Source organism: Bartonella sp. W8167 (assembly GCF_016100335.1).
GTDB classification, from domain to species: domain Bacteria; phylum Pseudomonadota; class Alphaproteobacteria; order Rhizobiales; family Rhizobiaceae; genus Bartonella; species Bartonella apis.
Genome location: NZ_JACFSQ010000001.1, coordinates 1 through 115,343, shown reverse-complemented (window position 1 = coordinate 115,343; position 115,343 = coordinate 1). Strand labels below are relative to the sequence as shown.

General features: G+C 45.9%; 69 protein-coding genes and 2 tRNA genes (1 of these 71 running past the window's edge). 36 read left to right on the top strand and 35 right to left on the bottom strand.

The annotated features are described in order from the left end of the window. The 15 genes from H3V12_RS00370 to H3V12_RS00295 form a co-directional block, all read left to right on the top strand. Positions 1–722 carry the 3' portion of a hypothetical protein gene (locus H3V12_RS00370; RefSeq protein WP_198211954.1) on the top strand. It extends 604 nt beyond the left edge of the window, so 722 of the gene's 1,326 nt are visible here — the last part of the coding sequence; its start codon lies off the left edge, out of view; it ends in the stop codon at positions 720–722. Between the two features lie 440 nt (positions 723–1,162). Then, positions 1,163–2,488, top strand: a complete 1,326-nt coding sequence (locus H3V12_RS00365) for a phage terminase large subunit (RefSeq protein WP_198211952.1) — start codon at positions 1,163–1,165, stop codon at positions 2,486–2,488. A 762-nt stretch (positions 2,489–3,250) separates the two neighbouring features. Next, positions 3,251–5,356, top strand: coding sequence for a portal protein (locus tag H3V12_RS00355; protein WP_246787499.1), 2,106 nt, complete (start codon positions 3,251–3,253; stop codon positions 5,354–5,356). 195 nt (positions 5,357–5,551) lie between these two features. After that, positions 5,552–6,535: a hypothetical protein gene (locus tag H3V12_RS00350; RefSeq protein WP_198211948.1), complete on the top strand. Its 984-nt coding sequence runs from the start codon at positions 5,552–5,554 to the stop codon at positions 6,533–6,535. Between the two features lie 294 nt (positions 6,536–6,829). Further along, positions 6,830–7,948, top strand: coding sequence for a N4-gp56 family major capsid protein (locus H3V12_RS00345; RefSeq protein WP_198211946.1), 1,119 nt, complete (start codon positions 6,830–6,832; stop codon positions 7,946–7,948). Positions 7,949–8,083: 135 nt separating this feature from the next. Further along, positions 8,084–8,440 (top strand): hypothetical protein, encoded by a 357-nt coding sequence (locus H3V12_RS00340; protein WP_198211944.1) that lies wholly within the window; start codon positions 8,084–8,086, stop codon positions 8,438–8,440. A gap of 4 nt (positions 8,441–8,444) precedes the next feature. Further along, positions 8,445–9,140 (top strand): hypothetical protein, encoded by a 696-nt coding sequence (locus tag H3V12_RS00335; protein WP_246787450.1) that lies wholly within the window; start codon positions 8,445–8,447, stop codon positions 9,138–9,140. Next, entirely contained in the window at positions 9,141–10,607 is a 1,467-nt protein-coding gene (locus H3V12_RS00330; protein WP_198211943.1) for a hypothetical protein, read from the top strand. Then, entirely contained in the window at positions 10,604–11,047 is a 444-nt protein-coding gene (locus H3V12_RS00325) for a hypothetical protein (protein WP_198211941.1), read from the top strand. The genes H3V12_RS00330 and H3V12_RS00325 overlap by 4 nt, the downstream gene beginning before the upstream one ends. Continuing rightward, positions 11,034–12,083 carry a tail fiber domain-containing protein gene (locus H3V12_RS00320; RefSeq protein WP_198211939.1) on the top strand — a complete coding sequence of 350 codons (1,050 nt, stop codon included), beginning with the start codon at positions 11,034–11,036 and terminating at the stop codon, positions 12,081–12,083. Before H3V12_RS00325 ends, H3V12_RS00320 begins: the two co-directional genes overlap by 14 nt. A gap of 184 nt (positions 12,084–12,267) precedes the next feature. Then, positions 12,268–12,663 (top strand): hypothetical protein, encoded by a 396-nt coding sequence (locus tag H3V12_RS00315; RefSeq protein WP_198211937.1) that lies wholly within the window; start codon positions 12,268–12,270, stop codon positions 12,661–12,663. Further along, a complete protein-coding gene (locus H3V12_RS00310) occupies positions 12,660–13,601 on the top strand; it encodes a tail fiber protein (protein WP_198211935.1) in 942 nt (313 codons plus the stop codon). The genes H3V12_RS00315 and H3V12_RS00310 overlap by 4 nt, the downstream gene beginning before the upstream one ends. Positions 13,602–13,604: 3 nt before the next feature. Then, entirely contained in the window at positions 13,605–13,772 is a 168-nt protein-coding gene (locus H3V12_RS00305) for a hypothetical protein (RefSeq protein ID WP_198211927.1), read from the top strand. Beyond that, the gene (locus tag H3V12_RS00300; RefSeq protein ID WP_198211925.1) at positions 13,773–14,753 is read left to right on the top strand and encodes a hypothetical protein; all 981 of its coding nucleotides are present in this window, start codon (positions 13,773–13,775) and stop codon (positions 14,751–14,753) included. 5 nt (positions 14,754–14,758) lie between these two features. Next, positions 14,759–15,376 (top strand): hypothetical protein, encoded by a 618-nt coding sequence (locus tag H3V12_RS00295; protein WP_198211923.1) that lies wholly within the window; start codon positions 14,759–14,761, stop codon positions 15,374–15,376. A 67-nt stretch (positions 15,377–15,443) separates the two neighbouring features. Here the strand turns inward: H3V12_RS00295 and H3V12_RS00290 are convergent, their stop codons facing one another. After that, on the bottom strand, positions 15,444–15,758 hold the full coding sequence (locus H3V12_RS00290) for a hypothetical protein (protein ID WP_198211921.1): 315 nt from the start codon (positions 15,756–15,758) through the stop codon (positions 15,444–15,446). Between the two features lie 283 nt (positions 15,759–16,041). Here H3V12_RS00290 and H3V12_RS00285 point away from each other — a divergent pair, with 283 nt between their 5' ends. From H3V12_RS00285 to H3V12_RS00275, 3 genes are all read left to right on the top strand, one after another. After that, on the top strand, positions 16,042–16,707 hold the full coding sequence (locus H3V12_RS00285; protein WP_198211919.1) for a glycoside hydrolase family protein: 666 nt from the start codon (positions 16,042–16,044) through the stop codon (positions 16,705–16,707). Continuing rightward, a complete protein-coding gene (locus tag H3V12_RS00280) occupies positions 16,704–16,958 on the top strand; it encodes a hypothetical protein (protein ID WP_198211917.1) in 255 nt (84 codons plus the stop codon). Before H3V12_RS00285 ends, H3V12_RS00280 begins: the two co-directional genes overlap by 4 nt. 470 nt (positions 16,959–17,428) lie before the next feature. Then, entirely contained in the window at positions 17,429–17,773 is a 345-nt protein-coding gene (locus H3V12_RS00275) for a hypothetical protein (protein ID WP_198211914.1), read from the top strand. Between the two features lie 110 nt (positions 17,774–17,883). Here the strand turns inward: H3V12_RS00275 and H3V12_RS00270 are convergent, their stop codons facing one another. From H3V12_RS00270 to H3V12_RS00260, 3 genes are all read right to left on the bottom strand, one after another. Further along, the gene (locus H3V12_RS00270) at positions 17,884–18,081 is read right to left on the bottom strand and encodes a hypothetical protein (protein WP_246787449.1); all 198 of its coding nucleotides are present in this window, start codon (positions 18,079–18,081) and stop codon (positions 17,884–17,886) included. 393 nt (positions 18,082–18,474) lie between these two features. Next, a complete protein-coding gene (locus H3V12_RS00265; RefSeq protein WP_198215816.1) occupies positions 18,475–18,729 on the bottom strand; it encodes a GNAT family N-acetyltransferase in 255 nt (84 codons plus the stop codon). A 376-nt stretch (positions 18,730–19,105) separates the two neighbouring features. Continuing rightward, positions 19,106–19,182 (bottom strand) — tRNA-Pro (locus tag H3V12_RS00260). Positions 19,183–19,771: 589 nt separating this feature from the next. Here H3V12_RS00260 and H3V12_RS00255 point away from each other — a divergent pair. Continuing rightward, positions 19,772–22,033, top strand: coding sequence for an AGE family epimerase/isomerase (locus tag H3V12_RS00255; protein WP_198211908.1), 2,262 nt, complete (start codon positions 19,772–19,774; stop codon positions 22,031–22,033). Between the two features lie 237 nt (positions 22,034–22,270). Here the strand turns inward: H3V12_RS00255 and H3V12_RS00250 are convergent, their stop codons facing one another. Next, positions 22,271–22,555 (bottom strand): hypothetical protein, encoded by a 285-nt coding sequence (locus H3V12_RS00250; protein WP_198211906.1) that lies wholly within the window; start codon positions 22,553–22,555, stop codon positions 22,271–22,273. Positions 22,556–23,202: 647 nt separating this feature from the next. On the opposite strand from H3V12_RS00250, the gene H3V12_RS00245 reads away from it, so the two are divergent. Beyond that, positions 23,203–23,538, top strand: coding sequence for a hypothetical protein (locus H3V12_RS00245; RefSeq protein ID WP_343211705.1), 336 nt, complete (start codon positions 23,203–23,205; stop codon positions 23,536–23,538). Positions 23,539–23,645: 107 nt separating this feature from the next. Here H3V12_RS00245 and H3V12_RS00240 read toward each other — a convergent pair whose 3' ends face one another. From H3V12_RS00240 to H3V12_RS00185, 12 genes are all read right to left on the bottom strand, one after another. Beyond that, the gene (locus H3V12_RS00240) at positions 23,646–24,611 is read right to left on the bottom strand and encodes a hypothetical protein (RefSeq protein WP_198211904.1); all 966 of its coding nucleotides are present in this window, start codon (positions 24,609–24,611) and stop codon (positions 23,646–23,648) included. A 645-nt stretch (positions 24,612–25,256) separates the two neighbouring features. Further along, on the bottom strand, positions 25,257–26,021 hold the full coding sequence (locus tag H3V12_RS00235) for a pyrroline-5-carboxylate reductase (RefSeq protein ID WP_198211902.1): 765 nt from the start codon (positions 26,019–26,021) through the stop codon (positions 25,257–25,259). Further along, on the bottom strand, positions 26,018–29,821 hold the full coding sequence (gene metH, locus H3V12_RS00230) for a methionine synthase (RefSeq protein WP_198211900.1): 3,804 nt from the start codon (positions 29,819–29,821) through the stop codon (positions 26,018–26,020). Before metH ends, H3V12_RS00235 begins: the two co-directional genes overlap by 4 nt. A gap of 130 nt (positions 29,822–29,951) precedes the next feature. Beyond that, the gene (locus H3V12_RS00225) at positions 29,952–30,197 is read right to left on the bottom strand and encodes a hypothetical protein (RefSeq protein ID WP_077972485.1); all 246 of its coding nucleotides are present in this window, start codon (positions 30,195–30,197) and stop codon (positions 29,952–29,954) included. Between the two features lie 302 nt (positions 30,198–30,499). Then, positions 30,500–30,868: a YraN family protein gene (locus H3V12_RS00220; RefSeq protein WP_198211893.1), complete on the bottom strand. Its 369-nt coding sequence runs from the start codon at positions 30,866–30,868 to the stop codon at positions 30,500–30,502. A 116-nt stretch (positions 30,869–30,984) separates the two neighbouring features. Further along, positions 30,985–31,206 (bottom strand): hypothetical protein, encoded by a 222-nt coding sequence (locus H3V12_RS00215; RefSeq protein ID WP_198211891.1) that lies wholly within the window; start codon positions 31,204–31,206, stop codon positions 30,985–30,987. A gap of 133 nt (positions 31,207–31,339) precedes the next feature. After that, entirely contained in the window at positions 31,340–32,224 is an 885-nt protein-coding gene (gene rsmI / locus H3V12_RS00210; protein WP_198211889.1) for a 16S rRNA (cytidine(1402)-2'-O)-methyltransferase, read from the bottom strand. Positions 32,225–32,227: 3 nt separating this feature from the next. Continuing rightward, on the bottom strand, positions 32,228–33,721 hold the full coding sequence (locus H3V12_RS00205; RefSeq protein ID WP_198211887.1) for a succinate CoA transferase: 1,494 nt from the start codon (positions 33,719–33,721) through the stop codon (positions 32,228–32,230). 87 nt (positions 33,722–33,808) lie between these two features. Next, a complete protein-coding gene (gene pyrF, locus H3V12_RS00200) occupies positions 33,809–34,504 on the bottom strand; it encodes an orotidine-5'-phosphate decarboxylase (protein ID WP_198211879.1) in 696 nt (231 codons plus the stop codon). Positions 34,505–35,139: 635 nt separating this feature from the next. Further along, positions 35,140–35,937 (bottom strand): lytic transglycosylase domain-containing protein, encoded by a 798-nt coding sequence (locus tag H3V12_RS11310; protein WP_083639727.1) that lies wholly within the window; start codon positions 35,935–35,937, stop codon positions 35,140–35,142. 335 nt (positions 35,938–36,272) lie between these two features. Then, positions 36,273–37,418, bottom strand: coding sequence for an Mrp/NBP35 family ATP-binding protein (locus H3V12_RS00190; RefSeq protein ID WP_198211877.1), 1,146 nt, complete (start codon positions 37,416–37,418; stop codon positions 36,273–36,275). 87 nt (positions 37,419–37,505) lie between these two features. Continuing rightward, the gene (locus tag H3V12_RS00185) at positions 37,506–38,753 is read right to left on the bottom strand and encodes an alpha/beta hydrolase (protein WP_198211875.1); all 1,248 of its coding nucleotides are present in this window, start codon (positions 38,751–38,753) and stop codon (positions 37,506–37,508) included. 726 nt (positions 38,754–39,479) lie between these two features. On the opposite strand from H3V12_RS00185, the gene H3V12_RS00175 reads away from it, so the two are divergent. Continuing rightward, entirely contained in the window at positions 39,480–40,031 is a 552-nt protein-coding gene (locus H3V12_RS00175; protein ID WP_198211871.1) for a hypothetical protein, read from the top strand. Positions 40,032–40,522: 491 nt separating this feature from the next. Here the strand turns inward: H3V12_RS00175 and H3V12_RS00170 are convergent, their stop codons facing one another. After that, entirely contained in the window at positions 40,523–40,759 is a 237-nt protein-coding gene (locus H3V12_RS00170) for a hypothetical protein (RefSeq protein WP_075916414.1), read from the bottom strand. Positions 40,760–41,030: 271 nt separating this feature from the next. Between H3V12_RS00170 and H3V12_RS00165 the strand changes: the two genes are divergently transcribed. From H3V12_RS00165 to H3V12_RS00110, 12 genes are all read left to right on the top strand, one after another. Further along, the gene (locus tag H3V12_RS00165) at positions 41,031–42,080 is read left to right on the top strand and encodes a DUF4105 domain-containing protein (protein WP_198211866.1); all 1,050 of its coding nucleotides are present in this window, start codon (positions 41,031–41,033) and stop codon (positions 42,078–42,080) included. A gap of 165 nt (positions 42,081–42,245) precedes the next feature. After that, the gene (gene rpmH / locus H3V12_RS00160; RefSeq protein ID WP_075869057.1) at positions 42,246–42,380 is read left to right on the top strand and encodes a 50S ribosomal protein L34; all 135 of its coding nucleotides are present in this window, start codon (positions 42,246–42,248) and stop codon (positions 42,378–42,380) included. Positions 42,381–42,553: 173 nt separating this feature from the next. After that, positions 42,554–42,922, top strand: a complete 369-nt coding sequence (gene rnpA, locus H3V12_RS00155) for a ribonuclease P protein component (RefSeq protein ID WP_075869058.1) — start codon at positions 42,554–42,556, stop codon at positions 42,920–42,922. Between the two features lie 14 nt (positions 42,923–42,936). Then, on the top strand, positions 42,937–44,784 hold the full coding sequence (yidC, locus tag H3V12_RS00150; RefSeq protein ID WP_198211864.1) for a membrane protein insertase YidC: 1,848 nt from the start codon (positions 42,937–42,939) through the stop codon (positions 44,782–44,784). Further along, positions 44,785–45,441, top strand: a complete 657-nt coding sequence (gene yihA, locus H3V12_RS00145; RefSeq protein WP_198211862.1) for a ribosome biogenesis GTP-binding protein YihA/YsxC — start codon at positions 44,785–44,787, stop codon at positions 45,439–45,441. 742 nt (positions 45,442–46,183) lie between these two features. Then, positions 46,184–46,876: a glutathione S-transferase family protein gene (locus H3V12_RS00140; protein ID WP_198211859.1), complete on the top strand. Its 693-nt coding sequence runs from the start codon at positions 46,184–46,186 to the stop codon at positions 46,874–46,876. Next, positions 46,857–47,987, top strand: coding sequence for a tRNA epoxyqueuosine(34) reductase QueG (gene queG, locus H3V12_RS00135; protein ID WP_198211858.1), 1,131 nt, complete (start codon positions 46,857–46,859; stop codon positions 47,985–47,987). The genes H3V12_RS00140 and queG overlap by 20 nt, the downstream gene beginning before the upstream one ends. Further along, positions 47,984–48,922 carry an NAD(P)-dependent oxidoreductase gene (locus H3V12_RS00130; protein WP_343211706.1) on the top strand — a complete coding sequence of 313 codons (939 nt, stop codon included), beginning with the start codon at positions 47,984–47,986 and terminating at the stop codon, positions 48,920–48,922. The genes queG and H3V12_RS00130 overlap by 4 nt, the downstream gene beginning before the upstream one ends. 106 nt (positions 48,923–49,028) lie before the next feature. Further along, a complete protein-coding gene (gene mepA / locus H3V12_RS00125) occupies positions 49,029–49,937 on the top strand; it encodes a penicillin-insensitive murein endopeptidase (RefSeq protein WP_198211855.1) in 909 nt (302 codons plus the stop codon). Positions 49,938–50,056: 119 nt separating this feature from the next. After that, positions 50,057–51,091 carry a glucokinase gene (locus H3V12_RS00120; RefSeq protein ID WP_198211854.1) on the top strand — a complete coding sequence of 345 codons (1,035 nt, stop codon included), beginning with the start codon at positions 50,057–50,059 and terminating at the stop codon, positions 51,089–51,091. Between the two features lie 892 nt (positions 51,092–51,983). Then, a complete protein-coding gene (locus H3V12_RS00115) occupies positions 51,984–56,267 on the top strand; it encodes an autotransporter outer membrane beta-barrel domain-containing protein (RefSeq protein WP_198211853.1) in 4,284 nt (1,427 codons plus the stop codon). Positions 56,268–56,609: 342 nt separating this feature from the next. Further along, positions 56,610–56,762, top strand: a complete 153-nt coding sequence (locus H3V12_RS00110) for a hypothetical protein (protein WP_198211852.1) — start codon at positions 56,610–56,612, stop codon at positions 56,760–56,762. 103 nt (positions 56,763–56,865) lie between these two features. On the opposite strand, the gene H3V12_RS00105 is transcribed toward H3V12_RS00110, so the two are convergent. Beyond that, positions 56,866–57,498, bottom strand: a complete 633-nt coding sequence (locus H3V12_RS00105) for a hypothetical protein (RefSeq protein WP_198211851.1) — start codon at positions 57,496–57,498, stop codon at positions 56,866–56,868. A 687-nt stretch (positions 57,499–58,185) separates the two neighbouring features. On the opposite strand from H3V12_RS00105, the gene dapB reads away from it, so the two are divergent. From dapB to H3V12_RS00090, 3 genes are all read left to right on the top strand, one after another. Then, entirely contained in the window at positions 58,186–58,992 is an 807-nt protein-coding gene (dapB, locus tag H3V12_RS00100) for a 4-hydroxy-tetrahydrodipicolinate reductase (RefSeq protein ID WP_198211849.1), read from the top strand. A 34-nt stretch (positions 58,993–59,026) separates the two neighbouring features. Next, on the top strand, positions 59,027–59,644 hold the full coding sequence (locus H3V12_RS00095) for a 2,3-bisphosphoglycerate-dependent phosphoglycerate mutase (RefSeq protein ID WP_075914011.1): 618 nt from the start codon (positions 59,027–59,029) through the stop codon (positions 59,642–59,644). A 609-nt stretch (positions 59,645–60,253) separates the two neighbouring features. Continuing rightward, positions 60,254–60,338: transfer RNA gene (locus H3V12_RS00090), tRNA-Leu, on the top strand. Positions 60,339–60,977: 639 nt separating this feature from the next. On the opposite strand, the gene H3V12_RS00085 is transcribed toward H3V12_RS00090, so the two are convergent. The 16 genes from H3V12_RS00085 to H3V12_RS00005 form a co-directional block, all read right to left on the bottom strand. Beyond that, positions 60,978–63,077, bottom strand: a complete 2,100-nt coding sequence (locus H3V12_RS00085; protein ID WP_198211847.1) for a DUF4238 domain-containing protein — start codon at positions 63,075–63,077, stop codon at positions 60,978–60,980. Positions 63,078–64,277: 1,200 nt separating this feature from the next. Further along, a complete protein-coding gene (locus H3V12_RS00075; protein WP_198211846.1) occupies positions 64,278–64,679 on the bottom strand; it encodes a hypothetical protein in 402 nt (133 codons plus the stop codon). A gap of 845 nt (positions 64,680–65,524) precedes the next feature. Then, positions 65,525–67,474: a DUF262 domain-containing protein gene (locus H3V12_RS00070; protein WP_198211844.1), complete on the bottom strand. Its 1,950-nt coding sequence runs from the start codon at positions 67,472–67,474 to the stop codon at positions 65,525–65,527. A gap of 424 nt (positions 67,475–67,898) precedes the next feature. Then, a complete protein-coding gene (locus H3V12_RS00065; RefSeq protein WP_198215817.1) occupies positions 67,899–70,670 on the bottom strand; it encodes a DEAD/DEAH box helicase in 2,772 nt (923 codons plus the stop codon). A gap of 614 nt (positions 70,671–71,284) precedes the next feature. Next, on the bottom strand, positions 71,285–73,567 hold the full coding sequence (locus H3V12_RS00060; RefSeq protein WP_198211840.1) for an ATP-binding cassette domain-containing protein: 2,283 nt from the start codon (positions 73,565–73,567) through the stop codon (positions 71,285–71,287). Between the two features lie 58 nt (positions 73,568–73,625). Further along, entirely contained in the window at positions 73,626–80,705 is a 7,080-nt protein-coding gene (locus tag H3V12_RS00055) for a hypothetical protein (RefSeq protein ID WP_198211832.1), read from the bottom strand. A gap of 115 nt (positions 80,706–80,820) precedes the next feature. Continuing rightward, a complete protein-coding gene (locus H3V12_RS00050) occupies positions 80,821–82,110 on the bottom strand; it encodes an HlyD family type I secretion periplasmic adaptor subunit (RefSeq protein ID WP_198211830.1) in 1,290 nt (429 codons plus the stop codon). Then, the gene (locus H3V12_RS00045; protein ID WP_198211828.1) at positions 82,085–82,756 is read right to left on the bottom strand and encodes a hypothetical protein; all 672 of its coding nucleotides are present in this window, start codon (positions 82,754–82,756) and stop codon (positions 82,085–82,087) included. The genes H3V12_RS00050 and H3V12_RS00045 overlap by 26 nt, the downstream gene beginning before the upstream one ends. Positions 82,757–82,758: 2 nt before the next feature. Next, positions 82,759–84,231, bottom strand: a complete 1,473-nt coding sequence (locus H3V12_RS00040; protein WP_198211826.1) for a TolC family protein — start codon at positions 84,229–84,231, stop codon at positions 82,759–82,761. 3 nt (positions 84,232–84,234) lie between these two features. After that, positions 84,235–85,752 (bottom strand): hypothetical protein, encoded by a 1,518-nt coding sequence (locus tag H3V12_RS00035; RefSeq protein WP_075916368.1) that lies wholly within the window; start codon positions 85,750–85,752, stop codon positions 84,235–84,237. A 1,033-nt stretch (positions 85,753–86,785) separates the two neighbouring features. Continuing rightward, positions 86,786–90,358 carry a hypothetical protein gene (locus H3V12_RS00030; RefSeq protein ID WP_198211824.1) on the bottom strand — a complete coding sequence of 1,191 codons (3,573 nt, stop codon included), beginning with the start codon at positions 90,356–90,358 and terminating at the stop codon, positions 86,786–86,788. A gap of 276 nt (positions 90,359–90,634) precedes the next feature. After that, the gene (locus H3V12_RS00025; RefSeq protein ID WP_198211821.1) at positions 90,635–91,804 is read right to left on the bottom strand and encodes an HlyD family efflux transporter periplasmic adaptor subunit; all 1,170 of its coding nucleotides are present in this window, start codon (positions 91,802–91,804) and stop codon (positions 90,635–90,637) included. A gap of 2 nt (positions 91,805–91,806) precedes the next feature. After that, positions 91,807–93,990 carry a type I secretion system permease/ATPase gene (locus H3V12_RS00020; protein WP_343211707.1) on the bottom strand — a complete coding sequence of 728 codons (2,184 nt, stop codon included), beginning with the start codon at positions 93,988–93,990 and terminating at the stop codon, positions 91,807–91,809. A 223-nt stretch (positions 93,991–94,213) separates the two neighbouring features. After that, positions 94,214–95,782 (bottom strand): TolC family protein, encoded by a 1,569-nt coding sequence (locus H3V12_RS00015; RefSeq protein WP_343211708.1) that lies wholly within the window; start codon positions 95,780–95,782, stop codon positions 94,214–94,216. Further along, positions 95,766–97,448 carry a tryptophan 7-halogenase gene (locus H3V12_RS00010; RefSeq protein WP_198211817.1) on the bottom strand — a complete coding sequence of 561 codons (1,683 nt, stop codon included), beginning with the start codon at positions 97,446–97,448 and terminating at the stop codon, positions 95,766–95,768. The genes H3V12_RS00015 and H3V12_RS00010 overlap by 17 nt, the downstream gene beginning before the upstream one ends. 99 nt (positions 97,449–97,547) lie before the next feature. Then, entirely contained in the window at positions 97,548–115,310 is a 17,763-nt protein-coding gene (locus H3V12_RS00005; protein ID WP_210326767.1) for an Ig-like domain-containing protein, read from the bottom strand. Positions 115,311–115,343: the final 33 nt, after the last annotated feature.

The following is a 115,343-nucleotide window of genomic DNA, read 5'->3' as shown; positions in this document are numbered from 1 at the left end:
AATCCAAGGAAAAGGCAGCACGTTCAAGTGTGAAGCATGAAAAGGAAATTGAGCGGCAAGTTCTGGGCAATGAGGAAATGGCTGCACGTTCAAGCATAGAGTTCAAAAAAGAAACGCTGGAAAATGTGTCTGGAAACAAGGAAAAAGAGATAACTCTAACCACGCGAATTCGAAAGCAGACGCTGCAAAAAATGCTTGGCAACGAGACAATGGCTGCGCCTTTAATAGAAGAGGTTAAAAAGAAAACCGTGCAGGATGAGTGCAAGGAAAAATTGTCGCTAGAGAGTAATGCAGTTTTGAAAACAATGCCGACTGTAGCAAAAGCGACAAAGAAAGCCACGCAAAAAAAGCGGGAAGCTGTGCGAGAAAAGAAAGCTTCCGGCATTTTGAAAGAGGCTATTTTAAAAGCTGCAATAAAAGCTGGTAACCGGTTGGGAGAAGACGGGCTTGTTTCCTATCTTGAAGCGCAGGCTTTAAAAAATGCTTCTTCCTTTTTGACACTACTTGGCAAGGTGCTGCCTGCCGAACTTAATTCAGACGGACAAGAAAGAAAAACCGTGACAAAAATCGAACTGGTTGCATTATCACCCTCACCGAAAGATTTGACAGTTGCAAATGAACCAGCCGGAAAAAAGCGCACGACTTCTAAAAAGCGCCCTGCTCGACACCAGGAACTTGAGATAAATCAGGAAATCTCGGAAATCCTTAAAAAAGACAATTGACGAGCTTTGCGATAAAAAAGGTTTTCAAAAAAGCGAACCGGTTTTGCAATTGTTCAACGAATTTGTTTTCGATGCGAAATGAGGAGAGAGTTTCACTGTTTTTCGTGTCTCGAAAATTATTTCAAAAAAACGTCTTGCACGTTTTAAAATGGTGGCTTTTTGAAATGGTGGGCTTTTTGAAATGACGGGCTTTTTAAAAAGCTTGACGTGCTGTTTTTCTTATATTGGCCTGATTACGATGAGATCTATTATTTCCTGAAGGCGTGGTTTTTAAAAGTGGCGATGCTTGTTTAAAACGAGCGTTTTCTTTGCATATCCGTCAAGGTGGTGAAGACGGTTTTTAGAATAGTTTTTTAAGCTTTTTTAGGCTTCCGGATTTGGTTTGGAACGTAGAAAACGTCTTGTCCGGTCGTTTTGTTTCGGTGGTTTTGTGGTGGTTCATGACAACAGAAAAAATAGAATTGCCGGAAAAGCTGATTAGCCTTTTCGATGGGCCGGCCGATATCAGGGCGGCCTATGGCGGGCGCGGTTCGGGAAAAACCCGCTCCTTTGCCACAATGAGCGCAGTGGTCGGCTATTGTTTGGGAAAAAGAGGAATTCGCGGCATTATTCTTTGTGCCCGCCAATTCCAGAATTCTTTGGCTGACAGCTCTTTGGAAGAAATCAAAAGGGCTATTGCCGATTATCCGTTTTTACAAAATTACTATACCATTGGTGAAACCTATATACGCTCGAAAGACGGGCGCATTACTTATGCCTTTTCCGGTCTAGACCGGAATATTGCCAGTATCAAATCGAAGGGGCGGTTGCTTCTCTGTTGGGTGGATGAAGCCGAACCTGTGACCTCCCACGCGTGGAACACATTGATACCGACTTTGCGCGAGGAAGGTGAGGATTGGAACACCGAACTCTGGGTAACATGGAACCCGCTCAGAAAAGAGGCAGCCGTTGAAAAGCGTTTTCGCGACAGTAAAAATGCGCGTATCAAATCTGTTCAACTGAATTGGCGTGATAATCCGAGATTTCCCGATCTATTAAACCGCGCCCGCCTTGATGACTTGAAGAACCGGCCGGAAAGTTATGACCATATATGGGAAGGGGGATTTCTTTCCCAGATGGAGGGAGCCTATTTTGCAACCGGTCTTGCAATTGCCAAAGAAGAAGGGCGCATTTCCAATGTTCCGGCCGACCCGTTAATGACATTTCAGGCTTTTTTCGACATTGGCGGCACCGGCGCCAAAGCCGATGCAACCGCTATCTGGATTGCGCAATTTATCGGAAAAGAAATCCGCGTTCTTGATTATTATGAAGCGCAAGGGCAGCCTTTGAGTGCCCATATCAACTGGTTGCGCGAAAAAGGTTACGGGCGGGCAAGAATTACATTGCCGCATGACGGTGCAACCAAAGATCGCGTGCGGGATGTGAGTTTTGAAAGCGCGCTTCAACAAGCCGGTTTCGAGGTAGACATTATTCCCAATCAGGGAAAAGGGGCAGCACGCGCCCGCATTGAAGCGGCAAGACGGCTTTTCCCCTCTATCTGGTTTAATGAAAAAACCACAGAAGCAGGACGCGATGCTTTGGGCTGGTATCACGAAAAACGTGACGACAAACGCGATATAGGACTGGGGCCGGAACATGACTGGGCAAGCCACGGGGCTGATGCTTTCGGCCTGATGTGTATTGCCTATGAAGCACCAAAATTTTCTAAAAACCGGCAGCGCAATTCTCTTAGACATGATTTCAATACGTCATGGATGGCAGGATAACAAAAAGCAAAATTGTCGACTGTTGAACCAAGATTCAAGTGAAAGAACCGTGCGTGTCCAAATTATAGCGGATAGCAATTGCGTTTTGCTATTCTTTCAAAGCTTGAAAGCGACATTCCAAAAACAAAAGAAGCTGCCAAGGGTGCGGCACTATATGCGAAACCGGAGACTTTCTTGGACGAGAGCTTCCAAAATGGGCAAAAGAGCGAGAAAAACGAGGGGCGAAGCTCAAACAAGCTTTATGCGCGGCAGGCGTGAATTTGGCGGCGTTCGCAATGTTTGCGATAAGAGCTTCCAAAACGGGCATAAGAGCAAGAAAAACGAGGGGCGGAGCTCAAACAAGCTTTATGCGCGGCAGGCGTGAATTTGGCAGCGTTCGGAATGTTTGCGATATATGCATCGTTTGAGGCATGGGAAATGTTCGGAATATTTTCGATGTTTGCGGGACGCGTAATATTGGCGGCGTTCGCGGCATGAGTGATATTCGCTGTGTTTGCAGGCTTTCCACGAGGTGAACTATTCGGGACAATAGAACCGGATGCGCAATCAATCGGCTTTTGGTTTTCCGGCAATGGCTTTTGTTTCATGTGACCTGACCTTTTTGTTTCTTTATGACGGTTGCCTTGTGCTTGCCCGCCTGCCCGCTTTGCGCGTTTTGCTTATGTTTTTTTCGGGGCTTTTTGGCTTTTCAGAATTGAACTTTCAAGTTGTGCGGGCTGCGACACGACGAATTTTAACCAATAATTTTACGGGCTGATGATGATGCAAGAAAACGAGAGTTTAGACCATGGGGCTTCGGATGACTTTGACAGTGCAAAAAGAGATATTTTGTTCCAGTCATTGTTAAAGCTTTTCCGGCAGGATATGGCGCATGTTGCCGAATGGCGCAAAAATGCCCGCGAAGATTATGCCTTTTATAATGGTGAACAGTGGGAAGCCCAAGACAAGGCGGCGCTTTTCGAGCAAAAACGCCCTGTCATGACATTCAATCGCATTGCGCCGCTTGTCAATGCTGTTATCGGCTCGGAGCGCAACAACAAACGCGAAGTGCAATTTATTCCGCGTGAAATCGGAGATGCGAGAGCCAATGAAATACTGACCGGTGCGGCGGAATGGTTTCGCGATCAGGCGGAAGCGGAATATGAGGATTCGGAAGCTTTTACCGATACTGTCATTTGCGGTATGGGGTGGACAGATACACGCCTTGACTTTGACGATGATGAAACGGGTAAACCTGTTGTGTGCCGCCTTGACCCGCTAAAAATGGTGTGGGATGCCTCGGCGGTGAAAGCCAATCTGGTGGATGCGGAGCGCCTCTGGTATATCGACGAAAAGCCGCTTGCCGAAGCGCGCCGCATGTTTCCCGATATTGACCCGTCACTGCTTGATGCACGCTGGGCGAAAAATGGTGTTTTTGACAGTAGCGCACCTCTTTCCCATGTGAATTCCGAGACTTTTTATAGCGAAGATAATTCTGGTGCTTCGGAGAGGCAAGGCTTGGGGCTTTCTTCCGCCGCGAGCTCTCTGGTGACGCTTGTCGAATGCCGCTGGTTCGAGCGTGAGGCTTTTTACAAGGTTTTTGACCCGCTGACAGGTGAAACACAGGATTATTCGCTTCGCGACTATGAAGAGAAAAAGAAAATTTCGCCTGAAATACAATCGGTAAGGCTTACAAGAAAGATTGTGAAAAGGGCTTTTCTGGGCGAGGTTCTGCTTGCCGAACCCGATCAGCCGATGGTGCCGAACGGGCAACTTGGTTGGGAATGCATTACCGGTTATTTCGACAAGATGAAAAAGCATTATTATGGCATTGTGCGCCCCACAAAAGACCCGCAGCGTTGGGCGAACAAATTTTTCAGCCAGGTGATGTATCTTTTAAACAGCCAATCGAAGGGTGGAATTCTTGCCGAACGCGGTGCTTTCGATGATGACAGGCAGGCAGAAGAAAGCTGGGCGCGCGCCGATGCCATTACCTGGACAAAACAGAATGCGCTTGGCGGACAAAATGCCCGCATTCAACCCAAACCCGTGGCACAATTTCCTGTTGGTTTTTTTCAGCTTTTCAATGAAGCCAAAGAAGCAATTTCGGATGTGACGGGCTTGTCTTCAGAATTTATCGGCACGAGAGAAGTAAACCAGCCCGGTGTTTTGGAAAGCCAGCGCCGGCAATCTTCTTTGAATTTGCTTGCCTCGCTTTTTGATGCGCTGCGCCGTTATCGGAAAAGACAGGGGCAAATTATGCTTTACCTCATACAGAACTATCTTTCCGATGGAAGGCTTATCCGCATTGTGGGGGATGACAACAAGAAATATGTGCCATTGACACATGAAGCGGTCGCCAACCGCCAATATGACATTATTGTTGATGATGCACCGACAAGCCCCAATGAAAAAGAACGGACATTTGCGATTATTCAACAGATGTTGCCGATGTTGAAAGATTATCTCACGCCGGAAATCGGACTGGAAATTCTGCGCTATTCGCCACTTCCCGCCTCGCTTGTTGAAAAATGGACAGCCAAGGCACAAGAAGCGGCTCAACAAAAAGCAGAACAGGAAATGGCCAGAGAACAGATGGCCAGAGAACAGATGGCAAGAAAACAGATCGCCGGCCAAGAAGCGGCAATGGAAAGAAATGCAGTGCCGGAACAGTCAACAGGGCAACAGGCGGAGCAATTGAAGTTGCAAGCCTTGGCAAACGAGCTTGATATGAAAACAAAAGCCCGTGAACTCGACCTTAATGCCAAAGCGGCCGATCTTTTTTTAAAAAATCAGAAAGCAAGGCTTGAGACCGAAACGGCCAAAAACCGCGCCCTCATTGAACAATTGAAAATTGAACAATCGCAAACGGGGAACGCCAATTCCTGAAACAAGCGCCCCGAAAGCTTGGATAAAATGGGTTTTAAATTTGGCAAAGCGGCAATTCAGATTGTCGGCGCATTTCAACTCCCGCAATTGCAACTTTTGTCTTTCCTGCCGGAGGAACCGGCTTCGCCTCAAGCATCGGCGTTTTGATGCTCTGCTGCCCGTTTTTTTCAAAGGGCATGTTTAAAGGATAAATTTATGGATATTGCACCCGAATTTTCACCGGAAGAACAGGATGTTCTCGGCCACCAAAACACCGACAATGACGGATTTGAAGATGAAACTGCCTTACCGGAAAATTTTTCCGACAGTAATACTATGACCGGACCTTCCGGAAGTCAGGAAGGGGAACATGAAAAACCGGTAGAGGAAGAAGATGAAAGAACCGCAAAAGCGCGAAATCATATGGTTCCGCATGGTGCACTTCACGCTGAAAGGGAAGAGCGCAAAAAAGCGCAAGCCGAGGCGGCAGAGGCAAAAGCCAAACTTGCCCGCATTGAAGAACGTTTCAAAATTGCGCGCGAATTCACGGAAAATAATGCCGAAGGCGAGAGCTTCTCACCATTAAAACAGCCACAAATGGAAGCGCCTGATCCGGAAAAAGATTTTGTCGGCTATGTCAAATGGATTGGCGCCAGATTGCAAAACGAGGAAGCCGAAAGACAAAAGAGAGAAGCCGAAGAGCGGCAATCTATCAAAGCCGCAAGAGAACAGGAAGCGGTCAAAGATTATTTTGCCACGTCTGTAACCGCACTTAAAGCGGAACTGCCGGATTTCGACGAGGCGGCCGATTTTCTTTATGAAGCACGGGTGAACCAGTTGATGGCGCTCGCCGATGCTTACCCTGCTTTTAAAAATGCCGATGCGATCAATGCGCAGATTGGAAACGAGCTTGCGGCCATTGTTAAAGGCGCTTTGGAAAGCGGCACCAATCCTGCGCAAACAATTTATAATTATGCAAAAAATATCGGCTTCAAGGCGAAATCTATAGCGGGGGGTGACATTGCCGCAATGCGCGCCAAAAAAAACGCCGCGCGGACACTCACCGCATCGAACGGGCGCGCTATTGCCGACCCTATTAGCCTTGAAGCTATAGATGCCATGAGCGACCGGCAATTTGCCGAGTGGATTTCCAATCCGCGAAATGAAAGAGCCTTCAACATTCTGATGAAGGGGGAATAAGGCTTTTAGCAAAATAAGTTTTTTAAAGGGAGCCTGTTTTTTAAAGCTGATTTGAGAGACTTCTGTTTCAGAAGCTTGAGCTTTAAAAACCACCGCTTGCAAAAGATGGGGCTTCTAAAACTTTTAAGTAGGTTCGTGTAGGTTTGTTTTGAAACTTTCACCTTTTTTTTTTGCGGATTTTCGTTTGAAATGGACGTTATCATTTTCACCCACCGGAGGTTTTCCGGTTTCGTTGGTTCGCTCGCGTTAAAGCGACAAAAAGCTTGAAAATCAATTGAATTTTAGGAGGCCATCATGGCTATTACATCCATCGGGGTGAACGACCCTCTGGCTGTTCGTGCCTGGTCGAAGAAACTTGCCGTCGAAGTATCGAAAGCTACCGAGATTGCGCCTTTGATCGGAACCGACACCAACAGCATTATCCAGCTTAAGGACGAAACCCAGAAAGGCGCGGGTGATACTGTCCGTTTCGGCTTGCGCACCCAGCTGATGGGCGAAGGCGTATCAGAAGGGGTTAAACTGGAGGGCAATGAAGAAGCCCTTTCAACCTTGAATGATGCTGTTATCATCAATGAACTTGCCCATGCTGTGAGGGTAAAAAACGAGGGCACAATCGACCAGCAGCGTGTGCTTTTCGATTTGCGCAGCGAAGCCAAAGACGGTTTGACCGACTGGTATGCCGACCGTTTGTCGCTCATGTTTTTTACCCATGTTTGCGGCTATACCGCCACACAAATGAACTTTGAAGGGCGCACCATTTCATTGTCGCCGGTGCATTACGGTTTCAATGAGCCGACAGCCCCGACCGACAAGCGCATTATTCGCCCGAATGGCAAAACCACTGACGAAAGCCTTGACGAAAAAGATGTGTTCAATCTTTCTCTGGTTGATAAAGCGGTGGAGCGGGCAAAACTTGCCAATCCGCGTTTGCGCCCTGTGCGTGTCGAGGGGGACAGCGTTTATGTGCTTTACCTTCACCCGACACAGGTGACGGCACTGCGCACCAACACGGCAACCGGCCAATGGCTTGATATTCAAAAAGCAGCCTATCAGGGCTCGCGCGCCAAAAACCCGATTTTTGACGGCTCGCTCGGCATGTATAACGGGGTGGTTCTGCGTGAAGCCGAACATATTACCGAAGGTGTCAGTTCTGCCGACCCGACCACGCCTGTTTCAAACACCCGCCGTGCGGTGCTTTTGGGTGCACAGGCTTCCATCGTCGCTTTCGGCAAGGACCGCGGACCAACGCGCTACAAACTGGTTGAAGAATTCTTCGATTATGAACGCGAACTCGGTGTTGCGGCAAAAACCCTGATTGGTATGAAGAAAACAAACTTCAAACTGAAAGACAGCACTGTCGGCGAACAGGATTTTGCAACCATCGTTATTTCAACCTATGCCGAGCCGCTTTAAAACGGCATTTCAAACAACAGGAAAAGGGGCAAGTGCTCCTTTTTCTTCTCTCCTTTTTCTTCTTATGCGACGAGCTGTCTAAGGCGCAATTTTCCCTCTTCCCGATTTTTTAAAAAACCGGTGATTTTGTCAGAGATGAAAAAAATGACCCATGCTTATTCTATAGACGCAAGTTCAAGCGATGATACCGACTGGATATTAATGGATTTTGAGGAGCCTGCGGCAAAAAGCGGGAATGTGCGAGATAAAAAGACCACACCCCTTCCCCGAAAACCGGTGAAAAAGACAAGTTTAAAAAAACCGCAAGCGGAAACCGGAAGCACATCTCGAAACACTGCCGAAAAAGCCGAAAATTTGAAGGCCGAGCCTTCCATACCGGCGCAAGCAACAACAACGCAATCAACAGCCGCCGTTTTGAAGACCGCAAGCGGCAAAAAGCGACTGAGAACACGCAACCTGAACTCGAAGAAAAACCGGAAAACAAAGGTTTAATATTATGGCCATTATCATTACCACGACAGGGCCGATGACAAGTCTTCCCACGCCTCTCCAGCCGAAAAACAAAAACTTTTCGGATATGATTGCCGTTATTCAGGATGAAATTGACGACACAACAAATGAATATTTCAGCCAGATTCAGGAAGCAATCTATTCGGCCATCCGCTTTTCGGCACGTGAACCGCTTTATTTCAATGAAACGCGCGATATTACCTTTTTGACGACTAAAAATCAGGACTGGTATGGCGCAACAACCGAAAAGGCGATTGCAAGTGCCGCCGGTATCCGCTTTGTCTTTCTTGAAAAATCTAATGGCAACGCAAAAAGGCTTAACCTCAATTCCCCGCAGGAACTTGAAAGCGCGGGTTCAGCCCATGGCGAACCTTATGCCTATTGTTATTTTGGAAAAAAACTGCGGCTCTTTCCCTGCCCTGACAAAGTTTACAAAATACGCCTGATGATTGAACCCTACCGGCTTGAAGAAGTTTTGAAAGCCGATGAGGAATCCCCTTGGTTTGTCGATGCGTTCGACCTTGTCAAAGCGCGGGCAAAATACGAGCTTTATAAAGATATTTTGAAAGATGCCGATAGCGCTCGAACAGCCTTTAACGATTTTAACGAGCAGCTTTCAGCGTTAAAAGCGGAAACCTCGCGGCGCAATGGTAGCGGCAAAATCAAAGCAACGGTGTTTTAAATGACATTTTTATCGATAGCCGAATATCGCCCCGACATTGCCGATATCAATAGCGACTATAGCGATGATATATTGAATGTTTTGCCGGCAGACGGCAGTTATATTCCCATGCCCGGCTTCAAAGCATTTTCCAAGCCGTTTCCGGAAAAGCCTTATGGAGCCTATGCCGCGCGGTCGCTTGATGGAACAACCTCGGTTTTTGCGGGCACTGCAACAAAACTTTTTGTCCTCGACAATACCGATCTTTCCTGGCGCGACATCACGCAAACGGGAAAAATCTATTCCGCTTCCGATGAAGCGCGTTGGTCTTTTGCGTCGTTCGGCAATTTCATTATTGCGGTCAACAAAAACGACCCGCCACAGGTTTTCGAGCTCAACCGTTCGGCAAAATTCCGCAATCTTGGCGGCAATCCGCCACGGGCGGGAGCTGTTAAAGTGTGGGGCGATTTTGTTTGTCTCATGCAATTGCCGGATAATCCCAACCGCGTTTACTGGTCGGGCCTTAATGATGCGGAATTCTGGACGGTTGGAGAAAAGTCTTGCGACTATCAGGATTTTCCGGATGGGGGCAGTGTTCAAGGCTCGAGCGAAGCAACCAACCCGATCATTTTTTTACAATCGGCAATTTATCGCGGCACATTCATTCCCGGTTCCGACATTATATTTTCTTTCCAGAAAATTCATGACAAACGCGGTGCCAAATCATCCAATTCGATCAGCAGTCGCGGCGAATTTTCCTTTTATGCCGATGAAGGCGGATTTTTCCAGATTACCAGCGATGGCGCGGTGACACCTATCGGCTTTGAAAAAATCGACCGCTCGGTCTTTACCCGCATGAATGCCAATAATCTTGCCGAGATGTTCTGTGCAATCGACCCTTTCTATAACCGCGTTTATTGGGCGATGGATTATAACGGTTCGGGCGTGATGAACGAATTGATGGTTTATGACTGGGGCCTGCAAAAATGGACGGTTATCAGCATTGCGGCAAGCAGTATTATGCCGATTTATACAAGCGGTTACACGCTGGACGGGCTTGATAATATTTCAACTATTCTGGAAAATTTGCCGTTTTCGCTGGATAGCAAAATCTGGCAAGGTGGCGCGCCCATTCTCGGCGCTTTTTCAGTTGATTACCGTTTGGGCTCCTTTTCGGGAGAGGCGATGGAAGCAATAGTTTCCTCGCAGGAAATTGCTGCCACCAATGGTGATATAAACCGGCTGGAAAATGTTATTGCACAAATAGACACGAATGAAGCCTCGCTTTCAATTGGTGCAAGAATGCGAAGAAACCCACAAGAACCGGTAAAATGGTCAGGTGAAAAAAGCCCCTCTTACAATACCGGCCGTTACCATGGCCGCTCACGGGCGCGTTTCCACAAATTCCGCCTGCGTGTTCCGGAGGGCGCGAAATGGTCGCATATCGCGGGCTTCAATGTCGATTTTACAAGAGCCGGAAAAAGATGAGCTATCAAATCTATCTCACCGAAAACTGGCCTTATGAGCGGATGAAACGTTATAGCGGCGATCTTACAGAGGCGATGAAGAAAATCGCCCGTCGTTTTCCCGACGACATATCGTTTGAAACAATGGCAGAAGAAATTGCAAGTGGCGAGCGGCAATTATGGATTATCGTTGACGAGAAAGAAAACTTTGTAGCCTTCGTCACCTCGCATATCGAAATTCTGGCGAGCGGCAAAAAACGTGTCGAACTCCTCGAACTTGCCGGTCACGGCGGCGAAAAAATAGCCGATATGATCGAACCGATAGAAGAATGGGCAAAAACCATCGGCGCATCCGAAATTTGCCCCATCGGTCGCATCGGCTGGTCAAAAATCATGCGCGCACATGGCTATAGGCCAAGCGTGGTCAAATATCGAAAGGAATTGAACAATGGGCGGAAGTAGCGGAAAAGGCGGAAAATCCACACAAACGAAGACCGAGACATCGGCCCCGCCGGAATGGGCGGCACCACTCTTCAAGCGTTCGGCCAAGGATGCCATGGACCTTTATAATTCCGGTCAGGGTGGCAATGTTTATCAAGGCTCGCGGGTGGCCGATTTAAGTGACACAACAAAAAATGCCATTAGCGGGCTTGGAAACGCCACCGCCAATTATGGCAACAGCTATTTGCAAGGCCTTGCAGGCGGCAAAAATGCGAGTGGCCAGAACCTTGCCGATATGGCTTCGGGAAAAATGGTGGGGGGAAACAGTGCCTATAATCAGGCTTTGCAAAACACACTTGATAACACCGCCACCACCATCAACAGTCAAATGAGCGGTGCTGGTCGTTATGGTTCGGGAGCCCATAACGGTGTTTTGTCTCGACAATTGGGACAGGCTGCAACAACGGCACTTTCCAACCAGTATAATCAGGATGTTGGAAATATGCTCAATGCCAATGAACTTATCGACAGGGCAAACAATAACCAGCTTTCGGCCGCAAGCAATTATTTTCAAGGACAAGGAAACAATTTTCTCAATGCTTTGAAAGGCGGCACAATCCTTGACCAGAACAACCAGCAAAAACTTGATGCAGCGCGTGACCAATGGAATGAAGAAGATAATCGTGGCTGGAACCGGCTTGCCATGCTTTTAAGTGCGGCTCAAGGTGCAGCCGGAAATTACGGAACGTCAAGCGGAACGCAAACAACAAAACAACAGAATGGTGCGCTCACCACAATAGGAAACGGTTTGGGTGCGCTGTCATCGCTTTTTGGTCTCTCGGACCAACGCACAAAAGAAAATATCCGCTATGCGGGCAAACGCAACGGCTACAATGTCTATGATTTCAATTATATCGGAAGGACCGAGCGCTATCGCGGTGTCATCGCGCAAGAAATCCTCAAAACCGACCCCGATAAAGTTGTGACCCACCCCGAAAGCGGATTGTTAATGGTCAATTACAACAAGCTCGGATTTCCTATGGAAAGGCTTCTGTGAAGGTAAGCCATTCGGCTGTTTCAAACGCCCCACAGTGACATGGGAGACAAGAGGCTTGTCCCCACCCGATGCTTGAGCATGAGCCTCATAAATTTAACGACAAATCAATCAATAGACATTGCCAGAACGCTCCAGAAAAACCGGAAGCGCGAATGAAAAATTGCACTCGAATGGAGGCTAATTCATGAATTCACATTCTTTTTTTAATTTTTGGGCTAACCGCCCGTCCAATAACAATGCACCTGTGTTCGGCTCGATTGGCCCCTCGGGATTTGGTGGGCAAAACTTTAAAACCGGCATATCCGCCCCTTCCCTCGTCGCTGGTGATAACAATAGAGATAATTCTTCCACATCCACCACGGCTTACGGATTACTGGAAGACGGGCAAACGCAAAAAGGCCTTGAAAAAGGCGCCGGTTCACTTGCCAATGCATTGATCGCCCTCGCCGATGTTGACGCGCCGCAGACAAGCTCGATGCAATTAAAACCGGTGCGCGGCCCGTCAACCGAGCAATCGCAGGCACTTTTGCGCCTTTTATCAAACATGCAGTCGAAAACCAATAATGGAGGAATGTTATGAGTTCGATTTATGATTGGTCACTTTCGGCGGCAAGCAATGCCAATGCCGACAATATCATCAACTGGACAGAGGGGCAGCCGCCAAGCACGGTCAACAATTCCGCCCGTTCGATGATGCAGCGTGTGCGCGAATATATGTGCGATATTGGCGGCGATGTTACCGTCGAAGGATCCTCTTCCCGCATTGCGATACAGTCGAAAACACCAGTAACCGCTTATATCAACGGCATAACATTGCGGTTTCGCGCGCTCGGTATGAATGTCGAGCAACCGGTTATCAGCCTTAACAATATTGATTATAAGCCGGTTTTCAAAGCAACCTATCAAGGGGTAAAACCTTTGGAAAGCGGGGATATTCAGGCCGGCGCTCTCTATGAAATCGTCTTTTGCAGTTTATTGAACAACGGGAGTGGCGGCTGGTTTTTGTCTTCACCGACACCTCAACAATCAACACCGGCCGGTGTTATTTCAATGTTCGGTGCGCCGACAGCGCCTTCCGGTTGGATACCCTGTGACGGACGCTTATTATCAAGAACACAATATGGCGCACTCTTTTCGGCCATTGGCGAATGGTGGGGCAAAGGCGACGGGCAAACGACCTTTGCCGTTCCGGATTTGCGCGGTGTTTTTCTACGCGGAACAGATGCCGGTAAAAATATCGACCCCAACCGCTCTTTTGCCTCTTTTCAGGATAGCCAGAACCGGTGGCACAGCCATTCAGGCTCGATTGGCGAGGCTGGCGAACATAACCATAGTTATACCCGTTGGGTGCATAGAGGCGAAGGGCCAGACGGCAAAAATGGCTGGGACTGGTTTGCAGAAACAACCGATTTTACCTCGGTGGCCGGAAGACATAATCACAGTCTCACCATTAACGGCGATGGCGGCAATGAAGCGCGCCCGGTCAATATTGCCATTCAATATATTATCAAGGCTTGAACAATGGATGAACACCCTTTTGCAATATCCGGCATAAAAGAGCCGGAGAAAATCCGCATATTGATTTACGCGAATAATCAAATGGCGCATGTTGCCCTTTCCGCACTTCTTATGCCGTTACAGAACAAAATGACCGAACTCGACAACCGTTTGAAGAAACTGGGGGTTTAAATGGCTGTACCCTATCATACACATACTTTCGAAATTCCGACTGCAACGCCACAGGATATGGCAGCACGTGCTTCCAATGACAAAGCTGTAACGCCTTCGGTTCTGGGTACGGCTGCAACAGCCGATAGAAGCGAATTTGCAACCGCCGAACAGGGCAAACGAGCCGATAGTGCCGTTCAACCCGAAACGCTCGGCACTTTGGCCAGAAAAAACAAAGTCGTTTTAACCGAGATTGAAACAAGTGGCGCGCCTTCAAGCACTACTTTTCTATCCGGCAATGGTTGGCAGAACCTTACCGGTGGCGGCGACATGACAGTCGCAATCTATGACCCGTTGGCCAAGCGAACCGACGCGTTCGATATGGGCAATATGAAAGAGGCGCCGAACGCCAAAATTATGACGGCCGACGAACGCGCAAAAATAGCAAATCTTGATGATCACTATCTTTCAAAATCCGGTGGAACCATTAATGGCGATCTAACGGTAAAAAATAGTGCAGGAACTGCTTTTGCTCAATTTCCACCAAATGCATTGTACCCGACAATGCGTTTTGGTTACACGGGGGAAGACGAAAACTATTCAGATTTAGCCTTTATTGGTAATTCGTTGAACATCCATGTTCATAAATTTGGCGATGTTGCCAATTTTTATGACGACGGAACAACATATTTTGCCAATACCATAACCATACAAGACAAAACATACTGGCAACCCGACGGGAATATCGGCGGCACACGTTGGAACGGCGGTGATCTTTATTCCCATATTGAAAATCGTATCAATGCCTGTGTTACAGACAGTCGCATTATAGGCTGGGCAGAGCTTACAGCCGCTACCTACACATGGATGCATCTACCGAGTGGCTATGTCGTGACATCAATCTGGAAACCCGAAAATATGAACCTCCCATATCATTTTGGTGGTCGTCAACCGCAACTTTTCATCGCAAATCGCGGCTGGTTTCCTTTAGGGGCGTGGTAAAAAAAATGAAAGATTTTGGTAAACTTAAAGCTTCAAAAGAAGAAATTAAATCAGGTGAAGACATTAAGGATGACAAAGGCAATATTGTCCAGAAAGCCGGAACTGTCACCATCTATATATTGAAAGATAACGACGGCATTGAGTGGCATGATCTTTTCGAAAAATATCCGCATAAATTCTATATCGCTATCGACGACACAAAACGCATTATTTCCATGACGGATGACCCCGAACAGTCGCAAATTGCCGGATTTGATATTATCGGCATTGACGATGATTATGGCGAAACATTCGGTCAGGGCGGGAGTGTCTATGGCAAGCTATGGGATGGAGAAAAAATTGTTGCAGCTCCCCCTGTATTCCCGCCTTTAACAGCACGGCAATTCTGGCAAGCGGCTCTTGTCATCGGTGTTAGAGAAGAAAACCTCACCACCGGTATAACCAATAAAGATAGCCCTTTTTACATAGGCGATGAAGAAGAACGTGAAAGCGTGTTGATCGACATCACAAAAGCAACAAGCTTTACCCGCGATTTTCCGCTTTTGAAAAAAATGGCCGAAGTCAACAAAATTCCGGATGAGCAGCTTGATACTTTATGGAATTGGGCTGCCAATATCCAGTAAATGCTGCCGTAAAGCCACCCGAAAACCCCGCATCTTTTGCGAGGCTTTTTAGTTCCTTGAAAAATTATTAAGGTTGTTTATACTTTTCAAGAGTTTCGTTGGCTTTTTTTATGTCATCCTTGGTAAAAAGCGGATGCCATTTTTCATTGTTTGCAACAAGCGATTCAACAGTCAAATCAAGTCGTTTATTCACCCAAAGTTTGGTAAAACCGCTAGTAGCATGAGTAGCAGAATTAGAGTGTATCAGCGTTTTCGCCGTTTGAAAGCCACCATCCCGATCAACCATTTGTCTAAATTTGGAAAGTTTTATTCCTAGTGCATCAAGAGCTTTATCATAAATAGCCAGCATTTCTTTATGAAATTCGTCCTTCAGACTTGCCATTTTATACTCCTCCTGAATGAAACTCGACCGAGGTTTACAATACCATAAGTTGCCACCTTTTTTAAAAGGAAAACGTGAACACTTTTCATGTTTTGCACAAGCGATCGCGGTTTAAAGCAAACGGAACACGCTTCTAAATGAATTTATGGTTGCAGCGCATGAGCCACGCCCACCTCATCCGGTTTTTTAACAAAAGCAAAATTAGTGAATTGAATATTGAACCACCGCCCCGCTTTTTGCGGGGTTTTTTATTGCCTTCATTTATCATTGATAAGGAAACACCATGACACGACAAATAAGCCCCCACGGTCTTGACAAACTGAAACAATGGGAAGGTCTTAGAACAAAGGCCTATCAAGATACCGGCGGTGTCTGGACAATCGGCTATGGGCACACGGCCATGGCCGGTTCTCCTCAGCCCTATCAGGGCCAAGTCATTACCGCAGTCGAAGCGGAAAACATTCTCTTGAAAGATCTTGTTCAGTATGAAGCGGCGGTCGAGAACAATGTAAAAGTCAAGCTTAATGACAACCAGTTTGCTGCTCTCGTATCCTTTGCTTTCAATGTCGGCATCAATGCTTTCAAAAATTCGACATTGCTAAAAAAATTGAATCAAGGCGATTTTAATGCGGTTCCGACCGAACTGATGAAATGGACAAAAGCGGGTGGTAAAAAAATTCAAGGCCTTGTCAATCGGCGCCGGGCCGAAGGGTATCTGTGGATGGAAGGCGCGTTCGTGACGTCCAAAGATGTGGTGCCTGAACAAAAAACTGTTCATCCGGTGTTGAAACCGGAAGTCCTCGGGCCGGTTATCAGTGCTGCTTCCGGCTTGACCGGTTTTGCCACCGGTTCGGGACCGTTCCAATGGGCGTTAGCTGCCGTCATGGTGATCGGCGTTGCAATCGGCAGTTTCTATTTCATCAAACGGTTTAGAGAGGCGGAATTATGACCACACTCGAACGCCTGACTATGACCATTGCCATCATCATTGCGCTAATTGTTGTTGCTTTTTGTATCGGGCAAGAGACGGAAAAACAAAAGTCGCTAAAGGCTGCAATCACAGCCTTTGAAAATTCTCACGAGGTTGAAAATGAAGTTGAAGCTCTTACTCCTTATCAGCGCTGCCTTGCTGTTGGCGGGGTGCCATACGACTGCAGGGTTCTCTTGCGCGGGTTGGACAAAACCGCCCAAGGCAAATGACGCTGCGCGCCTTGTCGAAACCGAACCGGCAATCACCAGATGGATCATCTCGACCAACCGTTTTGGCCAAAAACAGAAATGTTGGAAATGAAAAAACTCATTATCCTGATGCCAAGTGGCATTCATTAAAAGTCGATAAATTGGCGGCGCGTTGATGCAAATGTTTTTATACTGTTTGTCGAACGATCAGAAAGAAACACTGTGACAGAAAACCGAATGCCGTTTTCCAATCGAAGCCCGATTACCTGTTTGATAACTTATGAAATGCGGTGCTCTTCCAATAAATATCATTGATGAAAAATCCCGCCGGCATTCTATCTCCCGGAGAATTGCAAACATCTTCGACTTATCGAAGTTCTTGTCCCTCTCTGTCGGCACAGCTCGCACCCGCTTATCATAACATTAGCCGACTAATTTGTGAGAGCGAGCAATAATTGAACAACGCTTCGCGCCTTTCATGGAATAATCAAATGTCTGAAAACAATCCCCCACCCGACTGGCTTGCTTATCTTGTCAGGTTCGGGCTTCTTGCTCTTGCCGGTGCATGTGGCAGTTTTTTAAGCCAGCTTAATGGCGCACCAAAAAAATGGCCGCAACGCGTAATGGAATGGGTTGGTGGTGCTTTATGTGCCATTTACGGAGCAGAGCTTGCCGCCAATACTCTTTCTCATCTGCTTGATAAATTCGACTTGATTGACGGTTCCTATGTTGTGCCGGAAAAATTTCTTGGCCTTGCCGGTTTTTTATGCGGGGCCTTGGGTGTCGCGATTATCGATAGCGTCATAAGCCTTTTGAGAAGAAAGTTCAGTTCATAACCAAGTCTTCGCAACCATTCTTCATGCACCAGCTAAACCGGCCCTGAAACAAAAATAAAAGACAAAACTCTAACGCGGGGCTTAAGCGGCACAAAGATAAAACGGCCAATCTATTCGATTGGTAGTTTCGGTTTCCACCCCCGACCATAGCCGACAGACATAGCAGAAGCCGCAAGTTCGATTTGGTGGATAAGCATTTTCCGTTCTTCAAGCAAAGCTCTAATGAGGGCTTTTGCATCCCCGTCATAGGCTGCAATGAGGCCATCAATATCGTCTTCACAACTATCGTTCGAAACAGCTTTGCTCACTTTACGCGACTCCATTTTTGTTCTCGTATTGTTCTTATTTTTCTAAAAAGAGTCAATTAAAAAATCGCTCAGACGAATAGCCCGAACGAACATTTTATATAAATTATATGCGATTGATGAATGTCGGTTTCAAGCAGCACTTCCTTTTCAGTTCAACTGCAAAATCCGCTTTTTCATGAGAATTAAATTCTCATTATTGATGAACTTTTCTAATTATTTTTCAATGAGTTGATAAAACGCAAATCAACGCAGACCTGAAACATGATAAAGGCACACGCTTGGGTTCCCTTTTGCTTGAAACCGCTTTGTTTTCCCGATTTTTCATATAACCAAATGTGAAAAAAGAAAAATAATTAAACCTATTTTCCGTCCCGAAAGACGTAAAGCAATTAGCTAACAGCAATCCCTGCCATCACAAGCTTCCAATGATTTAAGAATATCGGCGGTAGAAAGAATAAGTTTCATATCTATTCTTTTTATTGGGAAAAATCCAGAATGTTCATAAAACCTCTTGGCTTTTTCGCCCACTCCATCAACGACATTGGCGCGGAAAACAACAAGTTGAGAAGAGGAAATGACCAAAAGAAGGGCATTGTGCAAAAGCGCAGCCCCTAATCCCTTACCTTGGTGATTTCTATCAACTGCCATCTTACACGTAGTGTTATAGAGAGAGCCTAATATTTTCACCGAATCGCCTGTTATTCTGGCTGCAACTGCAATTGACCAGAAACATTTTATTATAAGCGCCGCATGTCATCTTCAGCTTGTGCTTTTCCATTAAAATATTAATAAAATATCCGGTCGTTCTGGTAATCATCTTATTTGGGCGGGGCATTTTATTCGAGCGCGGGCATTTCAATTGCCGCGGTTGAGACTTATGAACCCTGACTTTTAAAACAATCATAGACGATAAAACCACGCGCAAAGCACAACAAAATCATGCGCAAAGCATTATCGTTTTTTCGATGTTTTGAATTTTGAAAACTCGACGTTTTGTCGTTTAAAAATAACTTTTAATGAAAAATGGTCGGAGTGAGAGGATTTGAACCTCCGACCCCCTCGTCCCGAACGAGGTGCGCTACCAGTCTGCGCTACACTCCGACTAACTGGTGTTGGCGGGCTTATACCGTTATGACAGACTTCTCGCAAGTGTTTTTTAAAAAAACCCGCTCAACAATTATTCATTTCCTGTCTGTTCCCCCTTTCTTCCTCTGCTCGCAATTGCCTTTTCCTGATCTGTTTTTCCCTCTCATCCGCTTTCGTCCCCTCGCCCGCCAGCGTTTTAATATCTTGTTCTTGAAAATTTTTCTCCAAAGCGTGATTTTTCTCCGGTGACGCGACGGTTTTTGCCGCTTTAAATTGTTTTCTTCCCACCTCACGAACTTCCTGTCGCAAGTTTGGCCGATTTTTCCTCTTTTCCTGTTTTGTGAGCATTTCGGTGCTGTTCTCGTTTATCCAATCGGCCAAAGATCACAGGGGGGCAATCAAAGGCCGGTTTTAAAAATATATGCCGGTTCCCTGAGCCATCGCCTCATCGATTGGAAAGTCGCGCACTATCGGGCTCCATTTTAATGATTTTCATTTTAACAGTTTTATTATTTTTTAGGCGACGGGCGGCATTCACTTGACCTAAACCCTTGAAAAGCGATAGCAAGAATATGCTTTTTAAGTTCAAGCCGGAAAAGAAAAAATGGCCGAAAAGATCATCAGTTTTATTATGAGTGGCGGTGTTGGCACCCGCCTTTGGCCATTATCGCGCGAAGATTTTCCAAAACAGTTTCATGACCTTTCCGGCAAAGGCTCGATGGTATCCGGCACTGTCAAGCGCATGAACGCACGGACAAGCGGCCACGGGCCGATTTTTCTCATTGCCTCGGAAGCTCATGAATACCGTTTGCGCCATGATATTGCCGGATTGCCATTAAATGGCGGACGCCCGATTTTTGAACCTTTGGGGCGAAATACGGCGGCGGCTGTTGCTTTGGCAACAGCAATCACCCTTGCCGAATATGGTGACAGGCTCATTCTCGTTGCTCCGTCTGACCATGAAATTTCAACCGATGACGATTTTTGGAAAACCATTCATGAAGGGGAAGAAGCCGCGAGGAGCGGCCGCATTGTGGTTTTCGGAATTCATCCGGATAAGCCCGAAACCGGCTATGGCTATGTCGAAACAGGACAAGAAAAAAACGGCGTTTATGACGTTATCCGCTTTGTTGAAAAGCCGGATATTGAAACGGCCAAAAAATATTTGCAGTCGGGCAATTTTTTATGGAATTCGGGAATATTCCTTTTTTCTGCGGAAACTATGAAAAAAGCCTTTCTCGAATTCCAGCCGGAAATCTGGAAGAAGACTGTCGAGGCACTGGAAACCGCCCATACAGACATATCGGGCACATGGCTAAATTACGAGCTTTATGCGGCCATTCCTTCTGACTCTGTCGATTATGCCATTATGGAGCATGTCAAAGACATTGCGCTCGTGCCCGCCCGCTTTCACTGGAATGATCTCGGTTCGTGGCAATCGCTTTTGAACCAGCAATCAAGCCCCACACCGCCAGATGAGAACGGCAATGTGATTATGGGCGATGTTGTGGCGATCAATTGCCATGGCAGCTATTTGCGCTCGGAAGCGGGGTTACTATCGGCTGTCGGGCTTCACAATATGGCGGTTGTTGCGACAACGGACGCAACTTTTGTGGCTCCCGTCAAAGAAAGCCAGAATGTGCGCGACGTGGTGGCAACACTTGAAAAAGCCGGAAGGCTTGAAACCAAATTCACCCCTGCCGCCGATAAAATACCGCAAAGCGGTGCCTATCTCACCCGTGTCGAGCATTGGCTTTTTGATGAGGCGCTGCCGCTTTGGTCAACCCGCGGGGTTGACGAAAAAGGCGGCTTTTATGAAGCCTTGGGTTTTGACGGAATGCCGGTATTGCGCGCCAAACGCATGCGCACAATGGCACGCCAGATTTATGCTTTTGCCATGGCCGGTGAAATGGGCTGGGACGGCCCTTATAAAGAGCTGATTGACCACGGCCTTGAATTTATTGGCAAAAATGGCAGAACAGACCGCGGTGGTTGGGTTTTGCAGCTTTCACAAGATGGCAAGGTTCTCAACGCAACCGAAGACAGTTACGATCAGGCTTGTGTGTTGTTGGCACTTGCGCACGCCCATCGTGTCGGCAATAAAAAAGCCTTGCCGCTTGCTATGGAAACCTTTTCTTTTATCGACCTTCATCTTGCCGATAAAGAAGGCAAGGGCTTTTTTGAAAATGCCAAAGCCGACGGAGAGAAAACATTTCGCCGTTCCAACCCGCATATGCATTTGTTTGAAAGTTTCATGGCCTGGTATGATGTGACTGGTGACAGAGATTATCTTGAACGGGCAGAACGCATTGTCGACCTTTTCAAGGAACATTTCTTTGATGAAGATAGCTGGACCCTTGCCGAATATTATGACAAGGATTGGCAGAGAGCTCCCGCTCCCGATGGTGACATTTGCGAACCCGGTCACCATTTTGAATGGTCGTCGCTGCTTGTCGATTTTTCCAAAAAAACCAATGACCGCAGCGTTATAAAACTTGCCAAAAAGCTTTATGCCTCAGCGATTGCCAATGGTTTGAACCGCAAGACGGGGCTTGCCTATAACACAATTTCGCGCCACGGAATGCCAATCGACACCAATTCGAGAAGCTGGCCGCAAACCGAAGCGATCAAAGCAGCGCTTGCGCTTGATGGCAATGACGGGCCGGATCTGAAACCTGAAATAGAAGCGCGTGTGGGAAGGCTTTTCCGGTGGCATATCGACGCCGCCCCCAAAGGTTTATGGATTGACCTTATTTCGGAAAACGGCCGCGCCATTGCCGAAGATGTTCCAGCTTCCATTTTTTATCATATGATAACGGCTTTGACGCAATATCGGAAATTTGCCCAGCATTGGAAGGTGGCGTAAAATCTCGCCGGTCATTTCCTTAAATCTGCCCTGCCCCATTCAATCACCCGCACGGTCTTTTCATGTCACCCTTCAAAACAGGGGCAAGACTTGCCACGTTTAAAACCGGACGATCCGGGCTCACGCGGAAAAGTGTAAGATGCAAAATTCAGGAAAACAATAAAAAACCCGTCCGGCGTGTGTTGCCAAACGGGCTTTTATCGGGGTTCCGGTTTATGATTATCTTACGACAACCTATCAATACCAATGAGGATGCGGGTGCCAGGGCCGCGGACCATAATGGGGACCATGCGGGCCGAAATGGGGGCCATAATAGGGTGGCGGGGGCGGCGGAGCCGGATAGAAGTGCCGGTGCTCGAAATAGCGCCGATGCGGCGGATAGTGGTGATGATAGCGGTCATAATGATGATGATGGCCGTTATCAATGATGATGACAGGATAAACATCAGCCTTAGCAGAAAGTGCACCAAAAAGCGGCACTGTCATTGCAAGGCTTAAAAGAAGAACAATCAGTTTTCTCATGCGAGATATCCTTTTAACGATTCTTGAAACACATCATACGCTTTGTTAGCTGAACTTATCCTGAACTTTTTGTTAATCTTCTGTTCATCTTCGAGCCTCGAAAAGCTAATCTTCGCCACGCTACCGTCAACATTCAAAGCCGTGCTTATAAAGCAAAACACATTTCCCAAAAAGTTGGAAATGCTTGCCGAAAAGTGTCTCGATCAACTTCCGAAAAGGCACACATACTTCCCAAAAAAGGTTTTAAGCGCCCCCCCCCCGAAAAGGCACATATGCTTCCCGAAAAGTGTGAAACGGTTTTCGGTCAAGAAGCTTGTAATAAAGAAGTACGGTTTTCGGTAAAGAGCCACGAGAGTGAAAAGACTACGATTTTTTTGTGAGGCACCGCCACAGACTAAGAGACGGATTTTTAACAAAAATGTTTCAACAACTTGCCCGCTTTGAGATCTGGCAGAGACAAGAAAAAATGTTTGCTGAAAATCCACTTTGAAAACCGTTTCAGGGGAGTGAAGCTGGAGGATTGCCGGAAATAGCGACCGCATTATTGAGCAAGTTTGGCGATAGTCCCGCTTTTCTCCCGTCAAAATGGAAATTAATTGCAAAAAAATTATCTCAAGTATTACGATGATCGCACGAGGGAACCGTATGTGAAATATATTTTGCTGATTTTCATTTTTCTCAACGCTTCGCTTCCGGAGCTTGCTGCGGCAAATACACCGTGTTCAGGCCGGAAAGGCGGCATTTCCCATTGTGTTGGCAGAACCTTTGTCTGTAATGACGGTTCAACCAGCGCATCGACCAAAGATTGTTCGGCCTATATGGGCGGCCGTGCAACAAACCGCCAATCTTTGGAAAGTAGCCCGTCTTTCATGGAACCATCATCGGGAAATTGTTCTTGCCGATCGGGAACCTATTGCGTTGGCCCCAGAGGCGGACATTATTGCTATTCCGATAGCGGGCGAAAAAATTACTTTCCCCATTGAAGGCAATTCTCAATATATTGGTTAGACCGTTAATTGTAATGCTTGTTTAAAACTGAAATTTGGATAACCATCGTCAATATCAATTACCTTTATCAATAGCCGTGCTGTTATTTAATTCTTTTGTTGCTTTCACTGGCTATCAAAAGATTATCTGTTATCAATATCCTATAAAAAAACTCTGATCGGCCACTGAGACCCATTCGGTTCCTCTGATTAGAAACCAGCCATGTAAACTCGCCCGTGACTGAACAAAAATTTTCGCGATTACAGGTTACTTTAACAGTTTCGATTTTTACGCTATTTTTTCGTTCCGGCCAATTATGAAAGAAGTGTTTTTTATCGTTAATTACATCATCTCTGGAAACAATTTTACCATAGTATTCTACTTTTTCTAAATAAAGACTTTTCAATCGTTCCAAAGAAGGCGTGCCAGAATATAATACGAGAGAAATAACAAAGTTTTTTGCTTGCTCTTCTTTTTCGAGCGAGCTCCGAATTTTTGATTGAGCGTTTACATCACGTGTATCAAATTGAAATTCACGTTTTTCGTTATCATTAAAATAATAAATCTGGTCAGCAGATGTTTTTAACATGATCGGAAAGATTCTGGGATCAACTCCGTAGTTATTAAGCTGTGTTAATATATCGGCAACATTTAATTGCGCATATTCGATATCATTAACGCCACTTAATTGATGAACACCTAGACGTCCATCAAGTCTACGTTCTATCCCAGCAAAAAAAATAAACGAACATGCTGATGAACACTCTGCATTTTTCGGAACCCAAGTGGTCATATGATTTTTATGTATTTCATCGGCTATCTTTAATCCTTCATTAACATATCCACCAGGGCTTGAAAGAGCTATAATTTTGACGTTGGGATGATCGTTAAGAAGTTTAAGTAGAGATGAATAAGAGCTAAGTTTCAATTCACCATGCAAAAAGGCAACTGACGGTGTATCAGTATTCCAAAAAAACGGTGAATAGCTGACAAACTCTGGAAACGCTATAGTCGTAAAATTTAGCATTATAAAAATAGTTATAAAAATTCGTACAAAACATCCAGACATAAAAATACGATTTGATAATTATCTAATATTTATTGATATTACTTCTTATTCATATTAATCAATGTAATAATATCAATCAATAATAATATTGTTAAAATTTATTTTTAACCATAATTACGATATTTTTCAAAAAACCTATTTTTAGCGGGCTCCTTGCATATCTCATAAAAAGCCAATAGGTTAAGAACATCCATCTTGCATTCATGTTAGCAATGCTAGAACGTCATTAAAAGTACAAGAGTCGTAAAAGAAATTTTTAATTGACGATTTTTGCTGTCCTATCCAAATAAATCTTTCTCATTTAAGAAAACGAATAAGATATACATAAAAAGTAAAAACTATCTATAAATGAACAATATTTAAACTTATTTATTTTATATATCAAGAACAATTACGAATATAATATTTTTCTATTGAAGTGTTTGCATTTTAGTGCATTGCAAACTTTTCTTATTTCGTAGCTACAAGCTTAGATGAAGAAGAAAATTTTGCCAAATTTTCACGTTTCAGATTAACCTTCTCGAACCGCGCAAAATTTCTGTCGATTGCGTGACCGGCTTTTTCTATGCCCGTAAGCTTTAACGCACGGGCATTGTTTTGAACTTACAATCATTTCTCGGCGGTAGGTGATTGCTTTTAAGCGCCTCACTTACCTTTGATACGCTTGAACGCTTCATCAAGGCCGCCGGTTAAGGCTTCTCTGCCACCATGATCGGTGAAATATTCGGAGACCAGTTCGTTCGTGCCTTTCTTGGTCGAATATTCGGCTTCCAAAGCGGTAAAATCGGGCTTATTGGCTTTCCTTGCCTCGTCGGCAAGATTGCCAAACATAGAGGCAAGAAACGGTGCCGACTGGCTTTCATCAAGCCCGTTTTTCTCTAACCACCGGTTTGCTGTTTCGATGAAATTGAAATAGACGCCCATCAGAGAACCGGCCGTCATCATCAAGGCAAACTGGCTTTCATCCTTGACGGCAATTGCCCCACCCATCGCATTGAAAATTTTCTTCAATTCCGGATTATCGGGATAAATTGCTGTCATACCTTTGGCTTCCGCAACAAAGGGAAGCGGTACGGCGCGAAAAACCTTTTTGCCAATCCATTTTTCGGTCTCGGTTGCCGTTGCCATGGCAATAACCGAAATAACTGTTTTGGCTTTAGAAAAATCGAGCTTTTTTAGTTCTTCCTCGGCAATCTGGCTTCTTAAACAAATGAAAACATCATCGCTTTGGTCGATTACATCCTGATTGTCTTTGCCGATTTTCACCTTGTCAAAGCGTTTGGAAAGCTCTGCCGCGCGGTCGGCATTTCGGGGTGAAACCGTAATTTGTTCCACCGGAAGATTGCTCTTCATCAAGCCTTCCACCATAGCCGAGGCAATGGTTCCTGTACCGATAAAACCTAGTTTCATTTTTCTCTTTTAACCTCGTAATTCAAGATCGGGCCAAGCCAGCGTTCGACTTCGCTCACCGGCATTGCTTTTCTTTCGGCATAATCTTCAACCTGATCGCGTTCGACCTTGGCAACGCCGAAATAATAGCTGTCGGGATGGGAAAAATAAAGTCCGGCAACCGACGAGCCGGGCCACATGGCGTAACTTTCGGTAAGTTTCACACCGGTATTTTTTGTCGCATCAAGAAGCTCGAACAATGTGCCTTTTTCGGTATGATCAGGCTGTGCGGGATAGCCCGGAGCCGGGCGTATGCCGCGATAATGTTCAACAATCAGATCTTCTTTTGTCGAATTTTCATCGGCCGCATAACCCCAATAGACTTTACGAACGCGTTCATGCAGACATTCAGCAAAGGCTTCGGCAAAACGGTCAGCCAGCGCTTTGACCAGAATGGAAGAATAATCGTCGTTTTCGCGTTTGAAACGTTCGGCAATTTTTTCCTCTCCAAAGCCGCTCGTGACCACGAAACCGCCAAGATAATCGGGTGTGCCGACAGGCGCAACAAAATCGGCCAGAGCAAGATTGGGCTTCCCCTCGCGCCGCTGCAATTGCTGGCGCAAAGTGAAGAATGTTGCCCGCTCGTGTTTTCTTGTTTCATCGGTGTAAATGCGTATGTCATCACCAACGCGATTTGCCGGCCAAAAGCCGATCACCGCTTTCGGATGGAACCATTTTTCGGCAATGATTTTTTTAAGCATTTTTTGCGCGTCGTCATAAAGCTGGCGGGCCGTTGCCCCCTGCTTTTCATCATCAAGAATTGCCGGATAACGCCCGCGCAATTCCCAGCTCTGGAAAAACGGTGTCCAGTCAAAATAGGTCGAAAGTTCGGCAAGATCCCAATCGTCGAATTTTTTGACACCAAGAAATGTCGGCTTGACCGGTTTATAATTCTTGAAATCGAGTTTGAGTGCATTGGCGCGCGCTTCACTTAATGAAACGCGGGTCTTTTGTTGTTCGCCCCTTTCATGGGCGGCGGCAAGCTTTGCATATTCCTGACGGATTTTTTTGATTGTTTCGGTTTTCGTCTGCGGGGAAAGGAGCGATGAAACAACCCCCACTGCCCGACTTGCATCCAGCACATAAACACTCTGCCCGCGGTGATATTGCGGGTTGATCTTGACGGCCGTGTGAACGCGGCTTGTCGTTGCCCCGCCGATCAACAAGGGAATGTCGAAGCCCTGACTTTCCATTTCATGGGCAACATTGACCATTTCATCAAGCGAAGGCGTAATGAGGCCGGAAAGGCCGATTGCATCGGCTTTTTCACGCCGTGCCGCATCGAGAATGGTTTGTGCGGGAACCATTACCCCAAGGTCGATAATCTCGTAATTATTGCAGGCAAGCACAACGCCGACAATGTTTTTGCCAATATCGTGAACATCGCCTTTGACAGTTGCGAGAATAATTTTACCCGCACTCTGGTGGCCTTCGCCACCATTTTTACGCTTTTCCTCTTCCATATAGGGAAGAAGAATGGCCACAGCCTGCTTCATCACGCGGGCGGATTTGACCACCTGAGGCAAAAACATTTTGCCGGATCCGAAAAGGTCGCCCACCACATTCATGCCGGCCATAAGCGGCCCTTCAATGACATCAAGCGGGCGTTCGGCTTTTTGGCGTGCTTCTTCCGTATCAGCGTCGATATATTCGGTAATGCCGTTGACGAGAGCATGTTCAAGGCGCTTTTCCACCGGCAATTGTCGCCAGCTCAAGTCTTTTTCTTTCTTCACGCCGCCACCGGCCTTGCCGCGATATTCTTCCGCCAAAGAAAGCAAGCGTTCGGTTGCGCCTGCGTCCTTATTGAGGATCACATCTTCACATGCTTTTTTAAGCTTCGGTTCGATTGTATCGTAAACGGCCAATTGTCCGGCATTGACAATGCCCATATCCATACCGGCGGCAATTGCCCGATAAAGGAAGACCGAATGCATCGCCTCGCGAACCGGTTCATTGCCACGAAACGAGAATGACAGATTGGAGACCCCGCCGGAAATATGGCAATAAGGCAATTTTTTGCGAATTTCCTTGGTCGCTTCGATAAAATCGACGGCGTAATTATTATGTTCGTCAATGCCGGTTGCAATGGCAAAAATATTGGGGTCAAAAATAATATCCTGAGGCGGGAAACCGACCTTGTCGACAAGAATTCTATAAGCCCGCTCACAGATTGAAACCTTGCGTTGTTCGGTGTCGGCCTGGCCTTTTTCATCAAAAGCCATCACCACAACCGCCGCCCCGTAACGGGAGGCAAGTTTTGCGTGTTCGATAAACTTTTCCTCGCCCTCTTTCAAGGAAATCGAATTGACGATGGATTTGCCCTGCACACATTGAAGACCGGCTTCAATAACTTCCCATTTTGATGAATCAATCATGACGGGAACACGGGAAATATCAGGCTCGGCGGCAAGAAGATTTAAAAATTTGCGCATGGCCGCAACGGAATCAATGAGCCCCTCATCCATATTGATGTCGATGACCTGCGCACCGTTTTCTACCTGATTGCGCGCAACATCAAGAGCAGCCGTATAATCATTATTGGTTATGAGTTTGCGAAACCGTGCCGACCCCGTGACATTGGTACGCTCGCCAATATTGACGAAAGGAATATCGTGAGTGAGTGTAAAGGGTTCAAGACCCGACAAATGCAAAAGCTTTTCCTGCGGCTTGGGCTTCCTCGGTTTGAACGGTTTGACCGCCTCGGCAATGGCGCGAATATGATCAGGCGTGGTCCCGCAGCAACCACCGACAATATTGATGACACCTTCACGCGCATATTCTCCAAGCTCTTTTGCCATAATTTCCGGCGTTTCATCATAACCGCCAAAAGCATTGGGCAAACCGGCATTGGGATAAACACAAATCAGTTCTTCTGTATTGGCGGCCATTTCCTTCACAAGTGGAAGCATTGCCTTTGCGCCTAATGCACAATTAAGCCCGACAGAAAACGGCTTGGCATGGGCAACCGAATAAAGAAAGGCTGTCGGCGTCTGCCCTGAAAGTGTGCGCCCCGACATATCGGTAATTGTGCCGGAAATCATGATCGGCAATTCGATATTTTTTTTGGCAAAAACTTCTTTGGCAGCAAAAATAGCCGCTTTGGCATTGAGCGTATCGAAGATCGTTTCAATGAGAAGCAGGTCAACACCGCCATCAATCAGTGCATTGATTTGCTCGCCATAAGCAATGCGCAATTCATCAAAGGTAATGGCACGAAAACCGGGATTGTTGACATCGGGCGAAATCGAAGCGGTCTTATTGGTGGGGCCAATGGAGCCGGCAACAAAGCGCGGCTTGCCATCTTTCTCTTCGGCCCGTAAAGCCGCGCGGCGCGCAAGACGGGCGCCGTCACGATTAAGCTCATAGACCATATTTTCCATGCCATAATCGGCCTGCGCAATGGTGGTTGAAGAAAATGTGTTGGTTTCCAGAATGTCGGCACCGGCCAAAGCATAGCGCAAATGGATGTCTTCAATGGCTTTCGGCTGGGTCAATGTCAAAAGGTCGTTATTGCCTTGAAGAGCGCAGCTACAAGCCACAAACCGCTCGCCACGGAAATGTTCTTCGTCAAAATGGAAAGACTGGATTTGCGTTCCCATCGCGCCATCAAGAATAAGAATGCGCTCGCGTGCCAATTGGCGCAATTCTTCCGTGCGGTTTTTCGGCTTTTCTGTTTGACCGAACAATTGTTCTACAGGATTTTGCGTTTTGCCCGAGGCTTTCTCTTCACCGGAAGATGACTTTTCGACAATATGTGACATAGCAGGGGAACCTTTCATATCAGCCGGTCATGAGTGACATAAAGATTTCTTTATGTCAATAAATTCCAAGAATAGAAATAAAAAACGCCGGTATAAACCGGCGCCTTTTTAATAAAACTTTTTGTGATCGTCACCGGACAAAAATACCGATAGAGCAAGCGACACACAAAACTGACAGAATTATCAAAATAAGATAGGCTTTTTTCTTGTCGAACAGAATTGCGAAAGCAGAAAACCAGCCCATAATACCGGCGCTTAATGCAAACATAAAACCGGCGCGGTTCATGGCAACAAGATGGGCAGCCAAGAGGCCACCGATAATCAGCGCACCAAAAACTATTATAAGACCGGTTGCGAACTTCTCATAATCGTCCATAATCAATCCTCTTCAAGCGGGCTTGCAATTCTCATAAATCAAAGTCCGGCTACTTGATGTTACTTTTCCTTCTAGCGCATGACAGACAAAAACAAAATGTTTTTTTCGTTCGTGCCTCTTCAACAATGCGTCTGCTCGCGAAGTTTCTTTCATGGAACCGTTTTTCCTCTCCCGAACTCTTCGTCGTTAAAGCTATTACACTCTATTTATTGCAGAAGCTTTTATGAACAACACCGTTTATGCTGAACAAACTGAACTTGCCAAACCGGAATTGCCGGTTATTTTTCCCCGCTTGTTGTTTTTCAATTTTCCGGTTGAAAGAACGACTCTATATGACGGGGAAATTTCCACGGGCTGATCGCAATCAAATCATAGCGCAGCCGCAGTTTTTTAGCGTCAGGCTGGCGTGCAAGAAAAACATTTGCCGCTTTGTCAATGCGCTTTCTGCTCTGTTGTTTAACCGCTTCCATCGCCTCTTCAAGGGTGGGGCGGGCTTTCACTTCAACAATGGCAATAACATGCCCACGCCGCGCTATAATATCAATTTCGCCGAAACGGGTTTCAAACCGGCGTGCCGCAATATGATAGCCCTTCATTTGCAGCCATAAGCCCGCAAGCCTTTCAGCATAAATGCCGCGTGAATATATTTTCTGCTTGCGTTTTTTGTTCATGATCTCTCTTCATGAAAGGGGAAGACAAATGACACATCTATCTACTCATAAGAATAAAGATTTATACAGAAATATTTTTTAAAATATACCGTGCTTAGATCGTTCCCTTAACTATTTCAAAGGCGAGAGGGCCGAAAATTTAAAAATTGACGGAAAAGAAATTTAACGGATTTGTTGAGCCCCTCATCTCTTTCAGCTACTCGGGCTTTTTTAGCCACCTTAAGCTTTTTCATCCTCTTATCTTTTTCGGTTACGCAAGCTTCATATCCTCTGGCCTTCTTGAGCCCCTCATCTTTTTCAGTTACTTGAACCTTTCGAGCCACCTTAAGCTTTTTCATCGCCCTTGTCTTTTTCGGTTAGGCGGGCTTCTTATCCTCTGGCCTTCTTGAGCCCCTCATCTTTTTCAGTTACTCGGGCTTTTTTTAGCCACCTTAACCTTTTTTTTAAAGCCCCTGATCCGCTTCAAAAAGCTTAATCCTTCAGCGATAAAAGGCGTTTGTAGAGTTCCGGTTTTTTGTGTCCTGTGATTTTCGCCGCTTCTGCTGCGGCTTTTGCTGCCGGATAATCTTTAGCAAGGTCGGTCAGAAGCTTGTCGATTTCTTCCGTGTCGAATTTTTCTTCCTGTTTTGATGGCGGCTCGACAATAATGACAATTTCGCCGCGTATTTTTTCGCTATCATTATAGCGTTCTTTCAATTCCAAAAGTGGCGCGACATCGACTGTCTCGAATTTTTTGGTCATTTCGCGACAAATTGCACCACGGCGGTCTTTCCCGAAAACATCAACCATATCAGCGAGAGTTGTCGACACGCGATGCGGGGATTCGTAAAAAATCAATGAAGCAGGAATTGCGCCCAGTTCTTCAAGGCGAGCTTTTCTTTGCATGGACTTTGTTGGAAGAAAGCCGGAAAAGAAAAAGCTGTCGGTTGGTAGGCCTGTTGCAATCAATGCTGTCAAAGCGGCAGAAGCACCCGGAACGGGCACAATTTTGATATTTTTTTCGCGCGCTTCGGCAACCAGCCGGAAACCGGGGTCGGAAATAAGCGGCATACCGGCATCACTCACCAGTGCGACCGACTGGTTCTCTTCGAGAGCGCCGAGAAGTTTTCTGCCTGCTTCCTCGACATTGTGTTCCTGATAGACAATCGGCTTCTGGTGAATACCGTAACGATCAAGCAATATGCGTGTCACTCTGGTATCTTCGCAGGCAAGAACATCGGCAGCGGCAATTGTTTCTATTGCCCGCAAGGTAATATCGCCAAGATTTCCTATCGGTGTTGCCACAAGGTAGAGCGCCGGTTCAAGTGCCGGTGCTTCATAAGCATTCGCCCCGATGATGTATTTCCTGTCTGCCAAAACTCATCCTAACATTGAACCCGTTTTCTTGAACTTTTCATGCAACGAAAACGCTTCTTCAAGAATATGCGGGGTCTGGCCACCGGCCGTTTTGCAAGCACGATCGAAATAATCGCGCAATATATCGTGATAATCGGGATGGGCACATTTTTCAATGATAAGCGGAGCACGTTCACGTGGTGCAAGACCGCGCAAATCGGCATAACCCAATTCTGTCACCAGAACATCGACATCATGCTCTGTATGATCGACATGGGCAACCATTGGCACAACGGAAGAAATCTTGCCACCTTTGGCAACCGATTTCGTTACAAAAACCGAAATATAGGCATTCCTCGCAAAATCGCCCGAACCGCCAATACCGTTCATCATATGGGTGCCACCGACATGGGTCGAGTTGACATTGCCGTAAATGTCGGCTTCAAGCGCCGTATTGATCGCAATAATGCCGAGCCGACGGATAATTTCCGGATAATTCGATATTTCTTGCGGCCGCAGGATCAACCGGTCCTTATAGCGCCCGATATTCGGGAAAACACGTGCAGCACAGGCTTCGCTCAAAGTAATGGACGAGGCCGATGCAAAATCGAGCTTGCCGGCATCGAACAGTTCGAATGTCGAATCCTGCAACACTTCGCTATACATTTGCAAATTATGGAACGGGCTATTCACAAAGCCTGTCAGAACCGCATTGGCAATGGTGCCGATACCGGCCTGAATGGGGCTTAATGTCATATCCATGCGCCCCTGGTCGACTTCTTTTAAGAAAAATTCGGTCAAATGGCGGGCAATGGCATTGGTTGCATCATCGGCTGGCGAAATCAATGACGGGCTATCCGGCACATCCGAAATGACAATGGCCGCAATCTTGTTTTTATCTACCTTGATTGATGTCGTGCCGATGCGCGTATCCGGTTTTACTACCCCGACGGGCTTGCGGTTCGGCCGTGCTTCGGGAATATAAATATCATGTATGCCTTCAAAATCCGGATTGATGCTGGTATTGAGTTCGATAATAATTTTATCTGCCCCCAAGGCAAAGCTTGCCGAATTGCCGACAGATGTTGTCGGCACGATCGAACCATCTTTATGAATCATCATCGCTTCGATAATGGCAATATTGACCGGTGGTAACTGGTGGGCGCGCAATTGCTCGACCACTTCCGACAAATGTTCGTCAATAAACATAACCTCGCCGCGATTGATTGCCGCTCTTAAAGCAGTGTCAACCTGAAACGGCATACGACGGGCAAGCACGCCTGCCTCGCTCAATATCTTGTCGGTGTCATGACCAAGGGAAGCGCCCGTCAACAGGCTGATTTTAAAAGGGTGTTTTTTCGCCCGTTTTGCCATTGCATGAGGAACAAGTTTGGCGTCGCCCGCGCGGGTAAAGCCGCTCATACCAACGACCATTCCGTCTTTGACAAGGTTTGCCGCCTCGTCTGCCGAGACGATCTTTGCTCTTAATTCCTCGCTCTGAATACGGTCTTCAAACATTTTTTACTCCCATCTCTCGATAGCAACAAGGCCAACCTCTCCCGCCAATTTTGAAAAATTCAAGTGAAGACTATCGAACTTATGCTATCAAGCCTCTTTCATTTCATCCAAGATATTTCTTGCCGCTTCCAACGGATTATCGGCTTTGATAATAGGCCGGGCTACCACAAGATGGCTTGCACCGGCCTCCATTGCTTCTTTCGGGGTCATAACACGTTTCTGGTCACCTTTATCGGCCCCTTTCGGGCGGATACCGGGGGTAACCAAAGCCATGTCAGGGCCAATCACTTCCCGCAAAGCGCGTGCTTCTGCGGCAGAGGCAACAATGCCTCCCATTCCTGCTGAACGGGCGTCTTTTGCCCGCTTCAACACCAATGTTTTTGCATCGTCAAAGTAGCCTGCCGCTTTAAGATCATCGTCATCCATCGAGGTGAGCACTGTCACACCAAGAAGACAAAGATTGCTTCCTTTGGCCGCGCTCACAGCTGCCCGCATGGCTTTCGGATAAGCATGAACCGTCAACATATCGACGCCGAGCTTGACGATATTTTCAACCGCACTTTTTATCGTATTGTCGATATCGAGAAGTTTCATATCAAGGAAAACTTTTTTGTTTGCCGCTTTGAGCTCGCGGGCAAATTCAAGCCCGCCTGCAAACAATAATTGATAGCCGATTTTATAAAAGCTGATGGTATCGCCCAATTCCTGTACCAGCTTTTCTGCCTGCCGAATATCAGCGACGTCCAACCCGACAATCAACCGATCCCGCATAACACTCGCCATCAATCAAACTCCATTGCAATGCCCTTTTCGGACAATCTTTTTTAAGTCCCCTTTTTCGGGCGACTTTTTTTAAAAACCTGATTGCATGTTTAAAAACCTGCAATCACCGAACCCGCTATTACGACTTGAGAAGCCATAAACTTCCCGTTCAGCTTCTGCCTTGAGCGCTTGTTTTAAAACCAAACGACTGGTGAACGGATAAGGTTCCCTTTAAAACTCATTATCAGGCATAAACAAAAAGCACAACTTGCCCGTCTTTCCAATCAAGCAATTGTGCTTCCGTTTTTCTATAATATTCACTGTTTTCATTGCTTCAAAACTTCAAAACCCGACAATCAACCATCGTTTACTATTATCCCCGGTCGGTCACATAGACCGGCGTTCAAAAGAATGCCGTATGTTTTATCCGGCAATTCCACCCCGAACACTCGGGTAAACAGTGGTCAATCTTTTTAAAATCGACATCATTTCCCTCAAAACGATATCTATTGCCGTAAAACCGATATCAAATCATTGGCAAATGAAATATCAAAAGAATTGCATCATGAGCAACCTTCATGCTTTTGCTCTTCAACAAAAGCACGTGTTACAATGAAAATGGCAATCAAACAGCGTTTCGTCTGTTTTTAAAAAACTCATGTACCGCTGTTTTTGAGCTGAGGGATCGGAATATTGACAGTGCCGTTACCTGTACTTGCATCGGTCTTTTGTCTGGTAACCGATTCAACGGCGGCTTTGGCATCATCGGAAATGCCGGAATTGTCACCAAGCCCCGTCTCGTCAAGCAGACCTTTGGCCTTGGCGTCATAATAATAACCACGGGCATAAAGGCGCACTGCCTGCGCTTCGTTACCATCGGCAACCTTATAGGCACCGGCCAGATATTTTACCGCGAAACGCAAATTGGTTTCTGCGTCAAGCAACCCCTTCGGGTCGCCCTGATAACCCATGCCTTTGGCCGTCGGATGGCTGATTTGCATCAATCCGAGATATGGGCCATTACGAATATTGGGATTGCCGTTGCTTTCGCGTTTGACAACGCGTCTTACAAGACTTTCCGGCACATTATAGGCCATTGAATATTTGGAAATGAGTTGTTCGACTTCCGGACTTGCATGGGCAAGTTCAACAGGACCGGATTGGCTTTTCAATGCATTGGGATTGGCCGCATTGGAATTTAGTGCATTTGCTTTGGCAAGTGCTGCCGGATTTGCTTCCTTGCCGGTATAGGAAAGTTCCTTGAACACCGGCACCGGAATTTTTTTATCGATCAGATAGCCATACGATAGAGGTGTCGTCATTGTTCCGACACGCGCTATAGACGTGGTCGCATCGGTGAGTTCGGTCTTCGGTTTGTTCTGCTGTGTACAGGCACCCAAAAACCCCGTTAATACGATAATACTACCGCTGACAATCAAACGTCGTTTAGTCATGCACCACCCGTTTTTTTTCAAACTTACGCAAACTTTTTAAAGAAAGCCAAAATCACGGCTGTCAAAACGCACATACACAGTACAAAAAGTGCGTTCCGGCCTTTATTTGCCGATTTCATGGCAATCCTGTGACCAAAGTGTCATTTTCTTGTCATCAAAGTGGATAACCCCTTAAAAACTTAATTCAAACAGGGGATAAACCCGTTTTTAATGACACCTCGAAGCATTGCTTCAAACTGTTGAAAACAATATCTTCAAGCTTCCCGAAACGACATCTAGGCACGTCGGTTGCAAAGTCAACCTAGCACAACTTGTTCGACTTGGCAAAACATGGTTTACGAAAGGTTATTTGCGAGCTTTTCTGCAATCTCCCGATAAAGTTTGGCAAAAACGCTTTGCGGCTTTTCAATGAAGACAGGCGTGCCCGCATCCGACAAGGCGCGAACGTCCGGATCAAGCGGGATTTCGCCCAAAAAGGGCACCTGCCGGTGATGGGCTTCGTTGCGCGCCCCGCCATGGCCGAATATGTCATAGCGTTTGCCGGTATCGGGAGCGATAAAATAGCTCATATTCTCGATCACACCCAAAATCGGCACGCCGACCTTGGTAAACATTTCGATTCCCTTGCGCGCATCAACCAATGCCAGATCTTGCGGAGTGGAAACAATCACTGCACCGGTCATCGGCACTTGCTGGGCAAGTGTCAATTGTGCGTCGCCGGTGCCGGGGGGCATATCGACAACCAGCACATCAAGCGGCCCCCACAAAACATCACGCAAAAATTGTGTAACAGCCGACATCACCATCGGCCCCCGCCAAACCATCGGGCGGTCTTCATCCACGAGAAAGCCCATCGACATCAATTTCAGGCCGAATTTTTCAAGCGTTTCAAGCTTGTTGCCTTCAACTGCACGCGGACGCTGGTTGATAAGGCCGGTCAATCTCGGCAATGACGGTCCGTAAATATCGGCATCAAGAAGCCCTGTTTTAAAGCCCCTGTCGGCAAGTGCCAATGCCAGATTGATTGCTGTTGTCGATTTGCCAACGCCACCCTTGCCGGAAGCCACAGCGATAATATGTTTGACCCCTTCGATCGGCTTTTTTTCACCAATGCCGTGGCTCGCACGCGCAATCTTCGGGCTAGCGTGCCCCGGTTCGACAACAATTCTTTTTGCCGGTGCTTTATGGGGCTCATCGTTATTTGTCGTTTTACCGGCATTGGCCGAACCCTTTTTCTCGGCAGTCAATGTGACAATTGCGGCTTTGACGCCATCCATTGCCTCGACCACCTTCTGGGCAGCCTGTCGCAACGGCTCCAGTTCTTGTGCCCTTTCATCCGGCACAGTTATCGAAAAGAACACTTTTCCATCGGAAATGAATATTTCCGAAACCAGCCCGAGCGAGACGATATCGCTTTCAAAATCGGGCCCTTTTACTTTTCTCAATTCGTCGATAACAGCATCGCTTGTGATATTGGACACGCGCATTTCCTTCCTGCAAATCTGCTGGATTTTTGTCTTTCCTATCGCGACGGAAAGCCTTTGGTCAACCGGCTAACGAGCAGTTTTTTAAACTTTTGTATTGGCCGAAATCCGATCCAGATTCTGTTCTTTGATCCATTTGACAATAACATCCCGATCAGCTTCGCCTATCATATGGTTACTATCGACCATTGCTGCATCAACCTTTGCACCATTTTTCTTGAAAACCGACAATAAAGCCGGCGCGAAAGGCGAATAAAGCGCATCTTTTTTACCCGAAATAATCAAAATCCGATTTTTCGACAAATCCTCTTTGTCGCTATTGTCAATTACCGGCATGGAACGCATAAGAATGGCGCGTCGGGCAAAACCGGGATGGCGCATCATAATCACAGCAAGCAAATTCGCGCCATTGGAATAGCCGACAAAAGTTACCCGCGACAAATCGAAATGATGCTCTTCGGCAAGGTTTCCCATAAATTTTACAAAAGCATCGGCTTCACTACTTGCGTCTTTCTCGTCGAATTTTGTCGGCGTTATCTTTTTGAACCAGCGCGTTTCACCATTCTGCACAATGCGCCCGCGAATGCCGATGAGCGTTGCCTTCGGCCATATCGGGCGGGCAAAAGGAAAAAGCGTCGTTTCATCGCCACCCGAACCATGAAGCAGAATAACAACCTCCCCCGAAGGATGATCGATACGGTCGATGCGATAAGTAAAATCCGGCAAATGAACAAGGTTCATTCGGCCTTCGCTGTTTTCCTGCATGACAGTCTCTCCTGATGGCACGGCTTTTCCTGATGGTGGGGTTTTTCCTTTTGAAGCGTCGTCTTCATTTCCTCTTGAAGCGGCTCTTCCTTCCTGTTTTTGCATTTGCGGCATTTTTAAAAGGCCGGATTCGAGCGGCCGCGGAACCTTTGTATTCACCGCTTCGGGCAGCGTTGCATTGATCGTAATGAAAGGTGCTTTTCTTTTACTGTCAGGCGCATTTCCAATAGTCCCCATTGCCGCTGTTTTAACCGGCAAGCCCTTCTTCGAGACAACACGTAAATTTGCAGGCGTTTGCCTTTCAGCAGATTGAATAGCTGAAGTTTTCATGTTCCTTGGAGGCAAGCCCATTTGCCTGAAATTGATCTCTTCGGGCATTTTGTCAGCAAGGGCAGTGCTGTTTTTCAAAAATTTATTGTCTGGTGCAATAAGTCCGGATGTTTCATTTTGTTGAATTGTCGCCTGCGGCTCTACGGCCGCGGCCGAAAATGCGCTGTCACAAATAAAATTTGTTAAAACCAGCAGCAGAAATGCAAGAATAAAACCTGATCCCTTTTTCATAAACATAATTTAAAAAACACGTTATCAGACTTTATCAATATAGGTATTTCTCACGATTTCGGCAAAACAATTGGCAGTGATAACCTCATTCACGGGTAAGGTTTAATCCGCCCCAAGTGGGCAATCATCACGCATTCGGGCGGCAATCATCATGCTTTCTTGGAGTGACTGTTTCTTTTTCTACCAATGATTGACCAACTTTTCCCGCTTGCTTCCTATATTTTCTGAAACTCTTTCCCCTCCCCTTAACTTTCTGTTTTCCGGTTTTTTCCTTCCCTCCCATGTCCTTCTTTTCTCCTCCATTGCGTCTCTATCTTCTCCTTATCGTGTTTCCGCTTTCACCTTTTTCTCCCACGGCCTACTGCCCGCTCGTATTCTTCATGCCTCACATCTTTTCTATCTTCCCTCGTTTCTATTTTCCATCTTTTTTGTCTTGCCTCGCCTTCCGGCATCCTCATCGTCGTCTAATCACTGCAACCGCATTGCAAGATTTGGTAATCATCATCAAGCACGCGTGAACGTTGCCACCTCCCCGCCCACTGCTGCTCCCGCCTGTTTTGCTCCCCCCCATTGCTTTTACTTTTTACCTCCGCTTGTTTTTGCTCTATTCCCCTGTTTTCCAATTTTTTGATTGGCCTTTCTTTTTTATTGTTCGCCCCCGCTTTTCAGTTTCCTTATCTTTATTGCCATATCTTCCGTGTGTTCTTTTTTTGCTATGGGCTTGATCTTCTGTTGACCTTGCTCATGCAATTTCGAAACACTTTTCCACAACTTTCCCGTGTAATTTATTTACAAAACAATCGACAAGCGTTGACGCAAGTTTCCTTTGCGCTATTGTCTTTTTACGGGTGGCATGCTCCTAAGGGTGGGCAACTTCTTTTCCGGTTCCTTCTTCTTTCCGGCTTTCTCCCTTACCCTTTTGCCACCTATCATTTTTTCTTAACCTTTGTTTTTGTCTCTCGTCTTTTCCCGTTTCACTTGACGTTGTTTTTTCCTCGTCGCTTCCGTTGCCATGGTGATTTTTTTAATTTTCCGCCCTTTTCTTGCCGCCTTTTTTTCCCTGCGCTTCGTTTTGAATTTTTCTCGCCCCCCTTATTCACCTCTCTCATTTCTCATATTTTCAGCACCTTTATGTTTTTCCGGATTTTAAGTACCAGCGGATTTTTTCCTGAAAACTCCGGAGCCCCGTTTTCCTTTCGCCACCTCTCCGGCTTCTTCTTCCTCTTTATTGCCTTTCTTTTTTTCAACACCCCTTTCGCTATTTTGCTGCTCGCCACTTTATGAAACATTGCTATTTTCAAGTCAGGTTATCTTTCACCGCCTTTTCGCATAGAACTTTCTCACACACTGTCAGACTTGACGGCCAGACGAAAAGCCAGACGAAAAGAATAAGATGAACCATGTCAGGCAAACCGGACTTTTTGCCTATTTTTCTCGCATAGGTTGTATTTTTTTAAAATATTTGGGAAATACATTGCTACAAAGCAGCCCGATTGACGGTTAGCCAAATAAATTAATAGACTGACAGATGACAGCCTTTTTCAAGCTTGAAGGTGTCTCATCCTGTTGCACCTCCCAACAATCGCCAATAAAATTTTATTTCAAAATTTGCTCTGACATTTTTGTCGATCATCCGGCAACGGGTTTTGAAATGACGCTGACACAAAAGCCCCTTACAGAGAAAAAGCCATTTCTCACAGAAAGGTGAATTTTTACCCCCTCGAATATAAGGCGAAAATCCAACAGGCCATTAAAAAATTAAATTTTCCAAAGAGTTAAATTTCTTTACCGAAATGCAAAGCCATGCCCTTGCGCAAGGCTTCCACACACAACATCTCGCGCAAAAATTCATCATTCACATCGCATTCGGGATCATAAAGATGAAATTCTCTAACCGCCCGTTCGACCTCGAAAACACCATTAGACGAACACTCCATAACGTAACTTTCCGATGAAAGATATTGACGAATCATAAAGATCAGTCGTTGCATATTGTTGCAATGGTCAGTCATCCTGAAACTCGCTACACTCACTCCCCAAAAACTGTCTTCGGCAATCATAGGTTGTTTTGATGATGAACACAACCCAATTCTTCTCTCTTGGAATTTTTCGCTTGAAAAGTTCCGGATGCATTGTTTTTCAATAAAACGTCTACCTGAAACCTGAAAAACCGTGAAAGTTCTACTTGAAACATTCTGCTATAGATTGAAAATGGAGAGTTGATTTTTTAAAAAATCGGGGCGACCAAGCGGGTGCACAACCAGATAACCAGTCGGATATTTTATGCAAAAACTTCATTCCACTAACGGGCACACATCAAAACATATTCTGACACGCTTTTTCGGGCAGATTGCGCGTGCAATCTGGCTTATCTTTGCCTTTTTTATGCTGGTTTGGAGCCTCTTTGCTTTTTTCTACCAGTTGCCATTCAATATGGCGGGCTTTGTTCTTGTTGCTGTTTTATGGCTGGTCGTCGGCATTTATGCGCTCGTCCTCGAATTCAAAACCCCATGGAAATCGCGCATTCTTTTAGCGCTCATGTTTATCGGCGTGATCATATGGTGGTCGACAATCAGGCCGACACTGCACCGTGATTGGGCACCCGAGCTTGCGCGCAGTGTGGAAGCCACATTCGACCCGATCAATCCCGATATTGTCCATCTTCAAAACATCCGCAATTTCGACTGGATTGCGCCTTACGAGGGAAAGGAAAACTGGGAAAACGGGACTTATAATGTCGATGATCTTATCGGGCTTGATGTCTATTTATCCTATTGGATGGGGCCCTATATTGCCCATACGCTTGTGGGCTTTACATTCAAGGACGGGCGCCATCTGGTGTTTTCTGCCGAAATCCGGCGCACAAAAGAGCAGAGCTTTTCTGCCATTGGCGGTTTTTTCAAAGAATTCGAATTGATTATGATTGCCGCGCCTGAAGAAGATATCATAAAACTGCGCACCGATATCCGTCATGAAAATGTTTATCGCTACCCGATCAACGTGGGCAAAGAAAAGATAAAAGACCTGTTTTTGAACTATCTTGAAACAGCCGACAAACTTGCCCATCAGGCGCGCTTTTATAACACGGTTACGGCCAATTGCACGACAGTCGTTTTCGACATGGCGCGCATTCTCGACCCCGGTATTCCGCTTGACTGGCGCATTCTCTTTTCAGGACAGCTCCCCTCCTATCTTTATGACCTCAAAGTGGTCAATACAGAAAAATCATTAAAAGAGCTTGTTGACGAAGCCCATATAGAGCCCCAGATAAATGGCCGTCGTGACCAATATTCTGTTGATATCAGACGGGTGCAAAACACGAACAACAATTGACTCGGCGAAAACTAAACCGTATAAGCGCAAAAATTGCCCTGTCCTTTATTCGAAGTACTTTATTCAGAGCACTTTGTTTAGAAGCACAAGGTTTGAAAACTGTTCAACCGGCGGGAAACCGCACATAGAACCAAGAAGGGCCGCACGCCGCGGTATGTTAAATAAATGAAACGTACATATCAACCGTCCAAACTTGTCCGTAAACGCCGCCACGGTTTCCGTGCGCGCATGGCAACCCTTGGTGGCCGTAAAGTTGTCGCCGCTCGCCGCAACCGCGGTCGCAAGCGCCTTTCAGCCTGATTTTCAATTTTTCAGGTTTTTTCAATTCTTCCGGTTTTTCAGGGATTTTACAACGGCGGGAAAGATGGGCTTTTTGACTAGCTATTTTTCCCTTTTCCGTTGCAATAGGTCAGTGTTGAGACACCCGTTAAAACCCGCTCTTTCAAGGCAGAGTTTTGTTAGAGGTTTTTCCGATGAGTGAGAAATCCTTCCTCCGCCTTCGTAAAAGGGCGGATTTTTTGGCATTAAGAAACGGTGAAAAACGGCGCGGACCGTTTTTTCTTCTCGAATCGAAAAGCCGGGATTTACCGGAAGAAATCAAATCCACAACTTTGCCGCGTGTCGGTTTTACTGTCACGCGCAAAAATGGTAATGCAGTCAAGCGCAATCGCATCAAGCGGCGTTTGCGCGAAGCTTTCCGGCTTTCATTAAAGCGTGACATTGCCGCCGGGACAGATTATGTCATTATTGCGCGGCCCGATGCGCTTCTAGCATCATTCGACAGTCTGACCGGAGAAATGGAACGCCGGTTCAGGCAAAAATTACAAAACTCGAAACGGTAACAGGACAATCGCTCATGGAATATAATCGTAATTTTTTCATTGCTATTGGATTGTCACTCCTTATCATTCTTGCCTGGCAGTATTTTTATGTTGCGCCAAAAAATGCCGACCAGCAAAAGGCACAAGAAATTGCCCGCCAGATCGAGAAAGATGAAAACGCGCAAAATCAGGCCGTTCCGACTGCCGAAAATGGCACTGTAACACCGCCCCAAAATAAAGACGAAACAAACCCCGCCGGTTTCGAAATGACACCGGACGCACGCGACGCGGCACTTAAAAAATCCAAACGTGTTGCAATTGACACGCCAGAGTTACAAGGGTCGATCAATCTTGTCGGTGCCCAGTTCGATGATCTGTTTTTGAAAAATTACCGCCTGACGGTTGACAAGAATTCGCCGGAAATTGCCCTTCTTAACCCGAACGGGTTCAACACAACCTATATTGCCGAATTCGGTTTTACCGGCAAGGGATTGCCCGCCGGAAGCTTGCCGCAATTCAATACCGAATGGAAGGTTGATGGCGAAAACACAACCTTGACCCCCAAGACACCTGTCCATCTTGTTTATGATAACGGTCAGGGGCAGGTCTTCCACCGTGTGATCTCGGTTGATGAAAATTATATGTTCACTATTTCCGACAGTGTCACCAACAATGCCTCTTCGGTTGTGAGCCTTCTGCCTTATGCGCGCGTTGCCCGCGCTGCTCCTCCCGAACACGCAAGTGCCACCTATCTTCTTCATGAAGGCATGATCGGCGTTGCCGGTGATGACGGCCTCAAGGAAGAAAAATATTCCGCATTGAAAGATTTGAAACCCGATGCGGCAAATGAAAAGAAAATGGTTTTCGACAAGGTCAAAGGCGGCTTTATCGGCATCACCGACAAATATTGGGCCGTTGCTGCTATTCCTCCGCAGGATGAGGAATATACGAGCCGTTTTGTCTATTTCGATCGTCTTTCCACTCATTACCAGTCGGATTTGACCGGCAAGGTCATCACCGTTGCCTCCGGTACAACCGAAACCATTACCAATCATTTGTTTGCCGGTGCAAAACGCGTTGAAACCATCAATGCCTATCAGGACAATCTCAAAATTTTAAAATTCGAATTGTTGATTGACTGGGGCTGGTTCTCGATCATCACCAAACCGATGTTTGCTTTGATCGACATCCTCTTTAAGCTCACCAATAATTTTGGTGTTGCCATTCTGCTTGTCACGGTCATTTTGAAGGCAGTTTTGTTCCCGCTTGCCAACAAGTCGTACAAGTCCATGGCTCGCATGAAGGTTGTGCAGCCGGCAATGATGGAAATTCGCACCAAATATGCGGATGACAAGGTCAAGCAGCAACAAGCCATCATGGAGCTTTACAGAACCGAGAAAATCAATCCGCTTGCCGGTTGCTGGCCGCTTCTGGTGCAGTTCCCGATTTTCTTTGCCCTTTATAAAGTGCTCTATATCACCATTGAAATGCGCCATGCGCCGTTCTTTGGCTGGATTCAGGATCTTGCAGCCCCCGACCCGACATCGCTCTTCAATCTGTTCGGTTGGCTTCCCTATAATGTTCCGGCATTTTTGATGATTGGTGCGTGGCCTGTCATTATGGGTATCACCATGTTCTTGCAAATGCGCATGAACCCGACACCGCCCGACCCGACACAGGCCATGATTTTTACATGGATGCCGATTGTCTTTACCTTCATGCTCGCCTCTTTTCCTGCCGGCCTTGTTATTTACTGGGCATGGAACAACACGCTGTCGATCTGCCAGCAGGCAATCATCATGAAAAGCCAGGGTGCAAAGATCGAACTTTGGGACAATCTCAAAGCCATCTTCAAAAAGAAACCGAAGAAAGAGACCAAATAAGTGACAGATAGTCCTGCATTGGCGGGACTTTTTGCCCGTAACTGGATTTTCATCCGCGGTGTACCGGCAATGAAGTTTCTGCCGCCCGAAGGGCCTGCCGAGATTGCCTTTGCCGGCCGTTCCAATGTCGGCAAATCCTCGCTCATCAATGCGCTTGTCGGCCATAAAGGGCTTGCCCGCACGTCGAACACCCCCGGTCGCACACAGGAGCTCAACTATTTTGTGCCGGACGGCTTTGCCGGCACTGTGGATGATTTGCCGCCGCTCGCACTTGTCGATATGCCGGGCTACGGCTTTGCCGAAGCACCAAAAGCACAGGTCGACCAATGGACAAAGCTTATTTTCGACTATTTGCGCGGCCGCACTACTTTGAAGCGTGTCTATGTGCTCATTGATGCTCGCCATGGCATCAAAAAGAATGATCAGGATGTGCTCACCCTTCTTGATAAGGCAGCCGTTTCCTATCAGATTGTTCTCACAAAAATCGACAAAATCAAACCGGCCGAACTTCAAAAATTGATTGATAACACCCACAAGGTAATCGTCAAACGTCCTGCCGCTTTTCCGCATATCATTGCCACCTCTTCCGAAAAAGGAATTGGCCTTGATGATTTGAGAGAAACCATTTTAGAGGCCGCCAATCCGCTTGCCCGTTAGGTTTTTGCCCGATAAATTTTTGTTCATTGAATTTTGCCCCGTTCAAGTTTTGCCCCGTCAAATTTTACGCGGTTGAAGTTTCGCCCCTTTCAAGTTTTGCCCCTTTCAAGTTTTGCCCCTTTCAAGTTTTGCCCCTTTCAAGTTTCGCCCCTTCCAAGTTACGCCCCTTTCAAGTTTTGACCATTTCAAGTTTTGCCCCTTTCAAGTTGTGCCCGATTTCGTTTTCAAAACTGGCGGCTGAAAATGCGCGCCACAACGAACAAACAAAACCTTTTTGGCAAGCATGAAATTATTTGCAGTCATTGCCTCATCATTGAAACACTGTTGGCAAGGACTGGCTCTTGGAAAATCGCTTCCTGTTTTTTAAAAAATCCTGCATGCATTTTTAAAAAATCTTTTCGAAAACCATCATCCCCTTTTTAAAAACCGGCTTTGGCCCTTGTCCGAAAAACACTTTTTACGGGTAAGGCTACTACCTAAAGTTGAAATCTCGAGAAAATTTTGGCGGGAAAAACAAAATATCCTGAACCTCGCGACATCCCATGACCGGTTTTTCTTAAGTTATCCGGTTTGTTCATTCCGTTTTAAAAATTATTAACGTTGCAGAACGATTTTTTGTCGTATTTTACAATTGATTAAGCATGACTATTGCAACAGCTCCGCTTCGTGCTTCCCTTTCTTGTTCTTCCCCGAAATGGGTTCTATAAGGTCTTTTGAAGTTTGTTAAAAACCCAGAGTTGTCATGCTAACGCTTTTTCATCATCCGATGTCCTCTTCTTCCCGTTTTGTGCGGCTCATCCTTAACGAATATGATGTTGCCACCAACCTTATCGAAGAGCATGAATGGGCGCGCCGGCGCGAGTTTCTTGTGCTTAATCCGGCAGGCAACGTACCGGTATTGTTAGCCGAGCGGGAAGTGCCGCTTTGTGGTGCCTATGTCATTTATGAATATCTCGATGAAACGCGTGGTGGCTTGCGTCGCGACCAGCGCTTCTTTCCCGAAAACCCGCTCGAACGCGCAGAGGTGCGCCGCCTCACCGAATGGTTTTTAACGAAGCTTGAAAGTGAAGTCACTCGTCACATTGTACGCGAGCGTATTTATAAACGTGAAATTCCGCTGGCACAGGGAGGTGGCGCGCCCGATTCACAAACCTTGCGCAATGCCCGTGCCAATATTCGCCCGCATATGAAATATCTGGAATGGCTTTCCGCCTCGCGCGATTGGCTTGCCGGAAATTCAATTTCCTATGCCGATCTTGCGGCCGCCGCTTCACTTTCTGTCCTTGATTTTATGGGAGAAATCGACTGGAAATCCTTTCCTGCCTCGCGCGACTGGTATATGCGCATCAAATCGAGACCCTCGTTCCGTCCGCTTTTGAATGATCGCATAAGAGGCATTGCTCCGAGCACGCATTATGCCGATCTCGACTTCTAGCGACAAAGCAAAACTGAAGGATTTTCTGGTTACAGAAGCCGCAGCCCTTGGTTTTGATGCCATTGCGATCACCGGTTCCAACAATCAAAAAGCAGCCCATCACCTTGTCGAAGCCTTGCACCACGGCTATCACGGCACCATGGAATGGATGCTTGAGACGGCCAAACGGCGTATGGAACCTGCCAATTTATGGCCGGAAGTCAAATCGGTCATTATGCTTGCGATGAATTACGGGCCGGACGCACATGAATTCCACCAGAGACCCGACAAAAGCTCGGGAAATATTTCCTATTATGCCCGCCATCGTGATTATCATGAATTGATAAAGGGGCGTCTCAAGCAGATAGCCTCGCGCTTTGTTTCGCGTTTCGGGGGTGATGTCAAAGTGTTTGTCGATACCGCACCGGTTATGGAAAAACCGCTTGCCCAACTTGCCGGCCTTGGCTGGCAGGGAAAGCACACAAATCTTGTGAGCCGCGAATTCGGTTCGTGGCTATTTCTCGGTTCCATTTTCACCAATGTCGAACTCCCCTTTAACGAGCCGGAAGTCGACCATTGCGGTTCCTGCCACGCCTGTCTTTCCGCCTGCCCCACCCATGCCTTTCCCGCCCCTTATCAGCTTGATGCACGCCGCTGCATCTCCTATCTGACCATCGAACTCAAAGAGCAAATCCCGCTTTCTTTCCGTAAAGCCATCGGCAACCGCATTTATGGCTGTGATGATTGCCTTTCCGCCTGCCCGTGGAACAAGTTTGCCCGAACGACACGCGAAATCAAACTCAAAGCACGTGAAGACTTGATTGCCCCGAAGCTCGATTTTCTTTTGAAGCTTGATGATGCAGCTTTCCGTTCATTTTTCACCGCTTCTCCGGTCAAACGTATCGGGCGCAACCGCTTCATCCGCAATTGTCTGATTGCTGCGGGTAACAGCGCCGACCGCTCGCTTGTTAATGTGGTAAAGCCGCATTTGAAGGATCCCGACCCACTCGTTGCCGGTATGGCTGTCTGGGCCTTGAAACAACTCCTCACAAAAGCCGAATTTGATGAATTGGCAAAGCGTTCTATAACATTCTCTTCAAACCCCGATGTGTTAAAGGAATGGGAAGAGTGAAACGGATAACGAAAAACGAAAAAACACCGGAACAATTCATGATGCTTGGAGCGGGCTATTCTGCTCGCGCCTTCGCCTCTCTTTATGGCGCCCATGTTGCCAACACATCAGACACCGCGCCTTCTGCCACAAAAAGCCGGATTTGCGGCACAACACGCACAAAAGAAAAATTCTCCTCTCTCGAAAGCGCCAATATCGAACCCTTTCTTTTTGACGAGCCGACCCCGACTTTTTTTGAACGGCTTCAAACAACAACACGTCTTGTTATTTCGGTTTCACCCGACGAGACAATGAGCGATGCAGTTTTGAACCGGCCCGACATTCTTGGATCTATGCCGGAGTTAAAATGGATAGGCTATCTTTCCACCATTGGCGTTTATGGCAATCATGATGGCCGGTGGATTGACGAGGAAGCCCCTTGTCACCCCTCGCTTAAACGCAATATTTCCCGCCTTGAAGTGGAAACAAAATGGCAGGCCTTCGGGAACAAGCACAATATCCCCGTTGCCATTTTGCGCCTTGGCGGCATTTATGGTCCGTCGCGCAATCCTTTCATGAAATTAAGTCAGGGCAACAAAACGCTTGTTATCAAAAAGGGGCAGTTTTTCAACCGCATCCATGTCAATGATATTGCCGGTGTTATCAAGGCATTTTCTTCGGCAAAACGTGAAGGCATTTTCAATATTGTCGATAATGAACCGGCACAGCCTGAAGTCGTCATGCATTATGCGGCAAAATTGATAGGAGTAACCGATCTTGAAGAAGTTCCCTTCGAAAAGGCCGATATGTCACCCATGGCACGTTCTTTTTATGGTGATAATAAAAGAATATTGAATCATAAACTTTTAAAAACAGGATATAATCTGAAATATCCCGATTATCGAACCGCGTTGGAAGCAATGTGGAAGGATAATCTTTGGGATAAAAAGCTCTAGTCTAGCACGCCTTTTAAAAAAGGCGGCTAGGCGCTTGAGGTGGGTGACACGTTTTTAAATTATTGTGCTTTTTAAAAAGATTTTGCGCGTTCGAAAGGCGTTAGGGATGTCTTCAAAGTTCAAGTCATTCAACCGGATTTTGGCAACAACATTGGCAGCGGTTTTTCTGCCTATCGCGGCTGCCCATAGTGACGAACCGGCAAAACAGGCTTTTGGCGATGTCAAATTGCCCTCGACCGGTCAAGCACAATCCATCGGGTTTTATTCCAAGGGTTGTCTTAATGGCGCGGTAGCGCTGCCGATCGACGGTCCCAACTGGCAAGTCATGCGGCTTTCACGCAACCGCAACTGGGGGCATCCGGCAACCATACACTTTATCGAACAATTGTCGCGACAGGCAGCCAAAGATGGCTGGTCAGGCCTCCTCATCGGCGACATTTCGCAACCGCGCGGCGGCCCGATGCTAAACGGGCACGCATCCCACCAGATCGGGCTTGATGCGGATATCTGGCTCACCCCCATGCCCGATCATCGTTTAAGTCGGGAAGAAAGAGAAAACATGCAGGGCGTATCTATGCTTAAAAAAGATTCGCTTTATGCCGACCCGAAAAAATGGACTCCCGAACGCACCGCGCTTATTCGTGACGCGGCAGAAAGCCCTGAAGTCGAGCGCATTTTTGTGCATCCGGGCATCAAAAAACAATTATGCGACACGGTGACCGGCGACCGTTCATGGCTTCAAAAAGTGCGCCCCTATTGGGGACATTTCTGGCACTTCCATGTCCGGTTGAAATGTCAACCGGGTTCTGAAAATTGCAAGCCGCAACCCAAAGTGACAGCTGGTGACGGGTGCGACAAATCGCTTGCCTGGTGGTTTACCGATGAGCCTTGGGCCGACAAAAAGCCCAAAAAGCCCACGACCACCACACCACCGAAGCCGCATATTATGATGGTTTCGGAATTGCCGAAGGAATGCACGGCGGTTTTGGACGCACCGGAAAAACCGGCTAAATAAAACCTGCTTTGCAATTTTGTTCCGGTTAAAAAAATTATAACGGCCGACACAACCATTACGACGTCAACCACAAAAACGGCAACCATCAAAACGGCAACCACTAAAACGGGGAAAGGTTCATGCAAAATCAAAATCTGGAATTTCCTGTTCTTATCGGCGATATTGGTGGCACCAATATGCGGTTTTCGCTGATCCTCAATCAGGCCGGAGAACAAATGGCAATTGCAACCGGCAAAGTTAATGATTTTCCAACAATCGAGGACGCTATCGGTTCGGCTATTCTGCCGCTCATAAAAACACATCCGAAGTCGCTGTTTCTCGCTATCGCCGGTCCCGTTACCGGCAAAGAAATCAAGCTCACCAATTGTAACTGGGTCATTTCGCCGGCAAAACTCATCGAACAATTCGGTTTCAATGAAGTTTTCTTAATCAACGATTTCGAGGCACAGGCACTTTCGACCATTGTTCTGCCCGAAAAATATCTTGAACCGATCGGCAAAATAACCACCGCGACAGATCAGACGAAAGTTGTCATCGGAGCCGGTTCGGGGCTCGGCATTGCCGGACTTATCTATTTGAACGGCCGTTATATCCCGATTGAAGGTGAAGGCGGGCATATCGACTTTGCCCCGCAAAGCGACGAAGACCTCGCCCTCTACCCGTTTTTGAAAAAAATCATCGGTCGGGTTAGCGCCGAGGAATTATTAAGCGGGCGCGGACTTTTAAACATTTATCGCGCAATTTGCGCTATGCGCAATGTGAAAGCCCCTATCGAATTGCCTGAAGAAATTACAGCCGAAGCACGTCTCGTCCACCCCCATCGCGCCATCGAAAATCAGGCTTACGAAGCAGTGCAATTTTTTATCAATTATCTGGCGCGATTGGCCGGTGATTTCGCCCTGGTTTTCAAAGCCGAAGGTGGCGTTTATATTGGCGGTGGCATTCTGCCGGAAATGCTGTCACTTGTTGATGAAAACCTGTTCCGCCGGAATTTTATCCATAAACAACCCCATGAAAAGCTTCTGGAAAACATTCCAACTTTTGTCTTAACCCATCCTCGTGCTGCTCTTGTGGGCATGGAATCTTATGTCCGCCATCCGGAACGTTTCATGCTTGATATGGAAGGCCGCTTTTTTGTGAAAACCACCAAATAACGTTTTTATCCGGAAAGCCCTTTCGACCCGACGGGGAAACGGGCAAACACATGCGGGCGTTGAACACAATAAAAAACAATTTTTCACCGTTTGGCGTGTGCTTTGATAAACAACAGGCACTGATCGATATCGGAGGGCAAGCTTCAAAGTATAAGCGGATTTTGTATCAATGGATTTTGTATCCCGGGCGAATTTTTCTTCCGGACGACCTTCATTCAAAGATGACTTTACCTGATGGGCGGTGAGCGGCTTGTAATATCGTACCGATTTGTTTTCTGCTGCCTGAAGGTGATCGTTTTCTTTGGCTAAAATATTATCAAGGTCGGGGTGATATCTGTTTTTAAATCAACTGCCCCTTGTCACGTGATATTGATATTATTGGACTCTAAATTATTGATTCCGTAATATTTCCATTTTAAACAAGCTATATCAAGGTATATACAATCTATAATCGCATTTATTTAATATATATATTAAAATTTTTCCCCAATCGGGATTTAGTCTATAAACCTGTTCGACAGAAACTTTTTTTATTTTATAGCTGTTTAAACTCTTATAATTCTTGATATTTTCAATTATTCCGGCAGCTCGAATTTTTATGAGATAATCCACATTACCCGTTTTGTTTAAAAAAACCGACGTGAATTCTTTAACCTCAGGCTTATTTTTCGGATATCCTTTATAATATTGTACTATTTTTCAGCTTTATTTTCATATTCAAATATTTTCCCGAAAAAATCCCCTGCTCATTTTTGACTTTTAATTTTTGTTAACTTTCGGTAAATTTCTGTTTGATTCATGCGCCAAACATCTATCCACTTTTGGCAGATAAAAGCGCTTTCTCTACCGTCGGGGATGCGGGTCTTGGCCCATGAAAAAATAAGGAATTGTAATGCGCTCTTCTACTAAACACATCCGCCTTGCAAAGGCTTTGTTGAATGCGACTTCGCGCATTGTGCTTATAAGTGTGGCTCTTTCGGGTATGACACTGCAAGCGGTGATAGCTGAAGAGCTTACCTATGACGGCACAGATCAAACGGCTTTAACCGCGGATCCGACAGATATAAATGCTTCCCGCATGAGCCTTCTCCCGCGCACGAGTGATGAAACCAATATAATGACCGTTAAAGGGGCAGTCGCAGGGCAAAGAACGCATTGGGAAAACACTGTTGCTCCCTATAATGTCTACGGCTTTGCTTCTGTGCAAGATAATGTCACAGGAAATAATGGCATTGACGGAGCCTCTAACACAGGAGCGACCGTATCAGTCAAAGATGTTGAATATGACTGGAGCGGTGCCGGAAACAAAGCAACAAATGCCGAACAAGCCGGTCGACTTGGTGGCATGGGAGGCGGCTCGGTTTTTGGTGGCCTCAGTGCAGGCGCCCCGGGGAGTACCGCTTATGATGGCACGAATGTGGCCTTGGGAGGAAATGGCGGCTACATCAAGGGCGTTCATGTTACCCTTGATAATGTCGCCATTCATGGCGCCGATGCCGGTGAGGGAAATAGTTCACCCGATGACAACCATCGTGGAAGCACTGTTGGCGGCATGGGGGGTGGTTCGGTTTTTGGCGCTATCAGTGTCGGTGGTGCCGGAGCTTGGTCAACACGTTCAACCGCCGATGGTTCAAATGGTGGCAGCGGAGGCGACATAAGCGGCAATTATGTTACTTTGAAAAAAACCGACCTTTATGGCGGCAAAGGCGGCAATGGTGGTTCGAAAGCCGGTGGAAGTGCCGCCGGCTTTGGCGGTGCAAGTGTTTTGGGCGGTGTTTCTATCGGCGGTGCCGGCGGCATCAGTTATAACGGAACCCAACATAATAGTCAGGGTGGTTCAACGGGTGTCATCTCCGATAACCACGTTATTTTAACGGATGTAACTTTGACCGGAGCCGATGGCGGTAATGGCGGCTCGACCTTAAGCGATAACGGGAGTGGCGGAACGGCTGGTTTCGGCGGCGGTATAATCGGAGGCGGCTTGGCAATTGCCGGCGGTGGTGGTTTTGCCGGAGGTAGCGGCGCCTCGAATTCTGATGGCGGTCATAGTGGCGCTATCCATGACAACGAACTCATTCTGACCCATGTAACAATCACAGGCGGAAATGCCGGTAAAGGCGGTGATGGCGCACCCAATAGTGGCGGTGGCGTTGGCGGCATGGGCGGTGGTCTGATTTTTGGCGGCATGACCATCGGTGGTGCCGGTGGCTCCGGCTATGCGGCTGAAACGTCGAGCGGTAATGGAGGCATTGCCGATTATGTAAAATCCAATAACGTTACATTGGTTGATGTAACAATTGACGGAGGCACTGGCGGCGCTGGCGGCTCGAGCACAACAAGTGGTGGTGGTGCCGGCGGCGCTGGCGGCGGTACGGTCTTTGGCGGTCTTTCCATGGGGGGTGCCGGTGGTGCCGGTGACGCAGCATTAAACACAGAAAATAGCGAGAGTGCCGGCGGCAATGGCGGCGCGAGCGGAGTTGTCAGCAACAATATTATTTCTCTCGATCACACAACACTGAATGGTGGCATTGGCGGCAATGGCGGCCAGGGTGGCGGCATTGGCGGCATAGGCGGCGGCAGTGTTATTGGCGGTTTAAGTACCGGCGGCGGTGGTGGCAACGGTTCGAATTCAAAAAAATATAATGGCAATGGTGGCGATAGCGGCGATGTCATCAATAACCGGATACAGATTGTCGATTCCACATTGAATGGCAATGCGGGTGGTATCGGTGGGTCAATCTCCCATACGATTACAATCTTGGACGAAGAAGGCGACAAGAGCGTCAGTATGGGGGGAAGCGGTGCCGGCGGAACTGGCGGCGGCAGCGTTTTTGGCGGGATCAGCCTTGGTGGCGCCGGTGGTTATGGTTCGCAAGGGGGATTGGTAAACGGCATTGGTGGCAATGCCGGTACTGTGAGTGGCAATATCATTATCCTTGAACGGGTAGAACTTCACGGTGGTGCTGGCGGCGCTGCCGGAAAAATCGAAGGCGAAAACAATAGCAATGAAGGGTCCGGCATTCGCGGTTCGGACGGCGGAAGTATCTATGGTGGTGCAAGTGTCGGTGGTTCTGGCGGAATAGGATATGACGCAACACAAACCAATGGTAATGGTGGCAAAGGTGGCAATGTCACCAATAACCGTATCAGTTTGACCGACGTGACACTTTATGGCACGAAAACAGCCCCTAATGGCGATCATAAATCCGGGGTTTATGGCGGCATCAGCATTGGCGGAGACGGCGGCTTTGGCGACATTAGCAAAAGCATTGACAAAAACGGCGGCAAGGGTGGTGATGCCGGCGATGTCAGTAGCAATAGAATTGAGATTTCGGGAAAATCCACAATCAATAAAGATATTTATGGCGGTCTTTCACAAGGTGGAAAAGCCGGTACGCACTTTAACGACAAAAATCATCTCATCAACAGCGAGGTCGGGTTCGGCGGCAATGCCAACCACAATAGTGTAACCCTTAACGGCGACCAGATTGTCATTGGCGAACGCGATGAGAGAGGAAACGTCACCGAATATGGCTCGATCTGGGGTGGTCGCAGCCTTAATGGCGACGGTAAAGACAACCTTGATGCCGATGTTTTTTCCGGCAATACTCTCAATCTCAACGGTTACCGCGGAACCGTTTCCGGTATCCATAATTTTGAAAATTATAACTGGACTTTGCCGGCGGATGTAAAAAATGGCGATAAGCTAATAAAAATTGCCGATGGCGGTACACCGGTTGATTTAACCAATACCAAACACACTATCGCCGGTCTTGACCCGAATGGTCCGCGATTTATGGCTGGCGATATGGTGACCATGATTGATAAATCCGGCGGCAACTGGACACCGACAGCCTATACACTCAAACAAGGGCAATTTATCTTTTACGATACAACCCTCAAGCAAAAGCAGGCTGGCGATAACACCGCTTTCGTTCTGCAATTTAGCCAGAAAACCGATAATACTCCCGGTCATGATCATACCGGTGATAACACTGGTGGCGCAGATAATACCGGTGGCGGCGATCACAACGGTGGCAACGCCAGTGGTGGAGATAATAACGGTGGCAGCAATAATACCGGAGGCAATGGCGCCGATAATAATGGCGGAAATAATCAAGGCACAGGAAACAACAATCCGGGACAATCGGCCGCACAATTGAACCCTCAGTCGAAGGCTTATTCGGAAGGTCGTGCAGCAAGCCTCGCCTTTGTTTCGCAAGGCTCCGATGTGATTGCCAACAGCATGGGCACAATCGCCGGCCTCGCAGCAAGGACGGATGCCCGCTTCGATCATCCGCTTTATGTTCCCTTTATCATCACCGGCGGTTCTTCATCCCGTTATCAAACCGGAAGCCATGTCAGCGTTGACGGTTTCAATATGATTGCCGGACTTGCTTTCGGCTTTAACCTTGAAAGTGGTCATAAAGTGACAACCGGCGCATTTTTTGAATATGGCCGCGGCACTTATGACACCTATAACAGCTTCGACCGTTTTGCTTCGGTCCATGGTGATGGCGATAGCGATTATAAGGGCGGTGGCATTCTCGCCCGTGTCGAATTTGCCGGCACTGGCCTTGGACGGATAAAAAACCTGAAACCCGACGAAACGGACGGGCTTTATCTTGATGCATCCTTGCGTTTTGGCCAGTCGGACGGGAAGTTTACTGCCGGTCGAAAATTCGGTCTTGAAGAACAGGTGGTCGACTATCACGGTTCTTATGACAGCACGGCCAACTATTTTGGTGGTCATGTCACGGGCGGCTATGTCTTCAACTTTGATGATCGGCGTGCCCTTGATATCTATGGCCGCTATTTATGGACGCGTATGGAAAGCGACACAGTTAAGATCGACGCCGAACAATTGCATTTCGACAGTGCAACAAGTTCACGTATCGAGCTCGGCTCCCGTTATTCCTATCAATATAATGACTGGTTCAAGCCTTATATCGGCGCAACCTATGATTACGAGTTTGAAGGCGATGTCGGTGCAAAAGCTCATGAATTCAATTTGCACAAACCGTCACTTGAAGGCTCGACCGGTATTTTTGAAGCAGGCTTCAAGATGAACCCGTTGAGAGACAACAAGGCTTTGACAATCAATGTTGATGGTCAGGGTTATGTCGGCGCCCGCCAAGGTGGCGGTGGCGGTGTCAAACTCAAATACGAGTTCTGATAAAACAAATTTTGGCAAAGCCGTGCATTCTGCAACTGTTGCGCTTCAATCTCAAAAGACACGCTTTACCAAATTGATTTTAACAGACAGCAAATTCTTTTCTCATAGATTTTGACAGGTAACGAATTAAGGCTTTACGGAAAAATACTCCATAAGGCATTTTATTTCTGAATTAAAATCCGTGCAAAAGACGGCAAGCACTTAAAAGATAGAAACCACGGATTGCGAAAATTTTTAAGCTATTCAAAGCAGAAGTTTTACCAATGACGCTTCTATAGGATTTCATCTCTAAAATCGGAGCGCCAAATTGTTCCTGAAAATTATCCGAACTGGGGCGCATCAATGAAATGGAAAAGCAGGATTGTTTCGGTAAATTATCCGGACAGGGTCGTTTCGTTTGAACGTCAAGGCGGAATTATCCGGTTAAAAGACGAAGGAGATCACGCCAATGAACCACCGCTTTTTTATACTTATCCTGACCTTTCGATTGCTTGATAACATCCCGTCCCTACCCGACAGCCAAATCGAAAAACGCTCAACCGGAGCGTGAGACAATCAAAACAACTACAACTTCTGCTGATGAAGACCTGGAACCGTCTCAAACAGTAAATTTGAAGCCGGTTCTGTTTTCTGCATAAAAATCCGATTTTATCTTTTTATATTCCGGATCACCGTAAAGATCAGGCATTTCCCGACCAGAGAGAAAAGCAATAGAACTTTCGTTAGACATGCGAATATAGAAAGCTTTCAACTTTTTATAGAGACTGTTTCCGATGTCATAATCCTTGGCAATAACACCGTCGCTTCGAGCATAGTTCTCGTAAATGACAACCGCATTCGCGCGCCTTTTTGCCCATTGGAACGTCTGATTTTCTAAAGGACCAGCTTGATCTTTAAACTTTATCAACGCCTCGAAACCAGCTCTATGACTACCAGTCGCCTGATAGACTCTCGTATATTCATCCATGCCCATCTCATAAATGAAGAACTCTGCTGTATCCTGCTGGTCTTCTGTATAGAGGCCATCTTTATTCGCCATGATTTCAGCAAGTAGATTGCGCGAAAGCCCTTTAAAACTCTCGGCATCATCTGTCACGTTGATACGGGCAGGTTTCAACTTTTCGGCTGCAACCGAGTTTGCTGTATCTGTTCCCTTACCTTTGGACGTTGTAGTCGTATTCTGATTGGAAAATTGATTGATGCCATAAGCGGAATAGGATGTGTTTATCATTTTCGTCACCTCTTACGCACCACCCCACTTGATGCATAAATGAAGGGGGGAAATGACAGCCATCATGTCTGCCTTTATGGACCCGATCGACATTATTCATTAATGCCATTGTTAATATAGTATATTTCACATATAAATTCAAATTTTAGAAAAATTTCCAATTTTAATATCAATATATTCCCCGATCATTCTTTCGATAAATCTAAAAATCACGTTTATCCTGTTTAGATATGATCAATATAAATGATATTCCATTCCTTTCAATTTACTAATGTGATTGAACTCTTTAGAATTTTAAACCATAAGTTTATTTTTATTATTCACTGGTCAGGAAATATTATTCTTGATCAAACCGAACGATCTGACTCCTGGGAGAAAAACAAAAGCGCGGCTTTTTTTGAATAAAACATCCGGCTCGGCCACCCGTTTTACTCAAGAAAACATTCCATAAAATTTTTTTCAAATTGCCAAATTCACCACCTCAAAAGAAGAAAGCAAAAAAGAAAAACGGAATTGTGACCAAGACAAATCGGCATGACATAAACCGGCGTTCAAAATTCGGCAGTCGAATGTTTTTTAAAAAACAGGATGCCGCTTTATTCACCGGTTAAAGCTCTTCTCATTTTCCTGCCGATCGGATAAAACGTTAGAAAATGATTTCCCGATGATAATGGACAGGAGAAAACGATGCGTTTGGCTGTGGTTGGTGCTGATGGTAGAATGGGAAGAGAACTGCTTTCGGCAATCGGGCGGATTGATGGTGTCGAACTTCAAGGTGCCATTGTCAAATCGGACTCTCCGTTCATCGGAAAAGATGCAGGCATTCTTATCGGTCAGGCAAATCTTGGCGTTACCATTACCGATGATCCTTTGCCGGTTTTTGCAAAAGTCGAAGGTGTGCTTGATTTTACCAGTCCGGTGGCAAGTGTGCTTTATGCAGGCTATGCCGCGCAGGCACGCATTGTCCACGTGATCGGCACGACCGGTTTTTCCGAAGACGATGAAAAGAAAATCAAAGCGGCTGCCGCCCATGCAACAATTGTCAAATCAGGCAATATGAGCCTTGGCGTAAACCTGCTCGCAGAGCTCGTCAAAAAAGCGGCAAAAGCCTTGGATATGGAAGATTACGATATTGAAATTGCCGAAATGCACCACCGCAAAAAGGTTGATGCGCCTTCCGGCACAGCGCTGCTTTTAGGTAAAGCAGCCGCAGAGGCCCGCAACCAGAATTTGGCAGATGTGAGCGTGCGCGGCCGTGACGGTCATACAGGCGAAAGAAAAGCCGGTACAATTGGCTTTTCGTCTTTGCGCGGCGGCACTGTAGTCGGTGACCATTCGGTAATTTTTGCCGGTGATAACGAGCGCATTGTTCTTTCGCACCTTGCACAGGATCGCTCGATTTTTGCCGATGGTGCCGTGAAGGCTGCACTCTGGGCGCACAAACAAAAGCATGGGCTTTATTCCATGGCCGATGTTTTAGGCCTTAATGATTAATTGACTTGAGTAAACCCCTATCAAGGAGGAAAGAATGTCGCGAATATTGGTTTTGGTTCGACACGGACAAAGCGAGTGGAACTTAAAAAATCTCTTTACCGGATGGAAAGATCCTGATCTTTCTGAAAAAGGATTGGAAGAAGCAATCTCTGCCGGGAAAAAATTGAAAGCAGCAGGATTGAAGTTCGACATTGCCTTCACATCCGCTCTGCAACGTGCACAACATACCTGCCAGCACATTCTGGATGAAATGGGCCAGCCAAAGCTTGAAACAATCAAAAATCAGGCGTTGAACGAGCGTGACTATGGCGACCTTTCCGGCCTCAACAAAGATGACGCCCGCAAGAAATGGGGCGAAGAGCAGGTTCACATCTGGCGCCGTTCTTACGATGTCCCACCTCCGGGTGGCGAAAGCTTGCGCGATACAGGTGCACGCGTTTGGCCCTATTACCTTCACAACATCCAGCCGCATGTATTGCGGGAAGAAACGGTTCTCGTTGCCGCCCACGGCAATTCATTGCGCGCACTCATCATGGCACTGGAAGGCTTGAGCGGCGAAGAAATCGTCAAACGCGAGCTCGCAACAGGTGTTCCCATGATTTACGAACTCAATGCCGATTCAACAATTGCTTCCAAAAAAGTGCTTGAATAGATAAACTTCAATTTAAACTTAAGCCATGCCGGAACAAGTCTGCTCCGGCATTTTTTATAATCGCCGATTTTTGAAGCGATCAGCATCGTGAAAATTTTATATAAACCCGAAGCCACAAATCCCCAAGCTGAAGTGCGCGAAAATGCAACGCACGATATTAAAGACGATGCGGCGTTGAAAAGACCAAGACCGCACTCCCCGACACCCCACTGCCTTACATGACCCTGCTCGAAACTTCATACTGCTCGACACCACATCGCTTTACATTACTTTGCGTGACATTGCACCGCTCGGCATTACATTGCCCGAAATTGTTCTCCGAGACGTTCCATTGCATGACATCACGCTGCCCAAAATCATACTGCTCGGTATTTCGATGCCTGACGTTATACTGAACGACATAACACTACTGGACGTTACATTGCCTGAGATCACACTACCCGACATTTTACTGCCCCGCATTGCTGATAGAAAAACTACCTTATTTCCGTTCCGGTTGAATTTTCATCAATCGGCGAAGTTGTCGCCGAGATAAATTCCATGTTGGCTTGTGGGCTAAACAAAATTCGGGTTGACAGTTAAAGATTGCCAGCTTAGATGGAACGCAATGCCCAGATGGCGGAATTGGTAGACGCGCAGGTTTCAGGTATCTGTGCTGCAAGGCGTGGAGGTTCGAGTCCTCTTCTGGGCACCATTTTAAAAAACAAAATATTTGATCGAGATGCTGCTTTTTAACATATTCATCGAGGATTAGGTTTTGGTACTTAAAAAGCGCGATCGTGCGATTAAAAATTACCTTTGTAAAAATTCATTACACTTTCTGCGTAGTTATATCAGCATTATACGGGACATTTCACAATTGTCGCCCACCCATTCCTTAGACAAATTGAATAATTAATACATTAACCGAATTGCTTTTCACCACTTCGAATTGTATTCGATTTTTATATTGCCGATGATGACTACAGTTATTCATTTTCACCTGATAACATTTTATTTCATTATCGTTTTATTCGAGCTAGGAATAATTCATAATTTTTATAGATCGTTCTCAAAACGTCAACCGCCCGTATGGGCATGATGATCTCATACCTAACACTGTTAGGACGACAGTTACTTAAATGACTGTGTGAATACGATTTTGATAAAATATATTTTAAGAACCTTAATATATTCTATAAATAAAATATCTTTTTAAGAAAATATATTTTATAACACATATTTTTATATAAAATAAAAAATATTAAGAAATTTTATTAATATTTTTAAAAAAATTTTTATAAAATAAATCTACATATTTTATTAATAATAATTTTTTATGACATGATATCTATCATTTTTCGTTTTTTAAAAGCTCGTCTATGTCAATCTCAATAGGAATTTCTATCCTAATTTGTTCATTATCAAGAAACGGGAATAGCCCTAGTTGCCACATTAATCGCTCGACACAAATATTTAATGAAATAAATTCATCGAATGTTTCCCATTTTCCAAATCTATTTTTCAATTTTCTTAGACTTTCCTGAAAAGTTGGAAACCATTTAAGTAATTCAAAATCGCGAAGAACTTTTTCTAATTCACCATTTCCATCAAATGGATCTATACCACTGCCTTCGCAATGGCCTAATAGTTCAGCGGCAAATTGAAGAGTGTACTTAATTCGTGGAAGAATAATTGACAAAAGAAAATCTAAATTTCCGTCTCTTCGGTAATTTAATCGGGCTGAATTACCCGTCGATTTCAGTTCTTCAAGAGACATGATAAGTCTCCCACGAAAATCATTAGCTTTGCTAAGTGGATCTGTATAAGCTGCAATCAAATAAGAGCTCAAATAACCGTAAATTGCTGGTTTAATATTTGGATACAAAAAGTTTTCCATTGTACCTTTTATGGGCTTCAACCAAACATCAGGCAATTTACGCGAAATCATTTCCAATATCGCCACATCCGCCAATTGCCGCATAAAAACATACAATCCCAACTCGACCATCTTGGCATCTTTGTTCAGAAATAATCTAATAACATTCACGTCGATTATTATCTGCTCTTCCCAACAACCTTTTCGATAAACCGCCAGAGTTCTGGCAACACCTTCTCCGAATTCTTCTGGCACATTCACTATGGGATGTTTTGAATCATAACCTAATTCTGCATCTGCTATTGCCTGCTGATAATTTGATGCAATAATAATGCTATCTAGACGATGCAAAGGTAACTGTCGCGCAAAGATGTTTACTATCGTTTTTATAGTATCTGATAATCCCCTTATATGTTCAAATTCGTCGCAACCCGACCACACAATTTCATATTGCCACGGTTGTTTATTTATCGCTTCTTTCATTAATAAAGAAGGCGAGACCATCTTGTTCTCTGCCAACGGTTCATTTTTTAAATATGGTGCAATTGCCTCGTTAACCTGATCGTCAATAATTTGTATCGAGCGAGATCCGATTAGCTGACTCAATTCAATCAATCTTTTATCATCTGTAGATGATAGAAAAAAACCATAACTACATTTTACCGCCTCCAAATTATAATCTAACTCTTCTTCCACTTTGAAGTCTTTCTTTGACCCCACTAAGAGTTTGTCCGGGGAGATTGGCATAATAACAGCTTTAGTTTGATCCCAGTCCGAGACCATCGCCGGCATAATTACGCCTGTTTGATCAATTGCCAATGCCACACAATCCGGTAAGATAGCCCCTATTGCAGGAGCAGATTGGACAGTCCAATTCAGCGCCTCCAGCATTTTAAGTCGCGGGACTGAGTTCATAAATTCCAGAAGCGCTTTGTTATGTGCTTCCTTTACAATGTCCTCGGTTAAGCCTTTGCCTATCCTACACATATCCTGAATAAGCGGTGTCATCTCAAACATGAGAGAGTGAATGTTTTCCTTTATTAAACAGAACATGATCCTTTCACAAAGATGTTTTGGTAAAACCGGATTATCACTAACTATCTCACCGAATTTTTCTTCTAAGGCTTCCCGAAAATTTTCCGTTGGTTCGTCTTCATCAAGCCCCATCAGCTTTTTGACAGCTGAACTATCGCTCGAAATCGCTTCTACGTTATGAAACATCATCCATAAGCCTCTTGCTAGGGTCATTCGTGTATGGGCTGTACGGGGAACTAGATGATTTACTATTTCGGCAGCATCATTTGAATTTACAGCTGCTCCGCTAGATTGCTCACGTATAATCGCAAGTTTTCTAGATATGGGTGTTTCTATTGTCGTGATCTTATCATCCAATGTTGATGAACACTCATCATTAGGTCCAGAATAAAAATAATCAGACGTTCCAATTTTTTTTAGTTTCTTCAGTTCAGGGACATGATCGCGCGAGAAAACCCATATTTCTTTACGCTTTGGTCGTACTGCAAAAGGTTTTTGGAAGAACCTTGGAATAAAATGTTGATTTGGACCACTTGGCATAGATTTACTTGATTAATTATTTGAACACACGGCTTGAATTCACTTTCCATATCCGGTAGAAATTTTAAACTTTTGAAAAGTGAAATAGAACGTCGAATATATGGATATTGTACAACATTATTGTCAATATTGTTTCGTTTTCTGATTTCCACTAGGTATTTTTACCTCTGAATAAGACAGTATGTATCCATTCGACTAAGTTACAAATCAACGAATTCGAGCTTTTTTTGACTGGTATAAATATAAAAATCTAGAACATATGACGATTAGACACCTTGTTATTAAGCCTCTTTATTTCCGGATCTTGGAAGCGAAGTATCGATTGGAAATATTGGCGATAAGAAGCCCAGAATGGATTTTTATCTCCCGTCATTGCATACAATTATAGAAGTAAAATATAGGAAAGACACCAAAAAGACGTTTCAAGATTTCACTGGTGAACTTGCTGAAGATCGTACCCTCTATCAATCGGACTCGGGCTATGAAGATGCTAAATTGGTAGCCTTCTTATGGGATCAAACCTCTGCAACAGAACGTCATGACGCGTTTGAAAAAGCCGTAATAGATCTCGGTTACGATGGTTGCATTGTGATAAATTCTCCCTCACCTATGAGACTTCCCTGTAGCTCGTAAAATTTTATTGGCGGGATCAAAGCATTCAGATTTTAGAGATATGACCGAATATATGATTTAATAGTTGGCCTTAATCGCGCAGGTCGCAAGTGCCATGAAAGCTTTGTCAGCCCCTTGCAAATCTATTTTCTCGACCGTTTTGCCTTCGATAAACAGCTTTAACAGGCCGGTTTTAGGAAAGTTATAGAAATTATCCTTCGTCAATTCTCTGGCAATTGTCCAATCATTGATCTTTTTTATTTAATACGCCTTGAGCTTTAACGTTGTTTTATCTTCGGATTGAAGCTCGATGTCGGGCGGAATTCCGCCAGAATAATTCCGCGGGTCTACAAATGGCGCTAAAGCGTAAAAAACTATGACAATGTCAGGTGACTCAACTAGGAAGTTAAAACTTATATCGGAATGTCCTTGTTTGCTCATTTGACAACCAAGCTTTGAAGTTAAAACCTGCCAATCGTCCTTGTCGTAGACAATACAGCATAGCCAACCTGTTCTGGACGGGCTGGCCTCTTTTATTCAGGAATATTATATTTCGTCCGATTCACAATGCTCTTAAATTAAACACCGTTATTTCACACCTTTGGCTGCCGCTTTTATAAGTCCTTCGACAACCTTTTGCACTTCTCCAAGTGTTTTCGGTATGTACTTGATCAAATCAGCATCACGAAGCTCGTCAACTCTTTTTAAACCGGAATGGCGACCGTAAACTTTCTCACCCTTACTATTGACCTTTTGCCAAAGATCCTTGGCGAGGCTTTCCTCGCAGTCAATTCCCTTGACATCGCCCCTAACTCCTAATTTACACCATATATTGGCTGGAGTTTTTGAACTTTTTTCAAAGGCAAAGCAAAGTTTTGAATTTTTAACGAAATAATAATTCATATATACTTTTTGATGTCCTTTCGGATGCTCGTCGGCAATTTTGTCAAAAAGTTCTAAAGCTGCTTTTTTCAACTCTTCTCTATTCATAAATATTTCCCCATGATTGCTATTTACTCAATATTTAAATTTTTAACGGTAAAATCCCGAAGAATGCCGAAGGGATTTATTAAATCGAATTCCTCATCCTTTTATAATTTTAGGAGGAGGCATAACGCATAGATTTATGAAATATTTAATTCAATGTATTTTTCTAGCTTCACTCAAATTTGTTGGGCTGAATATCGGAGATTTTGTTATCAATCCGGTTTGCTGAAAGGCTCTATATCGTCGATAGACGAAAAGCCACACTATTCCCCGACAGACGAGCTTGAGTAACGTTTGAGATAGAAAATTTTCAGTAGTGATCGACAGCCCCCACCTCATAGTCATCGCGTTCGTCAGAGACTGATTGTTGAGAAAGTTTTATCAGCGACGAATGTTGTCATTACGCGGCAAAGCACTTGAGTAAAATTCTGTCCGGCCGAGACGAATTTATTCTATTTTTCATTCGGGATTGTTTTAAAGCCTGCGGCTCTCAGGCTTTGAATTGTTTAAAATTTCCAGAAGTTAAAACCATATAATCGGGTTAACACCTTTTTCGAAAATACTGAGATTTTTCAGTGCGCATACCAGCCAGGAGATTTCTATAACGAAAACTTGCTTTTCCGGCATAAAAACAAAGCCATTCACCAAAACGTCTACCAAACGATTTTCACATTTTTCCAGCCTGCACGCGTTCACGTTCAGTACGGTTTAGAACCGTTTGTACCAACTGATTTTGTAACTTTTTGACCACGAACGAGATTACAGAACTTGTATTCGATCTTATTGTCTGAAATTACACGCCCATTTTGCCGCATCAACGATTCTATGATAGGAATAGTGTCAACCTTTTAGCTATCCTTAGAATTTAAATCCCAAATTGCGTCAAAGGCCGAAAGTAGCTTTTGTTGTCTTTTTTCAAGAACTTCCGGTGTCCATTCAGATTCCTGTGTAACCTGACTTGTAAGCGCAAAATTAGTAACCCCGCTAATGTTTCCATTTTTGGTTTTGAAATATTTTTCTTTTTTTGTCTCAAAATCATAATTTTGTGCAGAAGAATTCGTTCGTCCATTCAAAAGCACCAAATTTGCAAGTTTGTTAACCCATGTTGCTCTAACTTCTTCATCCGGAAAAGCTTGTGTCCAACTTTCTATATTATCACTTGTTTGAGGCAATACATGTTCAATACTAATCGTCTTGTAATCGTAGGTCGCTGATCCAGTGGACAAAAATTCATCTAGCCGTAACAATAGAGGCAATCTGATAGCCGGCTTATTGTAAATATCCCCGTTGAGATTCTGTCTAATTTGAACCTTCTCCTCATTGGTTAACTCCAAACAAGACTTTGTTGTCGTATCAGTTATTAAATGTACTTTGTGTTCCTCGGCTTCTCGAATAGCGGTTAACAACTTGCCATATTTATTGATCCTGTTGGTAGCTGTCGTGCGTAAAATAAATTGCCCGTAGGCCAAACGTTCAAATTTTTTAAAAAAATGGAGTAAAAATTCATCTTTATCTTTATCCATACAATTATATTTGTAATATTTCATTACTTCAATAGCAGGAGGTAACCAATCTGAGTTATCCAGTCTATTAAGATATTTGAAATAACGATTAATTTCTACCCTATATTTTAAATAATGATTATTTTCTTCCTTATTTTTGAAAGGAGGATTATTTTCTTTACTTCCAATTTTATAAGAGCAGTTTTTTATCACTTTGTAAGCGTCTACATATTCACGCAATACGTTTTTAATGAAGTCTTCCGCATCTTTAAAAGGTACTTTTGAATTTTCGTTTTTAACGTTGATCACATATTCATGGAACTCTTTAAGAAGCGTTTTACGCAATTTGTTTTTTGCATATATCATACGAATATAGGAAAATAGATTGGTAAAGTCCGACCGGCCTAAATCTTCTTCATAACCCTCCCAGCTATCTGTAGATTCTTTCTGTTTATCATCGGGAATCGAGCTAATAAGTTCAGCCTTTAATAAATCCGCAACTGTTAAACTTAATCCTCTCGCATTCAACACAGAAAATATACGAAATGCACTTTCCTCATTTGGTGTCTCGATAACGACAAGATAACAATTCTTAAAAATAAAATCGAAAAATTTATATTTTTCTTCTTTATCTAAGTCAAAAAGCTTTTTCCATAAAATCTTTCTATTTTCTATAATTCGTACTATGGCGTCCGTTAGTTCGCTTGGTGATTTAACGGTCAACGTTGCCCCTTGTTGCTTAATTTGCTCACAAAAAAATTCTTCATCCGTTTTCCGTATCGTTAGAATATACTTATTTTCTGGAGACTCCTCTTCTACTCTGTTAAATACGTTATCTGTCAGGAAAATACTTTTATTTATATCTTCAGCATATTTTTTATATTTTTCATTTTCCTTTTTCGAGTCTCCTTGATCTACCTTTGGCGAGGCTGCTTGATCTTCCTTTGTCGAGGCTGCTTGATCTTCCTTTGTCGAGGCTGCTTGATCTTCCTTTGTCGAGGCTAATTGATCGCGCAATATAGCAAGTAAAATTGTAATTGTTGTTAAACGTTGTTGGCCATCTATAATATCGGAATTAGGTTTATAAGGGTCCTTTTTCAACACCAGACTGCCGAGAAAGTAAGAATCATCCTCGCTTGTTTTATTTTGATAAGCATCAAATAAATCGTCAAATAGTTCCGCTGCATTTTCTTCGGTCCAGGAATATGGCCGTTGATACGACGGTACTGAAAATATATAGTCGCCATTTAAAATACTGTTGAGAGATTTCTCTTGAGCCTTTATGTTGTCGTGCATATTTTCCCTCCGCATATGGCGCCATTTATCAGCTTTTCTCTTTTTAGAGAAAAACATACTCCGATAGAGTAATAAGAGCGTTTATTATCCGGATTTTAATATTTTTCAATAATTAATGTGAACCACGTTAATTAATGTGAACCACGTTTATCAAAATCCGTTTTTATTCGCGCGTACAATATAAAATCAATATTTTTCGGGATGAAAGTTAGCTAAAATTCTTCGCCAATTGCCTGACAATTTACCAATTTTCTAGGTAATAAATATGGTTTTAAAAATTCGTGACTCAAAATACAATTTTATTTTTAACGTCAAATTTTTGGTTTTTATAAAAATAAAAAGGCGACAAATATTATAGATTTGAAACCAATAATATCCTCGGTTGCAATTTGACTCCGACAGACAGAAAACATCTTTTCAGAATTCAAATTTCTAATTCCGGCAAGTTACGAACAATCTTCATCGTTTCCAGAGAAACAGTAATGGTTCTTAATAACAAATCTAGTGGATAAGCGGGATTATGCATCGTTTCGCATGCAAAATCATTGGCGTCATTGATAATTCCACTAGTTTTATCAATGCGTATACTTTGCCTTTCCATCACCCAGTCAATCGCGGTTTTATTGTTGACGATGTAGTCATAAGCGGCAAGTGGTATTCCGGTAAGGGTAATTTTGTCATTGTAATGAATGATCGAGCGGTCTTTGTTTTTGCCCCTCCCGCCATAGCACATTCTGGTTACATAAAAATCGGCCGCGCCAAGTTTCTTCTTTTTTGTTACAAGTCTGACCGGATATTTTTCAACGCTTTCATAGTTCACATGCAAATGCCCTAATGCGCGACCGGCGCTTGCAAAAGCCTTGAAGTCTTCAAGCGTTTTGACAGCGGGGATATGGGGCAATTCTTTAACGAGATTGTCGGAAAAACGGGCTCGATAGTCCGGTGAATGCAAAACACCGTAAATATAATAGAACAGATCTTCTTTACTGATGTGATTATCGGAATAGGCGTTCTGATAATATTTTAACGCCTCGTCGGTGATGGCATGAGAACGCTTGAAGCCGCTCTGTTTGGCGCCGTCTTTTCTCTTGTCACCCGCATCGCTTTTTTCATAAAAGTAAAGCGGGAAACATTGGCCATTATCTTCGAACTGGAAATCTGTAATCCTGTTTGACATGATAACTGAAAAACCGCCGCGCTTGCCATTACCGGACACACAAATAGCAAGGTTTTCCGAAGCCCCCGTCGGAAATATTTCTTTCATCGAATAGGAGCTGTGATTGAAACGTGTCGCGCTATAGTGCCATGATTTTGTAAACGGCCGGACATTGGATATTTCGGTCAATTGTTCCGAAAAGGTTTCTTTGATCTGTTTTTTGAAACTTGCCTGCCAGTTACCACCGCCCCAACTGAATTTTTTTACGTCTTTTTTGACGAAATTTCTCACATTGACAGCTTTGTTAGGGAAATGTTGCCTGTAGCGGGAATATCGGTCAATTTCCTGATTATAAAATTCTGTCATTCGCCAGACATTTTGCAAGAGCTTCTTTTTCGAGGCATTATAGACCCACGCATCCCTCCCCGAAACAACGCCGCTTGAATAGAGTTTGAAAATGGTAAGGCGCTGTATATTCTTTTTGTCGCCCATTGCAGGAAAATTCCTGAAACAACCATCGCGTTGATTAAGCCAATCGTGATAGCTGTCGGGAACAATTTTTTGCCATTTATCTTTTAGACCGGCAATGCTTTTGAGCTTTTTAATTTTTCCAAGCTTTTGAGTAATGTCGAGATAATCGCCAATATCGTAGAAAAAAATCTGCCCCTTTTGTTTGGCAAAAGGATTTTTGACAAGAAGCGAAATGGCAACGGGAGCGCGTGAACCGACGCCAAATATATTGCCTCCCTCTTTTTGTCGCAATGTGCCGGATGTGCGCGCATTGCCCCGCAAATGAAAAATGTAGATATTGGAAAATTCGTCGGCGAGACATTTGCGCATGCCATCGGCTGAAGCGGATTGGACAAAGCCGGCATTGGTGACAAAGCCGATAATGCCACAATTGCCGATATAATCGGACGCCCAACGAATTGCACGAATGTAGCTGTCATAAGAAGAGCGCTTGCCACCTTTTGTCAATGTCGAAGCAAGATAGGTTTCGGCAATCCTCCGGTCAATTTCCGGATATTGCTGATTGGCGGCATCATCATTGGCGCTCTCCTGCCCTGTCGAATAAGGCGGATTGCCAATAATAATCCGGATATCAGTCACATCACTCCTGTTCTCATAATTCAGCTGCTTATGCTCCTGTTGGCGGTCGTGGCTGTCGGCAGGTTTCACCAAACGGGATTTGTCTTTTTCACTGGTCACGAATGTATCGCAAAAATGGACACCGGAAAAAGCCCGATAGGGCGTGCCGTTTCTCACTTGATAGGCTGTTTCGATATTGATCTTGGCGATAAAATAAGCAAGTAAAACGACCTCATTGGCGCGAAGCTCGTTTTTATAAACGCGTTCTAAATCTTCTTCTTTGATCAACCCACACTCGATCAGACGGGCAATAAAAATACCGGTTCCAGTGAAAGGGTCAAGGATTTTCACGCCTTGACTTCCCCAAGAACAGTTGAATTCTGTTCGCAAAATGTCATCGACGCTGTGAAGAATGAAGTCCACAACTTCCACAGGCGTATAAACAATCCCTAAACGATCGGTCATCTTCGGAAAGGCTCTGCTGAAAAAGCGGTCATAAAGTTCGGCAATAAATTTTTGACGTGCTTCCGGTTTTTGTTCCAATCCTTTTGCGCGTTCTGCAACAGCTTGATAGAATTGTTCGAGGCTTTCCTTGTGCGAACTCTTGCGAATATCGTCGAAATTATTGAAAATTTTGCGCAGTGCTTTTCGTGACAGCGGGTTATGTTCAGCAGTACTGGAACTTGAAAATAAAATATCGAAAACGGGCTTGCTAACGAGATATTGTGCCAGCAGTTCAACAATATCATCCTTGTCAGGAGGGCTTTCAATGTCTTTGCCGAGAAACTCTGAAAACTCGTCGAAAACAGCACCTATATCCGCTTTGTTGGCATTTTTAAGACGTTCCGCAATTTGCCTGATGTCACTTTGTACTATCTTTGCTATATCACTTGCCCGTTCCTGCCAAAAACGGGCACTGGCAAACTTCGCCGCCGGCTTTGTGTTTTCCAAGAAATGCAACTTATCTCATCCCCGTTTTTTATGTTGCAAGGCTTTTGATCGCTGAAAACCGGCATAAATGAACCGGAATGCAGCTCGAGATGCTTTCCTGAACACATCAGGTGACCCGCCGCTTTATATCATATCGGCAGTCAACATCCAATTTAGCAAATTGTGAGCAACCTTTCACCGTATTGATAAAACAGCAATCAACTTTTGGCATAGCTCAAGCAGATAGACGGGATCACTTATTATCGGTTTGGTGCAAACCATTGGACGCAGTGCATGCTTAACTCTTGTAGATATTTTGTAGCAAAAACTATCCGGTCGTTCGCAGATTGCTTGTTTTTCAATAGAGCCATTGGATTCATAGCTAGTTTTTGGAACTGATGTCGCGGTTACAAGCGAGTCAATATAGATGGAGGGCAAGGCAAAACTTATGTGACGGCTTCATTCATATCCGTTCAATAATCAGCTGAAAAAGACTAAAAGAACTATATTTCCAACTTTGTTCGCACAACTTCTATATTGCAATACTATGATTACAAATCCGGATTTCCGGCTAGATACACTGCATTGAATAGTCAGATGTTCCGGCCAGTCTGGTATTTTCGTCAGGTTTTGACTTAGCCATTTTGCGGGCGGACAGAACGGCGCAGGAATTCGCGCGTTGGCCCATCAAACTGGATATGCCCCTGATCGAGAACAATAACGCGTTCCGTCAAATTCAGAATATCGAAACGGTCTGTCGACACGACCATTGTGGTATCGGGCTGCAATATGTTTTTAAGCACATTGGCAACACGTGCTTCCTGTTTTTGTGACAATTGCGAGGTCGGCTCGTCGAGAAGCAGAATCTTGCGTTTTGTCAGTGCAAGGCGGGCAGATGCTAGCATCTGGCGATGTGCAGGATTGGGATAAAAACCGGCATCGCGCCATGTCACTTCCAGTTTGTCGGCAATTTGCATTTCGCCACTTACAAGATCAAGCTGATGGAGAATGTTTTCACATTCTTCGCGCGAGAGCCGGCCTTCCAGACACAGAAATTCATATACCGAGCTTGTCAACATCACATGCTCTTGCCAGGCATAATGAATGAGATGTTTGATCGATTCATCGCCTGCATGAAGCGGACGTTTTGAAAACGAAAGCGTGCCTTTTTCAAGTGCAAGATAACCGGCAAGCAATTTCAGCAACGTGCTTTTGCCGCTCCCGTTGCGCCCGAACAGTGCAACTTTCTGGCCCTTCGGTATAACAAGATCAAGATCATCCAGAATGACTTTTTCGCTGTTATAAGCAAATGTGCCATGTTCAATTAGCCATAATGGCGATTTCAGATTTTGATATTTTTCAAGATGGATCGGTTGATCCTGATTGTCGGAACTTTCGGTAATGAGTTTTTTCAACCGCTTGTAGGAGCGGTGCGCTCCATAAGCCTCATAGACAATACTTGACGTGCTGAAAAGTGGCATCAACATACGGCCGGCAAGCAGGATAACCGCGAAAATAGCGCCCTGATTGAGTGAGCCGGCGAGAACCAGATAATAGGCCATAATGACAATGAGCACAAGCTGAATGCCATTGATGGCGTAATTCAAACGCTGGAAAGCGGCGCTGCGTTGATAACGCTTTTTCCATGCTTCAATATCGGTCTCGGAGTCGGACATATAGCGATCGCTGACAACATCCGGCCGCCCGATAATGGAGGCGACCATCATATCGACGGGTGTCGGAGGGTCGCGGTGAAGTGGCCGTTCGTTAAACTGTAACTCTGCCTGCCGCCAATAGTAATACATGACGCAAAAAATAACACCGATGATGAATATCGGAACAACGACAACCCATTGCCCGAGTATGGCAATGACCAAAAGAAAAAGTAGAATGAAGGGAACATCCACAACATTGAGATTCAGTGCCAGAAACGCGAAATTACGCACCATTTTCCAATCATCCAGCGCGCGGAACTGGGCAGCGCCCCATTCATTCGACTGGCTGGCATTGACGCGCAAAAGCCGCCTCACAATATTGGGTTCAATTGTTGTGTGAATGCGCTGGACGAGCGAAATATTGAGCTTCTGTCGGTCACGACGAAGCAGATATTCGGCAAGCAGCGCCAATGCGACACCGACTGAAAAGGCCCATAACGAGGCTGACGCATAAGCCGGCAAAATACGGCTATAAATTGCATTCAGATAAAGCGGTGTGACCACAATCATCAGATTGATAAAAATTGCACCGAAAAGCAATTTCCAGAGGATAGAAACCGCTACCGGATCCGAAGAAATAAGACGGCGCAAATCGAAATTGTCAAGAAGGCTTGCTTTAAAAACCTGATATTGCGGAATACATTGATCGGTAAATTTTTGTGCTTTTTCCCGAGCTGTCCCTTGAGCAGCTTTCGAGCCGGCGGTTTCTGTGTTGCCGGCTTGCGTGATCTCACGCTTGTCATCCGTTTTGGCGACTGCATCAAGTTTCACAACCTCGGCTGGATGCACAGCTTTTTTGAGAGCCTGCGGCGTTACGCCATTTTTATGAGGCTGTTTTTTAAGTTCAAGAGAAGGTTCGATCTTGCTTTCGACTGTCACCACATCAGGAGTAGAACGGATATTATCAGCTTCCTCTTCGTGGCTTTTCTGTTTGTCTTCGTCCAGAAAAACAAAGGTACCATCATTTGCCACTTCCACCGCGCGGTAATTACCGGCAGGGGTGAGCACGATATAAATGCCGCCGATTTGCAAAGCCGATTGTTTGTTGACACGAATGATATGAACGCCGAGCTGGCGCTCGACAAGCTTGATCAAAGTTTCGTCACCCGACATCGGCAAAGTACGCAGACGCTGCCAGTGAAAAGGAAGAGAACCGCGTATTTTGTTACACGCGGTTTCCAGAGCGTCGATCAAAGGAGTCATTCGGTTCTTTCCAGCTGTTATCAGTCAGGCGCCGCAAGGAGATTGGCAATGTGAATTGTCATCTGTCTTGCGGATGTGTATGGTCGCCGACACTGCCTCTCGTAACGTCGATGGTGTTGCCTGTATCCTGCGTGTAATTGCCATCCGAATCTTTTCCGAAAGCAGTCCATTGCTTATCGCCATTCCCGTTATCCGACGTCAGTTTCCATTGCCAATCTCCTGCTCCGGAAGAAATAGCGTTGAACTCGTCCTGACCGTCGATGAAGAAGTGGGCGTGGTAATGATCGCCATCATCTGGCTTGCCGGTCATAAAATCCTTGAAAAACTTGTCCATATCGAGGTTGACGGTATCTTTATAGTCATCAATAAAGCTGATGCCTTCAACATTCTTGATGCCACCGGAAATATTATAGATAGAACCACGATGGCTATTATTCGTTGGAACATGGGTTTTTACCATATAGTCGGTGCCATCACCCCCATCGAAAGAAATAAGGTTTGTATTGTCGTTTAACGGGTGAGTGGTGAAAACGACCGTATCGTCGCTTCTCGAACCTATAATGCCGGTAACATTGATCAGACTGTCTTTATGGGACGAGTTCTGGCCACGAACGATATCACCATTATATTCACCTGAAAGGCGATATTCAAAAAACTCATCCGTTTGACTGTAATCGACAACACCGTGCGTATAAGTAGAACCCAGACCACCATGGCTGATAAAACGATCATTACCGCCCGAGCCACCGTTAAATTGGTGTCCGCCGGCACTGCTACCTTCAAACAAATCGTCACCTTGCGTACCATATATGGTCCCGATGCGTTTGAATATGTCATGACCTTGAGTGCCCTGGGCAACATTATTGGAATCAAAACCGGTGAAGCCCTTTACCGTTTTTCCGGAATAGCTTTGGCCTTCATCCATTTTGACATAGACGCCATTTATAAACCGCCCGTTGCTCACATAATTATAGTATAGTGTATCGCTGGAAGCACCGCTATCATTACCATCAATATAGCTGGTGCCGTCTTTACTCGAATTTTCTACGGAATAGATCTGGTCGGTCTTATACCCGCCGACCAATGTTCCGTCGGTCCCCCAACGGCCGGTTATTCTGTTGCTGTAAAAATATGCACCATAAGCATTTTCAAAATCATGAAGCTGGTTTACAGATTGCGTGCTACCAACCTTCCAAAGCGTTCTCGCTTCTCCGGTATCAAGATTAATCTCCACATCGTCTCTAGGACCGAGATTCGGTTTATCTGCCCACGGACCTAGCTGATAGAGGTCGCGCTCGTTATCGGGCAACAAACCGTCAACACGACCGCCTAAATCCGGTGCGCCGACAAAAAAAGTGTCAGAACCTGCACCACCATAATAGATATCATTTCCTTGCGTTGCTACGAAATAATTGTCCTTATCATTGCCGTAAATCAGATCATCAAATTTACTGCCAATAACATTTTCGACATTGGTGAAGGTGCCAAGGCCATCACCATTCATTGCGGTAGCTCCCGTTTCATCAAAAGCGGTAACATCATGACGGTTGGCATAGCCTTTTTCGCCAGCGGCGAGGTTTACATAGACACCTTGGGTACGCTGGTTCGGATCTACTTTATTAGTGACCGGGTTACCGTTGGCATCTGTGCTTTCCAGAACATCCTGGAATGAAATCCAGTCGTTTTCCTTGCCACCATCAGTTCTTGTTCCACCATCATAGGTGAGTTTGCCTTTACCGACATAAACAATATCGGTACCTGTTCCACCATGAATAACGGTTTCTCCGGTTGAACCGCCGAGGTAATACCTGTCATACCCGCCGCGGTTATTGATAACCGTACGACCTGTCGAATATTGCAGGTTATAAATGCCGTCCGAATTTCCGTTGTCGGTCCCGAGGCCGCTTGCGCTGCTATCAGCGGCATTGGTAATGCCATCCGTTATAGTTGTCGAAGCAGACGAATATTTGAAATCAAATTGGTCAGCTATTTGTGCGCCATATTGTTCGTGTTTTGCAATCGGAGTTTTACCGAAAGGCAGCACATTTCCGCTTTCGTCGGTATAATTGCCTTGCTTGTCCTTATAAACATCCATGTGCCCTTGGGCATCATAAACAATTCGGTCGAAATTGCTGGAATTTTGGTTATTACCACCGTCAAAAATCGTAACATCGCCTTTAGCATGTTCAAAGTTGTATGTATCGGTGCTGTCGCCATCAATAATCCTGATAGTCGACGATGCTGTCACATTTTCACCGTCCTTATTGACAAATCCGGCATTCGTAAACGTGTATTTGCTTTGGCCTGTTGTATCCTTGATTATCGTTTCTTTGTTTGCCGAACCGGTAAAATCATAGCTATCAGTCCCCGATACTCCATTACTTGTAGTATTATCGCCATTATCGTTAATGGTTACTTTGTCGATTGTCGAATTCGTAAAGTTATAAGAATCGGAGCCTCTAGCCTCGGTAATATCAACAGTTTTCAAATGACTATTGGAAAATAGGTAGGTGTCATCAACAGAATATTGAGTAACGGTCCCTTTATCGTTAATGGTCACTGTACCCCGCTCACCATCTGCCTGGCCGGAATCCGAATATTGGAACGAATAGGTGTCGGCCTCGCCGTTATCGGTGATATTGACCACAGTGTTTGTTATACGGCCAGCAAACGTTCCATCGCCAAAGCGATAAGAGTCGCCGGAACCATTATCAAAACTGGTGTCAACAATTGTCACAATAGAATCGTGAACTTTGGTAAAGCCATATGAATCGTCATAACGCCCCGCGTCATAAATATAGACTTTCGAGTGAGCAGAAGTAAAATCATAAGAGTTCCGCCCTGCTCCAGCATTCGTTATACTAATATTGTAGTTGTCCCCACTAGCAAAATTGGTCGAATCCGTTCCACTAAAATAATAACTATTAAAACCAGAGTTGTCACGTATTGTAATTGTATTCGAATCGCTCGTTAGCGAATTCTGAAAAGAATAGCTGTCATCACCCGTCTGATCGGTAATATCGACTTTTGTTTCTACCTTTTGGAAGTAATATCTAGTGGTTCCGCTACCTTCCGTTATCGTCACACTACCGCCCTTGGCGTTATTGAAGTTGAAATTATCAGGGGTGTTATTATAATTTGAAGTGCTGCCACCGTCACTAATTGTGACTGTAGAATTATTGATATTGTTGAAATAATAATTATCATTCCAAGTAGAATTGTCGATAATCGTGATTGTTGAACTGTCTGTCCGGTTGAACAAATAATTGTCCCGTCCATCCTCATCCTGAATATTGACAGTGACATTCGAAATATGGTCGGTAGCCGTATCATTATTGGTAGCAAAATCGTAAGTATCGTCTACGGAATTCCCTTGATATTCATGAATATCGACTTTCGCGTTCACCGCATTGTGGAACAGGTACGTATCTTGAGAGTTGCCTCTGTCTTCGATTTTTACTGTCGAGACAACCGAACTGTTGGCATCGCCAAAATTGTTGAAATTATAGTTGTCCGAACCCCACTGATCAGAAATAGTAATATGAGCCGCACCGGAAGCAGCGGCAGCTGTCGCTTTCACATCATTGAAATTATACTTGTCATTTCCCGAATTACTGCCACCCTGATCGTTGATAGTAACAGTGTTGTCCTGATCAACCGTTATACGGTTGAAGTAATAGTAATCGGAGCCACCACCATCGGTTATTGAAACCTTTGTATGGGAGTCATTGAAGAAGTAACTATCCCTATCATTGGAATAATTATTGTTGAATGCAGAATCCACAATTGTGACCGAGCCACCTTGCGTGCGTTCGAAATAATACTGGTCTTGACCGCTTTCGTCGGTGATATTGACAGTCGTATTGGTGATATGATCGGTCGGGTTCTGACTACCCGTACCATGGGTAGCAAAATCGTAAACATTGTCAAGATATTGCGATGTGTAACGATTATCGAAGTAATCGTGAATGGTAATATCCGAGTCAATTGCCTCATGGAACGTATAATTGTCGTTACCCGCTCCATGATCGTCAATCTTCACCTTACTGGTGATGTTATTGAAATGATAGTGGTCGGCGCCACCTGCGTCATAAATAACGATATTTGCATCCGCAGCAAAATCTGTTGCTTTGGTTCCGTTGAAATTATAATCGTCCGTATAATTGCTATCGCTGTTATCGGTAATTTTAATTGTATTATCAGCCGATGTTGTAGTATCGCTGAAATCATATTTATCAGCGCCATCCTTATCGGTAATATCGACTTTCGTGTCGGCAGCCGAAAAATGATATTCGTCAGCTGCCAGTGTTCTGTCGCTTGAACTTCCCTCACCGGTGTCCTTGATGGTTACAGAACCACCGGTCGTACGATCAAAGTTATAAAGATCATTGCCATGTTCATCAACAATAGCAACTGTTGTATCTTCAATATGATCAGTGGCGGATTCATTATTATCCTTTAGCGTTGCAAAGTCATAAATGTCGTTGCCACCAAGATAAATGCCATCGTTTTTATTGTTAATGGTAATATCGGATTTTTTGGCGTCGTGGAATGTATAATAGTTGTCGCCCGAGCCAATATCATCAATGTGGACTTTGCTTTGAACCCTGTCAAAGTGATATTCGTCCTTGCCGCCATTATCGGTGATCGAAATATTCGCGGCATCGCCTTCTGCCATGCTAGCCGATGTTACATCATTGAAATTATAAATATCATTGGCGGTACCATAATCCTTGATCTTGATTGTGTTATCCGCACTGGTCTTTGCATGATCAAAGGAATATTTATCAGCACCATCCTTATCGGTAATATCGATTTTTGTTTCGGCACCCGAAAAATGGTACTCGTCCTCGGCTCTATCTTTTGCGCTGATCACACCTTCGTCGTCAATCGTGACAGAACCACCTTTTGTGCGGTCAAATTGATATTTATCGCTGCCATTTTCATCAAGAATAGTAACAATGGAATTCTCAACATGATCTATTGCTTTTGAATTTCCAGCCGTCAAAGTAGCAAAATCATAGACATCGCTTCCGCTTAAACTGTCACCATCATTAAGATCATTGATCGTAACATGATTGTCTTTGATATTATGAAACTGATAATGATCGTTACCGGCTGCTGAATCAATGATCTCTACGCGATTGATAGCCTTGTTGAAGTGGTAGAAATCACTCCCGCCTGAATCTGCAATCTTGTTCACGCCTGTCGAGGATTCAAAATTATAGCTATCGTTCGAGTCTCCTTTACCACTATCGACAATGGTATTATTGCCCGAAGAATTAACGAGATTATACGTATCTTCTCCTGCGCCGGCATATAACCGGTTATTACCGCTCGAGCCTGTAGTGACACCGGTGTTCGGATCGGTCATCTGCATATTGAAGATGTTATTGCCATCGCGCCCGTCAAAATAATAAGAGGTCGCTACATCACCGATCAAAAACTTGTCATCACCTTTGGTGCCGACAATCTCGGTAAAATTGTGCATTTCGGCAACATCATTATTGCCATTATCGGTAACTTTGTTATTGGCAATATCGAATGTCAGACCAGGCAATACATTTGATCCCTGCTGTGCGGTAACAGGATAATCATCGCCATAGATCAGGCGGTTTGTGCCACCCTCGCCATCATATTTGATATGGTTATTGAACTGTGAAGCATAAATCGTGTCGTTTCCGCTGCCACCATAGATTTCGCGGGCATTCGGCGTTTGCGGCAAAACAATCGCGTGATTTCCATTGATAACAGTATCCGGATGATCACCCACATACTGGTTGGTAAATTCGGACTTTGCTCTGGTTTCCTTACCCTGGTCATCAACCCAGGTGATGTTGACGTTGTTGCCGTTATAATCAACATTGCCCTTATAGCTGACGAATATCTCGTTGTCTTTAAGTTCGATACCGTATTTGGCAACGAAATCAGCGTATTCAGGACTCCCCTTCCAGATAATAGTCATACCATCCGGAATTTGGCTGACATCCTTGATATGTTTGCCGGCAACAGATTCCCCGCCGACCAGCTGGTCGAAAGACACAATACGTCCCAAACGACGATCCAGATTGTTCGGATTGTTTTCTGTATTGACCTGACCATATTTGAAAGCACCATTATCGGCATGGACAACAAATCCGTTTTCCTGACCGGCCTCATGACGTAAATCAAGAATAGCAGGTTCGCCATATTGGACACCAAGATCAGGATTCGTACGTGCAGCAGGCGAACCGCCACCCAGATGCCAGACGGTCGATTGTGTTCCATCCTCATTCTGGACAGTCGTTCTGGTGCTGTTTACCTGATAAAGATTGGCCTTGTCGACAAAAGCCAATCCCGCATTACCGGTGTTATCGCCATCACCACCGGTATGATCATTGTTGTTATCGTTATTACCACCATTGTGATCATTATTGTTATCGTTATTACCACCATTGTGATCATTATTGTTATCGTTATTATTATTGTTTCCGCCATTCCCTTCGTTATGGTTATGGCTACCACCACCATTATCAGGATTTACCGGCGTGGACGGTTCAGATGGCGTGGACGGTTCCGAGGGAGTTGGCGGCAACATAGGATTGGGCATCGGTTCCGAAGGAGACTGATTGGACAACGGAGCCCCGCCGCCGGCCGACGTCGACGGAACAAAGCTTACTGTGTCATCAAGTATCGAAGGCGGTGTGCCTAAAAAGTCGGCAACTGAAAGACGATCATCGCCTCTTCCGCCACTTTGTCCACCAACAACATCGTCATCGGCATTAAGATCGGTTGTTTCGCTTACCGGAGCATTCTGGACAACAGCAACGAGCGGATCAGCACTGGCATCGACCTTTGCGTTCTTTTCGCGAATTTCACTTAATTCCGGACCCGGTTCGATGAGGTCGGCACGCTGGAACAATTCGTTCGATGAAACAACTGTGCCATCCATAAACCTCAGGTTGAACAAATTTTCGTGCATGGACGACATTTGCGCAGCCTGAACCAGCGTCAGTTCAGAGCCATCCTGCATACGAATGACAACATCACTTCCGCGAATAATGATTTCAACCTGGGAAATCGCTAGCGGTACATCGTTATCCGAATACGTATCAACAAGAACAGATACTCCGTCCTTCTGTGGAAAAGGTAGTTTCATCTCGATATAACCCCTATAGACTCCAAAGCCCCGAAATCAGTATAAACTCCACCCGACTAAAATATAGTTATAGCCTGCTTCTTTAACAAGCTCAATTGCGACACAGTGCCCCGTCTCATTCGCTGAAGACCACCGACATTCCATCAAGGAACGGTTTGAACAAATATTGAAGAAATGTCCTCTGCCCCGCCAATGCAAAAGTCTCGACCGTCATTCCGGGAAATATTTTCAATTTCTTGTGCTGGTCCGCATCCATTGTGACGGTAACTTCATAATAGCGCCCCCCTTTATCCTCTTCCCCGACAGCGTCGGCACTGATCACAGACACTTTACCTTTCAGTGTCGGACTATTGTAGTTGGATATCGCCAGTACGCGAACGCGCACATCCTGCCCCACCCACAAACGGTCGCGGTCTTGCGGGTTAACCTTTACATCTGCAACCAGTGGCACCTCGCTTGGCGCAATTTCGAACATTTTTTCACCGGCTCTAAGCACTGCCCCGACGTGGGGCATGACAACCTGTTGGATAACGCCATCCACCGGCGAGACAATTTCCGAATTCTTTGCCCGCTGGCGGCTTGCTTCCCACTGCGCTTTGGCAGTTTCGAGCTTTACCTGAACCTCGGCAAGCTGTTTATTGGCATCCTCGTTGAATTCGGTTCTATACATCGAAATTTTGAGCTTGGCCTCATCACGCGCCGCCGTCATTCCGGGAACTTTTGAACGTGCATCGGCAAGTGTGCTTAAAACCTTTTGATATTCAAGGCGCCGCTGGACGAGCGTTGCTTCCGGTGCTGCGCCCCTTGCCACCAACGGTTCGAGCAGCTTGATGTGCTCGTTCGAAAGCTGCATTTCGGCTCCGAGATTTTCAATTGCTATTGCATTCGACGCGAGTTGGGCTTCTTTTTGCTCGTACTGGGTTTTGGCAATTGCAACCGATTCATCCAATGCACGCCGGCGCGCATTATATAAATCCGTTTCGTTTTGATAAATTTCGGCAAGTTTCGGGTTATTGGGCTTCGGCGGATTGAAATCGTTGCCGGTAAGTTCCGCACGCAACCGTTGTTCGCGCAATTCATAGGCACGAAGGGCAATAAAATTGCTTTCGTTATCTTCGGCAACTGTCAGGTTTTCAACGTTTGCCAGAACCTGCCCGGCTTTGACTGTTTCACCATTGGTTACGAGCAGTTGCTTCAACACTCCGCCTTCCGGATGTTGTATTTCAATATTGTGGCCTTCGACACGAATAATTCCGTGTCCGCGAACCAAAACATCGAAAGGCCAGAAAGCAGCCCATAAAAACGCAGCAAGCACACAAAGGGCAAGCAGCCATTTTCCTAACGAAACAGCCTTAAGCCCGTCGATGATTTTTCCCCACTTACTGCGTTTTACTGTTATTTGCATTGCTATCTTCAGTACGTAGTATGATATAGTCTTCGGTATTATCCGGCACAATCAGATTATCAAATCTGATGTTTTTAATAATGGCACCTTCTTTCTGCAGAACCGCCATTGTCGCAACAGCGCGGTTGACCTGCATCAGCAAGGTGTCACCGGTTGAAACATTCACACTCCGCCCGACCGAATAAATCCTCAATTTTTCCGTTGTAAGCGCAGCCTTGTTTCTCAAGGCCCAGGCACGGACTTCATTTTGCTGGATAGATGTCAAATAGGTTCTATTCAGTTCGACATTGAGACGCAAATCACCATCGCGCGGTTTCAAAGCCCCTGTATCAACCATGACAAGTGGTAGATTGGCAGCAACCTGTTCGTTGCTACCCGTTGTATCGTCAATACCGCCATTCTTATTCGGCTTGTTTTCATTAGCCATCGAAAATTTCGACTGATCGTCGATAACTGTCGGCGCCTTCTTCGACGTCTGTTCACGTTCGGCGTTCTGGTTTCCTGCCTGATCTTCCGGGCCGGCAATTTTCGATGTTGCAACAATAACCTGAAACAACATAGCCAGCAAAAGAAAAACCATCAGAAGAACGGTCAGCATATCTGCATAAGCAATCCAGATATTTTCACCACCACGTTTTTCTGCCATTATTAACGCTCCACCAGCTGAAGAGCCTGAAGTCCTTCACGAGGCTTCCCAGCTAGGTAATAAATACTGAACACTGCACGCATGAAACCATAACGGGCATCAATCGCATCTGTGCGCGAGGTAAAATACTCGGTTTCCGCAGTAATAAGATCAGACAATTTACGGTCGCCCAGACGGAATTCTTCCAGATAAAGGCCACGGGTCTTATCCGCTTCCTTGCTTGCCTCTTCACTTATTGTCCATTGCTGCGATGTGATATCGATATCGCCGAGAAGTGCGCGGACTTCATCGTTCACCGTTGAACGCTCTTTACCCAATTGTGCTTCATTGACATTGACCTGTGCATAGGCTTCACGAATCTTCGCCTTTTTGGAAAGATCAAAAATGTCGAACGTCAATTTGAGCTGGACACCGCCATCTGTATCCGACACGTTGTAAAGATTATCAACGTTTTCCAAAGTACGCTTATAATCAATCGTAAGATCAAGCCGCGGCTTCAGACTTGCTTTTGCACCAACCACACTCTTACGGCTCCCTTCAAGAGCCGCACCTCTGGCAAGAACCGCCGGATTCTGGTCTGCTGCATTGACAGCGACACTATCGAGGTCTCCGATATGTGGCAATACCATACGCTTGGCAGGCAAAACTTCAACGTCTATACCGACCAGCGCATTCAATTTCTGATGGGCACGTGATAATTTGAGTTCGATATCCTTGCGCCGGTTGATCGCATTGCTCAAGGCCAGACGCCCGCGAACAGCATCCGACTGTGGCGAAATGCCACCGGAAACACTTTCACCGATTGTTTTGTTCAATGCTGTAATCTTGTCGACATATCCGATAGACGATTGCAATTGCTCGGTATAGGCCTGAACCGCCATATAGGCGTTGGCCGTATCATACATAACCGTCAAATCCTGAGCATGTTTGGCATGTCCACTGGCCCGCAAGTTGTAACTTGCCGCTTCCTTGTCAGCATCGCGTCGACCGAAATCATAGATGCTATAACGAACATCGAGGCCGGCAAAAGCGGTATCGTCGAAATCACGGTCACGGCTGGTGATACCACCGTCATAGCGAAGGTTCGGAGCCGTTATTTCCGCACCGACCGTGGGATAATATTTGGCTTTTGCCTGATCAAGACGACTCTCGGCAATATCAAGCTGGCTCTTTGCAACTTTAATCGTCCACGAATAATCGGCAGCTTTCTTCAACGCTTCGTCAAGCGTCAATCTCTGTTTTTCGCGCTTTAGAGCTTCCTTGGCTCTTGCCGTTGCCGGATTGTTAGTATTCGCAACTCTGGGATCCTTGCTGATCGCAGGCTGATGATTTTCGTTAACAGCCTGAGTTGTCATTGTATCAACATCTGCACGAGCAGCAGGGTTTCTATTCGACGCACATCCTGTCGAAACAATACTGCAGCTCACCAATAGGATCGACACCACACGTTTGATATTTTCTGAGCAATTCATCATGAATTAGCCTTTCGTGGGTGGAACGTCGCTAACCTTTTGGACAGCACGTATTGCTGACACAATCGAAACGCGGGCTTCGGTCAAATCCCGCATCCCTTCCATAATTGCTTTTTGCTGAACCTGCATAACCTGATTTGCGTTTTGTAATGCTTCCGCCTGATTGACACTGTAGCCCAGCAATTGATTGGTTGATTGTTGAATGGAACCGGCACTTGCCTGAAGTTCTTTAAGATTACCGGAAATCGCCTCTAACGCACCGGTATTCGCCTGAACTCCCTTGAGGTCATTGGAAATTGCCTCTAACGCACTGGTATTGGCATGAACCCCTTTAAGTTCATCCGAGATTGCTTCAAGAGCACCGGTATTGTCCTGAATTCCTTTAAGCTTGTTCGAAATTGTATCAAGACTACCCATAAATTCTATGCGCATCTGGTTCAAACCGGCAATAGCCTGACCAATTGTCTGGCTGTTGCTTTCCTGTGCTTCGATGCTGCGAGCGATATAAGCGCTATTCGATTTTACAATATCACCAAGGCCTGCCAATACAACCGAACTATTCTGAAGAATCTCGACAATTTGCCTCGTTGCCTCTCCATTGGCCGTAACTGTGTTCAGGATAGTCTCAATCGACTGTTTATTATTTTCCGATTGTTCGGAAATAACAGTCAACATTTTATCCATCGTTTCCTGTTGTATCGCCTGTCCTTGAACAAAATTGCCAGAGATATCCAGAAATTTGCCGGTGTCTTCATGCGAAAACTCGACATGGCGGGATAAAACTGCTGCCAGACGGTTAATCGCGCGTGTCGTTGCGTCGATCGTGCCGGTCTCGCCCGCCACTTTCGATGCTTCTTCACCACTTGCAACGAAAGACCATTTTTCAATGTCATAGACCCAGCCTTCTGTCGCGCGCCCCATAAAGTGCGCAACGAGACCGGTACAAATGGACGAGCCCAAACCGAACATGGAAGATGAGAACGCCGTTGCCATACCACCAAGAGGGGCGGCCAACGAATTGATAAGGGATTTCGCCTGGATTTCATCGGCAGAGGAAAGAACGTCAATCGAACCGCGTATACCTTCCATGGTAAACGTCAAACCGAAGAAGGTGCCGAGCAAGCCCATAGAGATAACCGCACCGGCCGCATAAAACAGAAAGTCGACACGCCAATCGAGTGCCTTTGCCACCAGCGCAACTGCCGAGTTCCGCTCATCTTCATTAAAACTGATAAGATCGTGAAGGCGACCGCGAAGCAACCGCATGCCACCTTTAAGCTTCGGCTCTTCGTCGCGCGGAAAATGACGCTTGAACTGTTCCCATTGTGTAATGCCGCGTCCGACAAAAAAGTTCGCGTAGAGAGCATAGAGCAAAACGATTACATCAAAACAGGCAATAATCGAGTTAAAAACAATATTGTGCGCTACAAAATCGCCATGAAAAACCAGAGTGTAGAACAAGGCAAACAGCGACAGCACTGTCAACAGCAATGACAAATAGAGCACAGAACGTGTAGATCTCATACGACCCCCTTATGTATAAAAAAAAGCATGGCCAAACTTCTGCCTTATCTTCACTGCGGCAATTTGCCGACAACCCCTTTTGCCTGAAAACCGGCCTGGACAGTTAATTTTTACCGCCCCGACGCACTTGCCAGTTAAGAATCAGTATAGTCTTTTAACGGTTTGGCAAATCTTTTCAAGCTATGGTTAATTTATGGTTAACGAATTTTATAAAATCACCATGGTGTAAGAGCATCACATTGATTCCAAACAAATATATCAGAAAACCGAAATATCCAGAGACAATCCCGGTTACCACGACGATTAACACTGTTTAACAAATAGATAATAAACCCTTGGTTGGCAATTCGTCACCTAATCATTTGCGATCAGGAGTCCATTTTTTTAAAAATTTTTTTTCGATATCGGTAAGACTTTTTTATAATCGTAATTTACAAAAAGAAAAACGTTATAATTTTCATTTCATGAGTCATATTTTTTAATGGGAAAATTATATATTTTATAATTTTTAAATTCAAAAATTTTTAAAATAAATATATTTATTTAAATTTAAAATTTTTATTTTTATTTTTATTATATTTAGTGTAATTAATTTTTTTAAACTATGGATGATAAAAAATTCTACTTCAATTGAATTATTTTATTCAAATTTAAATCAAATAAAAATTTGTGGATAACGTTGAAGCCTTTTTTCTGCCGAACAAGTTTATATGAGCACCTCAATAACTCTTCAAAAATCGGTAAATCAAACTTATGATTGCCCGTTTCAATTTCACCCGTTTCAATTTCAATTGACTATATTTCCGCCCACTCCGCGCCAATCCCGATGACCATACTATTCCGCTGTAGCCGGTCCTTTCTGCATTCGCCCGCAAAATCGATAAAACCCCGTCGTTTGATAATTCGGTAAACTCTGCTCGTCGAAAAATATAAGCCGACTTATTTTAGTGATGTTTTGTCGCATTAAATGCTTTAACAAAACAGAACTTTGCAATTCCTCGGTTTTTTAAAGGTCTCCAGCGAAAAAAAGGGCTTAATGCGTCGTAGGGTCGTTAAACCTATCAAAGAGTTGATTTTCAGCTGCGCCTTTGTTCAACATGAACAAAGCAGTTTTTCCATCGGTGAAAACAGTCTGGAAACCGATAACAGCAGAGCGAGTTAAAAAGTTTCTGTTGTTTTCTTTATTATCTTTATCATCGCGCAATGAAGCCACAAAATTATTTTCATAAAGGTCAGCGACAATTGTTGAAGCCTGCTTGTTCAAGACATTGATTTTGTCGCCGTAATAAACTCCCTTAACATCTACAACGACCCCACTATCGAAGCCGTCCGCTTGCGAAAACGAAAGGTCAATCAAATGGGTTGCACCGAGATTATCGCGATAATTTTTGCGAATGCTCATGCGCGCACCAAGTTTACCATCATCGGTTTTAAAATTGGCAACCAAGGCTGTTTCATCCAAAGGGTTTTCAGGTGAATGCGGTGGCTTCAACGACCATGTAACAGTCGATTGCAATTTCACTTGTTTGCCTTTTTTATCATTGATAAGCAAGAGACTGGCCTCTGGTTTTTCAATACCCGCACCTTGTTTGTCTTGAGACAACTTTTCCGTATCATTCTTGATGTTATCGGTAGGTTCGTCATCACTATTTTTGTTTGGCATCTCCTCTACAACTGGCCTCGTCACCGAAATCGGAATGGATGCAAGTTTTTCAGGCTGCTTTTGATCAATCACCGATGACGCATCATTCGAACTTTTTATATCATCAGATTCTGTCTGCTTGACTTCGTCTTTCTCACCGGATTTTAGAGGTTCATCAGCTTTTTCCTCTGTAATTTTTTTACCAAAATTGTTCTGGTCGTTTTTTTGATTTTTTGAAACAATGTAATTTTCGCGTAATAATTTTTCCACATTGCCATTTGGTCCCTTGTCATTGATAGCAGCGGTTTGTGCCGGATCCGGATTATTGCGTACATCCTGATCTCGCATTGCAATATTTTGGGGATGTTGTTCGGAAAGTGGTATTGACGGGCCTGAATGACTGAAAAAATAGGCACCGAAAGCGAGTACAAAAATAAAAAATGCGCCGGCGGCAATCGACCGGCCGGTTAATATTTTTGCAAAGTTACTTGGCCGTTGCCCACGCGATAGCGAACGTTTAACGGTTTTTCCCCTGTCTTTTTGATCGAAAGAACTTACCGTCGGGAAGAGATCCTGTTCCAGCCGATCGTTACGTGCATTATCAAGACGGTCGAAAAACTCAGTTCTCTTCTGATCGAATTTTTCGGCGATGTCGAGCGTAGTCTCTTTTTCTTCCTTTTCGTCTGATACGCCAGCAGGAAATTCTTCCTCCACCTTTCTGTTTTTCCCCGGAATCTCGTGGCCAGAAAAAGTCAGCACCTTGCTTTCTTCATCAATTGACGTCGTGCCGCCATTGTTGGAAATAGTTGTGCGTTTTTCTGAAATAACTTCAGTTTTCCCATATATACTTGCCTGCCCCTCTGGAAAAGAGGAGCCATCATCTGGTTTTGCCCATTCTTCGCCGGAATTATTTTTAACTGGAGCAGCGGATTCAACTAAAAAAGTCTTCTCCGACGAACGATTTAACTGGGCCTGTGGTTTTGTATCCGCATTATTTTGTTCTATCGATTTTCCATTTGCATCGTTAGAAAATCGGTTTGATAAACCACCCAAGCGATTATCGTCATCAGAACGGTTATTGGTGGGAGAAACGGTACGATCATTTTGAGCAGGATTTTGACCGACTTTCAAAAAGCTGTCGGCAGTTTTATCTTGCTTGCGGTTCAGTTCCTCTACATCTGGTTTGTTGGGTGGATTATTGTGCCCGATTCCTTGCGAAATAGGCGCCGAAACTTTGGCAGCAGTGGTTTCCGCAGACATAACACTGTTTACAACACCTTTGTCAGCATTATAGGCCGACATATTAGCGGGATTTTCTTTGGTTGCAATTTCTGGTGTTTGCAATTCATTTGTACCCGCTTGACCATTCGCTTTGCGAGAGAAAATCTCAGCTTTATCAGCGTCCTTGGAAATCGGCGTTGTTGACGCCATAACGACCGTTTCTGTTTTAAAGCCTGCTATTTGATGATTACTGCCGCTATCGGCTTTATTGGTGGCAGTCTCTCTATCGAACGTGCCAAAGGGCTGCCTTTCCATGCTAGCCGTCTGTCCACCAATCGTACCAAAAGCGTCCTTTGCAAAGAACCCTCCCGCTGAAGCTGGATAGGATGGTGTATCAATATAGAGGGGATAATCATCAACAGCCGAGCGACGGGGAAAACCACGTCTGGATTTGGAAAAGCCAAAGACGCCAGTCGCTTCTTTCGGAGTCCCTGACTTTGCGTCCATGTTTTTCCTATCAATGTCATTCCCGTCAATATCTTTCCCACCAACACCGACCTCACCAATGTCTTTTATGTGTCGAGCATTAATGCTTGTCGCAGCAACGCTATCTTGCTTTAAAGACGATGTTTCTGATTGACCGGCATTGACTGACGTTGTTTCCAATCTATTTTCAGGCATTTCAGTAAAAGCCGGTTGCGGTTTCTTCGCGTAATCGTTTTCAACTCTTGTCTCATTTTTTAAAGTGTTCGAAAAAGCACTTTTTGCCACTATCGGGTCAACACGACCTATCGGTTCTTGCGCTACTTCCTCAGCTCGTCTGTTTTCCGAGCGAGTTTCACTTGCTGTCTTGTCGCGCAGATCTAAATTGTCGCGCGCCTGGCTTTGTGAACTGTCATCGGCTTTTTCACGCAGATTGACACTACGGGGCTCGGCCTCGATCATGTGCTCCGCCTGTGCATCACTTTTAACAAAAAGACTGTCGTCGTTCGCCGACTTTTTGTCTTCTACAACGGGGCGAGGTTGAAATATCTGCTCCTCTCCTTTGACGTTTTGATCCTCACGTTCTTTTTCAAGAGTTTCATCGGCAATATTCTTTGAAAGTTCATTGAATTCCTCTTCAAGGCCTTCAATCAGCGGTTCGATATGGCCGTCATCCAAATCAGAACCGGATGGCTCAAACTTATCACTACGCTCTCCATTGATATCTGTTAATTCAGAGTTCTGATTATCATTTCGCGACTGATCTGCAATGTTGAGGTCAACAGGGTAAGCCTCATCGGGCAAGACTTGCGAACTCTCCTCTTGTCCTGAATGTAAAGTAAAAACTTCATGTTCCCTATCAGGCTGAAGTGCCTGCTTGTCTTCGTCGATTTTTTCAATCTTTATTAATTGCGCTGGTTCGCCGGATAAAGGGCGCAATTTCAACGGGTCAACGACAACATCACGACGGGTTCCAAAATAATCCGGAAGGTAAGCATTGTAAGCAAAATGGCAGGTCGCATTGTCTTCCCTGAGTTCGAAAAATTCAGGTTCCAGAACGTAAAAAGCCTCGACTTCACAGATTGCTGCTTCAAGCTGGAGCATATAGGAACGTCGCACAAGTTCCGGAGCGTCCATTTCGGAGAGTTTGGATTTGATTGCAGAACGTGCCTTTTCATAGATGTGCTGCCGCACTTCCGATGTCGGCTTCATTTTCTGCTTTTCTATCGACTTCTTGAGCAGTTCGGCAATATTAACCATTATATAGTCTCAAGTCCTCTAAACTCGGTCCGATCCAATTTTGTCTATTTCCATAAATATTGTTTATTGCTAAATATTTTATTATTATTTTTTCAATAATTATTTAATTTTATTATATTTTTCACTTTAAAAGCTATTTCTTCAACCCAGTTGTTTCGAACACAAATTCAAAAAATAGGTGGCCCACTCTTCTACTGTTGGGGGAATAAAGAGCGGGCCCGAGATAAAACGGGTGAAAGAGGGGTTTAGTCTATCACCGTTGATTTATCCCGTTTTCTAACGTTCCCGTAGCGCCTCCTTCGCCCGATTGAGCGGTTTGATAAGATAATCAAGTACAGTTTTTTCACCGGTGCTAATTTCGGCAGTTGCCACCATTCCTGGAATAATCTGGTGTTTTTTACCGTCTTTGGTTTCAAGATAGCTGTGGTCGGTCAGGATGTAGGCGCGATAATAATAGACACGTTTGTCGACATCGTCTTCAATCGAATCCGGCGAAACCATTTGCACATGCCCTGGCAAAGAACCATAAATTGCTGAATCATAAGCAGTGATTTTCACATTCGCGTTCTGGTCCTTATGGATAAAGGCAATGTCACGAGGATTTAATTTGGCTTCAATAAGAAGCTGGTCGCCAAGAGGTACAATTTCCATGAGCGTGCCCCCCGGCGCGACAACACCACCAATGGTGGTGACACGGATATCTTTGACGATACCGTTTGTAGGGGCACGAATAACTGTACGGGTCAACTGATCGGCCAATCCTTCCCGTGCTTTTAACAACGGTTCAAGGTCAGCCATGGTTTTTGTAAAATCACCACGCAAAGCGACATAATATTCGTTTTTTGTAGCGGCAAGACGCGAAGAAAGTTCGGCAGCATTCTGCTGAAGTTTCAAAACTTCGACTTCGCTTGCTGCTCCAGTCTTAAGAAGCGGTTTGGCAATTTCCACTTCGTTTTGAGCAAGTTTCAACTGCTCTGTGAGGTTGAGAACATTTTCTTTGAAAGCTTGTCTATTGGTATAAAAAAGCTCGGTCTCGCGATCAATGACTTCCTTCTGTTGGCGTATATCCTGCGGATAATTGATTTTTTCCTGATTGTTCATTTCAGCGTCAAGCCGTGCGGCTCGTGCTTTGAGAGCAACAATTTTGGCAAGTGTTTCATCAACATTGGATTTGGCTTTTGCCGGATCAAGAGAAGCAAGAATTTGCCCCTCTTTGACTTCGTCGCCTTCTCTCACCATGAGTTCGGCAAGAATTCCACCCTCGAGATTCTGGATAATCTGACCTTTTGATGCCGGCATCACTTTACCTTCACCAATAGCCACTTCGTTCAAAACCGCGAAATAGGACCAGACAATAAAAATGCAGATCATCGCAATGATAATCCACAAAATGACACGTGCACGCTGGTTGACGCCGTGAATTTTTACAAGTGAATCGACATTCATTGTCATACCCCCTGTTTCGACCGCGAGGAGCCTTCGGGTGTTACGGTGTTGACTGGATGGATACCCAAAATCTCGTCTTTCGGTCCGTCGCGGACAATCCGTCCGTTATCAACAACAATGATACGATCAACGAGCTGTAAGACCGGATAACGATGGGTGGCAACAATAAATGTTCTATCACCGAGCCATGATTTCATCCGCTCAAGCACCGCCACCTCGGTTGCTTCATCAAGAGATGCCGTCGGCTCGTCAAGCAGCACAATGTGGGGGGAGCGCAAGAAAAGGCGCGCCAACATTAATGTTTGTTTTTGCCCGCCCGAAAGGCCAACACCGCTTTCACGAAGTTTCAGGTCAAGCCCGTGTGGCTGATTGAGAAGGAGATGATCGGCCGAGGATAACCGCATTGCTTCCAGCAGTTGCTCGTCGGTTGCCAAAGGATTGGCAGCAAGAAGATTGTCACGCAATGTGCCGTAAAACAAACTTGATTCCTGGAACATTGCACCGACATCACGACGAATATCTGCAATATCAATCATGCCGATCGGCGTGCCATCAAGTAAAACGCGCCCCTGAACCGGAGCCGAAAGGCCGGCAAACAAACGAAGCAAGGTCGATTTACCGGCACCGACACGGCCGAGGATCGCAATTTTTTCACCGGCACGGACATTAAGTTTAGGGATAATCAAAGCCGGTTTTTCTTGCGGGCCATAAAGATAAACGAGGTCTTGCATCTGGTACTGACCTTGCAAAACCGGCTTATGATAATAATCCTTATCGGTATCATGATCGATCGGCAGAGTGAGCAGACCGTCAAGCCCTCTTTTCCCCACCCGTGCATTTTGTAATTTGCTTAAAATAGCCGGAATTTGCGCAAGCGGTGCAATAGTGCGGCTTGTAAGAATTGAACAAGCAAGAACAGCACCAAATGAAAGCTTGGCATCAAGAATACCATAAACGCCAGCGATGACCACGCCGACATAGGCAATTTGCTGCATCGTTTGAGAAAAATTCATCAACATTGAAGCAATTTCACGCTGCTTCAAACTGATCTTGCTGCTGACTTTGTTGACTTCATCCCACATACGGCGAAACCGCGGTTCGGCCTGCAACAATTTTATGTCTTCTGCCCGATAGATCGACTCCATCAAAATAGCATTGCGCATGGCTGACTCTTCAAGCCCCTCATTGGAAAGCTTGGCCAATGGATATTGCGCGATGATACCGGGAAGAACAATGAATGGAATGGCAGCAATAGGAACCAAAACAACTGGTCCACCGATAAGCCAGATGATAAACAGAAAAGAGACGACAAATGGCAAGTCGATCAAAACACCGAGTGTACTTGACGTTAACAATTCGCGCATCTGGTCAAGATCACGCAATTGCGAAATCAATGTTCCCGGTGACCTTGGCCTCGCATCATTGCGGATATTCAACACGCGGGCAAAAAACATGGCCGACAATTTGAGATCAGCCTGTTTGCCAAAATGGTCGGTGACTGCAACGCGGGTGGTTTTCAACACAAATTCGAGAAGAAGAGCAAGTGCAACGCCGGAAGCGAGAACCCATAACGTATTCGTCGAACGTCCCGGTACCACCCGATCCCACACTTGCATAGCAAAAAGCGATGTGCCGATTGCAAGCATATTGCCGACAAGCGATCCCAAACCCAATTGCAGAAATATTGGCCAATTGGTGACAAAAAGTCCTTTGAACCACGATTTCGGCTTTTTTTGCAAATATTCGTCAAGCCTGTCATCGTGAACCGCAAGATGACGCTCGAGAAGAAGCAATTTGATTTTATCGCTTTTGACAATATCGGCAAACGGAATCCGCTTTTCAAAAGCGGTTTTGTCCGCCACAAAATGCACAATGGCTATGTTTTTGTCACGACCGGTCAAAAGCCCTAGCGTGCCATCAACCTGTATAACAGCGGGTAACATCACTGATGATATTTCGCTGGCACTCACTTCGACAAAAGTTGCCGCAAGTCCGGATGCCAGTGCAACGTCTATAATTGATTGCTCGGTGGCTTCTCTTCCACTCCATTTGGCAGCATTTCTCACAAGTTCGTCGGATATCGGAATATCAAGCTGACGGGCTGCCAATAATAGAATATCCACCCATTTGGCAATCAATGAAGAAGCATCAATCTGTTCAAGCTGAACAGAAGGTCGTTCTGTCACTTCGGGACCTTTTCCCGGCTCACGCGGTGCTTTATTTTCGGGGGAGCGTCCGTTGTGCTTTATTGGCTTCTGTTCCGCCTCGGGCGATTTTTTCCTGAACGCAGAAGCTCCCTCCGTCCGTTGGTTTTGAACCTGTGGCTCGGCATTTGTCTTCTTTGTTTTCTTCCTCAACGGAAAAGATAACCGATTGGAAATGGTTTGCGAACTAGACATTTTGGAACTTTCAATTGCGCTCACGCAAACGGGTGACCAATTGCCCCACCGCGTAATAGGCTTTTACTTTTGCATAGAGGCGATCAGATATTGCTGTGATCTGATCGCTTTCGGCCGAGAATGTATCCCGCTCGGCATTGATGACGTCAGTGAGCGGACGTTTGTTTAAAGTATATTGTTGCCAATATAGGTCGCGCGACGATAACGACAAATCCATCAACTGTTTGGCATTATCCATACGGGCACTCGCGCCCTTTTCTTCTGTTTCTGCAGAACCTCTCGTGGTGCGCGAGACAAGTTGTTCATTGTCGCGCGCCTGCCTTGCGGCACGTAATTCTGCTTCGGCAGCTTCGATTTGGTATTTTTCGCGTTTTCCCGTCGAAAATTGTCCGCTCAATTGCAAACCGACAAATGTGCTATCATTGGTTGCATTGCGCTGGCCTGTTGCTCCCGATTGGCTGACACCAAGACTTACAGAAGGGAAACGATCTGCTTTTGCAAGCCGCACCCTTTGTTGAGACGCTTTGACTTCGGCTTCTGCCGCAAGCACTGCCGGCGTCTTGTCAACATCGCCCTTCCCCTTGCTCAAACTATCCATAAAGCGGGTCGTCTCTGCTAGTGTTGCCACTTTTGTTGGACGAAAACCGCTAATTTGGGCAAATTTTCCTGCAGCTACATCAAAACGTGTTGTTGCCTGCAATAAATCGGACTTTGCCCGTTGCATTGCCACTTCAGCCTGATTGAGATCGGAAGCGTCGGAAAGACCGGCTTTGACGCGCTGGGAAATTTTATCATGTGTGTCGCGCAACAAATTGGTTTCACGCTGGGCAGCACTGATGAGATCCTGAGCAGCCGAAAGTTCGATAAAAGTGTTGGCCATGTTCTGCGCAACATCTTCCATTGTGCCGGCAAGTTGATGCATCTGTTTTTCGTTGGTGGCTTGTGCCGCACCAATGCGGCTTGAGGTGCGGCCAAAGTCATAAATAAGTTGCGAGGCTCCCACTGTGCCGCGCACACTTCCGGGGTCATTTTTGTTGTTGGAAGAACTGTAATAGCGGTTATAACCGGGATTAACGCTATATTGAAGAGTCGGATACCAAGCCGATTTTTCGATAGCAATTTGTGCCTTGCCTTGGGCTACAACCGCATTGGCCCGCCCGATGTCGGGGTGGCGTGCAAGCGCAACCCCGACTGCATCCTTAATGCCGATGCCAGTCAAACCGATCGTTTTAATCGGACCATCTTTACCGCTTGCGCTTTGTAATTTTGCGATTGAATCATTGTCGGCATTTCGGGAAGATTTAGCGGCATCACCAGTTACCGTTTGTTGATTCAAACCTTCGCCATTTTCGCCTTTTGCGACGCTATTATTATGCTCGTCCGCAACAGAAGCCATGGCGTCAGCCAACAGTCCAGGCTGACCGCTCTGGGCTCGTGGCTGGGCAGGATGATGGCGCACCACGCGGGGGCTTTGCGATGTTGTTGTGGTGCAACCGGCAAAACCCAAGCTGAACGCAATGATACCCGTTCCGAGCACAAACAGTTTTTGTAAAAGGCTTAAGTTAACGGTGTGTGGCACGTAAGCTCCCTTCCGCCTCTTGGAAATTGTCGGAATTGCCTGAAACCTGCCGGTTGTTTTCCTGATCATAATATGATGCACCACCGGCAGGTAAATTTTGATAGGATGAGAAGCCCTGTCCGCCCCGCTGTTCTCTTGGCAGTGCTTCTCCCCATTGTGGTTGTGTCACTGACGCACGCATACGCATCAATTCTGCACCATATTGTTCCATTCTCTGGCGTATTTGCGGTGGCAAATAATTGAGTTCGCTCATAGCTGCCTCGGCACTGATAATGCCCAGAGGGGCTGCAACAAACATCCAGTTCATCAAATGATAAAGTGGGCGCCAGCCAGTACCATAACCGTCAATATCAATAATGCGCGGTAGCCGTTCATAGAAACAGGCCTTCATGGCTTCCAAATTTGCCGATCGCTTTGCCTGACCGGCATCACGCCAGAAGCTACTGTCACGCCGACCACCGTCGTAATGCATCCGCACAAAATCCGCTATCTCACTGAAACTTCTATCATTTGCATGGTTGAAAGCCTCAATCGTGTGGTCACCGATAATTCCATGGCAATCGAGAAAAGTCCGTTCCAGTTCGACAAGTTGTTGAAGCAAATGTCCAAGAGACGTCGTCTCGATCGGGCTCACAAACCCTGATGCGACACCCAATGCAACAACATTATTTGTCCAGATTTTTCTGAAGTTTCCCGCTTCGAAAGTTGACACTTCACCCGGCGTAATTGCAAAGCCGAGATAGGATTGCAGCTCTTCTTTGGCTCGCGTCTCGGTTGTATATTTATCCGAAAAGACATATTGCGCCGAAACGTGATCAAGGAGCGGAACTTGCCATAAATAGCCTGCGCCAAGTGCAGCCGCTTCGCTCACAAAAGATGGATTTTTTCCGCCATTCGGCATAAAAAATGACAAAGTTTTGTTTTCAAGCAAGCTTGATGAAAATGACCGCCATTCGGTTTTATATTTTTCCCCTGCGCTGATGCGCTCGAAACCGGAAGCGTCAACAACAAAGTCCACTGCAACTTCATCACCGCTACCAAGCTTCAAAGCAGTCACATCACCATTTGATGCAATAATGAGATCGGTTACCTTTTGTTCGCGGCTGGAAATTTGATGTGAAACACCAACATCTTTCAAAAGCGTTACGAGCTTGCCAACAGAAAAATGAAATGTCGGTTGAATGCCGCTGCGACGCAAATTGAAAACCGCATTCGCCTCAACTTGCGATGATCCTGCTTCAATGAGCGAAAACCCGGGGAAGAGCGTATGAATCGGCGTTCGCGTTGCAATACGCGTGGCAAGATAAGGCCAAACTCCGCGATAGGAAAAATCAATTTCTTCAACATGATCATTGGGTGCAGGAAAAAGCTGATAATAGATATCGTTCTGCCCACCTTCACGCCAACCACGATAGGCGTTCCCCATTTTGAATGTCGCGTCTGTTTTATGCACAAACTCGTCAATATCAATAGAAGCGCGTTGTAGATTGACGACGAAATTGCCAAGCCCGCCTTCTCCGCCCGAATAATGCGGTCGCTTCGGATCTTCAAAAACCACAATTTCAACATTCGGGCTAAATACCCGACGTAACATCAGTGCCGCAAACCAGCCGGCCAACCCGCCACCGACGACTGCTATTTTCTTTGCACGCCTAAGATCAAGCAATTTTTATCTCCACCTGCGATTTAAAACTGCAATGGACAGGAACCCTACCTGCCCAAAGATAAAGTTCTATGGCGGGAGAAATTCCCGCCATAGAGAAGATTAACCGATGATGATCTGATGGTTTGCCAACAATGTTTCCAAATCGGTTTGGACATTGTTCAAAGTCAGAAGGTCGGTCGACTGGAAGGCATTCCCCTTGCCATCACGGTCAATACTCAAAATCGTATTGCCGTTTTCAACGCGGGTCGAAAGGAAGTCCTTGATATTATCACCCCAGTCGATCTGGGCTTTGCCTTTGTCGTCGTAATGGGCAGCACCATCGGCATCGGCACGGTAGCCTTGCAACAGATCCTTGACATCAATGCGATCGGCATCTTTATCAATCTTGGATTTGTCGGCATCAATATAGGTGCCAACCTTGAAGCCATAGACTGTGTCATGGCCGTTGCCACCGGTTGCATCATCCTGCTCAATGAGGCGATAAAGCAGAAGATCATGACCGCCTGCTTCAAGGTGATAGGTGTCGTCACCACCACGACCATCAAAGAAATTATCACCTGAATTACCAGTGAAAGTATCGTTGAATTTACCCCCGTAGATACCTTCAATGTCAATGAACTTGGCGTTGTTGAAGCCCGTCGACTGGTAGCCACTATTACTCAAATCGACAGTGACACCGGTGGTTGATTTGCCAAAATCGACAATGTCTTCACCACCACTTGCCTGCCAATATTTTTCGCCGGCATCATTCCTCCAGCCACCACCACCCGAATAGCTTTGGCTACCGGCTTCAGCTGTAAAGAGGTCATTATAACCGGTACCGACAAGTCCAGGACGATAGCCTTGTGATGTTTTATCGTCGACATTGCCAACGCCGGTTGTGACCGTTTCACCATCCTTATTGGCATTCAGGATATAGGCATGGTCGGCTTCAACAGCTTTAAGACCTGTCCACGAGCTGTTGACATTTTCAATGTCGTTATCTTTACCATTGCCATTCCGATCTGTCGTATGAGTATGGGCAATACCGCCAATATCATTCGACTGACCGTTCGTATTGCGCAAGACAACAACCGAATAGGTTTCATTTTCTTTCAAGCCATAGAAATGGACAAGGCCGGTATTGTCGGAAACACCCATGCCACCTTGCGCATTGATAACCTGTACGGCAACCAGGTTACCGGCAGAGTCAAAAAGCTGGACAGTATTGTTATAGAACACATTGGCACCATCTTTGTCGGTGATGCGAAGATGCAATGATGTTCCATACTCAACCTTGTTTTTGTTAGACAAAATGAGCGATGAATGGGTGTTGTCACGCTGCATGGTGACATCAAGAGCACCATCCCAGTCATAGTCGACAAGGCCAATACCATAAATGTAGTTTTTACCAACCCCATTATAGTCAAATGGGCCACCCGTTCCATCAATGCTTTTTGGATCAACATCGCCATTGGCGCTGGCAAGACGGCCACCTTTATCACCGAAGATATCCCAATTGTCCCATTTAACCGTGCCATCAATGACGTTATTGCCACCATTATGCCAAAGCTTCATATTGGCAGCACTCCCGGCAAAGCCCGGAACCTCCAGGATATCCATTTTGCCATCGTGATCCCAGTCGATGGCAACCGACCAGCGGCCATCAACATTGTCATTCAATCGCACAGGATCATTTAATTGTCCACTACCATCTCCTTTATTGTAAAGAATCTGGCTGTCTCTATCATCGTTCCAATTTCTATGATTTTTGGCCATAAACAAATCCATATAGCCATCGCCATTATAATCGGCCCATGTCATGGAAACAGTGTTTTTGTAGGAATCATTGTCAATTCTATCGTCCCTTTGATCCCCCCTACTTGGCGACACATCCTTAATGCTTTGTCCAAGCGACCAATTGTCGCCATAAACACCATTCGGCGCTGTTTCGCCACTATTCATTAGAGTAATCAGTTGATAATAGTTAAATTTATCTCCTCTCGCTTTGCCGTTCCCGGCAAAATCGATGGTACCGTTGTTGTCAAGGTCGATTGCCGAGACATGGTGATCGGTATAGAAATTGGATGTAAAAGATGATTGTTGCCTACCAAAACCGTCTCCCAATCCAAAAAACTGGCCCCCCCCCAAATCCGATGATGTTTCACCTCTGTTCAGGAAAATGGAACCGGAGTCATTTCCGGAATCACCCTGAATGACATCGAGATACCCGTCGCCATTCATATCAAAGGTAGCAATGCCGCCGAGGTGGTTTAAAATCCTCCCCCCGTTGACCATGTCGCTATAATTGACATCGACATAATTCCATTGATTATCACCCGTGCCGACATAAGCGGCGGTTGTACTGCCGTCATAACAAGATTTCGTTGTCCAAATATCAATGAACCCATCGTGGTTATAATCGGCCATAGTATAGGAACCGAACAGTACACGTTCGTCACCAGTGTAGGTATATGGTTTGACGTTTCCTCGGGCGACGCCAGGAGAGTAATCGAGATAATAACCGGTTGCTTTTCCAGTACCATCATTACGGAACACCCAGATAGTCGAATTGGAAAGAACCTGCCACTCACCATTATTGTTGAGTGCGACAGCTTGCGTATATGATGAATCTCCGTCAGACCTCGGCACTTGATTGTTGTTTGAAATCCCGTAATCGGGAACGTTTGCTGCACCTGTTGTATCAACGCGCACTTCGACGTCATGTGCTTCGCCGACATAGCCGGATTTCGACACGATTGCCGTTGTGAAGATATAGCTGTGATGGTCGGTCAAGCTGTTATCCGGCAGCTTGAAACTGAATGTTCCATCCGGATTGATCTGGCTTTTTTCAACATAGCCCAGAAGAACGTGATCGCGATAAATGCCGATTTTCGCGCCATCTTCAAGGTCGGCAAGATTGCCGCTGATTTTACCCTTCAAAATCGGGTTTGTTACATCGACATAATCACCACTCGTGAAGAATTTATCGCCTTTACCGGTAAAGCCCACAAATTCCGAATGTTGAGCCGAGCCATCACTATCAATGACAACCGTTGTTGCCGAATTTTCAGTTATGGTATGGTCATAATTTCCTGTACGGGAGATAACACGGGTTTTCACCGTATATGTCCCGTCGGGGATAGGTTCCTTACTATCGCGCCAATCAAGTTCCCAATTACCGGTTTTTGCATTATAGGTAAGATCGCGCCATTGATTGTTGATGAAGGCTTGTACCTTGTCGGTATCTTCTACTTTTCCATCAACTTTGAAGCTGAAGAGCGGTGTATTGTCCTGCGTATTGAAGTCGCTGCTCTCAAAGCCTGTATCATCAGTAATACCGATGAGTTTTGCCGTTGCACTTGGTACACGTGTATCAACTTCGAACGCATGGGCTTCAGATGCCGGTCCTTCGTTGCCAGCCGCATCCACCGGACGAGCTGTAAGAGCATGCTTGCCTTCGCCAAGCTTGGCATCGGAGTTTCTTTTCCCCGCTTCCCAGAACCATGTATGATCTGCATTGACATCAACTTCGGCAATAAACTTGTTATTGTCATAGATGCGCACTTTCTTGGCGTCACTTGGTGCTGTTCCGCTAAAGATCGGGCTATTGTCATTGGTGAGATCATTTTGATTGACAGGGATAATCGGCTCGCCATCTTCACCATTGGTGTTGTTCGGTAAAACATTATCCTGAACAGTCTCGTCGGTTATCTGATCTGGCCCGGTAATATCAACATTGATCAAATACTCTTTTGAAGAGTCACTCAATGTACCAACATCATTTTGCGAAACGGCCGTAAACTTGTGGTCCCCTTCGGTAAGCATTGCTCCGGTTGTATAAGACCAGTCGCCATTGCCGTCGGCATAAACGCGTCCAAGTTCCTTGCCATTATCATAAATGATTACAAGGCTGTTTTTCGGTGCCTTGCCGATAATCGTCGGGTTGGTATCGTCGGTAGTGCCATGGTCGACACGGGAGCCACCATTTGCGACTTCACCCTGAATGAGGCCGACATCATCGATAACCTTGTCAATTGTCGGCCGATCCGGTTGACTATTATCAATATGAAGTTTGAAATCCTGTCCGGCAAGAACAGTGCCATCGGCGTCTGTCGCCTCGACATAATAATTATGTTCGCCGGCGGCCTGTTCCGTCAAACCGATAGACCATTTACCATCCGAACCGACAGTGAACGGGCCGCCAATGGGCGTTTGTTTTGTAGCATCGCTATAAACGTAAACAATCGAGCCTGCCGGTGCCGTACCGTGAAGTTCGGGTGTCGTATCGTCTGTGTGCCCGCCATTGGTAATCTGGCCGTTTAGTGGATCCTTATCGTCAACGGCATAATCAACTGTCACATTGTTTTCAGTATTTTCGATATTGATAACAGTTTCAAAGCCGCGATTGCTTTCATTACCGGCCGCATCTTTTACCGTCGTGGTAAAATGATGTTCGCCTTTATCAAGCGGTGTTGTCGGTGTGAACGACCACGAACCATCCGGATTTACTTTCGTCTCGCCGATTGCTTTGTCACCATCATAAATGGTCACAACATCACCCGGTTGCGGATTATTTATCGTGCCCGAGAAAGTGGGCGTTGTATCATTGGTGCTGCCACTGGTAGTATTGGGATCGGTAACAACCCCTGCATTTGGCGCCACATCACTCGAAATTGTCGGACGCCCCGGGCTATTCGGTGCAGTTGTATCCACATCGAATGGATAAGGTGCGGTTGCCGCACTCTTGTTGCCGCCGGCATCTGTTGCCTGAACCCAGATATTATGGGTCCCGTCTGCAAGTTTCGGCAAACTCGTTTCCCAATGGCCGTCATTATCAACTTTTACTTGGCCAAGATGAATGTCTTTGCCATCGACACGGTCGTAAACATCGACAAAAGAGCCTTTTGTACCGGTTCCTTTGATAAAGGGGGTGTTATCGCGTGTTGTCCCGTTTTGCTGGATCTGGTTATCCGGGAACGAAACATTCGGATCATCATCATGACCAAACTGGGTAATCGACGGAGTACCGGGAGCATGCCCGATAAGATCAAAGTCGAACTCATCCGATTTTGTCTCACTTGGCACACCGGCATGGTTGACAGGAACCACCCAGAAATGGTGATGTCCCGGCATCAACGGATTATCCGGTTCAACCTCCCACGAACCGTCACTATTGACAGTTCCCTTGCCGATCGGCTTGGCATTCGGGTCTGACGGGTCACCATCATAAAGAAGCACATAATCAACGTTGGCGGGATCGAGCGAACCGGCTTTACCTTTGACGGTCGGCCGATTGTCATCGGTGACGTGCGGTTTGCCATTTTCCCCGATAATGCCGGTATCGGGAGCCTGATTGTCAATGACATCATAGTCCTTCGAGCCGGACCAGTCAGGTCCTTCAGTTGTCAGGAACAATCCCAGCGGGTCGGATTTTGCCCCCTGATTGCCAGCCGTATCTTCAAGCACGGCAACAAAATAGTATTCCGAATTATCCGGATAATGGGCTTCATCACGAAGATCGGGGGTAAATTTCCAATTGGTACCATCCGGACGGACAGAACCAAGCTTGATCGGATTGCCATTTTCGTCTTTTAGAATATTGCCATTTTTATCGGCAAGATAAATGACAACCCAATCACCGGGCTTCGCACCCGTGACTGTTCCACGCAATTCAGGTGTGCGGTCATCGGTATAGTTTCTATCGGTATGACTGTTGAATTCGCCTGGAACACCGACATCATCAATGAATTTATCCAGTGTTAACGTGCCGGTCGGTGCACCGTTATCAATGGTCATCGTTTTTTGGTCAATTTCCGATGTGCGACCATAATCATCAATGATGCGGGTCTTGATAGGATAATCTGTGCCATTGGCACTTGCCGGCAAAGATGTTACCGGACGGAAGAAATAACGGCCGCTTGCTTCATCAAATTCTGTGTCGTACCACTGCCCGCCAATATTGATCTGGACTTTTTCACCAGTTGCGGCATCGAGCTGACGGTCGGTCACAATGTAAATTGTCGGCCGCGTATCGCTGGTAACCAAGTCGTGCGTATCAAAACCGGTATCTTCTGTGATACCGGAGATTCTTGCATTGTTTGTAATACTTCCGGTTTTGACTTCAAAATCCCATTTACCGGTCCGAATACCGATATTACCAACAGCATCAACCGGACTTGCCTGGAACGAATGTTTGCCATCTTTCAAAGGCGTATCGGGTGTGTAGCTCCATGTATATTGTCCGTTATGTTCGACAACATCGGCTTCCCCGATTTTTTTACCATTGTCATAGATAAAGACCTTCTTGGTGTCCGATGTGGCCGTACCGCTATAGGTCGGCCTGTCGTCATTTGTCTTGCCACCTTCGGCAATGGTAGAGACAGTTTCCGGTACATCGTCAAAAAGATCCAATGAATCGGAGTCGATAGCCTCCGGCGCAGTCAAATCGATCGTATAGTCGAAAATGTCTGATTTGGCACTTTCATTGCCGGCTGCATCAACAGATGTTGCCTGAAAGTGATGTTCTCCTTCCGGTAACGGGCTTTGAACAGAATATTCCCAGTTGCCGTTGGAATCGGCTTTCACGCTATCAACAAGATGCGTCTCGCCATTAATCGTATCATAAATATTGACCACGCCATTGGGTTCGGCCCCATGGCCTTTCAAAGTCGGCGTTGTATCGTCGCTTGCTCCACCGGAGGTAACATCCTCCTGTTTGCCACCGACATCATCGCCGGCACTGTCAATCACCGGAACATTGTTATTTTTCGTGTCGACAGCAAGATTGAAGCTGTCAGACTTCGTCGAATTATTTGGAAGTAATGCCTCCGCGACAATCGTATAACTACCATCGGAAAGCGACTTGCCTTCCGGCCAGACAAATGTCCAGTCGCCTTTGGAATCAGCATTGACCGTGCCGATTTCTGTTTTCACTCCACCAATAACAGTATAGATAGTGACACTCGAATTGGGCGTTGCACGTCCATGCAATTCCGGTGTTGTATCATTGGTGAGGCCACCGTCGGAAATCTTTCCGGTGTAATCTTCGGTGGACTTCTTTTGGTCATCAACAGCGTAAAGGATGCTGACTTCAACATCTGTCGGATCAACAGTGACCGAAGTCGATTGGCTTTTTGCACTTTCATTTCCTGCCGCATCGGTGACCGATGTTACAAATTCGTAAGAACCTTTATCAAGCGGATTTTCCGGTGTCCATGACCATTTGCCCGAGGACGGGTCGACCGTTGTCTCGCCAAGCTTGACATATTTACCGTCGACTATGTTGTAAATAGTAACCTTGTCGCCCACTTGCGGGTTTTGAACAGTACCGCTAAATGTCGGGGTTTGGTCGGGTGTTGTGTCATTATCTGGAATCGAACCGATCTTGGGTTCCTGATCGGATTGAAGAGCAGGAACATCCGGCTGGTTTGGCGCTTGATTATCATAAACAATCGGATATTCGCCGGTCATCGAGCTTGGAACGCCTTCCAGATCGACCGCTTGAACTGTAAACTTATATTCCGTTCCACGACCATCGGTCGAGGTATCTTTCATGGCATAGTCGGCCGGAAGTTTGAAAGTCCATGTGCCATCCTCACCGACTTTAGTCTCGCCGATTTTGATGCCGTTCTGATAAATGTTAACGGTTGTGCCTTTGGTTCCCATACCATGAAGGGTCGGCGTCGCATCGTCTGTCGACTGGCCTTTTTGCAGGTGAACGGGTTTGTCATCCGGATTGTTATAATCATCAATAATATTGGTGATGGATGGGGTGCCCGGAGCATGTCCGGCAAAATTGAAGTCCCATTTACCGTTGACATCATCAAGCGGTGTGCGGTTACCTGCCGCATCGACAGCAACCAGATGGAAACTGTGTTGTCCCGGGGTTATCGCTTTATCAGGTGTAAACCTGAACGAACCATCTGCCTGAATAGCACCCTCGCCAATTTTGGTGTTTCCATCATAAAGTTCTACGAAGCCGCCCTCAGCTCCCGAAATTGTTCCGGGGCCTGCCTGAACTTCCGGATAGTTGTCATCAGTGTAGCCACCCGAATGCGGTATCTCGCCTGTCTTGGGCTCTTGGTCGTCGATCAGTTTAATATTTTGTGTATTTCCCCAAACTGGCGGTGTCGTATCGACATAAAGATAGAAATCGCTACTCTGTTTTCCTTCATTTCCGGCGGCATCCTTGACCACTGCAACATATTGGTAATTGCCTTCGGCAAGTTCGGGAAGCTGGTACTCCCAGCTATAACTGCCATCACCGTTTTGTGTGAGGCGAATATTGTCGGCAACACTATGAAGATTGCCTTTGCTATCACGATAATAAAGGTGAACAACATCGCCCTCATGTGCACCCGTGACGGTGCCTTTAAGAAGTGGCGTCTTGTCATTGGTCGTCGTTCCTGACGGATAATTGCCGACATTAGCTTCAACATCATCATCGAAGCTGTCAATCGTGACCTTATAACCGTCTAAAGGCGGGGTGGTGTCAACCGTCATATCCCGTGCTGTATCATGACCGACATTGCCTGCATCATCAACCACACGAGCTTTGACATGATAGACCTGATCGGTCAGTTCATGCCCCTTTTGGACAGAATAATAATACTGTTTGGTTTCCCGATTGTATTCGGCTCTTATCCATGTCTGCCCGTCATCAAGCGAAATCTCGACATGTTCGTCATCAGCAAGCGGCTTATCCACGCTCACAAAAATCGTCGGATTTTTGTCCTGCGTGATAAAGTCTTTGTCTGATGTACCGGAATCGTTCAACAAGCCGTCGATTGTCGGTATTGCAGTTGGTGCAATTGTATCGACAATAAATTCCGACCCCTGGCAATCTGTGCCTTCATTGCCGGCAGCATCCACCGGACGGGCAGTCAATGTATGTTGACCTTCAGAAAGCTTGTGATCTTCGTCAGGTGTAAACGACCATGTCCCGTCTTCCTTGACGTCGGTCGAACCGATCAGCTTGCCATTGTCATAAATATTGACAGTTTTTGCGTCCGAAGGTGCTTTTCCGGAATATTCAGGTCGATTGTCGTTGGTATGCTGGTCTTTTTTAAGTTGACCGGTAAAATCATTGGCATCGTTTTTGACATCATCGGTCACCGAAACTGTATCATTGGCGATCGGTTCGGGTGGCGTAATATCAACAATCACATCATAATTGGACGAATGCTGGCTTTCGTTGCCAACCTCGTCGACAGTGGTGGCTGTCAAATGATGTGTTACCCCTTGATGTGTTTCCCCTCCTCTCAGCGGAGAAGGTGGTGTGAAACTCCATTTTCCCTCGCCATCAGCTGTGACAGAACCGATCAGCTGGCTTTTGCCATCTTCGCCCGCATCATAGATATTGACTTGCTGATATGGCTTTGCACCACTTCCGATAATTGTCGGGGTTGTATCATCGGTGCTGCCACCATTTACAACATCATTCTGAATAGCGCCGACATCATCGGTTACTTTATCAATCGACGGCTTTTGATTGTTGGTTATATCAACATCAAAATTGAAATCGGCTGTCGATTTGCCCCCTGAAGCATCCTCGGTTTCAGCATGAATGACATAATGGCCTTCGCCGAATTTTTCACTGTCTTTGACCTGATAAGACCAATTGCCTTCACTATCGGTTGTAACTTTCGCAAGCTCATGAACCTGATTATTGGCGTCGGTATATGTCAGAACAACAGTAGAGTTCGGTGTTGCTTTACCGACAATAAGCGGCGTTCTGTCATCGGTCTTGCTATTGTTTGTGATGTGTGATTCAAGCGGTGCCTGATCATCAACAAGATAGTCAATGCTCACCTTGACCGTGCTTGTGTCAACCGTGATATTGGTCGCCGTCCCCTTGCCGCTTTCATTACCGGCTGCATCACTTAAAGACGTCTGGAACTGGTGATTGCCTTTTCCTAACGGATCCTTCGGTGTCCACGACCATTCTCCCTGGTCGTTAACCTTTGCCTCTCCGACTTTCACACCGTCCTGATAGATGTTGACCTTGTCACCGGGTTGATGCCCGTTGACCTTGCCGCTTAAAGTTGGTGTTGAATCGGCCGTCGTTCCGGTAATTGTATTACCCTGATCATCTTTGGCCGTCGGTGCATCGGGTGCATCGGGCGCTTGCCTGTCAACAATAACCGGATAGCCGCCCGTTTCATGGCTCCATGTTGTGCCATCCTTATCCAATGCTTTGGCTGTAATCACATGGCGGGTACCAGTCGGGTCTGTCGTCGGATTGGAAAGCGCCGGAAGTGTGGTTTCCCAGGTTCCATCATCCTTCACAGGGACTTGGGCAACGTCCACCCCGTCAACATAAATATGAACAATCGAACCGGTTGTGGCTGTCCCTTTGATAAGCGGTGTGGAATCGTTCGTAACCGCATCTTTCTGGATGGTATCGCCATTGTCATCAAGAACATTGATAATCGAAGGTGTAGCCGGTGCATGGCCAACAAAGTTGAAATCCCATGCCGTTGTTCCCTGCGATTGCTCGTTTCCGGCATAATCAACCGGTTTGGCAACAAAGCTATGATTGCCTTGACGCAGTGGTACTGTCGGCTCGACACTCCATGACCCGTCACTATTGACCTTACCCGTTCCGATCAATGTGCCATTGTCATAAAGATTGATTTTTTCCACTTTTGTCGGGTCAACCGAATTGGCAGCCCCTTTTAATGTCGGACGGCTGTCATCAGTGGTTGTACCCTTTCCAATTGTGCCGGTTTTCGGCAACTGGTCGTCAAAAAGATCAAGGCCGCTTTCGTTGATTACAGGTGGCGGTGTTGTCGTAACATCCAGGCCGAAACCGGAAGAGGCTTGTCCAAGATTTCCTGCTTCATCGGTGATAACGCCTCTGAATTCGTGATAGCCGTCATCAAGATGGTCTTTTGCCGTGCCTCCGGGTATTCCTTTGACGTCGAACTTCCAATTGCCTGACCCGTCAACTTTTGCTGTGCCGATTGTTACCCAATCGTCACCGATTTTGACCTGCACAGTGACATAGTCACCAGGCTTCATACCCGATGTATGACCGTTCAAAGTCGGCGTATTATCATTGGTTGCTTCACCATTGGAACGGCTCTTCGATCCACCTTCCTCATTGACATCATCAATAAAGCTGTCAATCACAATCTGATAGTCGCCACCGATTGGCGCAGTCTTGTCGATAGTGACGTCCTGTGCCGGACCGTCTTTGACATTGCCTGCATCGTCTACAACGCGCCCGTAAATTTTGTGGACGCCTTCAGCAAGATGAATGTTCGAGTGGTCATAATACCAATAACCGTCAGTCTCGTCATAGGTGGCATCATACCATTTGCCGTCAACATTGACCTGAACCTTGTAACCGGCCGGCAATTTTTCATTAACACCGAATTTGAAAACAAGACTGTCATCGCCGGTCTTGAAATCGCTGTCGCTCAAACCGCGATCTTCCGTAATCGAAACCAGGCTCGTCGTTTGCGTCGGTGCATCCGTCTTCACCGTCAGATCATATTCGGTATATTTTTCGCTATCGACGCCAAGCTTGTTGGTTGTCTGAAGCTTGAAATGATGGGCACCGGGAGCAAGCTCGTCAACCGTGCATACCCATTTATGATCATTCCCAATATTGGCCGTGCCGATCTTGACCAGTTTGCCATCAATCTCGTCATAAATGGTCACGGTATCGCCGGGATTACCCTCGCCATAAAATGTCGGCTTGGTATCATTGGTTTTGCCACCCGAAACAAGATCATCGGTGTTTAGCGGCACATCATCCTGAACACGCGTAATGTCCGGTGCTTCAGGTGGTGTATTATCAATATCAAGGGCAAAATCGGAATGGGCATTGTTGCCGTTTTGAGCTGTCACAACAGCGGTATAAACATGGTGCCCATTTGTTTGTTCAGGAAGCTCGAACGACCAATTGCCATGCCCGTCGGACGTAACCGTGCCAATAACCTTGTCACCTTCTTTAATAGTGACAACAGTGTTGGGACTGGTTGAACCGTAAAGCGTCGGTGTCGTGTCATCCGTTGTTGCGCCATTTGCAAGATCTTTGACAATATGGCCTGCATTATCGGCAGCATAATTGATCGAAACGAGAATTGCCGAACTATCAATGTTAAAGTCGAATGCCGGGCTCTTATCACTGATATTGCCAGCCTTATCGGTGTAAGTCGTGGTAATCGAATGTTTGCCCTGACCGAGGTCGGTTGGCGTATAGCTCCAGTTTCCTTCGCCATCGGACATAACAGTCTGAACATGTTTTGTCTTGCCATCAACAGTATCATAAATATCGACAACAACATTACCCTCACCAGCTTTTCCATGAATAGTTGGTGCTTTGTCATCAATCGTGCTGTTTTCAGCTACATCTCCCTGTTTATCACCGACATGGTCGTCCAACTTTGGCAGATCCGGTGTTGTCGGTTTTAATGTATCGACATTGATCGGCCAGAACCCTGTCTTGTCGGATTCCTGTCCGGCACTGTCACTTGCAGAAGCACGGATTTGCCAGCTCTCGCCATTCGGCAAAATACCGACCAATGAAGGATCAATCGCGACTGCCCAATGGCCGTCACCCCCGACCTTAACACCCTTGGCGACAAGTTTGTCGCCAATATAGATATTGATAAACGAACCGGCATCACCGGTTCCTTTGATGAGCGGTGTGGCATCATTGGTAAACTGGTTTTTATCAATGAACTTGCCATCCGGATGGGATGCATCAATCTCTTTTTCTTCATTGTTGTAAATGCCGGTAATGGCCGGCATTCCCGGGGCTGCCCCGGCAATGTCAAAATCCCAGGTCTTGGCCTCACCTTCATTGCCCGCATCATCGGACGGACGGGCTTCGATTTTATGTGTGCCCGAGCTCAAATGCGGCGTATAGGACCACGTGCCATCAGCTGCAACATTGACAATACTGGCAAGCGTGCCATCAATATAGATATGGACTTTCGTGACATCGCTTCCTGCCGGAAGTTTGCCTTTGATCTCCGGTGTTTTGTCGTCGGTTACTTTATGACCGGCATCGTTTATGCTCCATGCCGTGGTGCCATTGGCGCCGTCAAATTCGCCAGTCTGTGGCCCCTCATCATCCCACAAACCGATATCACTGCCGAGTGTCCCTGTCGGTCCCTTGGTATCAACTTCGAATTTATAGGCCGGCGTTGGCTGACCTTCATTACCGGCTTTATCAACCGGACGTGCTATCCATTCGTGCACGCCATCGCCAAGCCCGTGTCCTGTTGGCGGTGTGAAACTCCAGTCACCATTTTCGTCAACTTTGGCAGAACCGATCAATATCAACTTGCCGTCCGAATCCTTGTCATAAATATTGACCGATTGGGTGTCGCTTGAAATCGCGCGCCCGCTCATCGTCGGCGTGTCATCATTGGTGAGCTTGATCTTTCCACCCTTACCGTCATCCTTCTCGATCCAGTTCGGGAAGTCACCGACATTCGTTTCCTTGTCATCAACAAGCTTGATGGTCTTGTCGTCAAGAACCGGCGGTGTGCGATCAATAAAAAGATTACGGCCATCTGTCGGATCGCTTTCATTGCCGACACTATCCGTCTCTGTCACAATAAATGTATATTTTGTCGGACTATGATTTGGATCATCGGTCAAAGCGACCGTCGGCGTAACAGACCATGTTCCATCCTCACGAACCACTGTCTGGCCGATAAGCGTGCGCTCACCCTTATCATCAACCGTATAAAGCTTGATAATGTCGCCCGCGACACCTTTACCATTAAAGGTCGGCGTGGTGTCGTCGGTAACATCATTATTTTGCAATGGACGGTTGCCATCCGGATAGATTGCCGGATCGTTGCCGACATTGTCGATAACCTCGACAAGCTGAGGTGTAACTGGTGCCTTTGTATCAATATGCAGGCTGAAATGATGTTCGACTTTATTGCCGGCATTATTTATCAAAGAGGCAATATATTCGTGTGTCTTGTCTTCACCGGCATTTTGTTGGGCCGGCAACTGGTATTCCCATGTGCCATCCTCCTTGACCGTCGTTTCATAGGTTGAACCGGTTGTCTTATCAAGAATCGTCACAGTTTGTCCGGGTGTGCCACGCCCGACAAGCTTCGGCGTTGCATCATTGGTGGCACCGCCATTGACAATCGTTTTTGCGTCTTTCTGGTAGTCATCAACAGCGTGATCGATTTTGACTTCCGGTGGTGTCAAATCAAGATTGAACCCTAACGGGTCACTTTTATCACTCACATTGCCAGCCGCATCGGTCAAGGTGGTTGTTATACTGTGTGCACCGGCTTGAAGCGGCGTGGTGGGCGTCCATGACCATGTACCATCTTCATGAACGGTCGTCTCTCCTATAACCTTGCCGTTGTCATAAATGGTAACAATGGAATTTTTTTCTCCTTTTCCCGAAAAGAGCGGCATATCCTCGTCATAGGTCTTGCCTTCTTCAATGCTTCCATGCTGATCGCCGGAATTATCTTCCGCTTTGACAATATCGGGCTTTGCCGGTGCTGTCGTATCACGATTGATCCAGCTATCACCCGATGGTGCCCCGACCGCTCCCGCATCGTTCCTGGCATCGGCTACAAAACTATAGCGACCATCGGCAATGGCTTTGCGTGTTTCCGCTGAAACTGTGCTCAAATCCACTGTCTGCGACCAGCTACCGGAGCCATTGCTTGTCGTGGTTTCAAACGTATGAATGACCTTGCCGCTATCATCTTTCAGATAAACTGTAATGATCGAATTGGCCGGCGCACTTCCCTGAAGATGGAATATGTTTTCCTTCGTCGGATTGTCCCATGTATAGGGTGCATTATCGTCACCTGTCGTCGCCGAATCAATCGACGTCTGGCCAACGGTTGCCATATCAAGAACAAACGGAAATGATGTACGTGCTCCCTCGACACCTGCCTTGTTTTCATAAGCAACTTCGAACTTATGATTATTACCGGCGTTGAGTGTCGGCGTATATTCCCAACTTCCGTCTTCGCTTACCGGAATTTTGGTCAATAATTTGCCATTGTCATAAATATTGATTGTCGAAATCCGGCCGGAATTCAATAAATCTGTAGGCAAATGCCCTTTAAGCGTTGGAGTTGTATCGTCGGTGATAACAACTTTCTCGCCATGCTGGCCTTGCCGCGTCGCCCACTCACCATCACGATAGGAGCCGACAATCGAACCGGCATCGTCAATGAGATCGACTTCATCCTTGCTGTTCCCCATCGCCGGAACCGGCTCGGTATCGAAACCTAAAACGAACTTGTCCGAATGGTTGCTTTCGTTACCCGCCGGATCGGTTGCCGTCGTGGTAAATTCATGCATTCCTTTTGTATTGCTAATCGGGCTTGTCGGCGAAACACTCCATGTGCCATCGTCTTTTACAACCGATTGGCCAACAAGCTTGTCACCATCGTATAATTTGATGATATCTCCAGCTGTGCCTTTGCCGGAAAATGTCGGCGTTGTATCATCGGTCGTATCACCACTATGAAGTTCTTTGTCTCCATTCGTATGGTTGGGGGCATTGTCTTTATTGCCAACATTGTCGATGACTTTATCAATGGCCGGTGCATCCGGTGCTTTTGTATCAATCGTCAAGTGGAAATCGACAGATTGGGTATTGCCTGCCGCATTGATGATTTTTGCGTGATAGGTATGGGTGACTTCCTGATTATCGCCTGCCTGGTTTGGAAGCTCGAACTGCCAATTTCCCGCGCCATCGACTTTGGTCCGGCCAATTTCCTTGCCATTCTCGTCGGTGATCACAACTGTCCCATTGGGCGTGCCACGCCCGTAAAGGGTCGGTGTGCGATCATCCGTGACACCATTATCCGCAACATCCTTACGGATAGACCCTTCATTATCATGAGCACCATCGACAAAAATGTTCACACCCGATTTGTCGACAGTCACTTTGACAGCGCCACTCTTTTCACTTTCATTGCCGGCAGAATCCGTCAATGTCGTCGTCAAACTGTGGTCGCCACCTTTAAGCGGCGGATTGGGCGTGAAACTCCACGTTCCATCATCACCAACAACAGTCTCGCCAATCGGCGTTTTCCCGTCATTGTCATAAATCTTGACAACTTCGCCCTTTTTGCCCTTGCCCGATAAAGTCGGCGTGTCATCATCTGTCGTCGAACCCGAAGTGATTTCACCCTGCTTTTCGCCAACATTATCCATCGCCTTCGGCGCATCCGGCGTATCAGGCGCTGTCGTATCGCGTTCCAGCCAATGCGAGCCGGACGCATCGGTTGGCGCACCTTTACTATCTACGGCACTTGCTTTGAAACTATATTCCCCATCCTTCAAAGGCGGATTAAGATGTGACAGATCTCCCGTATTGACCGACCATGACCCGTCTTTCGAAACGTCAGCCGTCCATTCCAACGGCTCGCCTTTGAAATTCTTGACGGGATTACCATCCTTGTCATAAAGCCGGAGCGTTACTTTCCCGGAAGATGGCCCGCCACCTGTCACAAAGAAGCTGTTGGAATTGGTCGGGTAACCGGATTCATGATAATGCCCCTGATCATCCTGTACCTGCTGGATAGAAGGCGGCCCCGCACGGTTAAGATCAACCCAGAAATCATAATCATCAGGATTTGACTGTTCGCCAACTGTGCCGAATTTGTTGACAATAGCAGCACTTAAACGATGGTCACCTTGCAACCATTCCTGACTATATTCCCAACTCCCGTCACCTTTGACCTTGGCTTCGCCAATCTTCTTGCCATTGTCATAAATATTGATGTGATCAACATTCGAAACGTCGTAGCCTGAAGGAATTTTTCCTTTAAAAACAGCATGGTTATCGTCGGTAACCTTCTTATGGTCGCTGTCGCGTTGTGCCCAGTCTTTGTAAGATCCGGTAACAGCCCCGACATTATCAATGACATCAAGATTTTGGTCGCTCATTGCAGGAGGAAGCGTACGGTCAAAAGCAAAATTGCCGTTGATATGATCGCTTTCATTGCCAACTTTGTTCTTGGCGTAAACCTCGTAATTATAATTGCCTTTGGTAAGCTTATGAGCTTCAGGCAAACGGAAAGCGAATGTGCCATCATCACGGATGACTTTTTCGCCAGCCCCCCTTTGGGACCCCGCTTCATTTAAAGTATTGCGATCAATGACAAATTCATGACCATTGAGTTTAATGATGATATGGGTAACATCTTTGCCGATACGTCCACAAAATACCGGTGTATCATCATCAGTCATACCACCCGTTAACGGCAATGGTCCGGTCACTTCCGGATGATTGTCTTCAACACGGAAATCTTCAATGCCATACGGCCTGCTCGAGTCAATATTGACATTGAAATCGGTTCCCGCACTTTCATTGCCGGCAGCATCGGTCAATGTCGTGGTGAGTTTATGGTGACCTTCACTTAAAGCTTTGCTTGTTTCAACCGACCAGTTGCCATCTTTATCAACAGTGCCCTGTCCAACAAGCGTTTTGTTGCCTTTATCGTCGGTATCATAAATCTTGACCGTGCTTCCCGGCTCTCCTTTACCTGTCAAAGTCGGCGTTTTGTCATTGGTATAATCACCATCTTTCAATGTTCCGTCGGAACCCAACGGATCAGGGGCAACATTATCAACCCCGTGAGAAACACCAGGTGCATCCGGTGCTTTCGTATCAACATTGAAATCATAATTCGCTTCCGCACTTACATTGCCACTCGCGTCAATCTGGGTGACTTTGACCCTGTATTTGCCGTCACTCAACTTCGGCAACTCGAAACTCCACGTCCCGTCCGAATTGACCTTCGTGGTCATGTCAGGATAACCGTCAAGGTGAATTTTGATCGTATTGCCAGGAATCCCCTTGCCCGATAAAAGTGGCGTACTATCGTTCAGATAACCGCCATTCCTGACCGCAAGCAAATTTTTCGGGTCATTATTGTTTACAACAAAATA

Coding starts and splice junctions, on each gene's coding strand:
- rpmH (WP_075869057.1), top strand. CDS start 42,246: ATGAAACGTACATATCAACCGTCCAAACTTGTCCGTAAACGCCGCCAC.
- H3V12_RS00265 (WP_198215816.1), bottom strand. CDS start 18,729: ATGGCAGTTGATAGAAATCACCAAGGTAAGGGATTAGGGGCTGCGCTT.
- H3V12_RS00215 (WP_198211891.1), bottom strand. CDS start 31,206: ATGAAAAAGCTTAAGGTGGCTCGAAAGGTTCAAGTAACTGAAAAAGAT.
- H3V12_RS00025 (WP_198211821.1), bottom strand. CDS start 91,804: ATGAATGTCGATTCACTTGTAAAAATTCACGGCGTCAACCAGCGTGCA.
- H3V12_RS00170 (WP_075916414.1), bottom strand. CDS start 40,759: ATGACTGACCATTGCAACAATATGCAACGACTGATCTTTATGATTCGT.
- H3V12_RS00295 (WP_198211923.1), top strand. CDS start 14,759: ATGAAAGATTTTGGTAAACTTAAAGCTTCAAAAGAAGAAATTAAATCA.
- H3V12_RS00330 (WP_198211943.1), top strand. CDS start 9,141: ATGACATTTTTATCGATAGCCGAATATCGCCCCGACATTGCCGATATC.
- H3V12_RS00205 (WP_198211887.1), bottom strand. CDS start 33,721: ATGTTTGAAGACCGTATTCAGAGCGAGGAATTAAGAGCAAAGATCGTC.
- H3V12_RS00120 (WP_198211854.1), top strand. CDS start 50,057: ATGCAAAATCAAAATCTGGAATTTCCTGTTCTTATCGGCGATATTGGT.
- H3V12_RS00045 (WP_198211828.1), bottom strand. CDS start 82,756: ATGGCAGAAAAACGTGGTGGTGAAAATATCTGGATTGCTTATGCAGAT.
- H3V12_RS00095 (WP_075914011.1), top strand. CDS start 59,027: ATGTCGCGAATATTGGTTTTGGTTCGACACGGACAAAGCGAGTGGAAC.
- H3V12_RS00185 (WP_198211875.1), bottom strand. CDS start 38,753: ATGTTTATGAAAAAGGGATCAGGTTTTATTCTTGCATTTCTGCTGCTG.
- H3V12_RS00220 (WP_198211893.1), bottom strand. CDS start 30,868: ATGAACAAAAAACGCAAGCAGAAAATATATTCACGCGGCATTTATGCT.
- queG (WP_198211858.1), top strand. CDS start 46,857: ATGCCGATCTCGACTTCTAGCGACAAAGCAAAACTGAAGGATTTTCTG.
- rnpA (WP_075869058.1), top strand. CDS start 42,554: ATGAGTGAGAAATCCTTCCTCCGCCTTCGTAAAAGGGCGGATTTTTTG.
- H3V12_RS00325 (WP_198211941.1), top strand. CDS start 10,604: ATGAGCTATCAAATCTATCTCACCGAAAACTGGCCTTATGAGCGGATG.
- H3V12_RS00350 (WP_198211948.1), top strand. CDS start 5,552: ATGGATATTGCACCCGAATTTTCACCGGAAGAACAGGATGTTCTCGGC.
- yidC (WP_198211864.1), top strand. CDS start 42,937: ATGGAATATAATCGTAATTTTTTCATTGCTATTGGATTGTCACTCCTT.
- H3V12_RS00290 (WP_198211921.1), bottom strand. CDS start 15,758: ATGGCAAGTCTGAAGGACGAATTTCATAAAGAAATGCTGGCTATTTAT.
- H3V12_RS00300 (WP_198211925.1), top strand. CDS start 13,773: ATGGCTGTACCCTATCATACACATACTTTCGAAATTCCGACTGCAACG.
- H3V12_RS00235 (WP_198211902.1), bottom strand. CDS start 26,021: ATGAAACTAGGTTTTATCGGTACAGGAACCATTGCCTCGGCTATGGTG.
- H3V12_RS00110 (WP_198211852.1), top strand. CDS start 56,610: ATGAAATGGAAAAGCAGGATTGTTTCGGTAAATTATCCGGACAGGGTC.
- H3V12_RS00315 (WP_198211937.1), top strand. CDS start 12,268: ATGAATTCACATTCTTTTTTTAATTTTTGGGCTAACCGCCCGTCCAAT.
- H3V12_RS00355 (WP_246787499.1), top strand. CDS start 3,251: ATGCAAGAAAACGAGAGTTTAGACCATGGGGCTTCGGATGACTTTGAC.
- H3V12_RS00060 (WP_198211840.1), bottom strand. CDS start 73,567: ATGACTCCTTTGATCGACGCTCTGGAAACCGCGTGTAACAAAATACGC.
- H3V12_RS00055 (WP_198211832.1), bottom strand. CDS start 80,705: ATGAAACTACCTTTTCCACAGAAGGACGGAGTATCTGTTCTTGTTGAT.
- H3V12_RS00310 (WP_198211935.1), top strand. CDS start 12,660: ATGAGTTCGATTTATGATTGGTCACTTTCGGCGGCAAGCAATGCCAAT.
- H3V12_RS00070 (WP_198211844.1), bottom strand. CDS start 67,474: ATGCACGACAACATAAAGGCTCAAGAGAAATCTCTCAACAGTATTTTA.
- H3V12_RS00140 (WP_198211859.1), top strand. CDS start 46,184: ATGCTAACGCTTTTTCATCATCCGATGTCCTCTTCTTCCCGTTTTGTG.
- H3V12_RS00050 (WP_198211830.1), bottom strand. CDS start 82,110: ATGCAAATAACAGTAAAACGCAGTAAGTGGGGAAAAATCATCGACGGG.
- H3V12_RS00040 (WP_198211826.1), bottom strand. CDS start 84,231: ATGATGAATTGCTCAGAAAATATCAAACGTGTGGTGTCGATCCTATTG.
- H3V12_RS00335 (WP_246787450.1), top strand. CDS start 8,445: ATGGCCATTATCATTACCACGACAGGGCCGATGACAAGTCTTCCCACG.
- H3V12_RS00320 (WP_198211939.1), top strand. CDS start 11,034: ATGGGCGGAAGTAGCGGAAAAGGCGGAAAATCCACACAAACGAAGACC.
- H3V12_RS00250 (WP_198211906.1), bottom strand. CDS start 22,555: ATGAGAAAACTGATTGTTCTTCTTTTAAGCCTTGCAATGACAGTGCCG.
- mepA (WP_198211855.1), top strand. CDS start 49,029: ATGTCTTCAAAGTTCAAGTCATTCAACCGGATTTTGGCAACAACATTG.
- H3V12_RS00075 (WP_198211846.1), bottom strand. CDS start 64,679: ATGAATAGAGAAGAGTTGAAAAAAGCAGCTTTAGAACTTTTTGACAAA.
- H3V12_RS00285 (WP_198211919.1), top strand. CDS start 16,042: ATGACACGACAAATAAGCCCCCACGGTCTTGACAAACTGAAACAATGG.
- H3V12_RS11310 (WP_083639727.1), bottom strand. CDS start 35,937: ATGACTAAACGACGTTTGATTGTCAGCGGTAGTATTATCGTATTAACG.
- H3V12_RS00085 (WP_198211847.1), bottom strand. CDS start 63,077: ATGCCAAGTGGTCCAAATCAACATTTTATTCCAAGGTTCTTCCAAAAA.
- H3V12_RS00340 (WP_198211944.1), top strand. CDS start 8,084: ATGAAAAAAATGACCCATGCTTATTCTATAGACGCAAGTTCAAGCGAT.
- H3V12_RS00115 (WP_198211853.1), top strand. CDS start 51,984: ATGCGCTCTTCTACTAAACACATCCGCCTTGCAAAGGCTTTGTTGAAT.
- H3V12_RS00035 (WP_075916368.1), bottom strand. CDS start 85,752: ATGAGATCTACACGTTCTGTGCTCTATTTGTCATTGCTGTTGACAGTG.
- H3V12_RS00275 (WP_198211914.1), top strand. CDS start 17,429: ATGTCTGAAAACAATCCCCCACCCGACTGGCTTGCTTATCTTGTCAGG.
- H3V12_RS00255 (WP_198211908.1), top strand. CDS start 19,772: ATGGCCGAAAAGATCATCAGTTTTATTATGAGTGGCGGTGTTGGCACC.
- H3V12_RS00105 (WP_198211851.1), bottom strand. CDS start 57,498: ATGATAAACACATCCTATTCCGCTTATGGCATCAATCAATTTTCCAAT.
- H3V12_RS00165 (WP_198211866.1), top strand. CDS start 41,031: ATGCAAAAACTTCATTCCACTAACGGGCACACATCAAAACATATTCTG.
- H3V12_RS00365 (WP_198211952.1), top strand. CDS start 1,163: ATGACAACAGAAAAAATAGAATTGCCGGAAAAGCTGATTAGCCTTTTC.
- H3V12_RS00225 (WP_077972485.1), bottom strand. CDS start 30,197: ATGGACGATTATGAGAAGTTCGCAACCGGTCTTATAATAGTTTTTGGT.
- H3V12_RS00345 (WP_198211946.1), top strand. CDS start 6,830: ATGGCTATTACATCCATCGGGGTGAACGACCCTCTGGCTGTTCGTGCC.
- H3V12_RS00305 (WP_198211927.1), top strand. CDS start 13,605: ATGGATGAACACCCTTTTGCAATATCCGGCATAAAAGAGCCGGAGAAA.
- H3V12_RS00030 (WP_198211824.1), bottom strand. CDS start 90,358: ATGGTTAATATTGCCGAACTGCTCAAGAAGTCGATAGAAAAGCAGAAA.
- H3V12_RS00240 (WP_198211904.1), bottom strand. CDS start 24,611: ATGTCTGGATGTTTTGTACGAATTTTTATAACTATTTTTATAATGCTA.
- pyrF (WP_198211879.1), bottom strand. CDS start 34,504: ATGGCGAGTGTTATGCGGGATCGGTTGATTGTCGGGTTGGACGTCGCT.
- metH (WP_198211900.1), bottom strand. CDS start 29,821: ATGTCACATATTGTCGAAAAGTCATCTTCCGGTGAAGAGAAAGCCTCG.
- H3V12_RS00280 (WP_198211917.1), top strand. CDS start 16,704: ATGACCACACTCGAACGCCTGACTATGACCATTGCCATCATCATTGCG.
- dapB (WP_198211849.1), top strand. CDS start 58,186: ATGCGTTTGGCTGTGGTTGGTGCTGATGGTAGAATGGGAAGAGAACTG.